Consider the following 115,343-nt stretch of genomic DNA (forward strand, 5'->3'; position numbering starts at 1 on the left):
GTGTTCAATCATCGCCATATCGACTGAACTCATTGAAAAGGGTTCAACCTCAGTTCCTTGTGAGGTTAATGAACGTCTCTCTCCTGCCATTGGTAAATCAAATAAATCATATTTCCAACGACACGATTGCGAACAACCACCACGATTAGCATCACGTTTCGACATATGGTTTGATAAAACGCAACGACCTGAATAAGAAATACACATGGCACCATGAATAAATGCCTCAATTTCAAAATCCGTGTTTTCACGCATCTTCGCTATTTCTTCCATTGATACTTCACGTGCTAAAACAACACGCTCTAACCCTTCATCTTGCCAATAATTCAACGTCTCATAGTTAGTCGCTGAGGCTTGAGTTGATAAATGGACAGGTAACCCTGGCGCATCTGTAATACAAATTTCAATCAAAGCAGGATCCGATACAATCACAGCTGAAATCCCAATATCACGTAATTCTCTAAAAAAAGCGCCCGCTCCAGCAGCATCACCTTCGTGCGTGACCATATTGGCAGCAACATATACTTTTGCTTGATGTTCTTTGGCGTATGCAACACCTTCACGCATTTCATCGTAGGTGAAGTTTCCAGCACGAGAACGTAAGCCATAGGCCTCTCCACCAATATAAACAGCATCTGCACCATAATGAATAGCTGTTTTTAATTTTTCTAATGTTCCTGCGGGTGCTAAAACCTCAGGTCTAATCAATTCTTTTTTCATACTGACACACTCCTATTTCACTTCTTCGGGATCCATTAAGAAGAATCCAGTATCGATGCTACGTTCTTGTGGATGTAATACCTGCAATTGGCTATCAAATTCAACTAAATGTTGTTCAGTTAATTCGCCTTTTTCTAGCAGTTTTTTCACACCAACGAATAATTCTGCAATTGCTACAAAAGCTGATTCTGATACAAACAAACCGTCTAATTTCCACGATGTAATATTGATGGCGCTTAAACGATCCATATAGCCCATCAAATTGACATCATGATTCGCAAAAATATGCGTACCATTCACGTCTTCATAAATTGAATACTGTGTATCTTTTTTACGCGGCTCTGAGATAAACAACCCTCGTTCTTTACCAACTGATTCATCTGTCTTAACGTAATTAAGATAATTTTGAATGAGCGGTCGTCGCGATTGATGAATACAAGCAGCACCATAGACTAAAAATGTCGCAGGAACTTCTAATGCTGGTGTTAGTTTAACAAGTTCTTCGTATGGGACTTCATGAGCCAACATACCACCCACAGCTCCACGTTTTGCCCAAAAATTAATTTGGCGTGCACTTACTACCATTGTTTGTGCATCATAAATATAAGGTAGCGCGTATTCAGGTTGCTTCATTACCTGAAAAACACCAGGGTCTCCTGCCATAATTTCATCTACACCGATTTTCTTTAAAAAGGCTAGATAATCAGGAATCGCTTCCATTTGCTGATTATGCATCAAACTATTAACCATTACACAAACTTTCGCATCATATGTATGCGCTAACTTCACTAATTGTTCTTGTTCTATTCGATTGAATGACTGCCCTAATCGTAAACCAAATTGATCTTCCCCAAATAAAAGTTTATTCACACCGGCTTTTAACAACGCCTCAGCTTGTTCCAACGATTTAATCGTTGTGCTGATTTCTATCATATTCAGTTCCTCCTCGAGTTACAGCTTCTACTTGTTCAGTTTAACAAAATGCCTTCCTTTCAAACAGAGTAATAACCAGAATAGCATAAAAAAAGTAGTAATTGTGACTATATTTTGTACATATATTACCCTAAATACAAAAAAAAGCTTATTTTCGTCGCGAGCGACAAAAACAAACTTTTTATAACTTTAATTTTTAATCATTTAGAAGATTAGACTTCTGTTAACACTAATGAAGCGGCACCGATCATACCTGCATCATTGCCTAATGTTGCTAATGAAATTTTCGTACTGTGTTTCACTGTGCTGAAAACATTTTTTTCAAACTCATCGCGAACAGGATCTAAAAGAATATCGCCTGCTGCTGAAACACCACCACCGATAACAATGCATGCTGGATTTAAAATATTACCAATATGACTTAAGGCAAAACCGAGGGCAGATGACACATAAGCTACAACTTCTTCTGCAAAAGGATCATACCCTTTTGCTGCATCAAATACATCTTTTGCTGATACTCGATTGTTCAATAAGACATCATCGCGTAATTTTGAGTTTGCTTTTGATGTGGGGGCTTTATGGCGTGCAACATGCATAACGCCTGTTGCAGAAGCAATTGTTTCTAAACAGCCACTTTTACCACACGTACAAGCAAAGCCATTTTCACGCGCAACAGTGACATGTCCAATTTCGCCACCTGCTCCTGCAACACCACGAACGATACGGTTATTCGCAATAACACCACCACCAACACCTGTACCAAGTGTCACAAAAACAACGTCTGGTTCACCGCCACCCGCACCTTTCCATGCTTCACCTAATGCTGCAACGTTTGCATCATTGTCTAAAAAGACCGGTAAACCTGTTAGTGCTTGAAGCGACTTACTGATTGGCTGCACAGTTGTCCAATTAAGGTTGAATGCATTAACAACCGTTCCATCCGTATAATTGATTGAACCAGGCGTTCCCATTCCAATACCTGTGATATCACTTTTAGAGAGCTTTAATTCTGCCAGTTTCTCATTTAATGAATAGGCGATATCACCGACGATATGTGAGCCTGCGTCACTAATATTTGTTTTAATGGACCATTTTTCTTCAATCTCACCTTTAGTACTTACCACTGCAAATTTAACGGATGTCCCACCGACATCAATACCTATTAATTTTTTAACCATACGCCTATTCCCCCATTTTCTTCTTCACGCAAGGCACCAAGTAGTACCAGTCGTGCAGATGCATATTCTTTTGAATCAATTAGCTTATGGTCCCATAATTCTGTCACTTCAGCCAACATCATTTGTAAGCTAGCTGTGCGGTTACCGACATAAATAAAGGCACCAAATTTTTTCAATAGTTGTTGGACATCGTAAACGTTATTCATTGCTAAACACTCCTCACCTTATTTGGCTGTGCGCAATTTATCATACAGATCCTTATATGAGGCGACATTACTTTGTTCACTTGCTTTTTTAGCTGCAGAAGTCGCTTGTTTTAACTGACCTTCTGCTTGATAGGCTAATGCAAGGTTATAATACGCTTCTGGAAACTGTGGTTCTTTCTCAATTGCCGCTTGATAATTTACAATTGCCGCTGTGGTTTGATTTTCTTTCAACAATAGATTCCCCGCAAAAAAATCGCTTACATTATCATTATAGTTATTTTTTTGCATTACGCCAATGACTTTTTTTGCTTCAGCTGTTTTACCATGTTCCATATAATTGACTACAACTGAGTTTCCCGTGTCAGGGTTAGTGCTTTGATTCACATTGCGGAACCCGAGCATGATGAAAAATCCGATAATCACTAGGGTAATTAGTGTATATCCCCAGCGTTTCCAATCAAAGTATTGGCCTTTAATCGCCACGATATAGGCAGCTAATAAACCACCAATTAAACCACCGATATGGGCATATTGATCAACACTTGAGACCACAAAACCGTAAACCAAGTTAATACCTAAAAGTAATAATACATTGACACCTAGCGTTTTCCAGTAAATTTGTGGTTTTTTAATAATAAGGTACAACAAAGCACCGAACAAACCAAAAATTGCACCACTTGCACCGGCAGATAAACTGTCAGAGTATACAAAACTTGCTATAACACCTGTTAAACCAGAGACAAAATAGATGATGAGGAAGCGCCAGCCTCCAAATATTTTTTCAACCATCGTCCCTAGAATAAAGAGCGATACCATATTCATCAACAAATGTGTCATTCCAATGTGTATAAACGCCGGTGTAATAAAACGCCACCATTCACCTGCAACAATCAATTCATTAACTTTCGCGCCAAACAAAGCTAATACATACGTATTTGTGCTTCCGCCCATTAAAGTCATCGCTAAAAATACTAACGCATTCATTGCAATTAACACATACGTCCATAAGAATTGATCTTTCCATGTTTTCTTCACAGGCGCTTTTACATTGACACTCATATGCGTCACCATGTTCATTTTCAATTTTTCAATTTCCATTTGTGTTTGCGCTTCAATGGGTAATAGTTCCTTACTTCCAAAAACAAAAACATCACTTAACTTATCGATATCTTCTTTTTGTGTATCCGTTGCAATCACATAGTTATTTACTAAAATCGCTTTATCTTTGCTTTCCTTCTGATAATTATAGGCGCCACTTTCACCTAAAGGTTTTTCAGATAAATAGATATTCGTCAATTGCAATTTTGGACGATTCAATTCTTTGCGGAATTGATTCATCACATTAACCATTTGCTCAAAATCACGTTCAACAAGCACTTTCCAAGTGACGTCTCTTTGTGAGATTCGAATAATTGGGTTTTGTTTATTTTTCTGATTTTCAAGCCATACTTCTAATTCTTCCTCATTAAAATGAATAATTCGATAGCCCTCATCAATAACTAAATGGGATGTGGTATACCAAAAAAGATACTCTACTGATATTTTCACTGTTATTCAAACACTCACTTTCTTATCTAAACTCTCAACAGTATCATACCAAAAAATCGCCCTTTATACCAAAACATCCATTCCAAACAAACACTTTTCTAAGAATTAACTTTCTTTTTTTATACACAGTCGTAACAGTAGCTTATATTTATACATGAAAAAGTTGTTTTAACTAATATTTATACATTTTTAACTTGCATGTTAATCGCCTAAGCGTTATGATGTATGTATAAATATAAAAAAAATAGTATATATATACAGGAGGAGTTCATATGAAAGAGAAGGTAGTTTTAGCTTATTCAGGCGGTTTAGATACATCGGTAGCAATTAAATGGTTACAAGATAAAAATTATGATGTCATCGCAGTTTGTTTAAATGTCGGCGAAGGGAAAGATTTAGATTTTGTAAAAGAAAAAGCATTAACAGTTGGTGCAATTAAATCAATTGTTTTGGATGTTGTTGATGAATTCATTAACGATTACGCCTTAATCTCACTGCAAGCTCACACTTTATACGAAGGCGTTTATCCTTTGATTTCTGCTTTAAGCCGTCCCTTAATTGCTAAAAAACTTGTCGAAATCGTTGAACAAGAAGGCGCTGTTGCTGTTGCTCACGGTTGTACGGGAAAAGGGAATGACCAAGTTCGTTTTGAAGTTTCTTTCCAAGCTTTGGCCCCGAATATTAAGGTATTGGCTCCTGTACGTGATTGGAAATGGTCACGTGAAGAAGAGATTGAATACGCTATTCAAAATGATATTCCCATCCCAATTAACTTAGATAATCCTTATTCTGTTGATCAAAACTTATGGGGACGCGCCATTGAATGTGGTGTTTTAGAAGATCCTTGGGCTACACCACCTGCTGGTGCCTATGAATTAACAATCTCTGATTTAGAAGATGCTCCTGACCAACCAGAAATCATTGAGCTTTCATTTGAAAAAGGGGTGCCTTCTGCTCTTAATGGCCAGACATTCACTGCAGCAGAAATCGTTGCACAACTAAATGACATTGCTGGTAAACATGGTGTTGGTCAAATTGATCACATTGAAAATCGTGTGGTAGGTATTAAATCACGTGAACTTTACGAAGCTCCGGGGGCAATGACTTTGATCACAGCACATAAAGCACTTGAATCAATTACCTTAATTCAAGAAACGGCTCACTTTAAGCCTACTGTTGAATTACAGTTAACTCAAATGATTTATGATGGTCTATGGTTCAACCCTTTAACAAAAGCTCTGATTGCTTTTATTAAAGAAACACAAGAAAACGTAACGGGAACTGTTCGTTTGAAATTATATAAAGGACAAGCCATTGTTGTCGGTCGTAAGTCACCCGTTTCACTTTATAACGAAAACCTTGCAACCTATACTTCTGAAGATACATTCGACCAAGATGCAGCTGTTGGCTTTATCAAATTATGGGGCCTTTCTACTAAAGTAAATGCCGAAGTACAACTTCACGCAAAGAGTACTGTCCATGAGTAATGCTAAACTGTGGGGTGGACGTTTTCAAGCTACCAATGAGGAATGGGTCGATTCCTTTGGTGCTTCGATTTCGTTTGATCAAGCACTCGTTTTAGAAGATATTCAAGGTAGTTTAGCTCACGTTAAGATGCTTGGCGCAACAGGAATTTTGCCAGAAGCTGATGTCTCACTTATTACAGAGGGTTTACAGACTTTAATGGAACAAGCTAAAAATTATCAGTTGGTCTATACTGTCGCAAATGAAGATATTCATCTCAATATCGAAAAATTACTGCACGATTTGATTGGACCTGTTGCTGGAAAACTCCATACTGGACGTAGCCGTAACGATCAAGTTGCAACTGACATGCACCTCTATTTGCTGAAACAAGTGCCGCTTGCTACTGAATTAATTACAAAACTTCAAACGGTATTGATTGATTTAGCGGAACAGCATATTCACACTGTAATGCCAGGCTACACACATTTACAGCGTGCACAACCGATTTCATTTGCCCACCATTTGATGGCTTATTTTTGGATGTTGGAACGTGATAAAGGCCGATTTGAAGATAGTATCAAACGGATTGATTTATTGCCCTTAGGCGCAGGTGCCTTAGCTGGGACTACTTTTCCGATTGATCGCCATCTCAGTGCCGAATTACTTGGGTTTTCAAAACCGTATGCGAACAGCTTAGATGCTGTCAGTGATCGTGATTTTTCAGTGGAGTACCTGAGTAACGCGGCTCTTGTAATGATGCATCTTTCGCGTTTTTGCGAAGAACTGATTTTATGGAGTAGTGATGAATTTAAATTCATCGAGTTATCGGACACTTTCGCTACTGGTTCAAGTATTATGCCCCAAAAGAAAAATCCCGATATGGCTGAATTAATCCGTGGTAAGACGGGACGTGTATATGGTGATTTGGTGGGCTTACTAACCGTCCTAAAAGGATTATCTTTGGCATACAATAAAGATATGCAAGAGGATAAAGAAGGCGTATTTGACACTGCACATACATTAGAAGGTGCCTTAACAATTATGGCAGGTATGATTGAAACGATGACTGTTAATGTCGCGCATTTAGAAGCTACCACGAAACAGGATTTCTCTAACGCAACAGAACTGGCGGATTATTTAGCAGCGAAACAGTTACCCTTCCGTCAAGCGCACGAAATTGTGGGTCAGTTAGTGTTGTTTTGTATCCAAAATAATATTTACCTGGCTGATCTTAGTCTTGAAACGCTGCAAGCCGCGCATCCACTCTTCGAAGCGGATATCTTCACTGTCTTACAACCTGAAACAGCTGTAGCAAGACGTAATAGTTATGGTGGCACTGGATTTGAACAAGTGAAAGCTCAAATCCATGAAGCAAAAGCTTTGCTTGCTTAAAAAACACATAAAAACCGCTGCTCCAAAGTAGATGAAAATCTACAGGGGGAGCGGTTTTTTCATTGTAAATTAATGGGTTTGTCGCCAGTTTGATATCGTTGTACCTTCAGCTTTTTTAAATGCTCGAAAAAAAAATTTTCATCGTCTCCATTTTGAGCCAATTCAGCAGCTATCGCTTTACCAATCCCTTTTGTTGATCCTGTTACCAATGCTGTTTTTCCATTCAAATTTAAATCCAACGTTTATCACTACTTTCACATGACTTTATATAATTGACTTATATAAAGTGATTGTACGCCACTAACGATTTAAAAAAACTAGCACAACACGACTACGAACTCGCATTTAGTGCCATTAAACTTGAAAAAAAATCTAAAAAAAGAAACCAACTGCGGCAACATCTCCCACAGTGGATTTCTTAATTCTTATTTAAGCGCGACTACATTTATGCTGTGACAGCATCGTGCTCTTCGTTATCGGCATTTTCTGGATCAAAGCTGCCATCAACTTTACTTGTGACAACACCAGCTACCATTGAATCACTGACATTCAATGCTGTACGTCCCATATCAATTAAAGGCTCGACAGAAATCAAAACGCCCGCTAAACCAACTGGCAGATTCAATGCTGATAAAACGATGATTGCTGCAAACGTAGCACCACCACCGACTCCAGCAACACCGAATGAACTGATAGCAACTACAGCTATCACTGTTAGAATAAATGTCCACGAGGTCACATCTATACCTGTTGATACGGCTATCATAATTGCTAACATTGCTGGATAAATCCCCGCACAACCGTTTTGACCAATTGACAAACCAAATGAAGCTGAGAAGTTTGCAATACCACTCGGTACTCCCATTCGTTCTTGTGCAGCAACATTTAACGGCAATGCACCTGCAGAAGTACGTGATGTGAAGGCAAATGTCAACGCTGGCATTGCTTCTTTTAGGAATGTTTTTGGACTCATACCTGCGATACCAAGAATAGCGAGGTGAATAATAAACATCACTATCAATGCCACATAGGATGCGACAACGAATGTTCCTAATTTAGCAATTGCGCCTAAATCACTTGTTGCGGTTGTATTTGTAATAATGGCGAAAACACCATAAGGCGTTAATTGTATAATCATACGCACAATACGAATAATGATTGCGTAAAACGAATCAATTAATCTAGCGAAAAACGCTGCTTCTTTGGCTTGTTTTCCTTTTAATGTTGTATAAGCAATCCCGACAAACATCGCGAAGATAACGACACCTAATGTTGAGGTTGGGCGTGCGCCTGTAAAGTCTAAGAATACGTTGCTAGGGATAAACTCCACAATTTTTTGTGGTAGTGTCAGGTCAACTGAAGCGACACGGTCTTGTAAATCTTGTGCACGTGCTAATTCTGTGGCACCTTGCGTAATACTACTTGCATCTAATTTAAATAATAACGCTGCTCCAATACCCACTGCAGCTGCAATTGCTGCTGTAACAACTAATACAACAATTATTGTTGTACCAATTTTAGCGACATTCGCTTTCAACTGTAGACGAGTAAAGGCTGCGACAATGGATACAAAAATTAAGGGTATGGCGATCATTTGCAAGAATTTGATATAACTATTCCCCACAAGACCTAACCAATCTGTTGTCATCGTTGTTATTTTCCCGGCTGAACCATAGCTGAATTGTAGTGCTAAACCTGCTAGGACACCTACTCCTAAAGCTGTTAATACACGTTTAGAAAAAGAAACACCTTTTTTTTGCATTAGGACAAATAGTCCCAAAATAATGGCTGCGATAACTAAGTTTATAATTACTAACGTGATTGTCATTTCTCACACTCCTATTTTATTCCGACTGGATTTATATGAATTACAGATTTAATCTTATCGTTTCAGTCGGCTTTTGTCAACCAGACGATTTATTATGTGCAAAAAAACAACACTCCTATTTGGAGTGTTGCTTAATGTTTAAAGAGTTGCTTAAAAAAATCAGTCATTTCGACTCTTAAAACCTAAATATATCTGTGTGAGCGCACTCACTTTTTCGCTAGAAGTTAAATGAAATAGCGTGATCTATCGCCCTCGATTGTTCGTTTCTCTTATGGTGTTGTCACATGCAGTTCTTCAATTGTCCACTGCCTGACGCCGAATACCGTCATCACCTGAACAGTAAACTGCGAGTGTTTCCTTTTCACTACGGCCACTAACCCACAATACTTTCTTTTAAAACTGTTATTTAGTTGTGTGTGCTAAAAATAAACAACAAAAAACGATTGTAGCTAAAACCTTGTAAAAAGTACGTTTCTACTTAACAAAGATTTGCTACAATCGTTTTTTTGATTCTTCCGATAAAATCAAGTGGTAAGATACAACTTCGTATCTCAAAAACTAAAGTTTACATTATAGTAAGTTCAATAAGCAAAACTTTGTAAGAAGCTTTATTCTTACTCAGTTTATAAAAAGTCATCGGCTGGGGAGCTGATGACTTTTTTGCTGTTTACGTTCGTTTATTTATTAAGCTCAGGTTGACTCTATCACTCTTTATTTGCAAGTTTTTTCTATTAATCGCTCGAAAAAGAGCCATAAAGAGTATCCCTACATTCATTTCATGATGGTTTTTTTATTTGTTTTTATCACCTTTCATATAAATCATTATCGGTTTATCATAACCTTCTGATCTATTTCCACCTTTAAAAATATGCATATTTTTTTTATCGAACCTATCAAATAACATCTCATATATAGCTGACGAAAAAGAGTCTACTACCTTTAAAAAGAAGTCGTTATCAGTTTCTTCATCATAATTCATTTTACTACTCACAAAACTTTTAAACTCCTCGGAATCTTTGAATATCAATATGCTTGATTCCATTATATCGTCTAAGTCAAACCAAATAAGATAGTCATACTTACCTGTTTCAGTCTTTCTATCAAATATTTCTAAAAGGTCATTCACAAGTTCTTTTTTGTGTCGTAAGTTTATTTTTCGTGAGTATTCAAATGACTGCGCTATAAATATTTCGTTAATATTATCTTCACTCTCATAACTTAGCTCATATAATTCATTACGCATCTCCAACCATTTTCTTTTCAACCCTCTTATTTTAGACAATACAAAAACTTCTTTTATTTAGATAATATTTTCCCACTTCCATCTGTAGAAGCTTTACGTTTATTATTTTTATCTTTTATTTTCCATTTTTTTCCACCATGACCAGCCTCATCTTTTTCTTTAACGAATCCGGTTTTCGGGTCTTTCCATGCTTGTCTTTTACTTTTTGGGTAAAATTTTTCAATTTAACTTTACCATTGATATCATTGATGTACAACCACGTAAATAAGTTGCGCAACTGATTGGTGCGTGACTATAAAATTATATGTAGTAAGGTTGTAATTGAAGGGAGGTAATGTCTTGAGGAATGTACTTTTAATATTCTCCTTAATATCTATTATATTTTTGTTCGGTTGTTCTAAAAACAGTTCGTCAGACATAGTCGGCCTAGTTAATATTAAAGAATCACAAGAATTATCTGTTTTGATGAAAAAAAGCGACAACGCTATTTATTTTGTTTATTTTGGCAGACCTAGCTGTCCTAACTGTGAAGTGTTCCAACCTAGACTAGAAAAAATTTCTAAAGAAATAAAACAAACAGTTTACTATTTCAATACCGATGAACACAGACAGAGTAAAGATCAAAAATCAGTGATTGACATATTAGATTTATATCAGATTGATAGAGTTCCCACGCTTCTAATGATCAAAAACGGAGAAATAGAAGAGGTTCTAAACGATACTATTAACACCGATGAAATAAAAAAATTTATGACCCCAAAAAAGTAAGGAGTGTTGTTTTATTCTTAAAAAAATAATTGTGTTTTTAACCATATTTCTAATAACTGTACCTTTCCCTTTTAATATCTCACTTGTATCAGCCTCTGAAGTTTCTACTGTAGAGAACGATTCAGATTTTTTATTGTCTTATTTTTATAAAAAAGATGATATTCTCTATTTTGATATAGACAAAGCAAAAAGAGACAGTCTTTCAAAAGACTTAATTGAATCTGCTGAATTCGCTTTGAAATATGAATCATTGTCAGGAAACAGCGAAGATATAGAAAAACTAATACAAAGCAGAGGAATTCCAATATACGGAAATTGGTGCGGTCCTAAGTACGGCAGTGGAAAGCCAAAAAATAAATTAGACACTGGTTGTATGAATCATGATAAATGTTATGGTAAAAGAGGATATTTCGCTTGCAGCTGTGACAAGGACCTCATTAATTACATTGGAAAAAATAGTGGGAAAATGGGTAAAACCGAAAAAAAATTCGCCGTAGGTATTGTTACTTACTTTAAATTAGCTCCTTGCAACCCATTCGCATAAAAGAACGTTGGAGGTTTTATGTTTAAAACATTCTATTCTATATCTCTTATATGTATATTACTAAGTATATTTTTGTGGATTCCTAATATATTTTTAGGAATCGCTAATCCATATGTTATGCTAACCTTTTTCTTAGGGATTATTGGTCTTCTATTTTCATTGAAAATCAAACAAAAATACTTAATAATAGGGAACATAATTTCTTCTCTTAGTTTCTTTTTATTAATGTTTTTAGGTTACATTTTTGAATTAGTATCTTTTTTCAAAGCGACATTATTATCTGCAATTGTTTGTAAAAACGTATCAGTTTTAGTTGTAACGGTCGTAATCGCATTGTTAGATACATCAGTGATGATTTTTGGCTGTCCCTTCTTTTTCTCCTCTTATATTTGTATAAAAAATACTAACCAAAAGTTCGTTATTTCAAACCTATTTTACGGGAAATTAGAATCAACTCTGTATTGATCTATGAAAAAACTTTAGGTTCTACTGTTTTAAAAACAAATCCTAAAGCAATAGTATTTTTAATACAATTAATAAAACTGTCATTCTGTATTTACAGAATGACAGTTTTAGATTGGAGACTTTATTATGTTAGCAAAACAACTTAAATCCGCATGTCCTAACAAAAAGTTCACGCAACAAGAGGGTGCAGATAAACTCAATATTTCAAGACAATCAATTTCAAAATGGGGAAATGGATCTAGCATGCCAGATATCGCTAACCTCATAGTTCTTGCTTCTTTTTATAAAATATCTATCCAAGATTTGACCAAAGAGAATAAGCAATTAAAAGAAAAAATATCTCGTAATAACGAAACCATTCATACACAGCAACAAAAATTAGCTAATATTAGAAAAGTACTTTCAACAAGCAAGAATAATGATAGTTGGTTTTTATTAATTATTCTTTTATTTACTTTTGTTTTTGCACCTTTAAATTTCACCATCTTACCTCTTGTTTTTATGAAAAATAAAAAAAGTAATCAACTGTATAAATTAATTCTTATTTTATCGTTCATTTCAACTGCTTCTACATGTTTCGTCTTTTACGATTGGCTAAGTGATGTATTTAATTTTGGCGGTACGATTACTATTGAATAGTCAATTTTTTGTTACTTATTGTCGCTATAACGTTGACGTTACTTGTGAAACCCACTAATTTGTACTTTCCTTTAATTGTTGCTTTAACCGAACTGTTTTTAAAACAAGAAATGCTAGAAAAAGACCCCGTAAGGTGCTGACCCCTAAAAGTTAGGGTTTTTATTATACAGCTACTTTAAAAGACACCGTCCACTTTAACAGTTTAGATTTTTTCAAGGGAAAAATCTGCTCAACAAGTCACAGTCCTTACGATTGTATCCCTGTTATTTTATTTTTTACCTGTTACTAGTTTTAATTCAACAGGTATTAATGCTTCAATTTTTTTGCCGGCTGCTACATCTTTGACAGATTCAACGGCTTTTTTACCAATCAATTCAGGTTGTTGTGCGATAGTCGCAGACATTTTTCCTGTTTCAACGGCTTTTAAACCATCGTCATTGCCATCAAATCCAACGATAATGATATCTTTACCTGCACTTTTCGCTGCTTCAACAGCTCCTAAAGCCATTTCATCATTTTGGGCAAAAATTGCTTGAATGCTACTATTTGCTTGCAGAACATTTTCAGCAACATTTAACCCTTTCGTACGATCAAAATCAGCTGATTGTTTCTCAACAACATCTAATTTAGTATCTGCAAGGCTATGGAACCCTTCGCCTCGTTCACGTGTCGCTGAAGCGCCTGGAACACCTTCTAATTCAGCTACTTTCGCTTTATCGCCTAATTGATCAAGAATATACTGAGCTGCCATCTTGCCACCTTCACGGTTGTCTGATGCAACCAAGGTCTCAACTTTACCTTTATCTGCCGAGCGATCAATCGCGATGACTGGAATAGCTGCATCATTCGCTGTTTTTACTGCTGAAGAAATCGCTGCCGAATCAACAGGATTAACTAATAATACATCCACACCTTGTTGAATCAAATCATCCACATCGTTGCTTTGTTTTGATGAATCATTTTGTGCATCGGCTATTTTCACTGTGATGCCTTGTTTTTTAGCTTCTTTAGTAATACCATCTTTAACAGATACAAAGAAAGGGTTATTTAAGGTTGAAATGGAAACACCTATCGTGATGTCTTTCACATCAACTTTACGTTCTTTTTTCGCCCAACCTGGTGCTTCTAAAGAACACCCACTGAGTAGCAATAGCGTTGCGATAAATAAGATGCTTAATTTTTTCATATCGTTTCTCCTCTACGCTTTACTTTTTTTACGATCGATTAGTACTGCTACTACAATTACAGCACCTTTAACTACCATTTGGTAAAAGCTTGACACACCTAATAAGTTTAGACCGTTGTTTAATGTCCCAATAATAAGTACCCCAATCAGCGTTCCGACGATACGACCTTTACCACCCGTTAAGCTCGTTCCACCTAAAACTACTGCTGCAATCGCATCTAATTCGTATGATTGACCTGCGGTTGGTTGCGCTGAGTCTAAACGTGATGCTAAAATCGCACCTGCTAAGGCTGCTAATAAACCAGTTAATGCGTATATCATTACTTTCACTTTATTCGTGTTGATTCCTGAGATGATTGCTGCTTTTTCATTGCCACCCAACGCATAAGTTTGACGACCAAAAGCAGTTTTATTCAGGATAAACCATAGAATAATAAACGTCACAATCATTGTAATAGCTGGAACAGGGATACCAAAAAGATAACCGCGTCCAAAAGCTTGGAATAAGAAATTTTCGCTCAATCCCGTAATCGGATTACCATTCGTATAAACAAGGGTTAACCCTCGGAAGATTGTCATTGTTGCTAATGTTGCGATAAAAGGTGCCATCTTTCCAACAGTAATTAATAAACCGTTGACTGCACCTAATACAGCACCGATGATACATGCCAGTACAATCGCAATAATTGGATCAACACCGCTGACAATAATTCCCGCCATAAATGCACTTGAGAGTGCCAAAATCGAACCAACGGATAGATCAATCCCCCCTGTTAAAATAACAAAGGTCATACCGAATGCAATGAGTGCATTGATTGATACTTGACGCAATAAGTTCAGTAAGTTTAACGGCTCTAAAAACGCCGGATTTAAAATGGCTACAATTGCCACTAATAATATTAAGCCGATAAATGGTACTATTTTCTCTCCAAAACGTTTGACGCTCATTTTATTTTCCCCCTGTTGCGAATGTCATTATTTTTTCTTGCGTTGCTTCTGCTTTCGACAGCTCACCCGTTACTTTACCTTCGTGAATGACGATGATACGATCACTCATTCCTAAAACTTCGGGTAGTTCTGACGATACCATAATAATTGCTACGCCACGTTCCGTTAATTCATTCATCAGTTCATAGATTTCCCGTTTTGCGCCAACATCAACGCCTCGTGTTGGCTCATCCATAATTAAAACTTGCGGTCCAATTCCAATCCATTTAGCTATGACTACTTTTTGTTGATTTCCTCCTGACAAAGCTCCGACTTCTAAATCAAGCGATGCCATTTTAATTGACAAACGTTTAGCCAATAAACCAGTGAAGTCGCGTTCTTGTTTTTCTAACATTACGCCTTTTGGTGAAAAATCTTGAATACTTGCCAACGCAATATTATCATTGATAGAAAAATCGAGGATAAGTCCTTCTTCTTTACGATTTTCTGTTATAAAGCCTAAACCAGCTTTTATCGCTGCTTGTGGTTCTTTGAATTTGACTTTTTTACCTTTCACTTTCATTTCACCACTATCATACTGATCCATTCCAAACAATGTTCGCATAATTTCTGTACGACCAGCACCCATCAAACCAGAAACACCTAGAATTTCACCTGCATGTACTTTAAAAGAAATACCTTCAAACACACCTTTTTTAGTTAAGCCGTTTGTTTCCAACACAACCTCGCCTAATGCTGGGTGTCGTTCAGGATATCGTTCAGTTAGCTCACGACCCACCATTTTTTTTACAACATCGTCAAATGAAGTATCTTTAATCGCCTCAGTACTAACAGATATACCATCACGCATAATAGTAATACGATCACATAATTTGAAAATTTCTTCCATTCGATGGGAAATATAAACGATTGAAACCCCACGTTGACGTAATTGCTCCATTACACGAAAAAGATGTTCTGTTTCAGTTTCAGTTAACGCTGCGGTTGGTTCATCCATAATAATCACTTTAGCATCTGTCATTAAACTCTTCATGATTTCTGCCATTTGTTGTTGCCCTACTGAGCAGTCACTCGCTTCTTTATAGAGAGGCAAATCAATCCCAATCTCACGGCATTTTTCTTCAGCAATTTGCTGCATTCGTTTGGTTTGTAACAGACCAAATTTGCTCATCTGTTTACCAATAAAAAGGTTCTCTAAAATAGTTAAGTTCGGAAAGATATTTAATTCTTGATGAATAAAACTAATCCCGACTTTCTCAGCTTCTTTAGGATTTTTGTAAACTGTTTTCACGCCGTCAACACTAATATCACCTTGGTCTTTAGCGTGTAAACCTGTCAGTATGTTCATCAAAGTTGATTTACCAGCACCATTTTCACCCATTAAGGCATGGATTTCACCTGCCTTTAATTCAAAATCAACACCGCGTAACACTTCATTTTTTCCAAACGCTTTATGAATATTTTTCATCGTGATTTCCATGGTCTGTCACTCCTCTCTTTTCTTTTAAAAGTTTACCCCTGCATGTAAAATGCAATTTGCGTAAGGTGTTGCTTCACCCGTTCTCACAACAGCTTTAGTTGTGCTGAGCTGTTCTTTAAATGCCTCGTGACTCACTTCAATGTATTCTATTTCACAGCCAACAATTGATTGTATTTGTGCAAACATTGCGGCATTTTCTGTATGTATTTCTGTTGCAATCGTTATTTTTTCAACAACCATTTCGGCGACAAGTTCTGTTAACACATCAATAAAACTTGGTGTACCTAACTTCAATGCTAAATCGATTTTTTTGACATCAATTGGAATTGGCAAACCACAATCACCAATAGCAACGGTATCTGTATGTCCTAAATCAGCCAACGTTTTTGCAATTTCGCTGTTTAATGTTCCATTTCGTTTCATTGTGTTAACATCTCCTTAACTGCTTCGCGATCAGGCATCCCTGATTGTGCACCTAATTTTTGGACTGAGAGAGCAGCAGCAGCATTGCCAAACAATACAGCCGTTTCGATATCTTTTCCTTCAGCAATCGCGACAGCAAAAGCACCATTAAATGTATCACCTGCACCTGTCGTATCCGTTACTGCTACTTTGAAAGCGGGCACTGTTTGGATGGTATCTGTTTGGAAACGAACACCCTTTTCCCCCAGAGTAACTAGTAAATTACCCGGGAAATCAGCAATCGCTTCATCGCTGGTTTTATTGGGAAAAATTAACTTGTTCTCATTTTCATTAGGTGTTAAATATGTAATGCGTTTTAGTGTCTCTGTTTGAATATCAGCCGCTGGTGCTGGATTTAGTAAAAAGCTTGTGCCTTCCTCTTCACACACTTTTGCTAGATAATCAATTATTGGTAATGGGATTTCGTATTGAGCCATGACAATATCAGATGATGCAATTTCAGCACGCGCTTCTTCAATCAATGACTCATCAACTAAGTCATTTGTACCTTTTACAACGATGATACTGTTGTCACCTTCGGCAACTGTAATATGAGCTGTACCACTTGTTTTTTTAGTAAAACGTTTTACTAATGAAGTGTTAACATTTTCTTTTTCTAAATTTTTAATAATCATTTCTCCATAACTGTCGTCTCCGACACAACCCACCATTGTTACTGTTGCACCTAATCGAGCTGCTGCAACTGCTTGATTTGCACCTTTACCCCCAGGGAACAATGAAAGATCTTCACCTATAATTGTTTCGCCTGCTACTGGTCGTTTGGCTGCACGTACTACCAAATCGATTGATAAACTTCCAACTACTGTAACTTTTGCCATTTTAATTCCTCCCGCATATCTTAGTAAGCGCTTTCTTTATATAATTACAGTATACGGTAAAACGTTTTACTTTGTCAATTACTAAAATAAAATGTAATTATACACCGATATATTTATAAATAAATTTACTCTTTCTACTATGACTATGCTATAATCATAACCATAATCTTTTGTGTCCTAAAGGAGGTTTACAATGTTCAAATCAAAACACACACACTGTGTTGTGTGCAAAAAAATTATTCAACCCGGTGAAAATACATTTGTTAATCTTAAAAACCCTAAACGAAAAGGGATTACAGAAATAAAAGCGTATCTGCGATTGGAAGCACGTTTTTATTGCACTGACTGCATAAAAGTCTCACTTAGAAATAAATAAAAGCCAGCCACTTTTTGTGTGGTTGGCTTTAAGCTAAAGTTATATTAAATAATGTGGGCAATTTACCCTTTATGATTGCTTCACTATGACACTTGATCGTGTTTTCAACGCGATATCTAAAACCGTATTAGGGACAACTAAATTGCCCGTCTCAATCATTTCTAGCATTTGACGTGCAGCATGTTCACCGATTGCTTTAGTAGGCTGAGTGATTGTTGTCAACGGTGGTAACATAAAGTGCGTTAAATTAATATCATCAAAACCAATAACTGATAAATCTTCTGGAATTTTAAACCCTCGTTCAGCTGCTGCTTTATAAACACCAAAAGCCATAATATCACTACAAGCAAATATTGCGCTGACACCTTTATCTAATAGTTTACCAGCCAATTGATAACCACTATATTCATTCACTTCATCAGCAATCTCAACCACAGGTGTATTTCCTTGACTTGCCATTGCTGCGAGATAACCTTGCGCACGTTGATGAATATTACTAAAATGCTCATTTGCCGTAATACAACCAATCGCTTGATGTTGATGTGTTATCAAGTAATTAGTGGCTTCTACTCCACCTGCAAAATCATCAATAAAAATCCCATTTGTCTGACTGTACTCACTTGGCCTATCCAGTAATATGTATGGAACTTTACGTTTTTTCAATTTTTCTAATAGATGTGCATTATCCGAAACGGTTCCCGCCAGAAAAACACCATCAACAAAACGATAAAGCATTTCATCAACATAACGCTCTTCTCGCTCTTTATCAGAAGATGAATTACATAACAATACCAAGTAACCTTGTTCAACTAAGACATCTTCTATTACTTTTGCCAACTCTGCAAAAAAGGGGTTGGTTATTTCAGAAACGATAAACCCAATTGTGTTACTTTTTGTTTTATTAAGATTTTTAGCAAAGTAATGCGGTTGATAATCCAACTTAGCAATGGCCGTTTTCACTCTTGCGTGTGTTTCCTCACTAAAGCGTTGCCCTTTATCATTGATAATGAGAGAGACCGTTGTGATGGACACATTGGCTTCTTTTGCAATGTCTTTAATTGTTACTTTCACTGTTGTATCATCTCCTCTCTCTGTCTATCTTAGCAAGTATGGTTGTTTCTTTCAATTGGATATGATTAAACGTTGCACAGCGATATCATATCTTTCTGCTACAACCTTATCGCTGAGTTGTTCTTCAAAAACAAGTGAAACTGTCTTGCCACGGTAATCTGCGAGGTATCGATCATAATACCCACCACCAAAACCAATACGATAACCATTCTGATGATAAACTACACCTGGAACCAAAATTAAATCAATTGAGTCTTTAGATGTACTTATAGCTTCTAATAAAGGCTCTTGCAGCCCGTATACGTCTCTTGTATCTGTTTTATGCGTATAACTACAGAATTCCATCAATCGCCCGTTAGTGACGGTTCTCGGAATGAATACGCCTTTGCCTTCTTTCCAAGCTTGTTCAATAACCGGCCTTGTTTCACATTCAGGCTGTTTGCTAATTGTAACTGCTATCGTTTTAGCTTGCTGCCATTCTAAACTATCGAAAAGCTGTTTATATAATGACACTTGTTTTTCAGAGCGTTCTGTTTGTGATAGGGCTGATAAATGTGCCAATACTTCCTGACGCAACTGTTTTTTAAAGGACATACAGGTTCCCTCCCATTTAAAAATAGGTATAAAAAAAGACAAAATCAAATTGACTTTGTCCCATTTTGTTATTATTTTGTTTCACGGTGTACTGTTGAAGTCTTGTCACGTGGACAATATTTTTTTAATTCAACACGTTCCGGATTAGTACGTTTGTTTTTCGTAGAAATGTAGTTTTGTTCGCCACATTCAGTACATTTTAATGTAATATTTACGCGCATGTTTTTCCCTCCCTATCGTCTGATTAATTCAGCACAAGAATGGTTTCATAATAGCATTTATTCCACCCTATTGTCAAGTCGATAACGTGGACTTTCAGACTAAACGAACTAAATGATAAAAACAATGGAATATTATGACAGTTTGTACAATATGCGATATAATTAGTGCAGAGTGATTTAAAAACCAATACACAAGTGAAAAGAGGTGTCCATTCAATCATGAGTACTATACTTATTATCATTTTATTAATACTCGCGGCGATTTCTCTTGTTCTTTCATTTATGAAAAAGAGCGATACTGCTAGTCTAGAAAAAGAAATTGACGAACGTTCTGTTCATCTACTCAAAGAAAACAGTGCGCTGCGTGAGCGCATCAACCGCATTGAAGACGTCTTACAAATTGACTCTTCAAATGCAGGTCACAATTTCGCAACTGAACAAATCAATCTTAACGAACTGTTAAAACAAGAAATTACGGTCCTTTATACGTCTGGTGTTTCTCCAGAAAACATTGCCATTAAAACGGCTACACCACTCGATAAAGTTGAAAAAATAATATATGATTATGTGCATAATGTATAATCAACGAGGAGGCAACTATGACTAGAGAAGCTTATCGCTGGTTAGGAATTGGTTTCCTTGTAGCTGCTTTGTTTGTTCTTGGATTTAAACTGTTTGGTAACGACGCAACTGCTGGTAGTAAAAAAGAAGCTGCTCCTGAAACAAAAACAGCCGCCCAAACAAAAGAACAAGCAGACTGGAAAAAGAAATACGAGGATTTATTAGCTGAAACTGAAACAGCCAAATTAGAAAAAGAAGATAAAGCTGAAGAAGAAACAAAAAAAGAGACGTCTAAAAAAGACGAATCTAGCAAAAAAGACGATAAAAAAGAGACAGATAGTGCTGATATTTCCATTGGTTCCGGTGAACCCGCTTCGGATGTAGCCAAAAAATTGAAAGAGAGTGGAATGATCAGCGATGCGGAGTATTTCACAGAATTCCTTCGCAATAATGGTTATGAAAAATTCATTCGTAATGGAACATATACCATCAAAAAATCAATGAACCTTGACGATATTGCCAAAACAATTACAGGTCAACAATAATAACGATTCAAATGCCCAACTTAGCTATTATAAGCAGAGTTGGGTTTTTTTATGCACAAAAAAAGGATTGTAGAAGTTGGTTTCTACAATCCTTTTTAATTGTTATCCAGGATCTAATCACAAAAATTTGAAAGCTGGGATTATTTATCTTTTTTGTCTGAATAAAGTGCTTTATCAGTACCGTCTGCTTTTTTTGCTCGTTCTTTTTGAAGTTCAAAGTAAGCATCAAAAACATCTTTAGCGATACGCATGTTTAACTTGTTGTCACTATCGCCTTCATATGCCCAAGGCACAGCTACAGAGACAGCAATTTCTGGATCATCGTAAGGCGCATAACCAACAAACGTGGTATTCCAAACGGCTGGTGCTGGGATACCAGATGTGTAATCCCAATCAGGACCCGCATAAAATGACTCAGCAGTACCCGTTTTACCCGCTACCTTATAATCCAATCCAGCAAAGTAAGTAGCACCTGTACCACTTGTTGTACCGCCAGATGTATTGTTCATTACTTCATAAAATCCTTTTTTGACCTGTTCAAAGTAGCTCTTAGGTAAATCAATTTTATTGAGGATTCGTGGGTTCGTTTGTGTTTGTAATGCTCCAACTTCATCATCTTCGTTGGTAGCATCTCTGACTTGCTTAAGAATATGCGGCGCAATACGGTAACCATTATTAGCAATAGTTGAAACGTATTGATTTAATTGTAACGGTGTATAACCATCATATTGACCGTAAGATAAATCGAGGTATTTCCCCGGTTCTTTTTCTTGACCAATAATACCCGTTGCTTCACCCGGTAAATCAATACCCGTTTTAACTCCTAGACCAAATTCACCGTATACTTTTCGTAATTTATCAAAAGCACTGTTGGGAATATCAAGCGAACCATCTTTGACGTAAGTAGCACCTGCAATATCTAATGCCGTTTTCATCATGAACGAGTTAGAAGATTGACGTAACGCTGAAATATCATTCATAGCAAATGAGTTATCACGGTTAAACCATGAACTTTTCTTCGCTGTTCCCTTAAGAATAATCGGTTCATCGATTTCAGAATATCCTGGCTGCTTACCATAAGTATAACCGGCCATGACCGTTGCACCTTTAATTGCTGATCCCATAACATAAGAAGAGGTAAACGTTCCAAGTGAATCATCCTCAAACTTACCTTTTTTGTACTGTTGACCGGATAATGTTAAAATTTCACCAGTTTTAGGATTTGTAATAACAACGTAAGCACGGTCTAATAATCGTGTTCCCGGAGTTGTTTTACCATATTTCAATGCTTCTTTAATAATTTCATCTGTTTTTGACTGTAAATCAGCATCGATTGTTAAAATAACATCACTACCTTTTTTACCAGCGTATTCTTGAACAGTTGAAATAACGTTACCGTCTGAATCTGTTTCACTGCTGTATTCGGCTTTAGAACCACGCAACAATGATTCATATTGTTGCTCAACATAACTTTGGCCGACACGATCATTACGAGCATATCCTAATGCTAAGTATTTCTGCAAGCTTTCATCAGGTAATCCTTGTTTCTCACTTGTAACACTCCCGAGAATTGAACGTAACGTCGTTTTACTGTCGTATGAACGAATCCAATCTTTCGCTGTATCAACACCTGGCAAGTCACCCAGATTTTCACTCACTTTAGCTATTTCCACATCGGTAACATCTTTACTCTTCACATTCACAGGTGTTAACGCGTAACCTGCATTAAATTGACGATAAATAAAGGCGATGTTTTTATCTTGTTGAGTAAGTGAATCGAGTTGTGCTTTGGTCACTGACTCTACTTGTTTTTTATAGTAGTCATCATTCCCTATCTCACTCTGTTCTTTCTCTGTTAACTTCGTATTCTTTTTTGCTTCTTTAGGATGTTTTAAAATCCAATAATCAATCTGATCACGTTCAGTTAAACTTTCTGTATCAACTTTAATCATTGTCGAAAGTTTTTCTGCTGTTTTTAACATATCCGCTGATTTTGTTGACGTAGAACGCGTATATGTAATTGTGTTTTCAGGTTTATTCGCTACTAATTTTTTGAAATTACGATCGTAAATTTCACCACGTGGCACATTTTTTGTAACCGTTGTACTGTTGGTTTGTTCCACTTCACGCTTATAATCTTCACCATAAACAATTTGTAAAAAACCTAATCGCAAAATTAATACTGCAAATAAAATGAATACTATAAAGAATAGAATATTTAATCGTATTGGAATATGTGCTTTACGCTTACTCCGACTTTTTTTCACCTTCACATAAAACAATCCTTCCGTTTTAAAAAGTACTTTCTTAATTTTAGTACATATTTCGTAATAAAGCCACAAACAAGGGTCATTAAATCGTAAATTTTATTATAAACGTATTAAACTCTTTTGCAATTCGAGCAAGAGTCAGATATTATTAACTGTAAGTAATGCTTTTTACACAACACATACTAATATCAATAGATAGGTGGCTACAACCATAATGACCTTTTTAAAACGTTTTTTCAAAAGTATTTATTCTCCCGACGATATCGCAACATACCGACACGTTAAGACAGGTGGTTTAATTGCACAACTCATTTTACTTGTGTGTCTTGCGTTCATACCCACAGCTTATTTAGTAACGACTGTTTCTAAAACATTACTCACCGATGTTCATCAAGTAATCAAAAATGACTTTCCGGAGTTTACTGTTAAAGATGGTAAATTACAATCGGATAGTAAAAAAGCCGTTGTTGAATCCCTTGACCAAGGCGTGTTAGCTTTTAATGCAAGCAATGATATGGATGAGGATTCATTGTCGCAGGTAACGCCCGTCAATAAAGTTGGCGTTGGCTTTTTTAAAGAAGGTATTGCCTTAGAATATTTTGGGACTTCACAAACAATCCCTTATAGTATGGCAAATATTGCAAGTAAAGCGGACTTGGTAAAAACACTTGATACAGCAATATCTTCTTCATCGTATGTGATGACATTGGTGCTTATCTTCATGTTTATCTTACTCATTGTTATTACACTGATCAAAGTCTTCTTTTATGGTCTGTTTGCTTTCTTCCTTGGAAAATCAGGACGGAAAACAATCAGTTATCTGGATGCGGTTCGTATTTCAGCCTTCAGTTGGACATTAATGACTGTCTTTACATTTATCGCTGAAACACTTAACATTTCAATTTCTTATCTGTCAGAATTTAATATCCTCATCACGATTGTGATTATGTTCCTAGCAGTAAAACGCATTCCAACTGATGATCAATCGTTACCTCAGTCGCAAGAGAAATAATAATCTAGCGCAAATGAACACTTGATTGTTTAATCGTTATAAAAAAAAGTGTAATCCCTTAAGGATTACACTTTTTCTTTTGCAAACTGCTTGATTCTTTCACCTATTGCATCTCTTACCTGTTGAAACACTAACCATTGTTCTGCTTCTGTACCCGTTGCTCGTGCCGGATCCTCAAATCCCCAATGCTCACGTGGGACTTCGGCTCTAACAATTGGACAATTTTCATCAGCATCAGCACATAGTGTGACTACTAAGTCTGCTTGTGAATAAATTTCTTCTGACATAACTGTCGATTTTTGTTGAGATATATCAATACCAATCTCTTCCATACACGCTATTGCTTTGGGGTTAATACCATGAGCAACAATCCCCGCACTTTGAACATTCCAATCAGGCAATAGTTTTTTTGCCCACCCTTCAGCAATTTGACTACGGCATGCATTGCCCGTACATAAAAAATAAATAGTTTTTTTCGTCATTTTCAAAATACCTCCTATATTATAAGTAACCAAAGATAAAGCCCAATTAACGTAATAGTTAAGGTCGGTATGGTTAATATCACACCTATTTTAAAGTACGCACCCCAACTAATTTTCATACCTTTTTGTGATAACACATGCAACCAGAGCAACGTAGCTAAAGAACCAATCGGCGTAATTTTAGGTCCCAAATCTGCACCGATTACATTGGCATAAATTAAACCTTCTTTTACGACATCACTTGTTACAACATCATTGATCGCTAATGCATTAATTAAAACAGTCGGCATATTGTTCATAATTGATGACAATAGTGCTGCAATGAATCCCATTGACATCGTTCCTACAAACAAACCTTGATTAGCTGCCGCTTGAATAATATCAGATAATACTGCGGTTAATCCAACATTACGTAATCCAAATACGACCACATACATTCCGATTGAGAAAAAAACAATCGCCCAAGGAGCTCCACGTAAAATCGCTTTTGTATCAACAGATTGACTTCTCTTTGCCATGATGAAAAAGAAAATAGCAATGATACCCACAATAATTGATACAGGAATCCCAGTTAACTCACTTGTGAAATAACCGATGAGTAATACGGATAAAACATACCACGACAGTTTAAACATCGCCTTATTATTGAGAGCTAAACGCGGTTCTTTCACGTCTTCAACATTGTAATTTTTCGGAATACTTTTACGGAAAAATAACAACAGAACAGCTAAACTTGCTAGTAACGAAAACAGGTTGGGTACAATCATCCGAGATGCATACTCAACAAAGCCAATATTAAAAAAATCGGCTGAAACAATATTAACTAAGTTACTTACAATCAGTGGTAATGATGTCGTATCGGCGATAAAACCACTGGCAATAATAAACGGGAAAATTAGCTTATCACTTAATTTCAAATTACGTACCATTGCTAAAACAATCGGTGTTAAAATGAGCGCGGCCCCATCATTTGCAAATAAGGCGGCTACAATCGCACCTAGTAGACTTACATAGATAAACAATCTTTTCCCATTACCTTTTGCAAAACGTGCCATATGCAAAGCGGCCCATTCAAAAAAACCAATATCATCTAAAATAAGAGAAATGATGATAATGCCGATAAATGCTAAGGTCGCATTCCAAACAATGCCTGTTACTTCCACAATATCACTTAAAGTAACGACACCAAGGAGCAGTGCTATCAATGCTCCTATACAAGCAGACCAACCAATTGAAAGGTTCTTAGGCTGCCAAATAACAAAAATCAACGTCACAATAAAGATAAGTACTGCTAATATTAGTTGCATTTCTTACTCTCCTAAACCACAGGTAATGCGTAAGCCCTGGGCTTCTAATTTTTTTATTCGTTCATCTTCTAACGGCAATTGCTCTAAAATAGTTGCTACAAAAGGGTAATCTTTGTGACTCTCGTTTAACGAGTAAAAATGCCATTGACCACGTTTTTCTTCTTTTATTAAACCAACGTCTTTTAATTTGCGCAAATGTTGACTGATAGCTGGTTGACTCATCTCAAACATATCAACGAATTCACATACACAACATTCGTGCCGCTGCATTAAGCGCATCATTGTAAGACGTGTTTTATCTCCCATCAATTTCAGTAACAGTGTGGCTTCAGGGATAGCAGTTTTTGTAACTGTCATATTAGTTCACCTCTTTCTTTTCTTCTTATTTACATACATAATTATATTCTTATGTGATTATGATGTCAACAAAAAAAGAAATTACCCTGTTATAGAGTAACTTCGATTTGCTTTCTAACGTCATCTAGTTATTAACGATACAACTCAATTTCATTATTTAATTGCAACCATAAAAAACGACCCAAATACAAACCAATAAAATTTAATAATATATCATTTGTATCAAAATAACCTAACTCCAAACTATATTGGCTAATTTCTATGAGGAACAAACCTAGTAATGATACCAAGAAAAAAATACTTCGTTTTAGTCGTGTCAGCAACATTCCTAACGGGACAAAATAGAGTATATTAAAGAGTGCTTCAACGATTTTTCCTTTTTTAAGTTCATCAATTAATGTTGTGATTCCAACATAATAACCATATGAACCAACACTTTTGAAAAACAAAAAGAAAATCATAGTTACAAAATAGAGTGAATAACTCACATAAATAAAATAAAGATTAAAACGTCTTCGCTTTAATTGTATGAGCGTCAATGTGATAAAAATAGAAATGATAAGAACAATTATGAAAGACAACCAAGGCCCGTCTAACCATCCATTTTCCTCACCAATATAAACTTGAAAACGCGGCCGCCACCACCAGTCATACATTAAATGCACACAGAAAAATGTTGCTAAAAAAAGCACCAGTGCTCGTACTTTCATTTGATCACCTCCGTTAAAAAAACTCTCCGAAAAATCGGAGAGCCAGATTTTATTAGTCTACTATAGTTTATACACTCTTTTCACTTTTCGTGAGCGTTTTACAGGAACGTTTTTAATAAACAGACGCTGGACGTTTGTACTCTCTTTCCATTCTACAAGCTAGCTGACATTGAACGGCTATTTATGTTTTTATTTTACTCTAGCAATTACCAAACAACTCCTATGAAATTTCATAAATAATATTTTGATAAACACAACCAAATTTTTATTTCCTCCAATTTCTTTGGAGCTGAACGTTTGGTTTTGCTTTTACTCTTCTTTAGCTGTAACGTTCAGACGTAATTCATCCAATTGTTTATCGCTTACTGTTGATGGGGCTTGAGTCATTGGATCACTTGCTCGTCCTGTTTTAGGGAAGGCAATTGTGTCACGAATATTATCGCGTCCTGTTAATAACATGACAATACGATCAAGTCCTAATGCAATACCGCCATGTGGAGGTGTACCATACTCAAATGCGTCCATTAAGAAACCAAATTGTGCACGGGCTTCTTCTTCTGTGAATCCTAATGCTTTAAACATCTTGGCTTGGATAGCACTATCATAAATACGTAGTGACCCGCCGCCTAATTCATAACCATTTAAAACGACATCATAGGCCTGTGCATAGACATCCTCAGGTTTTGTATCTAGCAATGCTACATCTGACTCATTTGGCATAGTAAATGGATGGTGCGCTGCGACAAAGCGTTCTGCTTCTTCATCATATTCAAATAATGGCCAGTTAACGACCCATAAAAAGGCTAATTGTTCTTCATCAATCAATTGTAACTCTTTAGCAACTTTCACTCGTAAAGCGCCTAATGATGCTGCGACGACGCTTGCTTTATCTGCGACAAAAACAAACATATCTCCCACGTTACCATTTAAACGTTCAGTTAATGCTGCTTGTTTATCTGCATCAAAGAATTTAGCAATAGGTCCCTTTAATTCGCCTTCTTCAACTTTAAGCCAAGCTAAACCTTTTGAACCGTATACTTTAACAAACTCACCTAAGGCATCAATTTGTTTACGTGAATAAGCTTTTCCACCACCAACAATGTTAATGGCTTTAACTTGTCCGCCATTTTCAACTGCTTGTGAAAAGACTTTGAAATCAGTATCAACGACAATATCTGCGACATCTTGTAACTCAAGACCAAAGCGGACATCAGGTTTATCACTTCCGTAACGCGCCATTGCCTCATCGTACTCCATACGCGGAAATGGTGTCGGAATATCAACGCCTTTAGCTTTTTTCACAACTGCTTTTAACAAGTTTTCAGTCATTGTTTGAATATCTTCGGCTGATTGGAAACTTGTTTCAATATCAATTTGTGTAAATTCTGGTTGGCGGTCGCCACGCAAATCTTCGTCACGGAAACAACGAACGATTTGGTAATATTTATCAAAACCAGCTGACATCAACAACTGTTTATTGAGTTGAGGAGATTGTGGCAATGCATAAAAATGTCCTGGATGGACACGACTAGGTACTAAATAGTCTCGTGCACCTTCTGGTGTTGATTTGTTTAACATGGGTGTTTCAATATCAATGAAACCTAAATCATCTAATGTATCACGAACAGCACGTTTAATATCATGTCGCGTACGGATGATTTTTGACATTTCTGGACGTCGTAAATCAAGGTAACGGTATTTCAAACGTAAATCATCTGATACTTCTACGCCATCTTCGATATAGAACGGTGTCGTTTTAGCAACGTTTAAAATTTCAATTGAGCTCGCTAAAATTTCAATTTCACCTGTTTTAAGCTTACGATTAATTTGTGATTCATGACGTTCAACAACCTTACCTTTGATTGTCACAACATACTCGCCGCGGACTTTTTCAGCTATTGCTAAAGCTTCTTTTGATTCATCTGGATTAAAAACAATTTGAACATAACCTTCACGATCACGGAGGTCGATAAAGATTAGTCCACCTAAATCACGTCGTTTTTGTACCCAGCCACTCAAAGTAACTTCTTGTCCAACATATTCTTTTGTTACTAATCCACAGTAAGTTGTACGCTTATCCATTAGTTTGTCTCTCCTTCATGCTGCTTTTTTTGTAGTGTTGCTATATAATCTGACATCGCAATTTTTTCTTGTGTGCCCGTTGTCATATCTTTAATAACGATTAAACCTTCTGCTAATTCTTCTTCGCCGACCACAACCACAAAGCGGGCATTTTCACGATCTGCTGTTTTAAATTGGCCTTTAACTTTCTTAGAAAGATAATCTCGTTCTGCCGTAAATCCAGCTTTACGTGCCGCTAATGTTAATTTTAAAGTGATAGGTGAAACAGCTTCACCGACACCTACAACAAAGACATCTAAGTGATTAGCAATTGGCAACGTGATTTCTTCTGCTGCTAGTGCCGCTAATAAACGTTCAATACTCATAGCAAAGCCCACACCCGGTGATGCAGGTCCACCTAATTCTTCCACTAAACCATTGTAACGGCCACCGCCACAGAGTGTTGTAATTGCACCAAAACCTTTTGATTCACTCATAATTTCAAATGTTGTGTGGTTATAATAATCTAAACCACGTACCATTGTTGCATCTTCCACATATGGCACTTCAATCACATCAAGGTGACGTTTAACTTGCGTGTAATAATCAAGTGACTCATCTGTTAAGAAATCAATAATCGATGGGGCTGTTGCGATTAATGGGTGAGCGTGATCGACCTTACAGTCAAGAATACGCAATGGATTTTTTTCGAGACGTGTTTGGCAATCTGAACAAAACTCGTGAATGCTCGGTTTAAAATGAGCGATGAGTGCTTCACGGTGAGCTAAACGGCTTGTTTTATCACCGAGTGAATTAATAACTAATTTAATTTCTTTTAAACCTAGTTCTTGGTAAATCGACAAGGCTAATGCCATCATTTCAGCATCTACTGCTGGGTCTTGGACACCAATTGCTTCTGCTCCTATTTGAACAAACTGGCGTTGACGACCTTTTTGAGGGCGTTCATAACGGAACATTGGCCCACAGTAAAATAATTTTGCGGGTTGATTAACCTGCCCAAATAATTTATGTTCAACGTAGGCGCGCGCAACTGAAGCTGTCCCTTCAGGACGCAATGTCATTGAACGTTCTTTGCGATCGTTAAAAGTGTACATTTCTTTTGTAACAATGTCAGTTGTGTCACCTACACCTTTTTGGAAAAGCTCGGTATGTTCAAAAATAGGTGTACGAATTTCACTGTAACGTGCACGTTTAAATATTTCTTGTGCAACATGTTCGACATATTGCCATTTTTCGCTTTCTCCTGGCATTATATCAACTGTTCCACGCGGAATTTGAATTTTCATTATTTAATGGCCCCCTTAATAATTTTTAGTACAAAAAAAAGAAAACGAACGTCACCCTGCTCCTAAGAACAAGGGACGAGCGTTTTCACCCGTGGTACCACCCTAATTGAAAACCAGCGATGGTTTTCCACTCTCAGTTAACGCCTGATCACGTTTCACTCTACTTGATACCGTTCGAGCGAAATCCTCCTAAGTGTCTTTCAAAAAGTGTTTAGTGCAAAACCTTACAGCCACGGGTTTTACTCTCTTAAACTAAACTTTCTTATCTACTTTTCTTAATCATCGGATATTTATATGGAATAATTCTATCCTATGATATTTTCATCTAGAAGTCAATACAAAGAAATTAAAATACTTTTTTTAATAGATTGCCTACTGTTATGTCTCTGTAGTTTTTCCTTTTATACGCGTGATAATATAACCTAGAATACCACCACATAATGCAGGTATAACCCATCCTAATCCTACATTATCCCACGGTAAATAAGCCGCATAAAAAGCTTGAATGCCAGAAGCAAAGTCCCAGCCTGCTGTTTTGAAACCATCAAATAAACTCACACAGAAAGTAAAGAACATACTCAGTTGGTAAATCGGTTTACTACCCCCATGCAAGCCATTTGTAAGGACTAAAATCACCAAACAAATTACCATAGGATAAATAACCATCAAGACTGGCATCGATACTGCCAATAATTGTGTTAATCCTAAATTAGCAATAATAGCACTAAAAATCGCAATCACTAAAACATAACGTTTTATTGCTATTTTCGGATAAATTTTATTGAAGAACGAAGCTGTTGCAACTGTTAAACCAACACTCGTTGTCAGACAAGATACGATAATTGTGATACCCAGTACCAAGTTGCCATAGGTTCCAAAGTAGAAAGCAGAAACTTTCGCTAATACTTGTGCACCATTTTCAACATAACCGATTTGACTAACGCTTGTTGCACCCATATATGCTAATGAACCATAGATAAACATCAGCAATACCATCGAGATTAACGATGCTTTGATTCCCATCGATGTCACTTCTTTTTTTGTTTTTGCACCTTTTGCTCGAACAGCTTGTAACACAACCATCCCAAATGCAAACGAGGCAATCGTATCTAAAGTTAAATAACCTTGTTGAAAACTATTGAAGAATGATTTTGTATCGTAATCACCGATTGGCGCTTGATACGCACCCATTGGCCAAGCTATTGCGACACCAATAATAATTAATATTAATGTCAGTTTAATTGGTGCTAAGTATTTACCAATAACATCAACGATTTTCCCAGGGTTTCGAGCCAAGAAGTACGTCAATGTAAAAAAGAGAATTGTAAAAACAAACAGTGCTATTTTCTCTGATCCCGCTGGTACAAAAGGATGCACACCTATTTCAAACGAGACATTTCCCGTACGAGGAATTGCAAAAAAAGGACCGATTGCTAGATACAGGATAATTGAAAATATCAATCCAAATAGTTTACCTGCCCCATCAGCTAATTGTTGAACATCATCTTTACCTGATAATGCAAGACTTAAAAAACCCAGAAGTGGTAATCCTACACCGGTTATTAAAAAACCAGCGACTGCAATCCAAACATTTGAACCTGCATTCTGACCTAAAAAAGAGGGAAAAATTAAATTTCCTGCGCCAAAATATAACGCAAATAACATCAACCCGATCGTTAACGTATCTTTAAAAGATGGTTTATGTGTATTCATAAGTACCTCCTATGCAGCTCGGCACCCTTAAGCTTTCGAAAAAGTCTGACTATTCAAAGGTGATGGTTGTCGAGGGAAGATAGCTTCTCTTCCCTTAAACAACGACCATTTTCATTGACAATCTGACCCCGCTAAAGTGGCGATCAGTGACCGCAAATGAATTTTCTTAATAGACAGATGTGCTTTTAGAATTAATAGCTTCCACGTTGTTTTTCACTTCTTGTAAGAAGCGACCAGCAACAAGACCATCTAACACACGGTGATCGATTGAAAGACATAGATTTACCATATCACGAACAGCAATCATCCCGTCTTTAACAACCGGACGTTTAACGATTGATTCAACTTGTAAAATAGCTGCTTGTGGATGATTGATAATTCCCATCGATTGAACTGATCCAAACGATCCTGTCGAATTAACAGTAAATGTTCCGCCATCCATTTCTTTTGATGTTAATTTACCCGTACGTACTTTACCTGCTAAATCAGCAATTTCTTTTCCAATACCTTTAACAGTTTTTTCATCAGCATTACGTACAACTGGTACAAAGAGCGCATCGTCAGTAGCAACGGCAATTGATAAGTTAATATCATGACGTTGGATAATGCTTTCGCCTGTCCATGTACTGTTTAATTCTGGGTATTTTTTCAATGCTTGAGCAACAGCTTTTACAAAGAATGCAAAGTAACTGATAGAAAATCCTTCTTTTGCTTTGAATTCATCTTTAATGCTGTTACGATAATTCACTAATTCTGTTGCATCTACCTCTACCATCACCCAAGCATGTGGAATTTCAAGTGAACTTTGAACCATGTGCTTAGCAATTGCTTTACGGATTGGTGTGACTGGCACTGTTACATCGCCCGCAGCCACAGTTGGTGTCGGTGTAGATGCAGAAGCAGTTGGTGCCACTGATGGTGCCGGAGTTTCAGACACGACTGACGTCTGTTCTGGTGCTGGTGCAGCACTAGGTGTGAAGCCTAAGACATCTTTACGAGTGATACGTCCGCCTTTTCCAGTTCCTGTTACTTGCGTTAAGTCGATGCCTTTTTCTTGCGACAAACGCAATACAACAGGTGAATAACGTGCACGATCGCCTGTTGCTGCAACAGGTGCTGCAACAGGTGCTGCAACAGGTGCTGCAGGTGCTGCTTTAGCTTCAACAACTGGTTCAGGTGTCGGTGCTGCTTTTTCAGTTTCAGCTTCTGGAGCTGGCGTTGTTGCTTCTCCAGCTGTTTCCATCGTACAGATTACTTCACCAACGGGGACAGTGACATCCGCTTCTACAAGAATTTCTTTGATTGTTCCTGTGAATGATGATGGGATTTCTGCTGTTACTTTATCCGTTAATACTTCTGCGATTGGATCATATTGTTCAACGTGGTCTCCTGGTTGTACTAACCACGCTGTAATTGTTCCTTCTGTAACACTTTCGCCAAGTTGCGGCATTTTAATATTTTCAATAGCCATGTGTGTCATTCCTTTCCTTGGGCATTAATAGTCAGCGAGTTCACGCATTGCTGCTTCTACTTGATCCGTATTGATTAAGAATTCTTTTTCAATCGATGAGGCAAATGGCATTGCAGGAGAATCAGGACCTGCTAAGCGAGCGATTGGTGCATCTAAATCAAAGAGACAGTTTTCACCAATAATAGCAGAAACTTCACCAATAACACTGCCTTGTTTATTATCTTCTGTGATCAACAAGACTTTACCTGTCTTTTTAGCTGCTTCAATAATTGCCGCTTCATCCAAAGGATAAATTGTTCGCAAGTCAAGTAAGTGTGTTGAGACACCTTCTTTTTCTAATTTAACTGCCACTTGTTTCGCCATTTCAACACAAAGACCGTAAGTAATGACAGTGAAATCTGTTCCTTCACGCACTACATTAGCTTTACCAATTGGAATGATGTGCTCACCTGCAGGAACTTCTTCTTTCAATAATCGATACGCACGTTTATGCTCTAAAAATAACACGGGATCATTGTCACGAATGGCTGCTTTTAATAGCCCTTTGGCATCTGCTGGAGATGAAGGCATAACAATTTTCAATCCTGGTTGACCCATAAAGATTTTTTCAATCGATTGTGAGTGGTACAATCCGCCATGAACACCACCACCATAAGGCGCACGGATAACCATTGGCACTGTCCAATCATTGTTTGAACGGTAACGAATACGCGCTGCTTCTGAGATAATTTGGTTAATAGCTGGCATGATAAAGTCCGCAAACTGCATTTCTGCAATTGGACGTAATCCGTACATTGCTGCACCAATACCAACACCTGCAATTGCTGATTCAGCAAGTGGTGTATCTAGCACACGGTCATGACCAAATTGATCGTAAAGACCATCTGTCGCTTTAAAAACGCCGCCTTTGACACCCACATCTTCGCCTAATACAAAGACATTTTCGTCGCGTTCCATTTCTTCGCGCATTGCGAGTGTAATCGCCTCAATATATGATAAAACTGCCATATTAGTTTCCTCCTTGCGTATCTTCGTCATACACGTGATGACCTAATGTTTCAACAGCTGGTGCTGCTGCATTCTCAGCATACTCTGTTGCTTCTTGAATTTCTGCTTTCACACGAGCTTCAATTGCATCTAGCTCTTCTTGAGTTGCTACTTTTTCGTCTAATAATTGATTAAAGTAAATGTCTAATGGATCTTTACCACGTGCTGCTTCGACTTCTTCACGCGTACGGTAGCTGCGGTCGTCATCATCTGATGAATGCGGTGTAAAGCGGTATGTCACTGTTTCAATTAACGTTGGACCTTCACCATCACGCGCACGTGTAACAGCGCGTTTGAACGCCAAGTATACAGCGACCATATCGTTACCATCTACTGTTTCGCCTGGAATGCCATAACCGATTGCACGATCAGATAATTTATCTGCAGCAAATTGTAATTCTTTCGGAACAGAAATTGCATATTGATTATTTTCAATTACAAACACAACAGGTAAACGGTGAACACTCGCAAAGTTAATCCCTTCATGGAAGTCACCTTGGTTAGATGATCCTTCACCACAAGAAGTATAAGCAACAATTGGGTCTTTACGCATTTTAGCTGCGAGAGCAATCCCAGCTGCATGTGGGAATTGTGTTGTTACTGGCGAACTTTGTGTGACAATACGGTGTGCTTTATGTCCGTAATGAGCAGGCATTTGACGACCACCTGAGTTAGGGTCTTCAGCTTTACCGAATGCTGATAACAAGACTTCTTTTGCTGTCATACCAAAAGCAAGTACTACGGCTAAGTCACGGTAATAAGGTAACGTGTAATCTATCTCACGGTTAAAGGCAAAAGCAGATGCAACTTGCGCGCCTTCTTGTCCTTGTCCTGAAATATTAAAAGGAATTTTCCCCGAACGGTTAAGTAACCAAATTCGCTCATCTACGCGTCGAGCCATTAACATAACTTCATACATTTCTAATAACGTTTCTTTATCTAATTCCATATCTTTTAAACTTGCTTTTTTCACTCGTGAATCTTTCAACATCATGATTCCTCCTTTTTAATAACCCTTATCCATGAACGGCATTACCATCAACTGCGAGTGCAGCTTCCGCCAATGCTTCAGAAAGTGTGGGGTGTGGGTGAATGGTTGTCCCAATTTCCCATGGTGTTGCATCAAGTACTTGTGCGAGACCCGCTTCACTAATTAAATCAGTTGCATGAGGTCCGATAATTGAAACACCTAATAAATCATTCGTTTCTTTATCAGCAACAACTTTGATAAAACCTTCTGCTTCGCCGAATACAAGCGCCTTGCCGTTACCTTGGAAGTTAAACTTCCCTACTTTAACTTCATGTCCACGCTCTTTTGCTTGTGCTTCACTAATACCCACACTCGCAATTTCTGGTGTTGTATAAACACAACGCGGTACTTGATCATAATTCATTTTCTCAGAATCACCATCGACAATATGATCCACTGCAGCTTGGCCCTCATGCATCGCAACATGAGCTAATTGCATTGTTGGGATACAGTCACCAATCGCATACATATGACTTTCTGCTGTTTGGTAATGATCGTTGACCTCAATAAAATCACGGTCTGTTTTTATTGCTGTATTTTGTAAACCAATTGATGTTGTGTTCGCTTTACGACCCACAGAAACCATGACTTTTTCAGCAGAATAAGTAATTGTTTCACCTTTGACCTCTGCTTGAATAGTAATACCATCTTCTGTTTTTGTAAACGTGTCAGCTAAAACTTTAGCTTTAGTTACAATCGTAATGCCTTTTTTAGTTTTAATTCTTTGCAATGTTCTTGATAGTTCTGCATCTTCAGTCGGGATAATACGGTCAGCATATTCCAATACAGTTACCTTAACACCAAAATCATGGAGCATTGATGCCCATTCCATCCCAATAACGCCACCACCAACAATCACCAATGATTCTGGCAATGCCTCAAGTTGCAACATGCCATCTGAAGAAAGAACTGTTTCTTCATCAAAATTCAATCCTGGCAAGCTTTGTGGTTGTGAGCCAGTTGCGATGATTAAACTTTTAGGAATAATCATTTCTGGTTCTTGATCGTCTGAATAAGTGATTGAAATTGTACCAGCTGTTGGAGAAAAGATTGAAGGTCCTAAAATAGTCCCTGTTCCGTAGAAGACATCAATTTTCCCTTTTTTCATCAGACCTTTAACGCCTGCTTCTAATTGATCAACAATTTTTTGCTTGCGTGCTTGTGCGTTAACAAAATTAATTGTCGATGTTTCCAAACCTGAATCCGAACCTAAAGTAACACCAAAAGCCGCTGCTTGTTTCACTGTTTCTAATACTTCAGCTGAACGTAAAAGTGCTTTTGTTGGGATACAACCACGGTGTAAACAAGTGCCTCCAAGTTTATCTTTTTCTACGACGGCAACACGTTGCCCTTTTTTAGCGGCAGCAATCGCTGCAACATACCCTCCGGTACCGCCTCCAAGTACAACTACATCATATTCATTTGCCATTTGTTACGCCTCCTCTATATTGACGAGCCTCTTCTTCCCCGTGCATGACACGCTGAGCTCCTTCATTTAACGCTAGTAATTCATCTTCTCCCGGTTCTAAAATCACCGGAGCAATCCACTGGATTTTACGACTGACTAGCTGAGTAAAACTTGCACTATTTGCTAACCCACCCGTTAAGATAATACCATCAACTTCACCATTAAGTACAGCGGCACATGCTCCAATTTCTTTACTAACTTGATAAGCCATCGCTTCAAAAACGATTTTAGCTTCCGTGTTACCATCCGCTACCATCGCTTCAACAGTGCGCATATCGTTGGTTTCAAGATAAGAAACCACACCACCTTTACCCACTAACTGGCGATAAAATGGATTTTTTTGCCAGCGCTCTTCTTGCGAGTAAGCCAACGTTTGTTGAAGGGGCAATCCACCGGAACGTTCAGGACTAAATGGCCCATCGCCATCCAACGCATTGTTGACATCAATTACTTTACCTTGTTGATGTGCACCTACAGAAATACCACCGCCAAGATGTGCGATAATCCAATTACGTTCATCATAACGATACCCTTTTTTTGCTGCAACTTTGCGTCCAGCCGATTTATGATTCAAAGCATGAAAAATACTTTTACGTTCGATTGCCTTGTTGCCAGAAATACGCGCAATGGGTTGTAATTCATCAACGACCACTGGGTCAACGATAAACGCTGGAATGCCATACAGTTCACTGATACGATTCGCAATCAGTGCACCTAAATTCGATGCGTGTTCTCCATAGAGAGCGCCTCGTAAATCATGCAGCATCTTTTCATTAACGCGATACGTTCCACTCTCTAACGGTGCTAGCAAGCCACCTCTGCCTACAACAGCATCTAGCGATTCTAATGTAATGTTTTCAGCAGCTAATGTTTCTTTGATAAATTCTGTACGATAGTCATATTGTTCTATAACAGTTTCAAATGGAGCCAGTGCTTCTGTTGAATGACTCGCTGTCTTTTCAAACATAAGCTTGTCGCCTTCATATACGGCTATCTTAGTTGATGTCGAGCCTGGATTTATTGCAAGAATTTTAAATGTCATAGTAAGACCCCTTTATGTTAAATGATTTAGTCAACTACATTTTGAATAGCTAATTCTAACGATGCTAATTTACTATCCAATGAGTCACTGCGTGATGTCAATACAACAGGTACTTTTGCTCCAATGATAGCACCACTAATTACTGAAGGAATAAAATGCGTAATCGTTTTATACATTAAATTACCACTTTCGATGTTAGGTACAATTAAAACATCGGCATCCCCTTGGATTTCACCAGGATATTTTTTCGCTACCGCTGAATGTGCATCCGTAGCAATATCCATTGAAATGGGGCCTTCTACAATTGCATCATAAGGGTTTTCTGCAAAGTAATCAGCGACTGCTTTTGCATCAACTGATGATTGCATCTTCGGACTTACTGTTTCTACTGCGCTTAGTAAAGCAACTTTTGGACAAGTAATTCCGATATTTTTAGCAACATCAATCGCATTTTTAGAAATCTCTATTTTAGTCGCTACGTCTGGGGCAATATTCAAACCAGGATCACTCATTACCCACTGACGGCTACCATCTTTAAAGTTGATGACAGAAACTTGTGATAACACTTTCTTGTCTCTCAAATTATTTTCTCTTTTTAAAATTGCACTAAGTAACATCGATGTGTGTATGTTACCTTTCATAATAATCTGCGCCTTTTTGGCTTGTACTGCCTGTACTGCTCCACTTACAGTTTCATCAATCGTTTCACATTTTGTATACTGACAGCCAGTTATATCACTGACATCAATGTCTTCACAGCCAAAAATAATAAAGTGACAGATATTTTTTTCTGCTGCTGGTTTAACAAATGCATCAATAATATAAGCATCTGCTCCAGCTATTGCTACCGTTCTAGTTGCCATAACACCACTCATTTCTCTCAATTTTTATATAAAATCCCCCCACTGACAACAACTCCAATTATGTCAATGAGAGGACAAGGATTACTTATTTACCGCGGCGGCTAATTGAAGAATGTTCAGTTTTCAAAAAATTACTACGAACATGTTTCAGTTGGTCGATACGTTGTTCTGCTAAATGATCTGCAGCAATCGCTGGTATAATATTTTGCTCTTTCGCAATATCAAACACTTTACCAATTTGCGTATAAATTTCTTTTACTTTATTGACAGCTCTTGTCTCATTGTAACCACTCAATTCATCAGCAACATTGATAACGCCACCTGAGTTAACAATATAATCTGGCGCATATAAAATACCACGCTCTTGTAACATTTTACCATGTTTTTCAATATCAAGTAATTGATTATTTGAACTACCACATACGGCTTTAACTTTTAAACGTGGAATTGTATCATCATTTAAGATGGCTCCTAAAGCACAAGGTGCAAAAATATCTGCTTCAACATCATAAATTTCATCGATACCCACTGCCGTTGCGTTTAAATTAGTAACCGCACGTTGAATCGCTTCTTCATTAATATCAGTCACGATTAATTCAGCGCCTTCTTCATTTAATAACTCACACAAGGTATAAGATACATTACCGACACCTTGAACTGCAATTTTTTTACTCGTCAATGAATCGCTACCAAATACTTCTTTTGCAGTACGTTTCATTGCATAGTAGATTCCTAAAGCCGTTTTTGGACTTGGGTTCCCAGATGAACCTTCACCCGCTGTGCTTCCTGTTACAAAATCAGTTTCCATATACATATGATTCATATCTTCTTCTGTTGTACCCACATCTTCTGCAATAATATAACGGCCATTAAGGCTTTCAACATAACGACCTAAGGCTCTGAATAACGCTTCACTTTTATCTTTACGAGGATCGCCAATAATTACCGTTTTACCACCACCGATATTTAAACCAGCTGCAGCATTTTTATAAGTCATACCGCGTGATAATCTTAACACGTCATTTAAAGCTTCTTCTTCGGATGCATAGGGCCACATGCGACAACCACCTAAAGCCGGTCCTAAAGTTGTATCGTGAATAGCGATAATCGCTTTTAAACCTGATTCTTTGTCGTGACAAAAGACCACTTGTTCATACCCATCTTTTACCATTGTTTCAAATAACATATCCATTCCTCCTAAGAAATATAATTATAATGACTAATGATTCGATAATATAACAGAACAGAAGAAGAGGTAAATATACCGGACTATAGACTCATATATCTTAATTTAAAATCTGCTTGTCTCGTTCTCTTCTATCTTCATTATACTAGTTATGTAAGGGCTTTCATAGTGTAAATTGTGCTTTTTTGGACATAGTTAAAAAGTTCTAATATTCGCTGTTTTCTGTCAATTTTAACGAAGCCTGTCATGGTGCTGTTATAGAACACTTTGAAGACACAAATCAGACATAGTTTTTTCAGCCAAAACGGCCTACTTATTTGGCTATTTTCTTTAGGCGAAGGCTATTTCTATAGTTTTACTTGAAATTATGCTAAAATATAAGGGATAATAGCGCGCTTTTTTTATCTGTTTGATTATTGCCTTTTTATTTAATGCTCGTTATTTGCACAACAATATTGAACTTTAAATCTTGTTCATTAATTACTATAGAAATGGATGTGTCTCAATGGTGAATCGCCCCAAAATTAAAAAGAAAAAATTATTACTGATATCTATTCTTTCATTAGTACTCGTAATTGGAGCGATTGTTTCGACTTATGCGCTGACAATGGCCAATACGGTTAAAGTAACCTCTGAAGTGGTTAACATCCGTAATGGGCCTGGTCTTGCCTATGACATTACGACACAGTCACGTAAAAATGATCGTCTAAAAGTATTGGACGAGGAAAATGAATGGTATAAAGTTTCCTTGCCATCTGGTGAAACAGGTTGGGTTGCAAGTTGGTTAGTTGAAAATGAAACTGTCTCAGCAGCAAGTAACTCTAAAGGTAAGATTATTTCCACTCTAGCAAATGTTCGCAGTAAGGATGATATCAACTCAAGTGTGATTGATACATTGAACAAAAATCGTGAAGTGACTGTAATCAGCTCACAAAACGGTTGGACTCAAGTCACTTACGGTAAAGTAACGGGTTGGATAAAATCTGATTTTATTGAAGTTGCAGGTGCTTCAACAGAAGATAGTGCCGCACTTCAAAAATTAACAATTCGTGAAGAAAACACCAATATTCGCGATGCTGCAGATGTTAATGGGAAATTATTAGAAACAGCTCAGCCTGGAACAACTTATGATATTATCGGATCGAAAGATAGTTGGTATGAGGTAAAAACGGCGGCTGGTTCTAAAGGATATGTTGCTAACTGGGTTGTAAGTGTGAATGAAAACACTGCTGCTGCGAAACCGACAGTCTCTTCTCTATCAGAAGCGACAATCGTACTAGATCCAGGACATGGTGGTAACGATACTGGTGCAATCGGCGTTGATGGTACATATGAAAAAGAAATTGCTCTAAAAACGGCGGCTGCTATTAAGGCACAGTTGGAAACAACGGGGGCCAAAGTGATTATGACACGTTCCAATGATGATTATGTTACCCTTGGCAAACGTGCAGCGATTTCAAATGACAATGCTGCAGATGCTTTCATTAGTGTCCATTATGATTCCACAGAAGAAGCCAACACCGCTTCAGGAACATCAACCTATTATTACAACGATAATGCAAAAGACTTTGCTTCACGCATTAATGCACAACTAAAAGTAGGAATGCCTCTTGAAAATCATGGTGAGAAATATGGCGATTTCCAAGTCTTACGTGAAAATGCTTCCCCTTCAATTTTATTAGAACTCGGTTATATCAATAATAGTTTTGATGAACAAACCATCGATAATGATGCTTATCGTCAAAAAGTTGCTAATGCCGTAACGAACGGCTTAACAAATTATTTCGCTAACTAAACAATACAAAAAAAAAGGAGCATTCAGTCAAACAACTGAATGTTCCTTTTTTATGGATTTTTGCTATCAATCGTAATTGTTATTGGACCATCGTTAACAAGAGAGACTTGCATATCCGCTCCAAACTCCCCTGTCGCAACGACAACACCTTCTGCTCGTATTGCTTCATTAAATTCTTTATAAAGCGTCAAGGCGATGTCAGGGGCTGCTGCTGCAGTGAAACTTGGACGTCGCCCTTTTTTTGTGTTGGCAAACAGAGTAAATTGCGATATTGACAACAGTTCACCTGTAACATCAATAAGCGATTGATTCATTTTTCCTTCTTCATCTTCGAAAATACGCAGATTAATCATTTTTTGTACCACATAATTAATATCCGCTGATGTGTCTTCATGTGTAAAACCTACAAAAACAACCAATCCCTTTGAAATTTCGCCAACTGTTTGTCCTGAAATAGCAACACTGGCAGCTAAACTCCTTTGTACAACAACCTTCATACTAAAAACTCCTTATTTCGTGACGCGTCTTACCGTGTACACATCATAAATTTGTTTCAACTTATCAATCACACGTTGCATCTCTTCTTTATTTCTAATCATCACATTAACGACAAGAGCTGCCATTTCACGCTTATCTAACCTTGCATTAACGCCATTAATATTAATTTGCATACTATTTAACGTTTGGATAACATCATTCAGTAAACCATCACGATTAAATGCATAAACTTCAAGGGTAACCTCATATTTAGCATGGTTCTTAAGATCGTTATTTGACCAAGAGACATCAATTAAGCGATCCTCACCATCCTCAAGTTGCGTTACATTAGGACAGTCTTGACGATGAATAGAAATACCGTGGCCTTTAGTGATGAAGCCAATAATTTCATCGCCTGGAACTGGATTACAACAATGTGATAAACGTAACATTAAGTTATCCATTCCGCCTGCTATATCGATACCCGTTTCATTTTTGTTTTTGTGCTCATGATGATCGGATTGTGTCACTGCACCTGCTTTTGTTTTACCTTCAACAATTAAATTATCAGCTTGCTGTCTCAATGCACGTTCACGACGAACTTTTTCAGTCAAACGGTTCATGATTTGTAACGCAGTCACACTGTTATAACCAATGGCTGCATATAAATCATCTTCATCACGGAAATTAAAACGATCAATAATATGCGCCAAATTATCATCCGTCATAAATTCTTTTGGATCAAACGAATGGGCAAGCAATTCTTTTTCAAGGCTCTCTTTACCTTTTTCAACAGTCTCATCTTTTACAAGTCGTTTGAAATACTGACGTATTTTATTTTTAGCTTGAGAGGATTGCACCAATTTCAACCAGTCTCGACTTGGACCTGTCGCAGTTTTTGAAGTTAAAATATCGACAATATCTCCCGTTTGTAATTTGTAGTCTAGCGTGACAATCTTGCCATTTATTTTTGCACCTACCGTACGATTTCCAACTTCTGTATGTACGCGGTAAGCAAAATCCAATGGAACCGAACCTTTCGGTAATTCAATCACATCACCTTTTGGTGAGAAGACATAAACCATGTCCGCAAATAAATCTGTCTTCAAAGAGCTCATAAATTCCTGAGCATTACTTTCGGTGTCTTGCACCTCCATAATTTCACTAAACCATGACATTTTGCGGTCGATACTTGTACTAAGATTAGCTGAATTCCCCTCTTTATAAGCCCAGTGAGCTGCCACACCAAATTCAGCAATTTGATGCATTTCTTGTGTACGGATTTGCACTTCTAACGGTTCTCCGCCTGGCCCAATAACTGTAGTATGCAGTGACTGATACATATTTGCTTTTGGCATGGCGATATAATCTTTAAAACGCCCTGGCATTGGTTTAAAACGTGTATGAATAATTCCTAATACTGCATAACAATCTTTAATGCTATCAACGATGACACGGATAGCCAACAAATCATAAATTTCATTAAACTGTTTATGTTGGCTTGTCATTTTATGATAAATTGAGAAAATATGTTTTGGTCGACCAGAAATATCAGCTTTTATGTTTAAATCAGTTAGATTTTCTTCAATATCACCAACGAGTTCATCTAAGTATGCTTCTCTTTCACCACGTTTTTGTTTCATTAAATGAACAATACGGTAATATTGTTGCGGATTAATATAACGTAACGCTGTATCTTCTAATTCCCATTTAATCATCGAGATACCTAAACGATGAGCAAGTGGTGCAAAAATATCCAGTGTTTCTTGTGCGATTCTTTTTTGTTTTTCAGGTGGCAAATGCTTCAATGTACGCATATTGTGAACACGGTCAGCAAGTTTAATTAAAATGACACGAATATCCTCTGCCATTGCCAAGAACATTTTACGATGGTTCTCTGCTTGTTGTTCTTCGTGCGATTTAAATTTAATTTTCCCTAGTTTTGTAACACCATCAACTAACATTGCTACCTCATTATTGAAGGCTTTTGCAATATCGTCTAGTGTAACATCTGTATCCTCTACAACATCATGTAAAAATCCAGCAGCAATTGTATTCGGGTCCATTTCAAGGTCCACTAGAATCCCCGCTACTTGAATAGGATGTATGATATAAGGCTCTCCTGATTTACGAATTTGATGCGCATGTGAATCACGTGCAAATTCATAGGCTCCAGTTATAAATGCGATATGCTTTTCATTTAAATAAAGAGCGGCCTTTGCGATGACTTCTTCAATTGATAAATTTTGATCTTTAACCATAATGCCATCCCCTTTCATCGGATATGCATAAAGCTGCGCCAACAGTCAAAATTGTAGACTACGGCACAGCTTAATCTTATATTTCATTATATCAGAACTTGTTAGCATTAAAAAGGGGATTTGCCTACAATCTATTTGTTTTCCAGTGAAGTCGTTTAATTAGGTTTATCATAAAAAAAACAAGCGCTTTAAACATGAATTCGCTCATAATTTGTTAAGGAAATTTCAGATTCACACTCTTGGAAAGTAATAAATAATCAGTCTTTTTTAAAAAATACTAAATAAACATACATGTTTTTCTTATAATCTAGTAATTCAAAAAAAAGTATCTATAAATAGTATTAAATCAATAAAAAACACATAAAAGCATATAAAAAAACACTAAATAACTATTTTAGAAAATATAATCAATCAAAAATAACTATAAACAAAACTTTAAATAACTATATAACTGGTGTATTATATAGATAAAATGATACACGGGGGAATTAACTTATGAGAAAAATTAATTGGCTAGTTATCTTATTGTTCTTTTGGATAGGTAGTGCGGATTCAGTAAAAGCAACAAATGATTTAGACACGATTAGTAATGACCAAGTAAGTGTTCCTTTTGTTGAAGATTCAAAAGATACGACAATAAATAGTGATGACTCACTATATGAATTTAAAGCGATTGAAGCAAATTATCCAATTCAAGAGGAGAGCATGTTATTACCTGAAATTCCTGATGATGTACTTCCAATAATTGAGGATAATTTCAACACCAGCAAAAGTATCATTGGTTCAGATAACCGTAAACAAATTAAAAACACTATAGTCCAACCGTACTCAACATCTACATTACTAGTAATTAAATTTCCAAAGGGCGTTACAAAAGTTGGATCAGGAAATATTATTGGAACTAAGTATGTTTTAACAGCTGGACATTGTCTTTATAATAGAGAACTTGGAGGTTGGGCAAACTCAATTAAAATCTATCCTGGTTATAATGGAAAAACGGCTTCATTAGGCATGTATCATGCTGTAAATATGAAATCTACCTCAGGTTGGGTACAGGGCAATAAAACAGATCATGATATCGGTTTGATTACTTTGAATGCTAATGTGTCTTCTAAGATAGGTACCCTTGGTTTAACTACCAAAATAGCTAATAAAGCTACGATTACTGGATATCCAGCTGAAAAAAATGGCGCTATGTGGTCATATAGAAACAATGTATCGTCTAGCAATTTAAATAATGTTTACTATGATATCGATACAACTGGTGGACAAAGTGGTAGCGCTTTATATGATGATAATAAGAATGCATTTGCCGTACATGCATATGGCTCTCGTCTATCAACAGGTCCCAATCATGGAACAAAAATAAATAGTGAAAAGTTAAAATTGATAAATGAATGGATGGGAAATAAAGAGGTAGCCATTTCGTTTAATAAAAATATCACTTTGTCAAAAGAAAATTATACATTATGGAATGATTTGAAATTTTCAAATAAAAAAGATTCAACTACCGGTAAGCTCGGGAAGGTTTACAATGCTAAAGTTTATTACGATCATAAAAATGGCGCGAAATATTATTCCTTATATAATAACAATGGAACTTGGGCTGGTTATGTCAATGCTAATGCCGTCAAAATTCTTTCAGGAATAACATTAAATAAAGATGTCACTATTTCTAAAGAAAACTATACGCTTTGGAATAACTTTTTTTCCAGTGCTAAAAAAGGCTCTACATCAGAAAAACTCGGGAAAGTTTATAATGCCAAATATTCTTATACTTTAGGTAATGGCGTATTATATTATTCACTTTATGATAACAAAGGAACATGGATTGGTTACCTTAACGCAAATGCTGCTAATATTCTCTCAGCTAAAACATTAAATAAAAAGGTGACTATTTCTAAAGAAAATTATACGCTTTGGACCAATTTCTTTTTCACTACTAAAAAAAGCTCTACTACTGGAAAAAAAGGCAAAGTCTATAATGCCAAATATTCTTACACTTTAGGTAATGGCGTATTATATTATTCATTGTATGATACTAAAGAAAAATGGATGGGTTATCTTAATGCAAACGCTACATCTAACACGACTAGATCATTACCAACAAGTATACAAAATTCATTTGAAGAATCCTCAACAGTAGAATCTGTTGAATCATACGAAGAAACTAGAGAAATTGATGCCTCTGACTCTGAAGACAGTGAAGTAACTAACAGTGCTAAAAACTTCGATTCAAGTGAAGTATATAACGACCTCCCTATCTCAGATTCCAGTGAATACGCTGAAATTTCCGAATCTAGCGAAACAAACACAGAAGTTGATAGCTCAGTATCTAGTGAAAATAATTAAGTGTTTATTAAAGTCCAAATTCTCAACGATAGTCATTAAAAAATAACATAATCGAAAGGATGTCATTGCTATGAAAATGAAAAAACATATAACAACCCTTCTAAGCCTTCTACTTCTAAGTGGTTTGTTTTTGACAAATCACATCACGGTAACAGCATCACCATCCAAAGAAAGCATTACAACACAATCATTGGAAAAGTCTAATAACCAAAGTAATGCATCAGCTGACACGGAAAAAACAACAGTCATCACGCGCTTTTACTGTGATAACGTCGAAATTGCCGAATCAGTTACACTAACAGGCAAAAAAGGTGAACATTACCAAACAGCACCAAAAGAGATACCTGGTTACTATTTAATTGATAAAAAAAATAAAAATGGTACTTTTGAATACCTCTCTACGGAGATTATTTACTCATATTCGAAAAAACCGGTAACTGGAAAAGAAACAGGAACAGTCATTACTATTTTCAGCTCTAACGGTAAAGAAATTGCCGAACGGATTACTCAAACAGGATTAATAGGTGAGCCTTATTCTACTGATCCATCCGATGCTAACATTCTTGGCGATATTAACTATCTTATCCCTGAATACTATAATTCAAAAGCTAATGGTTTCTTTTCAGCAAAAACAGAAGTTGTTGAATTTCACTATTATCCGCTTCCATCGCAAAGTTCTATTACAACAAAATTTTTATCTGGTAACGTAGAGATAGCCTCTCCAGTCATTCAAAAACTGGAAAGAGATAAAAAATATCAAACCACTGCAAAAGTAATACCCGGCTATACATTGTCCACTCAGATGCCTCACAACGCCTCTGGAATAGTGCCTAACAAAGATATCGAAGTGGTATATAACTACACGAAAAATCCAACAACAGGCACTGTGATTACTCATTTTTTAGAGGGTGATACGAAGTTAGCTGATTCTATTAAAATTACCGGAAACATTGGTGAAAAATATCAAACATCACCAAAAAACATTACCGGTTATTCGCTTCGAAAAACAGCTGTAGTAGGTTCTCAAGGCAGCTTCGCTGAAGGAACAATCGACGTAACTTATAATTATATAAAGAATGTACAAATTGCTCAAGGTACTGTCACCACTTACTATCAGGCTGATGGCATCGAGATTGCAGCACCAACAACTCAATCAGGAAAAAGAGGCACGGCATATCAAACAAGTCCTAAAGATATTACTGGCTATATCTTAACAAATGATCATCCCAAAAATGCTCGAGGTCAATACACCGATAAGTCACAAAAAGTTATTTATCACTATAAAAAAACGCCTGAACAGCAACAAAAAATTACACCTAGCAACAAAGACAGACAATCTACAGAGAATACCGTAGCAAAAAATACTTTACCAAAAACAGGTGAAATGAGTGCAGTCTTCCCAGTAACATTAGGAGTTATTATATTGACAGCACTCGCATTATTTTTACTGTTAGTTAAGCTCACAAAGCCTCATACCTTTAAATAAACATAAAAGAACAGACAGGATAACTCTCCTGTCTGTTCTTTTATCTCTTAATATTCTAGCAATACTTTCGTATCGATGTCTCCTAATTTAGCACGACCGTTTAATTCAACTAATTCAAGTAAGAATGCAGCACCTACAACTTCGCCGCCTAATTCATGCACAAGTTTAATTGTCGCTTCAATCGTACCACCAGTTGCTAATAAATCATCAACAATCAATACACGTTGACCTGGTTTGATTGCATCTTTATGGATTGTTAAAACATCTTGACCGTATTCTAAATCATACGTTACTTTAATCACTTCACGAGGTAACTTACCTTCTTTACGAACAGGTGCAAAACCAATACCCATTGCATAAGCCATCGGGCAGCCGATAATAAAGCCACGTGCTTCTGGTCCTACAATGACGTCAACATTTTTATCGCGCGCATAATCAACCAGTTGATCAGTAGCAAATTTATAAGCTTCACCATTACCCATCAACGGTGTGATATCGCGGAAAATAATGCCTGGTTTTGGATAATTCTCAATTGATGCGATGTGATTCTTTAAATCTTCTGTTTTCATAAATTTCGTCCCCTTTAATTGTCATTGCCCCAAAACACTTCATATAAGGCAGTATAGTTTGAATAAACAAAACGTTGTTGCAGCGCTTCGATTGCTTGTCTTTTTTTATAAGTTGGCGCTTCAGTCAGCGGGTGTTTGGGTGCATTTGGATTGATGACCAAACAGTCCTTTTCTATTTTAACAAATTCTAGCTCAAAAAACACGCTTGTCATGAAATAGAGATTGTTTTTTGAGATATTTAATTTTTGACAGATAGCTGGGTGTTGTTTTTTGACATCTACAGGCTCATACCTTGCTACAAATTTGAAAAATTCTCCAAATTCTTCACGACTTGGCATCACCACTAAACCTTTATTATCAGGATTTTCCAAGCGCGCATAAATATTCTGTGGTTGTAAAACAGTCAATACTTCATCCAATTTCAAAGCATCTGTTGGCATATCCACAATTACAATTGTTTCCACAGCTTGGGTCGGTAAAACATCTTTTGTCACATCATAAATAGTAACTTTATCAGCCCATTCACTCACAAAGGTCGGATGATTAAACACGACAAACAAATCTGGTTGTTGAGATGGGGTTAAGTTCTTACAAAATTTAGCCCATTCTGACTCACCACGTAAATCAAACAGTTGTTTGTTAGGCACTGCAATATCCTTAATTTGCAATTGAACCATTTGCTGGTTACGCCATTCGTTAATTGATAATTCACCCACTACATCAATATCATCACTCATGTTTAGCGTATTCTTTAGGTGACCAATATTAAACCCAATGGCTTCAACAGTTGCTTCTTCTTCTTTAAAAGTCGCTTTCAAATGACTATTGTCGGCACCAATTTGACGTATTCCTGCCAATCGTACATTTGAAAATTTAACCAGAGGTTTTGGATTATCCGTTCCAAAAGGTGCTAGAACTTTCATATCCTCAATTAAGGCTAAAGTTGCCTCTTCAACATGCAGTGTTAAATCAATACGTAAAGGTAACTTCGTACTAACATCAGCCAATAGTGGTGCTGCATAATTATTAATGGCCTTTCTTAATTCTGCAACATTTTCAAGAGGTAGTGTTAACCCTGCCGCCCCAGCGTGCCCACCAAAACGCGTAATTAAAGATACATGAGCGTTTAAAGCATCATATAAATTCAAAGCTGGTATACTCCGTCCAGAACCTTTGGCAATGTTTTTAGATTTGTTGATTGATAGCACAATAACAGGTCTTTGATAAGCTTCAATCAAGCGTGATGCTACAATTCCTAAGACACCTTCATGCCAATTCTCACCCGCTACAATTAACACTTTATCATCTAAAAATGGCTGTACTTGCTCATCTGCTTCAAGCACTAACTCATTGACGATTTTTTTACGTTCATCGTTAATTGCTACTAAATCAATTGCTAATTGCTTCGCTTCGTCAACGTCTTTAGTCACTAACAATGCAAGAGCTTTTTCAGCAGAACCTAGGCGACCAGCCGCGTTAAGATGAGGGGCAATTTTAAAGCCGACCATTTCTTCTGTCACCAGTGAAGCGTCCAAATTTAATTGGCGATATAACGCTTGTAAGCCCGGACGTTCAGTGATTGCTAGCTGTTTTAAACCAGCTTGTACAAAAAAACGATTTTCATCTGTTAAAGAAACCATATCTCCAATCGTTCCTAGTGCATAAAGATCCAATAATTCAACCGGAATTTCACCTAATAAAGCCTGTGCTAGTTTGAAGGCCACACCTACGCCAGCAAGTTCTTTAAAAGGGTATTGAAAATCAGGATGTTTTGGATGTACAATCGCATCGGCATCAGGTAAAATTTCGCCCACCTCATGATGGTCCGTACAGATAACTTGTAAGCCAATCTCACGTGCATAAGCAAGTTCATCTATGCCAGCTATCCCATTATCGACCGTGATTAATAAATCATAACCATCCGCTTTAATTTTTTTGAAAGCTTCTTTATTAGGACCATATCCTTCAACAAATCGATTTGGGATAAAACAGCCTGAATCAGCACCGATAATTTGTAATGCTTCATATAAAACAGCAGTACTTGTCACACCATCCGCATCATAATCACCATAGATCATTATTTTTTTATCTTCGGCGAGTGCCTCTTCAATAATTTCTAAGGCTTTGTCCATATCCGATAGTAAAAAAGGATCGTGTATTACCTCCTCAGTTGGATGAATAAACGCCTCTACTTCTGCTGGTGTACGTAGTTGTCTCTCCCAAAGCAACGCTGCTACTGGTAATGCGACATTCGCAGCTTTCGCTAACGTTTCTATTTCTTCTTGATTATTTTCTCGTTCTTGCCATTCATAGTTGGATGCAAGCACATTCTTCACTCCTTATTGATAAACTTCCCTTAAATATCATACCACAAATTCAACTTTGAAACCGCTCTCTCATTCATCATTCTAATTTTAAAATTGCAATTCATCTCAATTTCTAAAGTTACTTAAAATTAAAAACAGGCTACAGATAATCGATTCAATCTCGATAACCCATAGCCTGTTCATTAGTTTACGCAGTTATTAAATTTTTTCTTTTTCTGCGTTTTTAATTTTATTAATTTCACTTCTTGAAGAAGCATTTGCTATTTTTTGTTCTTTTAAAAATTTTTCATTTTGTTTAATAGCACTTTTTTCTTTAAACATACGCACCCATGTTACACTGATGACTGTTAAAGCCCCTAAAAGTGCCGACCCAATAATCACTAAAATTAATGGCCATTGTACCGTTGTGAAAATAAAGTTGATTTTCACTGGTTCGACATTGACGATTGATAACACTGCAATGAACAAAACTAATAAGATACTGATTAACGTTAACCACTGTGATTTTTTCATCCTATCCCCACACCCTTCTGTTTAGACAACTAACTTGTCTTTTTTAGATTTGTATTTTTTCTCTTTAACTGTTTTGATTTCGCCATGTTTATTTAATTCGCGAACTTTAAAACCATACCACATTTGCATAACCATAAACATTGATGTGAAAATACTTGAAACCAAACCGATCATAAGAGCAAGTGAGAACTCCCAAATTGAATGGCTACCAAAAATCATCAAGGCGGTTACTGTGATAAGAACTGTGAACACAGTTGCTAACGAACGTGTCAACGTTTGACGTAAACCTTGGTTAACTGCTACAGCTAAATCTTCTTTATTTTTATAAACACGTAGTTTTTGTCCGATTTCACGTACACGATCGGCCGTAACGATTGTATCATTAATGGAATAACCAATGACCGTTAACACCGCTGCAATAAACGTCAAATCTACTTGTATCTTGAAGATACTAAATACTACGAAGATTACGAAACCATCAAACAAGAGCGAGATAACTGCTGAGACAGCCATTTTCAACTCGAAACGGAAACCGATATAAACGATGATTAAAAGTGACGCAATGATTAAAGCAAAGAAACCATTTTTTGCCAACTCTTGTCCAACTGTCGGTGTTACCGTATTGATACTTGATTCATGACCGTATTCTTTTTTGAAGTGATTGTTGAATTTTTTAATTTCGTCTTGTGAGAATGCACCTTTATAACTAACAACGGCAGATTTTTGATCTTTCCCTGTTAAAACAATATCATTTGAAGGCATTCCAATTTGATCAAGTTCTTTAGTGATTTTAGCAGCTGTTAATGTCTTATCAGATGTTAACTCTGCACGTGTTCCACTTGAAAAATCAATACCTAAGTTCATTTTCAAGGTTGCCAAGCAGATAATACCCGCTATAACAATTCCTGCGAAAATTGAAAGGTAAACTTTACGATGTTTTAAGAAGTCGATATTATCAAAGTTAGTAGCTAATTTATATGATTCGTATCCTTCTGAAATATTATGGATACTCTTACGTTTAACAGCAAACCAACCTGGACGATTATCTAGGAAGCCACTATTAACAATTAAACCTAACATAATACGTGAACCATATACTGCTGTAATAAAGCTTACTAAGATACTAATAATTAAAATTAACGCAAAGCCTCGGATTGAACTTGTACCAAAAACAAACAATACGCCAGCTACAATAATTGTTGTTAAGTTCGCATCCAAAATCGTACGGAATGATTCTTTAGAACCTTCGATGAATGCTTTCTTAATTGTACGTCCAACAAGTATTTCTTCTTTGATACGTTCATAAGTAATGATATTAGCATCTACTGCCATACCAATACCTAAAATTAAACCAGCAATACCTGGCAATGTCATTGTTGCACCAACTAAACTTACAATAAGCAATACAATGTATGTATAAATGCTCAATGTCACTGATGCGATTAAACCTGGTAAGCGATAGAAGATAAGCATAAATACAAAAATAGCAAGTAAACCAATTAATCCGGCTAACATTGTATCTTGTAAAGCTGATTGTCCAAACGCTGCACCTACTGATGTTGAGTACACCTCAGTTAATTTAACAGGCAATGCTCCCGCATTAAGTAACTCTGCTAAATTATTTGCCTCTGCAACTGTAAAACTACCCGAAATCTCTACTTGGTTTGTATTCAACACCTGGCTTACATTTGGTGCTGATAAAAATGCAGGGTTTTCTTTTTTAGACTCTGTTAAGAATTTTTGATTATCTTTATGGTCTAACCAAATAACTAATTGATTATTTGGTGCTTCTGCAAGAATTTTTTTCGTTACATCAGCAAATTTTTGACTATCTTTTAATTTCAATGTTACAACTGGTTGATTTTGTTGATCAAATGACTGTTTTGCTGCCCCTTGAACTAAATCACGACCGTCCATCATCAATTTATCATTTGCATCACGGAATGATAATTGTGCAGTTGTTGAAAGCATTTCACGTGCTTCATCTTGATCTTTAACACCCGCTAATTGCACACGGATACGGTTTCCAGATTCAATCGTAATGCTTGGTTCCGCAACGCCCAAAGCGTTAATACGTTTATCCAAAGCAACAACTGTTGATTTTAGTGTTTCACTTGTAACTTTTTCAGCATTTTCACCCGCTGGTTTGACTTCATAAAGAACCTCAAATCCACCTTGTAAATCTAATCCTAAATTAATATTATTTAGTACCGGCTTCACCGTGAACGAAATAAGCGCTGTAAACACAGCGATCAAAATAAAAAAACTGACTAACTTGCCTCTTTTCATAATGCCATACACGACCTTTCTTCTTTTAGTAATTTTTGTAGCAAACTTGTCCTATATTTCTCACGGTTGTAAATAATTGCTAGCTGTTGAAATTAAATCATGACAACAGTTTCTTTCTTATTTCCCCTTTAAATGTACTAAATAAACGGTAAGTATAATGGCATTTCACGCAAGGAAAATTTTCAAACTAATCTTTCAATCCCTGTAATTGACAAATCTTAAGATTTTCACCTGTACCATGGCCTTGGCTCTATTCATTAGCACTACACAATCATAGATTATTATACCAGTTTTCAAGGTTATTTTCATCAAAATCAAAAAAACCTTTTATGCTACAAACATAGAAGGTTTTGTTTTTAAGTATTTAGTTATTGTCATTTGATTCAAAAGAATCAACTGGTGCTTCAGATACTTCAAGTACTGTACGCACTGCTTGACGATCAAAAGTTAATAACGAACCGTGACAATCAAGTGTAACTTGTTTGTCATCGATAGAATCAACTACGCCGTGTAAGCCACCGATTGTTGCAATAGTATCGCCTTTTTTAAGCGCACTTTGCATTGATTGTACTTTTTTCTGACGCTTTTGTTGCGGACGAATCAGCATAAAGTAAAACAATGCGATCATAACTACGATAAGTAAAATAGACTGCATGTGTGATAAAACCCCTTTCATTAGTCATTACTATTATTATATCAGAAAATAATGACAATTATCTATCAATATGCTAGAAATTACGCGGATTTTCTTTGTTATAGCCATATTGTTCGAAAAATTCTTCACGGAAGGCCAATAAACGGTCCTCCATTATCGCTTCACGTACATCTTCCATTAATTTAATCAAGAAATACAAGTTATGGTAACTTGTTAGGCGAATTCCAAAAGCTTCTTTTGCTTTAATGAGATGACGAAGGTATGCACGCGAATAATTTTTACAAACATGGCAATCACAGTTAGGATCAAGTGGACCAAAATCACGTTCATAAATCGCATTTTTAATAACGACACGACCTTGACTTGTCATTGTTGTTCCGTTACGTGCTATACGAGTTGGTAATACACAGTCAAACATATCAATTCCACGGATAACCCCATCAATTAATGCATCGGGTGAACCAACGCCCATTAAATAACGTGGTTTATCAGCTGGAAGGAATGGTGTTGTTGCCTCAAGCGCTTCATTCATTAAATGTTTTTCTTCTCCAACGCTTAATCCACCAATTGAATAGCCAGGAAAATCTAATGAGGCTAATTCTTTTGCATGTTGTTGACGTAAATCAGAGTATACCCCACCTTGAACGATGCCGAATAATGATTGTTTATCCATTGTTGTATGAGCTTTCAAACCACGTTCTGCCCAACGAGTTGTACGTGCCATTGATTGAATCATGTACTCACGGCTAGCTGGATAAGGTGGGCATTCATCGAATGACATCATAATATCAGAGCCGAGTGCTTCTTGAATCTCAATTGCTTTTTCAGGTGATAAAAATAATTTCGAACCATCCAAGTGACTACGGAAATGAACACCTTCTTCTTTAATATCACGAATCTTGCTCAAACTAAACACTTGGAAACCACCTGAATCAGTCAAAATCGGTTGATCCCAGTTCATAAATTTGTGGAGACCCCCTGCTTCACGAATTAATTCGTGACCTGGACGTAACCAAAGATGATAAGTATTACTCAAGATAATACCTGAACCCATCTCTTTTAATTCTTCTGGTGATAATGTTTTGACTGTTGCCAATGTTCCAACTGGCATAAACATTGGTGTTGGGAACGAACCGTGTGGTGTATGGATAATACCTGCACGAGCTCCGGTTTCCTTATCTGTTTTAAGCAATTCATATACTACTGCTGGTCTCATAACTTACCTCTTTCATTGATTATTATTTTTGTAAAAACATTGCATCGCCAAAACTAAAGAAGCGATATTTTTCTGCAACGGCGTGTTCATAAGCATTGATTACATTATCTCGACTTGAGAAAGCACTGACAAGCATCACTAACGTCGATTTTGGTAAATGGAAGTTGGTAATTAACGCATCGCACGCTTTAAACTCAAATCCTGGAGATATAAAAATATCTGTCCAACCATCATCTGCTTTAATCGCACCATCAAATTTTTGTGTGATTGATTCTAGCGTACGCATACTTGTTGTTCCAACAGCAATGATTTTTTTGCCGTTATTGCGTACGTCATTTAACGTGGCTGCCGCTTCTTCTGTCATGCGGTAAAACTCAGAATGCATTTTATGATTTGTTGTATCTTCTACACTAATTGGACGGAAAGTTCCTAATCCTACATGTAAAGTGATAAAAACAATATGTACACCTTTTGCACGAATCGCTTCTAACAACTCGTTTGTAAAATGTAGACCTGCTGTCGGTGCAGCCGCTGAACCATTTTCTTCAGCATAAACTGTTTGATAACGTTCTTGATCCTCAAGCTGTTCTTTAATATAAGGTGGCAATGGCATTTCACCAAGCGCCTCCAATACCTCATAAAAGATACCCTCGTACTTGAAAGTCATTAAGCGACCCCCATGTTCAAGTTCACCTGTACAAACAGCTGTTAAACGGCCATCACCAAATGATAATACAGTACCCACACGGATACGTTTGGCAGGTTTAACCAATGTTTCCCACTCGTCACCCTCTAGTTGTTTTAAAAGTAATACTTCTGTATGACCGCCAGTTTCAGCTTTAATTCCGTGTAAACGGGCAGGTAAAACGCGTGTGTTATTTAAAACCAGCGCATCGCCTTCTGATAAATACTCTAACATGTCAGGAAAAACACCATCACGGTAAGCACCAGTTTCTCTATTCATCATTAATAATCGACTGGATGTACGATCTAATAATGGCGTTTGTGCAATTAATTCCTCTGGTAATTCATAATTAAAATCTTCTACTCTCACTTTATTCACCTTTTCTGTTCAATTTATATATTATGCAAGCGGTCGTCCTAAATGCTGATAAGCCTTAGGTGTAGCTACACGACCACGTGGTGTTCTTTGTAAAAAGCCATGTTGTAATAAATAGGGTTCATACATGTCTTCAATCGTTAAACGTTCTTCACCAATACTGGCAGCTAAGGTATCCAAACCAACAGGACCTCCATTAAACATATCAATAATTGCTGATAATATTTTCTCATCAATTTGGTCTAACCCTTTATCATCAACTAGCAATAACTCTAACGCCATTTTGGCAATAGGAACGCTAATGGTTCCATCACTTTTAACTTGTGCAACATCACGTACACGTTTTACCAGACGGTTTGCGATACGCGGTGTTCCTCTTGAACGGCGTGCCATTTCATGTGACGCATTTCCTTCAAGAGGTGTTTCTAAAATCGCTGCTGTTCTTTCAATAATCGCTTCCAATTCAGAAATCGTATAATATTCCAGGTGGTTAATTACACCAAAACGATCTCGTAACGGGGCAGTCATGTGACCAGCACGCGTTGTAGCACCAATCAATGTAAATGGGGGTAACTCCATTCGAATTGAGCGTGCTTCTGGTCCTTGTCCAATAATAATATCCAAAGCAAAATCTTCCATTGCCGGATATAAAATCTCTTCTATCACTCGGCTCAAGCGATGAATCTCATCAATAAAAAGAACATCTCCTGGCTCTAATGCTGTTAAAATCGCTGCTAAATCACCCTGTTTTTCAATGGCGGGACCACTTGTTGTATGCAATTTAGCACCCATTTCATTAGCTACTACCATTGCTAATGTTGTTTTACCTAAACCAGGTGGGCCATATAACAAAACGTGATCCAATGCTTCTTGGCGCATACGTGCAGCCTCAATAAAAATTTGCAAGTTATTCTTTACTTTTTCTTGACCGATATATTGCGCTAAACGACTTGGTCGTAAACTCAATTCCATTGAACCCTCATCACCAATTGATTCGGAAGATATAATACGCTCATCCATTCGATACTCACCCCCTATTATTGTGTGTCATTCAAAATAGCTTTAAATTGTTTAACATCTTCGACTTTAACCGGATTTTTTAATAGGCTTGTAGATGCTTTTATTGTTCTCTAGCACTGCAAGCCAAAACTTGTGAGATTTCAAAGATACTTCCAGCGATAAAATAATCGCTTACCGAACTTTTACAATCTCTTCAGTTCTGAATGGGCTTGTAGATGCTTTTACTGTTCTCTAGCACTGCAAGCCAAAACTTGTGAGATTTCAAAGATGCTCCCAGCGATAAAATAATCGCTTACCGAACTTTTACAATCTCTTCAGTTCTGAATGGGCTTGTAGATGCTTTTACTGTTCTCTAGCACCACAAGCCAAAACTTGTGAGATTTCAAAGATACTTCCAGCGATAAAATAATCGCTTACCGAACTTTTACAATCTCTTCAGTTCTGAATGGGCTTGTAGATGCTTTTATTAATTAGTTAATAATTTCAATCCAGCTCGAATATACTCATCCGTGGTTGCTAACTCAAGTTTTTCCATTTTTGTTTCTACACGCTTAATCTCACGAGCGCTATATCCCAATGCTTCAAGTGCCAACAATGCTTCTGATAAAGCGCTGTGAACTTCCACTATTGCTGTTGTTTGTTTGGCTGAAGGTACTAAATCATTGATCTTACCTTTTAAATCTAAAATGATTTGACGGGCCGTTTTCTTACCAATTCCTGGGAATTTGACTAGATAACCTTCATTTTCTCCTTCAATAGCAGCAACCAATAAACTTAATTCACCGCGAGCAATAATTGCCATTGCCCCTTTAGGACCAATTCCTGTAACACTTAATAATTTCTGGAAGAGGAAACGTTCTTCTCTACTTTCAAAACCAAATAATGTTTCAGCATCTTCACGCACATGATGGTGAATAAAAATTTGTTCTTCTAAACCTTCTCGTGTTGTGAATGAAAAAGGATTAGGTACGTGTACCAGATAGCCAATACCTTGAACATCGACAGTAATATAAAGTGGGCATATATAAGTAATATGACCTTTTAAGTATTCAAACATTTAAGTAACCTCTTTTCCAGTTGGCGTATTTAGCTGTCAAATCGACTATTATTTCACCAAAATACGTTAAATTTCATCTTCTATATCATAGCATAAATTAACGTGAAAAGTTATTGGTTGAACTAAAAAACACCTCCTTATATAGAAGATGTTTTCAAATCTAGTAACCGAAGTAACACAACTAAAAATAGTGTTTGGATTTCTGACTATTTATGTTCAAAATAACAATCACCTATGAATTTTTCTAATGTCTTCTACTATTATAGAAAAAAAGCCAGTAAGGCTCTTTTCAATTTATGAAAACGAACGTTACTGACGCTTTATTAAACTAAGATTGGAATAAATACACTAGCTAAAATAGCTGTTCCAGCCATTGTCACCAATCCAATTGCACCTTCTTCTTTATTGAGCAACATCGAATGTGAACTTCCCATAATATGTGCCACAGCAGCCATTGCTACACCACGAGCCACTCTGTTTTTCACACCCATGAAATGAAGAATCCGATTTCCAAATGCAGCACCTATACAACCCGATAACACGACACCAATTGCCGTTAAAGATGCAGAAGCTTCGATATCATTGGCAATTGTAATAGCAACAGGCAATGTCACATTTTTACCCCACAACGAGGATACCATTTCAGCTGACAATGGTAGAACTAATGAGAAAATGAATGTCATTCCAACCGAAACAGCCAATCCAATCATCATGCCAATTAATACCACTGGTAAATAACGATAAATAATCGCTCGCACCGAATACATCGGAACGGCAAACGCCACTATTGCAGGTCCCATCATAAAACTGAAAAATTGACGAGCACCACTATAGGATTCATATGTTAAATTCATCGATACAAGTAAAATGATCATCATTGCTGACGCTGTAAAAATTGGCAATGTAAAAACAGAAGGAAATCTTCTATTAATAACATAAGCCACGCAAAAAAAGACAATTGTCATTCCCACTAAAAAAAGATCAAGTTTCATTTTGTCACCTCTTTATCTGCTTTCTTTGAAGACGGCCAGATTTTTATTAACTGCTGTACTGCCCAACCCGAAACAAAAAAGATCACAAATGCTGATACAACAATATCGATGATAATGAAAATACCCTGATGTAAAAACAACTGACCATAATCCATTAAACCCGTCATCGAAGGAATGAAGAACAATGGCATAATCATCAATAAAAAGGCAGCACCAACGTTGATCCACTCCATCTTAATGATTTTAAAACTCAAGCATGTAAACAGTAATATCAAACCAATCAAGCTACCAGGAACAACTAAGTTAAACCATTGTTGCAACTGTTCGCCAATTAAAAAAAACACAATCAAAAAGCAAATTTGTAAGACAGCCTTAACCAGCCAACGTACAAATTGCTTTAGTTTAGAAATATACATCCCCATCACAATCCTTATCCACATAGTATCTTAAGTATACTCCTCTTTTGGACGTTTGAAAAGAGGCTGAAAGAATAACAAGCTCATTTTACTTTATCGAAATTAGAATGGATTAAAAGTGTAACGTGTTAAACTAGAAATTTTAGTTAGGATAGACTGATTGTTGAAAGAAAGAGAAACTCGTTTTACTTTCATCCAAATTGAAATACTAAAAATCTTACTCATTAGACTAAAGAAATTAAATTGTTATAGACTGATCACCGAAAGAAAGAGAAACTCGTTTTACTTTCATCCAAATTGAAATGCTAAAAAAATCACTCATTAGACTAAAGAAATTAAATTGTTATAGACTGGTCACCGAAAGAAAGAGAAACTCGTTTTACTTTCATCCAAATTGAAATGCTAAAAAAATCACTCATTAGACTAAGGAAATTAAATTGTTATAGACTGGTCACCGAAAGAAAGAGAAACTCGTTTTACTTTCATCCAAATTGAAATGCTAAAAAAATCACTCATTAGACTAAGGAAATTAAATTGTTATAGACTGGTCCATGTCTATACTCCAATTTTATTTTCAGGTCTAGTGATTTTTTATGTGTTTATGAAATTTTGACAAAGTAAGTTTTAGTTTCTAGAGGATGTCTATACTCCAATTTTATTTTCAGGTCTAGTGATTTTTTTATAACGTTATGAAATTACTGACATCGTAGCGGATTTATCCGCTTTACGAGAGTAGTATGGGACGGAGCGCAAGCGAGTACCACTCCTTCTGTTAATAACTTAAGAGCACTAATCCTTAAATTAATGTCATAAGAGTACCACTCCTTCTGTTGATGTTGTAAGAGTACCAATCCTTTATTGAAATAAATTGCACTTCATTGTTTTAGTTTGAAATACAGGCTAAAAGCAAAAGCAACTCCAAACGTTCAGCTTCGTATACAAAAACAACGCGCTAACATTTGTCAGCGCGTTGTCTTAAAAATTTCCTATTAATAAAAAATCAAACCAACAATGTATACAGCATCGGGTTATCATTAACGGGGATATAGTTTGAATCGTAACCCGCAAGTCGTTTTAGCATCACATTATAATCTGCTTTATCTTTCAATAAAATACCGATAATAACAGGGCCTTGTCCTCTATTTACTTTTTTTGTGTATTCAAATTTCGTAATGTCGTCTTGTGGACCTAGTACAAGGCTAATAAATTCTTTTAATGCACCTGCCCTTTGAGGAAAATTAACAATGAAATAATGTTGTAAACCTTCAAACATCAACGAACGCTCTTCCATTTCCTTCATCCGATTGATGTCATTATTACCACCACTAACAATACAAACCACATTTTTGCCTTCAATTTGTGGTTTTAGTTGTTCCAAGGCTGATACGCTTAGTGCTCCTGCTGGTTCTGCAACAATTGCTAACTTAGTGTACATTTCTAAAATAGTTGTGCACACTTGGCCTTCTGGTACCAAAAAGATATCATCTACAAATTTGCGACAATAACCATAGGTTAGTTTTCCAGCCTCTGCAACAGCAGCGCCATCAACAAATTTATCAATGACAGGTAATTTTACTACTTCGCCAGCGTGAAGTGCTGCATGCATAGAAGCTGCGCCCAAAGGTTCTACACCAATAACCTTTGTATCGGGACTTTTTTTATGGAAATAACTGCCTACTCCTGAAATTAAGCCGCCCCCGCCAATTGTTGCGACAACATAATCCATTTTAACATCTGCATCTTCTAAAATTTCAACGGCAACAGTTCCTTGACCTGCGATGATATCTTCAGAATCAAAGGGTGGAATAAATGTCATTTGATGTGTTTCTGTATAGTCTTTCGCTGCTTTTGAACAGGCATCAAACGTATCGCCGACCAACATAATTTCTATGTATTTCCCTCCAAAAAAGCGTACCTGTGATACTTTTTGATTGGGGGTTGTGGTTGGCATAAAAATAACAGCTTTCATTTGTAGGCGGTCGCATGTATACGCCACACCCTGCGCATGATTTCCAGCACTTGCACAAGTTACGCCAAATTCGCGTTGTTTTTTTGACAAGCGACTAATCGCATAATAGGCACCTCGTAATTTAAATGAACGTACTGTCTGTAAATCTTCGCGCTTTAAATAAACATTACAATTATACTTTTGTGATAAATAAACATCGTGTTCCAATGGTGTATGACGCACAACATCTTTTAAAACAAGATGAGCAGCATCAATTTTTGCGGCTTGTGTGGCTGTATACATACTTTTACCTCCTTACATCATGTTTTTGTTCGTAGCCTTGAATAACATCTTCGTGTGTTAATGTCAGTGTAATATCATCTAAGCCTCCGACGAGTTTTTCTTTAACCTTTTGGTTGATTTCAAAGGGATACTGCTTATTTTCAGCGGTAATGACTTGCTGTTCCAAATCAATCATAACTTTTGCTGTTCCTGGCAAAGTTGCTAGTTCTTCTCGTTCTTTCAAAGGTAATACAATAGGCAACAATCGATTTTTAGTGCAATTACTAAAAAAAATATCAGCAAAACTGCCTGCAATAATACAATCGAAGCCATAATCAGTTAATGCCCAAGGTGCATGCTCTCGACTTGATCCACAACCGAAATTCTCTCCACTAATTAAGATAGAAGCGCCTTGACGCTCTGCTGCATTGAGTGGAAAATCAGGGTTGGGTTGATGACCTGGTAAAAAACGCCATTCATCAAATAAAAAACGACCAAAACCAGTACGTTCAATCCGCTTTAAAAATTGTTTCGGGATAATTTGATCAGTATCAATATTATCGTTCATCAGTGCTACAGTTGTTCCTTCATGTATTTTAAACGGTTTCATGTATGATCCCCTCCTCAAAACGCACATCAACAAAGTGTCCGTGGATTGCCGCAACAGCTGCCATTGCTGGTGAAACGAGGTGTGTACGTGCACCTTTTCCTTGACGCCCTTCAAAGTTACGATTTGAAGTAGAGGCGCAATGCACGCCATCAGGAACTTGGTCCGGATTCATTCCAAGACACATTGAACAACCGGGCTCACGCCATTCAAATCCTGCCTCTTTAAAAATTTTATCTAAGCCTACTGCTTCTGCTGCATTTCGCACGCCTCTCGAACCAGGAACAACCATCGCACGTATATGTTCTTTTACTTTACGTCCCCGGATCATTCGGGCAGCTTCTGTCAAATCAGACAAACGAGCGTTTGTACAGGACCCAATAAAGACATAGCCCAATTCAATTTCTTCTGCTTTTTGACCAGGTGCTAAATCCATGTATTGATAAGCACGTTCATCGTTACTATTTTTAATTTGTGGGAAAGCTGCAGTAATCGGCACGCCCATTTCAGGGTTTGTCCCCCAGGTTACATACGGTGCTAGTTCTGCTGCATCTAAAGTGACAATTGTATCAAATTCCGCATCCTCGTCCGTATAAAGTTCCTGCCAGTCTGCTATCTTCTCTGTTATATTTGTGGGAGCATATTCACGACCTGTCACATAGTTATAGGTTGTATTATCTGGTGCCATCATGCCCATTTTGGCTCCGCCTTCAATCGCCATATTACAAATCGTCATACGTTCATCCATTGTCATTTTTTCAACAGTCTCACCATAAAATTCAACAGCATATCCAGTCCCAAATGAAACCCCATTTTGGGCGATCAACGCTAAAATAATGTCTTTCGCATACACACCAGGTTTTAGGTCCCCTGTTATATGTACACCCATCCGTTTAGGTTTAGTTTGCCACAGTGTTTGTGTTGCAAATACATGTTCAACTTCACTGCTTCCAATACCAAATGCTAGTGCTCCAAATGCGCCATGTGTTGCTGTATGACTATCGCCACAAACAATTGTTTTGCCTGGCTGCGTCAAGCCTGTTTCCGGTCCTACCATATGCACAATTCCTTGACGTTCATTTCCCATATCAGCTAATTCGATTCCAAATTCTTCACAGTTTTTACTCAATGCGTCTATTTGTTTTTTTGCTACTAAATCTTGAATATTGAAAATATCTTCAGTTGGAACATTATGATCCATCGTCGCAAATGTACGATCTGGTCGACGTACTGAACGATGAGTCATTCGTAAACCTTCAAAAGCTTGTGGTGATGTCACTTCATGAATTAAATGGAGATCAATATATAATAATTGCGGTTCACCTTCTTTTCCATAGAGGACATGACGTTCCCAAAGCTTATCGAACAATGTTTGTTTTGACATTATTTGGCACTCCTTTCAATGATTTCTGTTATTTTATTTGCAAAAATAGTGGTTGTTGCTGTCCCACCTAAATCTTTCGTTAAAACACCTTCAGATAATGCTGTTTCGACAGCTATTTCAATTTGTTTTGCTTCGTTTTCTAGTTGGAACGATTGTCTCAACATCATCGCTGCAGATAAAAGCATCCCTATTGGGTTTGCAAAATCCGTACCTGCTATATCAGGTGCCGAACCATGAATGGGCTCATATAACGCTGGACGTCCTGCTTCTGCATGTGAACTTGAGGGTAACAACCCTAATGAACCACCTAATACGCTCGCTTCATCACTTAAAATATCACCAAACATATTCTCTGTTACAATCACATCAAATCGTGCGGGTGCTTGAATCATGTGCATCGCTGCGGCATCAACATAAAGATGTTCTAAAGTGACATCAGGATAGTCAACTGCAATTTCTTCAACTGTTTGTCGCCATAATTTACTTGTCGCCAAAACATTCGCTTTATCAATACTTGTCAATTTTTTTCGGCGTTGTCTCGCAAGGTTAAAGGCATAATGAACAATCCGCTCAATACTTGCCTTATCATAGCGTAATGTATCAACACCTTCTGTCTCATTAAAATATTTGGGTGTACCAAAATACAAGCCTCCTAATAATTCACGGACAACAACAAAATCTACACCTTCTAATCGCTCTTCACGCAATGGTGAAAGGTGTCGAACAGCTGGAAAAATTTGAAGTGGCCTTACATTGGCAAATACACCCATTTTTTTGCGTAATGCCAACAGTCCCATTTCAGGCCTTTCTGGTGCTTCATCCCATTTAGGTCCACCTACTGAACCTAACAAAACAGCGTCACTTTTATCAATTGCTGTTTGAGTTTCAACTGGAAAAGGCTCTCCGACAGCATCAATCGCTGCTCCTCCGAATAGTTGGTGTTCGAATAGAATTGTTTGATGTGAGTGCGCTAAAACTTGCGCGACTATTTTTTCTGTTACCGCCATTATTTCTGGTCCAATCCCATCACCGGGCAATACAACTACTCGAAATGTCATTACGCTTCAACCTCACTCTTACTTTTTTTTGTTGCGATACGGCGTTTTGAAAATGCTTGAAGATAGGCGCGTGCTGAAGCATTTAACACATCATGATCAATACCTACCCCATGATAAGTCGAGCCATCGGTTGCTGAAATGAGTGCATGTACTTCTGCTTGGGCATCCATTCCTGGTGTAATTGATTGAATGCGATAATCTGTTAACGTAACTTCTTCGCCCATCAATTGATCGATGACGTTATATACAGCTTCAATACTACCTGCTCCTGTAGCAGAGCCTTTAATATCGACACCTGTTTCAGTTGTAATGGTCACCTCTGCCAATTGTTGTGTTGCTGAATTATAATGTACATCAAGTGATTTCAGCTGACAAAAATCCTCATCTTGATATAAATGTCCAGACATCATTGCACGAAGATCTTCATCACTGACTTCTTTCTTAACATCTGCAAGTTGTTTAAAACGACTAAAAATTGCGCTTTGCTCAGCCGGTTCAATTAAGAATCCGATTTCTTCCAATCGTGTAAATAAAGCATGTCGTCCTGATAGTTTTCCTAATACAAGCGATGATTTTGACACCCCCACAAGTTCAGGTGTAATAATTTCATACGTGCTTGGATTTTTCAAGAAACCATCTTGATGAATTCCTGATTGATGGGCATACGCGTTGCCTCCAATAATTGCTTTATTCCTTGGAACGGCCATACCTGACATACGGCTCACCAAATCGCTCGTTTGTTTCAACTGATTAAGTACGATATTTGTTTCTGCTTGATAATGATCTTTTCGAATATGTAGCGCAACTGCAATTTCTTCTAAAGCGGTATTACCTGCACGTTCACCGATACCATTAATTGTACATTCAATACGTGATGCTCCATTTTCAATAGCTGCTAATGAATTTGCGACTGACATTCCCAAGTCATCATGACAGTGTGAGGAAAATATAACATCCTCAAAGCCTTGGACTTCTGTTCTAAGATAAGCAAAAAGTTCGCCAAATTCTTTTGGATTAGTAAAACCAACTGTATCTGGCACATTGATGACACGTGCACCTGCATTAATCGCAGTTTGAATCGCACGAACCAAAAATTCAGGTTCTGTTCGTGTGGCATCCTCTGGTGAGAATTGCACCATATCAACAAACTGCTTTGCATAACGCACGTGATGTTCAATCGATGCCAGAACTTCGGCTTGAGACATTTTCAACTTAAACTCACGATGAATGGGGCTTGTTGCTAAAAAAGTATGAATTTGTGGAGATACTCCTACTTTAACAGCATCATAGGCCCGTTGAATGTCCGCTTCAACGCAACGCGCGAGGCCAGTAACCGAACTGTTTTTAACGGTTTGAGCGATTGTTCGAACACATTCAAAATCGCCTGGTGATGCGATAGGAAAACCAGCTTCCATGACATCCACGCCTAGTTTTTCGAGCTGTTGAGCCATTTGCACTTTCTCCTGTAAATTAAAACTCACCCCCGCCGTTTGTTCGCCGTCTCGCAATGTTGTATCAAAAATTTGAATTTTTTTCATGACCTACACCCCTTTCATTTCGTTTTTAAGTTTATTTTTAATCATGTGTTTGAGAAAAAAGTCTTTACAATCTCTTCAGTTCTAAACGGTTTGTTTTACTTTTATTATTCTCCAGTATCGCTGCCATTGAATGGTCTGTTTTCGTTTTCACTATTTATTTTGATCAATAAATGGCATCATATCGCGGAGTTTATTACCGACTTCAGTAATTTGGTGTCCTTTTTGTTCGGCGCGCATACGATGGAATTCTTTAAAGCCGTTTTTATTATCATCGATAAATCCTTTAGCGAAGTTACCATTCTGAATATCAGTTAATACATCTTTCATATGCGCTTTAACCTCGCTTGTTACAACGCGTGGTCCTGAAACATAATCGCCATACTCAGCTGTGTTAGAGATTGAGTTACGCATTTTTTCCATACCACCTTCATACATAAGGTCAACGATTAATTTCAATTCATGCAATACCTCAAAGTAAGCGAGTTCCGGTTGGTAACCTGCTTCAACTAACGTTTCAAAGCCTGCTTGTACTAAATGTGTTGTACCTCCACAAAGAACGGCTTGTTCACCAAAAAGATCCGTTTCTGTTTCTTCTTTAAATGTCGTTTCAATAACACCTGCACGTGTGCCTCCAACGCCTTTAGCATATGACAATGCCGTTTGAGTAGCGCCTCCTGTTGCATCTTGATACACTGCGAACAAACAAGGAACTGCGCTTCCTTCAGTAAAGGTACGGCGCACAAGATGTCCTGGCCCTTTAGGTGCTACTAAGAAAACATCAACATCTGCGGGTGGTTGGATAACATCATAATGAATGTTGAAGCCATGTGCAAATACGAGTGAGTTTCCTGCTTCAAGATTATCTTTAATTTCATTTTCGTAAATTGAACCTTGTGTTTCATCTGGTAAAAGTACCATTACAACTTCTGCTTGTTTACTTGCTTCTGCTACTGAAAACACCTCAAAGTTATCTGCTTTTGCACTGTCTGCTGACTTACCCGCACGAATACCGATAACAACGTCATGACCATTGTCACGTAAATTTTGTGCATGTGCATGTCCTTGTGAACCATATCCAATCACTGCTACTTTTTTGCCTTTGAGTGTATCTTCTTTTACTGAATCATCATAATAAACTTTTACCATTTTCCTTACCTCCTGGTTGTATGTTCAATTTTTTATATTGATAAGCCTTAACGGCGAAATCACAAATTAGTGTGTTTTCACAAAACCGGCGATGCCTGTTCGTGTGAGTTGTGTAATAGTGTACGGTTTTAAAATTTCAATAAAATCTTCAATTTGCTGATGTGTTCCTGTTGCTTGAATGACCGTATTGTCAGTTTCTTCTGCTAAAATAGCTACTTGAAACGATACGAGTAAATCTGCGATAGCAGAGTAATTAACTGCTACATCAACGATTGCTAATTCACGGGTTAACACATTATCATCTGTGATATCTTTTGCCTCCATCACATCGACTTGCTTGTTAAGTAATTTCACCAGATGATCACAGGATTCAATATCTTCAACATGAACAACTAATGTTAATTGTGATTTATTTTCCTCTGCAGTTTGTCCTACGGCGATACTTTCAATGTTAATAAATCGTTTTGAAATAGCATTGATCGCTCGATTTAATACACCGGGTGAATCTGATAATCTTGCAATTAGAATGCGTTTCATTTTCCCACAACTCCTTCCATTTGATGAATACCTTTGCCTGGTGGCACCATTGGTGTGACTGTTTCTGTTTGATTAATATGTACATCAACAACAACCGGACCTGGGATTGCAAATACTGCTGCCACCTGAGTGGCTACTTTATCTGCTTGTGTGATTCTTTTTCCTGTAATGCCATATGCCTCTGCTAATTTAACAAAATCGGGTTGACCATCAAAAACCGATTCGCTGTAGCGTTGTTCGTAGAATTGATGTTGCCACTGCTTCACCATTCCGAGAGAGGCATTATTCAGAATGAATACTTTAATGTTAAGGTTGAACTCTTTCAAAAGAGCCAATTCCTGCAAAGTCATTTGGAAGCCACCATCACCCACAATCGCGACAACCATCCTGTCTGGATTAGCCATTTGCCCACCAATCGCAGCAGGTAATCCAAAGCCCATTGTTCCTAAGCCACCACTGGAAATTAAAGCACGTTCTTCTTTAAATTTATAAAATTGCGCTGTCCACATTTGATGTTGTCCAACATCAGTTGAAACAATGGCAGTTCCCTTGGTTTCTTCACTAATTGCTTCAATTACAGCTTGTGGTTTAATGACATTATTTTGGGATGCTTCATAACCTAAAGGGTGTTTTACTTTATAGCTTTGTAAACGTTCAAGCCATTCCCCTTCATCTGCTGTATTTATTGACAGCTGATTTAAGGCGATTAAAGCGGCTTTAGCGTCTGCAACGATTCCGATTGTTGCTTTAAATACTTTATCAATTTCTGATGGATCAATATCGATGTGAACAATCTTAGCGCCTGCTGCAAAATGTTCTTGTGCACCCACTAAACGATCATCAAATCTAGCACCAATTGCTAATAAAACATCACATTCATAAATCGCACGATTGGCTGCATAATTCCCATGCATACCTGCCATTCCAAATGCTAATGGACTATCGGGTGATATATTACCTAAACCAAGCAATGTGTTGATAACAGGAATGTTTGTTTTATTAGAAAATTCCGTCAATTCATCTTTTGCGAATGCACCATTTACTCCAGCTCCTGCAAGAATAATCGGACGCTTACTTGTTTTAAGGAGTGTGGCGACGGCATCAATTTGAACTTTATTTGGTTGATGCGGCACCTTGTAATTTTCCAATTCCTGTAGAATAGCCGGTTCCGTTACTGTTGCTATCATCATATCTTTCGGTAAATCAATAACAACTGGTCCGGGCCGACCTGTTTGTGCGATATAAAATGCTTGTTTTACGATATTAGGAATATCTTTTGCATCCCTGACTTGAAAACTATGTTTGGTAATTGGAGAGGTCATGTTGACAACATCGGCTTCTTGAAAGGCATCTGTTCCAATAACACCTGTTGCAACTTGTCCAGTAATGACTACTAATGGTAATGAATCTGCTAATGCATCTGCAAGACCAGTCACAACATTTGTTGCTCCAGGACCACTTGTGACGACTACCACTCCTGCTTTACCTGTGATTCGAGCATATCCTTCAGCAGCATGAATGGCACCTTGTTCGTGGCGTGCCAGAATATGCTTCACCCCACTTTCATAAAGTGCATCATAGAGTGGTAATACTGCGCCACCTGGGTAGCCGTAAATCATCTCGACTGCTTCCTTTTTCAGACACTCAATTAACCATTCTGCCCCATTTTTGACACGTACCGTCTGTTGCAACATTGTCATCTCTCCTTTCCTTAAATCAATTCTTCTGGAATTTGCATTATCCCACCGGTATTTGCGCTTGTAACCATTACTGAATAACGAGCAAGCCAACCAGTTAATACTTTTGGTTTGAAACGTTTTAAGTGTGTGCGTCTTTCCGCTAATACTTCATCCGACACTAACAATTCCATTGTTCTTGAGGGTAAATCAATTTCAATCGTATCACCATCTTCAATTAAAGCGATAGGTCCTCCAGCCGCTGCTTCAGGAGATACATGACCAATAGCTATTCCACGCGTGGCTCCTGAAAAACGACCGTCTGTAATAAGTGCAACATCTTTTCCAAGTCCTCGTCCAACTATAGAAGAAGTAGGTGCTAACATTTCAGGCATGCCTGGTCCACCTTTAGGTCCTTCATAGCGGATAACAACAACATGTCCTTCACCTACTCGGTGATCGTCAATTGCTGCAACAGCTTCATCATGTGAATCAAAACAAATGGCTTTACCTACAAATTTGGTAACACTTGGATCAACACCACCTACTTTAATAACTGAACCTTGTGGCGCAATGTTTCCATATAAAATTGATAAACCACCTGTTTTACTATAAGGGTTCTCTTTCGGATGAATAACATCTGTATTGAGAATTTTAGCATCCGCAACATTTTCTCGTAATGTTTTACCTGTAACAGTAATACGATCTGGATGAATCGCATCACCTTTATCAACCAATTCCTTAATGATGGCTGAAATTCCGCCTGCCTCATGAACATCATGCATTGAGTAGGCAGAACTTGGTGCAATTTTAGAAAGATAAGGGATGCGTTCAGCAATTTCATTAACGCTTGCTAAGTCATACTCAATACCTGCTTCACTAGCGATTGCTAACGTGTGCAGAACAGTATTTGTTGACCCACCCATTGCCATATCCAATGCAAAAGCATCATCAATTGCTTCTTTGGTAACAATGTCACGTGGTTTAATATCATTTTTTACAAGATGCATTAAGTGAAAAGCTGATTGACGAATTAATTCACGACGTTCATCGGATACTGCTAATGTTGTACCATTTCCTGGAATTGCTAAACCAAGTACTTCCATCAAACAGTTCATTGAGTTAGCAGTGAACATTCCTGCGCATGATCCACAGGTTGGACAGGCCTCTGCTTCAAGTTCTAAAAACTCTTCTTTCGACATTTTACCTTCTTTAAAGGCGCCAACACCCTCGAATACTGATGAAAGGGTGAGTGCTTTTCCTGTTGATGATAACCCTGCTTTCATCGGGCCACCTGAACAAAAAATCCCCGGTACGTTTGTTCTCATAGCTGCTAATAACATACCTGGCGTAATTTTATCGCAGTTGGGAATATAAAATACACCATCAAACCAATGAGCATTAATTACTGTTTCAGCTGAGTCTGCAATTAACTCACGGCTTGGAAGCGAATAACGCATACCGATATGCCCCATTGCGATACCGTCATCAACGCCAATTGTATTAAATTCAAATGGAATACCGCCTGCTTCACGAATCGCTTCTTTGGCAACATCTGCTAACTCTCGTAAATGAACATGACCTGGTACGATATCAATATATGAATTACAGATAGCGATAAAAGGTTTCTTCATATCATTATCACTTCTAACCTGACCTGTTGCTCTTAATAAACTTCTGGCTGGCGCACGATCGTCGCCTACTTTGATTTCATCACTTCTCATGTCTAACACCCCTTATATAGTATCTGTTAATTTTAAAAATAAAAAACCCATTCAATGAATGGGTTTCGAGGAGCCCCATTCAAACGCAATCGGGACCCAATAAACATTCGTTTTTTTACAAACGATGTTATGAGCCCTAGCTAAGTAATAAAATGACTAAAATAGATTGGTTTGAATGACAACGTTTCATAAGAAAAAACTCCTTTTTGTTTTGTATTATTAAGATATTTATTATTCTATACATTACTGGTCAAATAGTCAATTGAATATTCAGAAAATTCTAAATTTGATATGTATCTCGTCCTTTTTATAACAAATCAATCTCATTTCGTTATAAATACATTTTTGCAAAATCCTTATAAGTAAGCGTTTCCATTGTTTATTTTAAAGGCTATTCATCTCAAAAAAGCATAAAAAAACAAGCAACTTGAAAAATAAGGTTGCTTGTCCTCTTTTTTATAATTTAATTACATTTTCTGCTTGAAGACCTCGTTCACCTTCAACGATCTCAAACTCAACTTCTTGAGCTTCATCCAACGTCTTAAAACCTTCACCTTGGATAGCACTAAAATGCACAAAAACATCACTACCGCCTTCGACTTCGATAAAGCCAAAGCCTTTTTCTGAATTAAACCATTTTACCTTACCTTTTTGCATCGTCTAAAACCTCCCAAAAAAGTCTATAATATGATTGTCAACTAAGTCTTATTCTAGAAACATAGCCTTCTTTTCATACTATAAAGGATTCATATTCTTATTGGAATAAAACCCCTTTATAATATATATTTGGCAGTTGTTACTCATTTTCAACTATCTGCCTAAATATTATTTTATAATTATACTAACGTTTACTTACAGGTAATAATTTAACACACGTATTTTCAACAGTCAACAGTTATCATGACGTTAATCGATTTAGAACTCTTATTCTATAAGTTAAATAGCATGATATCAACAACAGCTGTGTATTTTCTGCACAAAAAAACCTACTGAATTAAATTCAATAGATTTTCCATTTGCTTATGGCTTGTTTTCCTGCTTATGATGTTGCGCTTCTTTAATACCGTGTGTTTCTAATTTGCGTTCTATTCTAGCACTAAATTGTCTAAAGTACGTTGTTGCGACTAACATATAACAACAACTTAACATAAAACCACCTAGAATATCGCTCGGATAATGGACACCTAAATATACCCGTGTAAAACCAATAAAAATAATTAATAGTGCTGACAGCAATAATAATGCTCGACGATAACGGCGATTATTATACGTTAAGATAAAAACTAAACTTAATGTAAAAGTAGTAATCGCCATCGTGTGCCCACTAGGAAAGCTATATCCACCCTGTTCAATCAACATCCCTGCTGGTCGGTCGCGCTGAAATAAATTTTTGAAAATAAAGTTAATACTACTTGCACCAAAAAGCATATTAATTGCTAACCAGCCAGCGAATAAAAAACGACGGTAACAAGCTAATATTACGGCTACAATAGCTGTTAAAGTAATCATGCCTTTAACACCGGCAAAATCTGTGACCGTTTCAATAAACCCTGTAAGCTTATCTGGTTGGAATGTCTGGGCCACTGTTCGTATTGTTTGATCGAATTGTTGAATCCAGAGCGCATTTGCAGCAACAGCTGCTGCGACATATAAAAAGACAATAAAGAAAAGTCCCGCCATCACATAGCGCCAAACACTTTGTTTTTTTGTTAACATGCTTTCACCTCGTAATTACAATCTGATATGATTCTTTAAGAATCTCTACTCATTCTAGCATAATTTAACCACTAGAACACGTAATTACCTGCTATATCAGTCTTTAGTCTGATATTTAAGCGTGTTGGTGCTCTGCTACAAAACGTGCCGCTTCTGCTGCCATCTTTTGATAGGCAATTTCTTCGTCTGTCTTCACTTGCTCGATTACCGTTGATTTTTTGAAGTCTTCTGAAATAACAATTTTAGCGTCAAAACTGAATGTTGCATTGCCAATCAAATCAATCGTGTAACCCTCATCTGTTTGATACACTTGGCATTGCACACGACCTCCAGGGTTATATACATCCACTTTTTTTGTCATTTCACCACCGTTAAGTAAGCGTGCCATCAAACTACTTGCCGACATTGCTGTTCCGCATGCATTTGTAAAACCAACCCCACGTTCAAACGTTTTAACAAAAATAGTATCACTATCAATCGCTTGTACATAACTAACATTTACACCGTCAGGGAAATAGGGATTGTCACTATTTAGCCAAGTTGATAATTGCTCTTGTTCAGCGAAAACAGCTGGCTCAACAAAGCTAATTAAGTGCGGATTAGGAACCGATACGGCAGAGTATGTCAAAGTTTCTGAAAAAGCTGGCACTTCTGCATCAATCAATTGCGAAGCTGTCCAATTTAACGGTAAGCTTTCTTTTTCGAAAGAAACGGGTGAAATCTCAACGCAATAAGTAGGTACTCCCTGAGCCAAAGGCTTATCTTCAGCAACATTTAATACGGCTTTCATCGTTTCTACTTTAAATTGTTTTTTATCTGCTTTTTCTGCTAAATAACGTGCAACAGTTCGCAAACCATTCCCACACATCGAAGCTTCTGAACCATCTGAATTAATCACACGCATTTTTGCTAAGGCTACTTCACTGTCAGATACATAGAGAATGCCATCAGCTCCTCCAAGATCATGTTCACGGTCACATAAGTTCAATGCTAGCTGGCGACGACTTTCTTCCGTCAGAGGTGTCTCAAGGCCATTTTCATCAATGATATAGAAATCATTGCTTGAACCATGGACTTTTTTTAAATTAATTATCATTTCTATACGCCCTTTCTGTGTTGTCACTCTTTAAATTAATTGTAACATATTTTATTTTACAACTACCAAATGACGTCTAATTTGCTCAAATACAAGGTGAATTTCACCTTGTATTATGTTTAAAACAACAGCATTCCACCAAAATCATAGACTGCGATAACAACTTGGAATAAAAAGATCAAGTTTATACTCAACTCATATTGAGAATGGGCTAAGTATGCTTTGATTTCTTCGAAAATGAAACGCAGTAAACAAACCCTAAAAAAATATTCACCTGAAATACGACTTCAACAATTCAAATGAAAGGTACTCAATTTATTGACCGATGACATGGTACTCGCTCGCTTTAGAGATTGGTACTCTTATGACATTAACAGAAAGAGTGGTACTCACTTTCTTGGAGGAGTGGTACTCTTACGACATTAACTTAAGGATTAGTGCTCTTAATTAATTAACAGAAGGAGTGGTACTCTTACGACATTAACTTAAGGATTAGTGCTCTTAATTAACAGAAGGAGTGGTACTCGCTTGCGCTCCGTCCCATACTACTCTCGTAAAGCGGATAAATCCGCTACGATATTAGCACCCATACTGTCCTCATAAAGCGGATAAATCCGCTACGATATTAGCACCCATACTGTCCTCGTAAAGCGAATACATTCGCGACATTGTCAGCACAAAAAAACAGCCACACAAGAGTGTGGCTGCGTATACTGCTTTTTACATTGATGTTTATGCTTCTAGGTCAACATCTGCATAATGTTCTTCAACGATTGATGCACAGTTACCACAAAGTGTTGGGTGCTCTGCATGAGTACCAACGTCTGTTTTTACAACGCGGCAACGTTCACATGTTTCACCTGTTGCTGCCGTAACAACAACAGCGACATTATCGCCTTTAGTTGCTGTTTCAGGTGCATTTTCAGTGCCAACAACAACTTCAAAATCGCTGACGATTAAGAGCTGTTTCACATCATTATTAATGCTATTGATAAGATCTGATGTTGCTTGATCTGCATAGATAGTAACTTTCGCCATCAATGATTTACCAATTAACTTTTCGTTACGAGCTTCTTCTAATGCTTTTTGAACCACATCTCGCAATGTCATAAAGCGTGTCCATTTTTCAATCAATTGTGTTTGTTCAGCTGTTTCAGCAACCAATTCAAAATCAGTTAAATGAACACTTTTCGCTGTCTCAAACTCAAGATACGACCAAATTTCATCCGCAGTATGAGGTAACAAGGGTGCTAATAATTGTGTTAAACCTTTTGCAATGGTATAAAATACGGTTTGCATACTACGACGCGCAGCGCTTTCCTCTGCTTCAATGTAAACAACATCTTTCGCAAAATCCAAGTAGAAGTTACTTAAGTCCGTTGTTACAAAATTGTTTACCGCACGGTATACTGTTGAGAACTCATACTTGTTGTATGCTTCATCAATTTGGCGCGCTAAACGATTATATGTTGCTAACATGTACTGATCAGCTTCCGACAATTTGTCATAAGCAACAGCATCTGTCGTTGGATTAAAATCAGAAGTATTTCCTAGTAAGAAACGGAATGTGTTACGGATTTTACGATAAACATCCGCTACTTGTTTTAAGATATCATCTGAAATACGAACATCTGCTTGATAATCCGATGAAGATACCCAAAGACGTAAGATATCAGCACCCATTTGATTCATTATTTTATTAGGGTCAACTGTATTACCAATTGATTTACTCATTTTACGGCCTTTACCGTCTAATACCATACCATGACTTAAGATTTGTTTATAAGGTGATTTACCATTGATTGCAACCCCTGTTGTAATTGATGAGTTAAACCAACCACGGTATTGATCCGAACCTTCAAAGTAAAGATCGGCTGGACGACTTAAGTAATCACGTTCATTTAGTACGCCTTCATGTGAAGAGCCTGAATCAAACCAAACATCCATGATATCCGTTTCTTTTGTAAATGTACCGTTTGGACTTGATGGATGTGTAAAGCCTTCTGGTAATAAATCTTTTGCTTCACGAGCAAACCATACGTTTGAACCGTGTTCACGGAATAGTGGTACAAGGTGAGCAATTGTTTCTTTTGTAATAATTGCATCGCCGTTTTCACCATAGAAAATTGGCAATGGTACGCCCCAAGCACGTTGACGTGAGATAACCCAATCGCCACGGTCACGTACCATGTTGTGTAAACGTTGCTCGCCCCACGCTGGAACCCAGTCAACGCCAGCAATCGCTTCTAAAATTTCTTCACGGAAAGCATCGATTGAAGCGAACCATTGTGGTGTTGCACGATAGATAACTGGTTTTTTCGTACGCCAATCATGTGGATAACTATGTGAGAAGTAATCTAATTTAAGCAAGCGCCCTTTTTCTTCCAATAATTCAATAATCATAGGGTTGGCTTTTTCATAATAAACACCTTCGAAGCCTGGCGCTTCATCTGTATAGATACCACGACCATCAACTGGTGAGATAACTTCTAATTTGTATGAAAGTGAAGCGAAATAATCGTCTTCCCCGTGTCCTGGAGCTGTATGAACACAACCTGAACCTGCATCAAGCGTGACGTGGTCACCAACGATAAGTAAAGAATCACGGTCGTAGAAAGGATGTTGTGCTGTAACATATTCTAATTCGCTACCTTTGAATGTTTTTAAGACTGTTGTTTCTTCCCATCCTAATGTTTCAGAAACAGCTGGTAATAAACCTTCAGCAACGATAAATTTACGGTCAGCAACAGCAACTTCAACATAATTAAATGCTGGATTAACAGAAATTGCCACGTTTGCAGGCAATGTCCATGGTGTTGTTGTCCAGATTACAAATTCAGCATCATTATCAACGATACCTTTACCATCTTTAACGTTAAAGGCAACATAAAGTGATGGGCTTGTAACATCAGCATATTCAATCTCTGCTTCAGCTAAAGCAGACTCACTTGACGGTGACCAATAAACGGGTTTTTTACCGCGGTAGATGTAACCTTTTTCAGCCATTTGACCAAATACTTTAATTTCATTTGATTCAAACACAGGGTCTAATGTGATATAAGGATTATCCCACTCAGCTTGAACACCTAAGCGTTTAAAACCAGTGCGTTGAATATGAATTTGTTCACGTGCATATTTTTCACACAATTCACGGAACTCAACAGGTGACATTTCTTTACGTTTAACACCTTTTTTAGCTAATTGTTGCTCAATCGGTAAACCATGTGTATCCCAACCTGGAACATAAGGTGAAGAATAACCTGACATCCCTTTATAACGAATAATCATATCTTTGATAATTTTATTCATCGCATGGCCGGTATGGATCGCGCCATTTGCATAAGGTGGTCCATCATGTAAAATAAATGTTGGTTTTCCTGCATTTTTTTCTTGAACCGCTTCGTATAGGTTCATAGCTGCCCAATCTTCTTGCATTTTAGGCTCTTTATTTGGTAAACCGCCACGCATTGGGAAAGCTGTTTTCGGCATTAATAGTGTTTTTTTATACTCCATTTGTCTATTCCTCCTAATTAATCGTTCTCAAAATAAAAGAGTCCCCTCCCTTGAAAAAGGGACGAGACTCACTCGCGGTACCACCCTTATTAGCACGGCTATCACTAGCTCGACTAAAAATGTACTCACTCGACACTTTAACGCAGTGGCTACGGCTCAGCTTACTTAATTTCAGCAGAGCAGCTCATGGATGATTTATAATAGTTGTGCGTTTGTTTGACCTTCCACCATTCGTCAAATCGCTGTTTGTCCGCCTCTTCTATTAACGTTCCAATCGTCGCTTAATCTTTTGCAGGAACTTCTTTAGTTGAATTATCTGATGATTCATCAATTAAAGCAGCTGGTTTTTCTTGAGCTGTATTAAAGTCAGCTTCTTTGGCTTCACCATAAGCATCTGTGACACGCTCTTCAACGTTTTCATCATATTCTAACGATGTTGACCAATCCTCGTGCTCTAACATGTCTAACTGAGTCGTAACAAGTAAACGTAAACGTTCACGGAATACTTTTGATTGACGTTTTAACTCTTCAATCTCTACAGCTAAACGATGTGTTTTAGTTAAGGCTTCATTCACAATTTCAGACGCATTATTTTGCGCTTCTCTCACGATGAGTTCTGCTTCACGCTGTGCAGCGTTACGTGTTTCATCTGCAGAATCTTGTGCAATAACTAACGACTTGTTCAATGTTGATTCAATTGTTTTATAATGTGATAATTGCTCTTTATTCGTGTGTAATTCACTTGCTAACGCTTTTTTCTCTTTTATTGTCAGTTCATAATCTTTAATGACCTGCTCTAGAAAATCATTGACTTCATCTTCATCATACCCACGTAATTTTTTTCCGAACTCTTTATTATGGATATCTAATGGTGATAATGGCATTTTCTCCACCTCCGTGTATAATGCTCTAAAATGTCTTATACTTACTACTATATAGCAAATACTACTGACTAATCAAGTATAAATCATTATCTTTTGACTATAGTTGTTAATTTAATTATTTGACCTTCACATTTAACTTCAATTTATCCTTCTTACTTTTACCAACTTGATCAATAATTAAAATGCGACCATGCTTCCTTACTGATAACATATCGTTCTCAGAACATTCAAATGTTGCATTTTCAACTTGTTGCCAGTTTACTTTAACGAGACCACTTTCAATCATGGTTTTAACTTTTTGACGCGAGATATTATAGACACCTGCAATAACTGTATCTAAACGCATCGATGAAACTGTAACAAAACGATCTTCATAATCATTAGGTACACTTAAAGCTTCCGAACTCTCAACTTCGGATAGTTGGACATTAATTGCACCAATTTTAGTTAAATTAAGTATCACGTAATTAGCAACTTCTTTTTCAACAACAATTTGCCAAGCTTGATCAACGTTAAGTATATCACCAAAAACTTCGCGTTTCATTCCAACATTCATCAAAGCCCCTAATATATGGGGATGTGTTAGCGTTGAAAATTTGGACGGGTAACGAATTGATAATAACGATAGTTCAAAATCGGCTTCACTCACTTCGTAATAGTCGGGCCTAATTAAATAACGTCTTCTTTCATGTTGCTTTGCCCATTCTGCCTCCTCTAATAAAAAGTCAGGTGTTTGAGCGACTAACGTTTTCAAAATATAGGCTTGGCGCGGATCAATAAACGGCGTGAGATAAGGTGAATATTGATTTTCTGCACTTGTCACCCAACCTGTTGCAGTATCGATAAAAGCGCGTTCTGATGGTCTAAAATGCTGATAAACTGTTTCCATAACATTTCCCTTCTCTAAACAAAAAAAGACAAACACAAGGTCTGTCTCTTTTTTGGATAGTGTTTATGTGCCTTAGAGTCCAGATAAAAATTGAAAAATCGCCTGTAATCCACGAGGAATTAATTGATTTAATACAATTAATGCTAAGATTGGTGAAATATCGAGTACGCCACCAATTGGTGGTATAAAGCGTCTAAATGGCTCTAGAAATGGTTCACAAATACGTCCTAAAATTTGTCCGAATTTACTACCTTGTGCATTAGGTATCCAACTTAATAAGATATAAATTAGTAGTGCCCAAGAATAAACAGAACATAGGGTAATTAAAATATTAAAAATTGTGTATAGTGCCACTAGGTCACCTCTTTTATAATCTAAAGATCATTATTTGATATATACTCAGAAATGGCACCATCAACATTTACATTCTCAGGTACGCATAGAAAAATATTATTTCCTAAACGTTTAATTTCACCATTTATCGCATAGATATTACCGCTTAAGAAATCAATCATTCGTAAAGATTGTTCCTTATCCATACGTTGTAAGTTAACAACAACAACTTGACGATTTAACAAAGCATCTGCAATACCTTGAACTTCACTATAAATACGTGGTTCATGTAATGTAACATTTGTATCATCAACTTCAGAATTAATTCTTACAACATTATTTTTAGTAGCGGCTTTCTTTTTTTCTTTTGGCGTTACATTGCGTGTTGCATTTGGTTGCTGATTTCCATTTACAGCTTGCGCTTGACTTTGCTGTGCAGGTTCTCGTCGTTGATTAACCGCCTGTTTTTGTTCCTCATATTCTTCTTCCATCTCATCGTTCAAGTAGAAAAAGCCTTTGAATTTAGACATCATCGACATTGCAATCCCTCCTTAAATTTCCGTTACTAATTCGGTACCCACTCTGACAAAGGTTGCTCCTGCACTTATTGCAATCTGATAATCATTCGACATACCCATTGATAATTCAGTACAAGGTGCCCACTCAAAGTTTTGTTTTATCACATCTTCTTGAATCGTCTTTAAATTTGAAAAAACATTTTTTAATTCATCATCATTCGATGTAAATGGTGCCATTGTCATCAAACCAATTATATTTATGTTTTGATATTCTTGCAGTTTTTCGATAAAAGAAACAACGTCCTCAGGAACTAAACCATGTTTACTATCTTCACCAGATACATTGACTTCAATAAAACAATCAATCACTCGATCGGCACGTTTACTAATTTCTTTCGCAAGCGACAAACGATCTAATGAGTGAATATATGAAACAAACGGTAAAATATCTTTTACTTTACGCGTTTGTAAGCTTCCAATGAAATGCCAGACAATATCAGGATAACGTTCATTTAAAACATCGTGTTTAGCACTAATAGCATCTGCTCTATTTTCACCAAAATGGCGTTGACCTAAAGCATAAAGCTCTTCTATTACATCACTACTCACTGTTTTAGTTACGGCTACTAGCTGTGGATTTGTTCCAACAGCTGCGGCTGAAACTGAAATTTTGTGTGTTACTGCACTAAAATTACTTTTGATACTCATGTTCTATTCTCCTATCGATTGCGGTTACGATTACGTAAGAATGCTGGAATATCTAAATCATCAGAATCAGCTTCAAAATCGTGACGCGGTGTTTCATTTACAGGTGTTGTTTCACTTGTTTTTTCTTCTGTTCCACGCGTTGGAGATGCTTGACGATTAAACGTTGGTTTTGCTTGACGCGTATTACCTGCCTCAGAAAAACCAGTTGCGATAACTGTCACGACAAGTTCGTCATTAAGTTCATCGTTAATTACAGAACCGAAAATCATGTTTACTTCTGGATCAGAGGCACTTGAAACGATTTCAGCTGCTTCTTGAACTTCAAATAAACTCAAGTTAGATGCGCCAGTAATGTTCATCAAAACACCTTTTGCTCCATCAATTGAAGCTTCTAGCAATGGTGATGAAATTGCTTTTTTAGCTGCATCTGCTGCACGGTTTTCACCGCTTGCTGAACCAATACCCATTAATGCTGAACCACGATTAGACATAATTGTTTTAACATCGGCAAAATCCAAGTTGATTAAACCAGGTACGGCAATTAAATCAGAAATACCTTGAACACCTTGGCGTAAAACATTATCCGCTTCTTTAAATGCTTCTAGCATCGGTGTATTTTTATCAACAATTTGCAACAAACGATCGTTTGGAATAACAATCAAAGTATCAACTGCTTCTTTAAACGCTTCGATTCCGGCAACTGCATGTTTAGAACGTTTTGGTCCTTCAAACGTAAACGGACGTGTAACCACACCCACTGTTAAAGCGCCAACTTCTTTAGCGATTTGAGCAATAACAGGTGCCGCACCAGTACCAGTACCGCCTCCCATACCTGCTGTAACAAATACCATATCTGCTCCTGCAAGTACTTCTTCGATTTGATCACGGCTTTCTTCTGCTGCTTTTTTACCAATTTCAGGTTGTGCACCAGCACCTAAACCGCGCGTTAGTTTTCCACCAATTTGCATGCGTGTTTCAGCTTGAGATAAGTTTAATGCTTGGGCATCTGTATTGACAGTAATAAACTCAACACCTTGTACACCATGTTCAATCATTCGGTTAACAGCATTGTTACCTCCGCCACCTACACCAATAACTTTAATTACGGCTAGAGAGCTTCTTGTTTCATCAAAATCAAACATATTTTTTCCTCCTACGTGGTCGCTAATTTTGTATTATTCAAACAATGAACCGAACATTCTTTTCATTTTGTTCACGAGCTTATCTTCTTCAGCTTTAGGTTCCTTGACTTTATCTTGTTGTTGTTCTCTTACACCAGTTTCTTCATATTCATCCACTTCAGTTGACTGACCATACTCAATTTCATGACTGATAAGTCCAACAGCAGTCGATAACGAAGGGTGTCTTACACCTATATAGTCTGGGTATACAATGCGAACACGTGAATCAAACACCTGTTCAGCTATTTCCATCATTCCTGGTATAACGGTTGTTCCACCAGTTAGCACAAAGCCATTCGGGAGTTGATTAAGACCTGCATTAGTGAGTTCATCATCCACCATTACGAGAATCTCTTCCAACCTTGCTTCAATTATAACCGATAAATCCGTTTGGTTAATAGTTAAAGCCTTAGAACTACCAATAACATCAATTTCAAACGTTTCATTTTCACTAGCATCGGCAGAAAAAGCATACCCATGTTCAAGTTTAATTTGTTCGGCTTGACGTAGTGAAATATTTAAACCGATTGAAATATCCTTAGTGATTTGACTACCGCCGACTGGGATAGCAAACGCATCCACCAATTGACCTTGATCAAAAACACCAACCGATGTAATTCCTCCACCGATATCGATTAAAACTGTTCCAAAATCTTTGTCGTCTTTTGTCAAACATGTCTCAGCTGCAGCTAACGGTTGTAACACCATCCCTGTAACTTCTAATCCCGCACGTTCAACACATCGTAAAATGTTATGTACAATCGATTTAGAACCTGTAATCAACGTTCCTTCAACTTCTAACCTCACACCAAACATTCCTGTGGGATCACTAATTCCTTCAACGCCATCAACTTTAAAAACACATGATTCAAAGCTGATTTTTTCTCTATCACTCGGTTTTGCAATGGCTTGTGCTGCTTCAATAACATCTTGTATATCATCTGTCGTAATTTCATTATTTTCATTTTTAATTGCAATCATGCCATGACATCTTGAAAGATTCGTTTGATAATTGAGCATGCTTACAACAACACCTTGAATTGTAACACCTACCATATCCTCAGCTTGACTCACAGCTGATCGAATAGCTTCAACTGTTTTTTCAATGTCTACAACTGTGCCACGACGTATGCCATCAGAAGGGGCTCTACCTACACCAATAACATTTAGTTTTCCATCGGTATGCTCGGCAATAATTACTTTTGTTGTCGATGTTCCGATATCTAAACTTACATACATATCACTTCCACTCATCCACCGACACCTCCTTCGCTTCTGTTTTTATTTTTTTTGTTTATAAATCATCTTTTATATAGATATACCTATATTCAAGTCTACACTAGTAAAAAGCTAAATAAAAGAAAAACTATACTTTTTTTGCAAATTACTTCAATATAAGGTTAATTAGGCTCTTTTTTACTTATTTTTTTATTTTCATTGTAGTAACTTTGGTAAAAAGCACCCACTTCAAGATCAATCACTCCTGTTGAACCATCTTTTACTTGTCCGATGATGGAAGGATAGATTTTAAAGTTCTCTGCAAACTTATTGATAGCGATTACAACCTTGAAACCATCGTTCATATAAACATTCAAACGTTTTTTATTTAAGCTCTCTGGTTTAAAGATTATTTCCGACATTGAATTGCGTATCTCAGATGATGTTTTTTCTAATTGTTTTCCTAATTCACTTAAGACTTTAGTATTGTTTTCAAAACCAATTAGTATTGGTGCATTTCCTAACGGATATTTAGAAACATCAGACTCATCTAAATAGCCTGTCTCTAAAAGCGGTATGTAGCCTTTTTTAGTTGACATGTAAGCAACCGGTTGACTTTCAACGACCTTTATTTCATAGTCATTAATACCTTTACGATTGATTTTAACTGATTCAATCAAAGGAGACTTCTCAAGTGTTTTTTTCACTTTTGCAGTCTTAATTTTAAAAATACTCTCTTGCGGTGCAATGCCCGATAATTTAACAACATCTTCTTTAGCCAGACGTTTATTATCAACAATTTTCACTTCATCCACACGACTAAACGGTGATATGAAAAAGAGCACAATCAAAATCAGGAAGAAAAAACTAGCTAACAAACTGTATAATTTACGTTTGCGTACTTTTTCTTTGTATTTTTTTAATTCTGGTATTTTATCTTCTATCGAAACTACCTTTGTTTGCTTCGGACCCGACATGCTCTCACCTCGCTTTTGTGCGCGACAATTATTTTGTCAAACCGACGACAAGATCACATAACTGTTTAGCCGCATCTGGTAAACCGAGTTGTTTGGCTGCTTGTTTCATTTTATTTTGATATGTTTCATCTAACAAACAATGATCCAGTTGCTTAATCAGTTGTGCTGCCGTCAATTCTTTTTCAAGAATAATCTCTGCGGCCCCTGCATTAACCAATGCAAGTGCATTTTTTTCTTGATGATTATTTGTAACATAAGGACTTGGTATTAAAATTGATGGTAACCCTAATGCAGTAAACTCTGCCAAACTTGTTGCTCCAGCACGTGAAACAACAATATCACTATTTTTCAATACGGCTGGCATATTATATATAAATGGTACAATCTTCACATTCGTTGCATTGACTGCCTTCGCAGCTTCCTCAATACGTTCAAAATGAACTTCCCCTGTTGCACAAAGTACTTGATAATCTTTTTTCGCCAATTCTGGCAATGCTGCTATTATCGCTTCGTTTAAGGCACGTGCACCTCGACTCCCACCAAATATTAAAGCCGTGCGTTTTGACAAATCTAGTCCGTATTCTTCTAAAACAGCTGGGTTATTTTCTGCTTGCACAACTTCTGTCGCACGAGGATTACCTACAAGCGTTACTTTTTTAGCTGGAAAATCTTTTGCAACTGCTTCAAAAGCAATCGCAATTTTATCAACATAACGACTTAAAAACTTATTCGTCAATCCGGCCACACTATTTTGCTCATGAATAACCGTTGGAATTTTTTGTTTGGCTGCTGCATACACAACAGGTGCACACACATAACCACCTGTTCCCACAACAATATCCGGTTGAAATTCTTTAATAATTTTTTTAGAGGCTGTTACACCTTTTAAAAAACGCATCACTGTTTTGATGTTTTCCATCGATAATTTGCGTTTAAAACCTGTTATTTCAATTGTTTTAAAAGCGATGCCTTCTCTAGTTACGATATCCGCTTCTAATCCTTTTTCTGTTCCCACATACAAAACTTCGCCTTCGGGATAATCTTGTTTGAATTGGCGTATTAGCGCTAAAGCAGGATAAATATGTCCACCTGTTCCGCCACCACTGATTAATAATTTCATAAAGCACCTCTATTTTTATGTCTTAATGTTATTCATTTGCTTATAAAAGAAACGACTGACATCGCATCTTTTATAAACAGATGACTAAGAAAAAATGCAATCCGCACTTTTTCTTATCACATGTTATCACTCTTTAAACTAATTCTTGTACAGCTTTGATAAATAAATCGCCACGCACTTCAAAAGATGGCACCTGATCCCAGCTTGCACAAGCAGGGCTTAGTAAAATAACGTCACCTGGCTCGCTATATTCGTAAGCAACAGGCACTGCCTCTTCTACATCTGTGACTATTTTGATGTGTTCTACGCCTGCTTCAGTCGCAACACGTGCAATTTTATGTTTTGTTTCACCGAATAAAACAACAGCTCGAACATTTTTAAAGAACGGTTTTAGCTCATCGAACTCTGTCCCTCTGTCTAATCCACCTGCTAACAACACCACAGGTTCCTTAAAGCCTTTTAAAGCACTCTCAGTTGAAATGATATTCGTTGCTTTGGAATCGTTGTAAAAACGTCTGTTATTCAGTGTTTTGATAAACTGTGTACGATGTTCCACACCATAAAAAGTTGAAAGAACATGCATAATGGTTTCATTGCTTTGTCCTTCTAATTTAGCAACACAAATCGCTGCTAAAACATTTTCGAGGTTATGTTCACCCGGTAAAATAATATCTTGTTGTTGTCCAACTATTTCATCTTTAAACATTAAATTACCATCGAGCACGTAAGCTCCAGCTTCTACAACTTCTTTCGTAGAAAAAGGCACAATACGCGATTTAGCTTGCGTAATTAGTTCTCGCAATTCAGGTTGATTCCAATTCACTACTAAGTAATCATCGGCTTGTTGATTTTCAAAAATACGTAATTTAGCAGCTACATAACCTTGACGTGAGCCGTGATAATCTAAATGAGCCTCATAAATGTTTACGATAACTGCTATATGCGGACGGAATGTTTGGATACCCATTAACTGGAAAGAAGATAATTCCATCGTGATAACATCATCTTTTTTAGCTTCCATCGCAACACCTGCTGCTGGAAAACCAATGTTTCCTGCAAGGTGCGCCGTTTTATCGCCAGCATTTAACATTTCATTAATTAATGTTGTTGTTGTTGTTTTACCATTTGTTCCTGTAATTCCAACAATTTGTGCCTCACTAATTTGGTAAGCCAACTCAACTTCTGTAATAACAGGAATATTAAGTTCTAATGCTTTTTGTACCATTTGATTTTCGTAAGGAATACCTGGATTTTTTACCACTAACTCAAAACCTTCATCCAACAATTCAATCGGATGTGATCCCGTGATAACTTTGATGCCTTCTTCCAATAGGTCTTGCGCTGCTGGATTTTCAGCAAATGCTTTTTTATCATTGATAGTTACAAAAGCACCTAATTCATGAAGTAATTCGGCTGCTTTGACACCACTTCTTGCAAGGCCTAATACAAGCACCTTCTTATGTCGATATGTCGTGATTTTCTTCATCTTAAAGCACCTCCATCAATACAGCTGCTACAGAACATAAAAGACCCACACACCAAAATACAACAACTGTTTTATTTTCTGACCAACCACCTAACTCAAAATGATGATGAATTGGCGTCATACGGAAAATACGTTTACCGTGCGTTAATTTAAAATAAGTTACTTGCATCATGACAGATAATGTTTCTGCAACATACACGAACCCGATAAGTAACATCAACCATTCTACTTTTAGAAGGATAGATACAGCTGCCATCGCACCACCAAGTGCTAGTGACCCCGTGTCACCCATAAATACTTTTGCAGGGTTGCGGTTGAACAAGAAGAATCCGATTAGTCCACCAATAACTGCCATACAGAAGTAAAGTACCGCTAAATTATGTTGTACGTAAGCTATAATTCCGAAAGCTGCAAACGAGAATGTTGCCAATCCTGCCAACAACCCATCAAGTCCGTCCGTTAAGTTCGTCGCATTTGAAAAGCCGACCAACCAAAAAATAATAAATAAGCCATAGATATAAGGTAATTGAATTGTTATTTCTGTAAAAGGCACATTTAATGACTCTGAATAACCGTTTATAAGATAAACAACATAGAAGAGAACACCAATTAGTAACTGTCCCATTAATTTTTGTTTTGCAGTTAAGCCTAAGTTACGTTTTTCACGAACTTTAACAAAGTCGTCCCAAAAACCGATAAAGGCATAACCAAGGAATGTTAATAACAATAACCACATCGTTGATACACTTCCGCGTGAGATACCTGTTCCAATTAACGTTGCAATAAAGACCGCGGGTACAAAAATAATAGCTCCCATTGTCGGCGTACCTGTTTTTGCTTTATGACTTTGCGGTCCTTCTTCACGTTGTTCTTGACCCACTTTACGTTGTCGCATTGCTTGAATATAAATTGGTAATGCCATCACCGTTACTATAAATGCGATGAATGCTGTTCCTATAATAAATTTTGTAGACACAATCGTTCTCCCCTAACTTGTTTACTTACTTTAGATTTTTTATTGCTTCTTCTGCTACTTCACGGTCATCAAAATGGTGTGTAACATCTCCGATAATTTGATATGTTTCATGACCTTTACCCGCAATCAGTATAACGTCATCTTCTTGCGCTTCACTGACAGCTATTTGAATCGCTTTTTCGCGGCTTACTTCTTTAATATAAACGGCTTCAGCTGATACACCAGCTTCCATTTGATTAATAATTGTCATTGGGTCTTCAGTTCGTGGATTATCTGATGTGAGGATGGCAATATCTGCTTGATCAACTGTAATTTTAGCCATAATCGGACGTTTAGTACGATCTCTATCACCACCACAGCCTACCACACATATAATTCGACCTTTAGCAAAGTCACGAATCGTTTGTATAACATTTTCTAAACTATCAGGTGTATGTGCATAATCTACAATAACTGGGAAAGCTTGTCCAGCGCTTACTAATTCAAAACGACCAGCTACACCTTGTACGGCTTCAATTGAAGCAATTGCTGTTTCTAGTGGCACACCTTGTACAACAGTTGCAGCAATAGCAGCGAGTGCGTTATATACATTAAAGTTACCGACTAATTGCATTTTGATAGGATAAGCCTTATTTTGGAATAATAAAGTAAAATGTGTCCCTTTTCCACTAATAACAATGTCCGTTGCTCGGAATGTTGATTCGTTGATAATACCATAAGTTACAACATTAGCTGCAGTTGCAGTAATCATTCGCTCGCTTGCATTGTCATCTTTATTAACAACTGCAAATTTAGGTCGTTTACTACGATAATCATTGCCTAATTGCGCAAATAACAAACTTTTTGCAATCGCATATTCTTCCATTGTTTTATGAAAATCTAAATGATCTTGCGTTAAATTTGTAAAAACAGCGACATCATAATCACAACCATGAACTCTTCCTAATACAAGCGCATGAGAGGATACTTCCATTACAGCTGTATCCACATATTCCTCACGCATACTTGCAAATAAACGTTGCAAAGTTAAGCTGTCGGGCGTTGTATTTTTAGTTGTTTGGATTGTATCTCCAATTTTTTGATACATCGTACCTACAAGACCTGTGACTTGATTAACATTTCGCAAGACATGCTCTATCAAATGTGTCACTGTTGTTTTACCATTTGTTCCCGTTACGGCAACCATATTCATCTCATGAGTAGGATAGTTAAAAAAAGCACCCGCTAAAATCGCCATTGCACGATTTGTATCTTCTACATAAATAACTGGAACGGTTGTTACTTCAACAGGTTTCTCAGCTAGAATAGCAACTGCTCCATTCGCAATCGCTTTTTCAACATAATCATGACCATCAACTGTATACCCATCTATACAAATAAATAATGTACCTGGTGTCACTAATCGACTGTCTTGTTGCATATCAGTAATTTCAATGTCTTGCCCCTCATAAGCAACTAACGGTAACTTACTCAATAATTCATTCATTTTCATTTCAAATCGTTCCTTTCTTTCATCATCTACACACAATTATTGTGGTGTTATTGCACCTGCAACATCATTCACATGCACATCAGTTTCTTGTTTTTCATCAGCATTAGCTTCATCAGTACTCGGCTTAGCATTATATTTCGGTAGTTTGGAAGGATCTTCCATTTTTAAGGTTATTTCAGATTTTGCACTGACTTTTTGTCCTGCTGGTATGCTTTGTTTTAGCACATAACCTTCTCCCGTAAAGTTGATTGGAATACCACTAATTTCAGAGAATTTCAACGCGTCATTCTTCGACCAATTTGTCATATCAGGCATCGTGACATTACCATTTGTCAGTAAAATAACACGCTGCTTAACAAAGATATTTTCACCGCTTTTAGGCAGTTGTTGGACAATTTCATCACCGTCTCCCACTACCGTAACAGAAGCGCCAGATGTCTTCAACTCTTTTTGAGCATCTTTTACTTTCATATTAGCGGTATCAGGCATCACCACTGATTTTGCGTTCAATTCTTTTTCTGGTTTTATATTTAAGTACTGCAAACTTGTTTGCATAACAGGATTGAAAATTGATTTAATCACATCTGTACTCGATTCACCTGCTTGTATCACTGGTTTTTTCACAGCAACATACATCATTAATTGTGGATCGTCTGCTGGTGCAATTCCCATGAACGAGTATATGTAATCATTCGGTCCTGTCATATAACCAGAACCATCAGGATTGGCAATTTGAGCTGTCCCTGTTTTACCCGCTAATTTATACCCATCTAATTTATACATTGAGCCCGTCCCGTTTTTCGCCTCAATTACCGAACGTAATTGTTTAAGCGTGGCATTTGCCGTTGCTTTAGAAATCGGTGTACCGACAACTTCAGGTTTTGTTTTAGTAACTTTTCCTGTTTTACCATCCTTGGTTGACTTAATATAGTAAGGCTTCATCATTTTACCATTGTTTGCAATTGCACTAATACCTTGCATCATTTGCAAGGCTGTAACAGTTGTTCCTTGACCGAACGCTGTTGTTACACGCTCAATTGGATAGCGGTAGAGAATATCTCCTGTTGCTTCATTAGCCAAACCACTATTAGTTGATTTACCTAAACCAAAACTTTCAAGCGCTGATTTAAAACGAGTTGTGCCAATTTTATCAAGTAAATTTGCAAAGGCTACGTTAGATGAAAGTGCAACACCTTCATTAAAAGTAATGTCGCCCCAACCGTCTCCATTATTCCAATCGTTGATTGTAATTTTATCTACCTTATATGAGCCTGATTTGAAATAAGCATCAGGGTTATAGACACCGTTTTCGATAGCCGAAGCTAAAGTGAAAATTTTCATAACCGAACCGGGTTCAAATGGTTCTTCTGCAATTAAATTACGCCATGATTTATCGAGACCCTCACGTGTTTGAGCATTAAAAGTTGGTCGTTGACTCATCGCTACAATCTCACCTGTTTTAGGATTCATCACCACAGCCATCATTTCTTCTGGTTTGTATTTTTTTTGTGCTGCTGTCATCCGTTCTTCTAATAAGGTTTGAATCCGTTTGTTAAGCGTTAATGTTAAAGAATCCCCGTCGACTGGTTTTTTCAATACTTTTTCAGCATTAGGCAATACAAAACCGTAGTTATCTTGACTGTAATTGATTGAACCATCTGTACCGCTCAATTCTTTATTTTCGCTATCTTCAATACCCATCTGGCCTTTTTGCAAGAACGTGCCATCTTTTTGTTCATCTTCTTTCACTAAACCAATTAAATTAGAAGCAAAGACACCATTAGGATAGATACGTTGATGTGTTTTCTTGAAAATAATACCTGGTAATTTTTCCTTCATTATCTCATTTTTTTTCGATGAGCTAATATTTTTACCAGCAGTACCAAATTCTACTTGATCTAATTTTTGATCCAGAATCTTCAAAATATCAGATTCTTTCATATCAATATATTTACTAAGTACTTTAGCTGTATGTTCATGATCCACAACATGTTGCGGATTATTTTTATCAATTGTTAATCTAGGTGTAATGACAGCTATCATTGAGTACGTTGTGACATTCTCAGCAATAACCTCACCATTCACATCTAAAATATCGCCACGTTGTGAAAAGAGTGTTTCTTTTTGAAGATATTGTCGTGCTGCTTGGCTAGCTAACGGTCTTCCATTTGCTTTACCGACTACTTCTAAATAAAGAAAGCGAGATAGCAGTAAAACAAAAAATAAACCGAAAAAGCCCAGCAAAAAAATTGCGCCTCTTCTTCGGTTTCTCATAAGTTTTTTCATTTAATATCCACAGCCTTAACGTTGTTTTCGTTAGATTTTAATCCATTCTTATTTGCTTCTTTATACACCCGATCATAGCGACTTAATTCATCAACGTTCGCTTTTAAATCAGAATTCGTTTGTACTTGTTGTGTGATTTTAGCTTCTTGTTGCTGGATATTAGTGTTCATTTCATAATTATTTGCCTGAACAGATAAGAGCCAGATGGACAAACAAGCTGACACGCTCACAATACCAGTAACGAATACATTTCGTAATTTACGAAGTGCTTGTTGCTCAGGACTATAACCTTGTCGTACCTGTCTATTTGGTTTTTCCGCAGGTTTATTGACTCTCGGTTGTCTTTCTATTTGTCGCGCTGCATTGTTGGCCATCTTTTTTTCAGCTCCATTCTTCTCTTTTGTTAGTTATGATTATTTTAAACACTCGGCTACTCTAAGTTTTGCAGAGCGCGCTCTATTGTTTACTTCTAATTCTTCTTCTGATGGTAGAATTGGCTTTCTTGCTATAATCTTCAATTTCGGTTGATATTCATGCGGTATAACTGGTAAATTACGTGGTAGATCAGGACCTTTGGCATAATCTTTTAAAATCAATTTTGTAATACGATCTTCCAGTGAATGGAAAGTGATAACAGAAACACGTCCACCCACTCGTAAAAGATTAACTGCTTGATCAAGCGATTCTTCTACAGCACCCAGTTCATCGTTCACTGCGATACGTATCGCTTGGAAAACACGTTTAGCTGGATGACCACCTTTACGTCTTGCAGGAGCAGGGATAGCATCTTTAATCAACTCAACTAATTCACCTGTCGTTTCGATACGTTTGATTTCACGACGTTTTTCAATTAAACGCGCCACTTGTTTCGAAAATTTCTCCTCGCCATATTGAAAGAATATACGAACTAATTTTTCATAAGGCCACTCGTTAACAACAACTTCTGCAGTCAACGCTTGTTCTTGATCCATACGCATATCTAACTTAGCATCTTGATGATAACTAAACCCTCGTTCAGCTTCATCTAATTGTGGTGAAGATACACCCAAATCATACAAAATACCATCAACTGCATCAACATTACGATTAGCAAGTTCACGACGGATATCTCGAAAATTCGCTTTAACTAACGTGACACGTTCATTGTATTTTTCTAACTTAACCTTTGCGTTATCAATTGCTGTTTGATCTTGATCAAATGCATACAAGTGACCCTCATCAGATAATTGCGATAACAAATACTCACTGTGGCCAGCGCCACCTAATGTGCAATCGACATAAATGCCGTCTGGTTTAATATCCAGCGCATCGACTGTTTCATGTAATAAAACTGTTTCATGTTTAAACATATTTTCACCATCTTCTCTATAGGTTAAAATCCGACATTTGTTCTGCTATTTCAGCAAATGATTCTTCTGCTTCATCAAAGAATGTTTCCCATTCTGATTGAGCCCATATTTCAATACGACTTGATACGCCGACAATAGTTGTTTCTTTTTCAATTAAGGAATATTTTAGTAAATTCTGAGGTAGATTGATGCGTCCTTGTTTATCGAGTTCACATTCGACTGCGCCCGAAAGGAAGAAACGTGAAAAAGCACGTGCATCTTTTTTGGTTAACGGGAGCTCTCGCAATTTTGCAGCAAGTATTTCCCACTCGTACATTGGATAAACAAACAAACATTTATCCAACCCCCGGGTAACCACGAAGTGTTCGCCTAACTGCTCACGGAATTTTGCAGGCATAATAAGTCGACCTTTTACATCGATATTATGAGCATATTCTCCCATAAACATAAGCACACCCCTTTTCTGTTTTAAGTTTACCACATTCCCCCACTTTCCACCACTTAGAACCAAAAAAAAATCACTACCTTTTAACCAGAAGTAAATCTCCCACTAATTTGCGCTTTTTTTTACATAAAAAAATACTTTTCTTATTTCAAATTTTATTTAAAACTATTTTAAAGGTTTACCTAACAGTGTTCGTATAAAATACGAACAAAAAAAAGGTCGTAAGAAAATAAATTCTTTACGACCTTATAAACTCTATTGTCAACAGCTTTATCACGCTGTTTCATTTTGACTATACGTCATTATTCACATGAAAAACGAAAGAACCCACATGACAATTGTTAAAAAATAGCTAAAAATAACTACGATTAGCAGTATCTTAGTATAACCTTTCAATATCTTAATTATATAAATTTCTTTTTTGATGGCATTGAAAATAAGTACGTATATAAAACCGATAATCAAACACAATAATAAAAGATATAAAAACCATTGGTTCAGTGCTAAATCATTTAGAATAAAAAAGATTGCAGATAAGGTCACTACCAACATCACATAAGCATATGGGAAATTCATGCGTTTTTTTCTCGTCAGTAATTTTATTAAAATAAATACAAATAGTGGCATTACTACCCAAATAATTGTCGGGAAACTCATTACATTCCTCCATCTCAATAGAACACAGAATTATTGTTTTAATTATACGACATCCTTCTTTTTTTTGCGACAGTTTCTCATTTACATCTTCATAAAAAGAAAAAACCTCCCCAAGAGCCATGGTCTCTCGGAAAGGTTTTATATCAAAAGTGTACGTTTCACTTTTGTGAAAGAACGTTTTACGCTTTTGCTTCTACAACTGTTTCACCTTTATATTGTCCACATTCTGGACATACGCGGTGAGATAGTTTTGATGCGCCACAGTTAGGGCAAGCTGTCATACCTGGTACTTCTAATTTAAAGTGTGTACGACGCTTGTTTTTCTTAGCTTTTGAAGTTCTACGTGCTGGTACTGCCATTTTCAAACACCTCCTTAAATAAAAATTAAAGATTACTCATCTTTTTTAAAATAATCAGCTAAAGCTGCTAATCGAGAATCACCTTTTGGTGCCTCAGCATCTTCAGACTGTTGTTCCTGAGCGTTAAGATCATCTTGTGAAACGACAATCCAACCATTACCTGATTTTGATGCTTTATTTGATTCCGCAGCATAAACCTGCATTGGAATATCAACTAGCACACATTCTTCAATAATCGGCATTAAATCTACCTGATTGTCAGTTATCTCATATACATCATCACTGCCCGAAAACTCCGCAATATCTTTCACCATTATTTCGCTGATACTAATATCTAACGGATATGGTACATCGACTAACGTACGTGCACAAGGTAGCGTAATAACGCCAGTTACTTTTAAAGTCACTGTTACCTGATCACGCTGAGTTACTAAGCGACCTGATACATGAATTGATTTTGCCGAACGTACATCTTTATTTTTTTTATGCAAAATTTCAGTAAGATCTACCACTTCATCAACGGGAAATCCATTTCTGCTTTTTTGTATTTGTAAAAAAGACCATTTCAACATTTTTCATCACCTCTACATGGACAACAAGACCAATTATAGCTTTAAATCACATCATTTGTCAACCTTATTATCTTTAATGGACATATATTCATTCGTTGCTTTTTGATTCGTGCTGTTTTTTTGTTATTATTATATGTAAAGATAAAATTTGAGAGGACGTATGCAATGAAAGCTGTCGGAATCATCGCCGAATTTAACCCATTTCATAATGGGCACCGTTTCATTTTAAACCATGCGAAGCATAAATCACAAGCAGAAGTTTTAATTGTTGTAATGAGTGGTAATTTTTTACAACGTGGCGAGCCCGCGATTATCACTAAATGGCAACGAACAAAAGCAGCCTTAGCAGCTGGAGCTGATCTTGTAATTGAACTTCCATTTGTATCAGCAATTGAATCAGCAGAGAACTTCGCCTCAGGCGCCATAAACCTGCTTCACGACTTCCGTTGTGACACACTATGCTTTGGGACAGAAAAAGGCGAAGCGCTCCCTTACGACGAATTAGCTGCCTTTTATCATCAAAATGAGGACAGTTTCAACTTAATCATCAAAAAGAAGCTCGAGAATAACATCCCTTATGGCATTGCAGTGACGCAGACATGGGAAGAACTAACCGCCTCACGCTGGCCAACTTTCGATTTGCGCCAACCAAACATTCTACTTGGGTTTCATTACGCATTAGCTAATCATATCGGTGAGAACCCGATGGAGTTATTACCCCTCAACAGGATGGGTGCCAATCATAATGATGCCACAGCCACTGACGAAAGTTTCGCAAGTGGAACAGCCATACGTCAGCTTTTACTTCGTGGTGAAAAAAGCGATTCTTATATACCTCTCAGCACCCAAACACTGCTTGAGGGTACTGACTTACATTCTTGGGAAGATTACTGGCCACTACTGCATTATCAACTCTGTATACAATCACCCGAGAACATCGCCAAGCTACATAATATCGTTGAAGGAATTGAATACCGCTTGATTGCATGTGCAAAAAAAGCCTCTAGTTTCGATGAATGGTTGTCCCAAGTGAAAACTAAACGTTATACGACAAATCGAATCCAACGTATGGCTTTAAGTATTCTTATACAACTGACTGAAGATGAGTTTAGCTATCATCAACAACACCCTTACCACCACGTATTAGGAATGACTAAAAAAGGACAAGCCTATTTGGGACATTATAAAAAAGTCTTGCGCTATCCGCTTATTTCAACTTTTTCAAAAGCACCCGCAGGTATTACCAACCTTGATGAACGCGCCACGATGCTCTATCAACTTCCCTTTAATAAACTCGATGATAACGATTATACAAATGGAGTGATCAGAGTATAAAAATAAAGATATTTTCAAAATTAACTATACGAACAAAAAAAGACCACATTAGTGTTTAAATCCTAATGTGGTCTTCGCTTATTTATTTTTTTGTGGTAATTCACGTAATACTTCAACTGCTTGATCTAGCGTTTTAACAGGTATAATTTTCATATCTGTCCCTAAATCTTTCGCAACTTTCACCGCATCTGCATAATTAGTTTTAATACCTGGTTTAGCTTTTTTCATTTCTTTGGTAATCGTATCATCCGGTGCTAAGAAATAATCTTTTCCCGCTTTATGAGCCGTTACAATTTTCTCTTCAATACCACCAATACGTCCAATTGTTCCATCAGGTTCGATTGTTCCAGTTCCGGCAATATCATAACCACGTGTCAAATCTTCGCGTGTTAAATCGCTTAAAATTTCTAATGAGAACATAAAACCAGCTGAAGGGCCGCCAATTTTATCTGTCTTCACAGTTACTTTCGGAGTTGTTTGCACATTTTTATCGTCGACTAAAGTAATACCGATTCCGGCACGTCCTTTTTTATCGATATCAACCATTTTTACTTTATCAGTTCGTTCTTTCGATTCATTTGCTTTTGTATAGGTAATGTTAATTTTTTCTCCGATTTTTTTAGTGCCAACGTATTTAACAAATTCTTCCGATGTTTTAAATTTTTTACCATCTACAGCATGAATCGTATCACCTTCTTTTAAAAAGCGACGCGCATCACTGTTTTCAGTCATAGATAAAACAAAAATACCATTATATTCTGATTTAAAGGGCTTGTTCGCTTTGGTGAATGCCGCTTCAATTGCATTGTTTTTAGCACTATTCATATAATACATTTGTCTTACATTAAATTGTGCTTCTGTTTCACCTTCTGTGCGAATTTCGCTTTCTTTATCAATTTCTTGATATTTTGAAAATTTAGCAATCGTTAACGTTAATGCCGTAGCATGTTGTAATCCAATGGTCGTCAAACTAAAACTGCCGTTTTTATTATCAGCTTTCCCTTCAACTTTAACTAATTCACCTAACTTTTCAGTCGTACCTGGTTTGGTAATATAGTAAGGCAGTGGGATTAGTATTACCGCTAAAACAGCTAATACAATAATAACTAACAGCAGTCGCTTCAGTATTTTATTCATTCAGTTACCTTCTTAAATTTATTTTGTAATGCCTCCGCAACTATTGCAGGAACATAACTATCAACAGCTTGCCCATAAAGAGCAATCTCTTTGACGATTGAAGAACTAATCACTTCATTTTTAGGACGTGCAAGTATAAAAACAGTATCTATTTCAGGTTCTAAATCCGCGTTCATTGTTGCTACTGGCCATTCATAACGATAGTCAACTTCATTACGAATTCCTCTTACAAAAGTGGTCGCATTAACGGAACGTGCATAATCAACCGCTAATTTATCTGAATGATCAACCACAACATTAGTTAAACCTGCTACACTATCACGTATATGCAAGAGGCGTTCCTCCAGTGTAAACAAAGTTGATTTGCTTGAATTAACCATCGCCACCACGATAACACGATCAAATAGTTTTCCTGCTCTTTGAATAATATCTAAATGTCCTTTGGTCAAAGGATCAAACGTACCTGCATAAACAGCCGTTTTCATATAAATCACTCTCCTAATTCATAAAAGCTTAGGCTTGTAATGCCATAAAGCGCTTGTTTAAAACGCTTAAATCCACCAATAGTATCCTCTAGTTCGTACGTTTTTTCATGCTCTACTATAATGATTGAAGAAGTTGTAACCATCTTCAATTCTTCAATTTTAATTAAAAGCGCATCCATTTCATGAAAGTTATAGGGCGGATCCAAAAAAATCAATTGATAAGATTCACCTGACGCACCCAATTGTTTTAACGTTTGTAATGCTTCACCTTTTTTAACAATCGCGCGTTCTTCCAAGTGACACTTTGCTATGTTTTCTTGAATAATTTTAATCGCCGGTGCTGCCTGATCTACAAAAACAGTTTCTTCAATCCCACGACTCAAAGCTTCAATACCTAATCCACCACTACCAGCAAATAAATCCAACGCGTTTCCACCATCAAAATAAGGACCAATGATATTAAACATCGATTCTTTAATTTTATCCGTCGTTGGACGTGTTTTATCTCCTGGCACTGCCTTTAATTGATGATTTCTTACAGATCCCGCTACAACTCTCATCTTTCCGCTCCTTTAAAGCACACACCTGTTACAGTGAATGGTATTCTAATTCAAGATTAGGGTCCTCTACTGTTGTGTATGTTGTTTTTATATTTGGTCTTTCTGACACTTCAATTTTCTTTACCCAATTCAATGTTTCTAATTTAGCAATTGTACTTTCAACATCTGCTACATTACAATAAAAAACACCATACTTGAGTCGACGTGAGGTATATTGTAAATGACCATAACGTCGTAGCGTTTTTAATTGCTTAAAATGATGTCCCCAGACAACAATTCCTTGTCGTTCTATTGGTGTAAATGACATAACTATTTCCTCCTTATCCTGTTGAGCAGCCACAGCCGCCACCTGTACTACAACCGCCACCATGACGATGCTTACCTTCAAAAAAAGGATTACCAACAGGTACTTTGACTTGTTCGGACACACTTTCACCAATCATAATACCCACTTGATCAAGCAATGACTGGACTTGCATTTCAGCCTGACGATAGGTAATAATAACTTCATCCATATCTAATTCACGCTTTAAACGACGCGTTTCTCGATTTGTCTCTTTATAATCTGGATGATAACGCCCAAAACGTTGAACCTCATCAAAACGTTCTTTCATTGCTGCAAATTTTTTGATTTTTTCTTGTGTATCTTTATTTTCAAAAGTCGCTCGTTTTGCAGAGTGATAATCAGCCATTGCTTCTGATTGATTAATCATTTCAGATAACTCGTCAGCTAAATCAAGCACTTCAATACTTTGATAAGTTGCAAACATTTTATTCATCCTTTCTTTTGTTGTTTATACTTACTAATTATACTTCTTTCCCACAAGTCTGTCACTCTTGTTCTTCTTCTACAATAATCTGTGTTAAGTAGAAACGATAGCCACCTACACCCATAATATTTGCTTTTTCAGTTCGTATTTTCTGTAAATGATTGGGTGAATTCAACCAAGCACCAAAAGTAGCAATACCATCAACATAATTCGCCGCTAAATTTTCTTGCTCATCAACGTTATTTTTATTTAAATGCGCTAATCTTGTTGTTAAATCACCACGATCTGGTGATTCGTGATTGAAAAATTCATTTTCATACATATCTTTACTATGCAGTTCCGCTTCTGTTGTTAAATTTTTGTCTAGCTTAAGCGGATTCAAGCCTTCCTTTTCTCGATAAAGGTTGGTTAGCTCTTCAACATCTAAACTCATACCACGGTTCATATTAACCCATTGCTTATCGGAAAATTTAGGTGGTTCATAAATATCACCATCATAAACCGATTCATACGGACGCATCTTTACTAGCGTTTCACTATCCATGAAAGAAACACTGAATAATTTATGAGTTGTCGCATCCATTGTCAATTGTGCATATATTCCTTTTGATACTTTCAATAGTGGTCTTGAATAGAGATCATCTTCTGCCAAACTTAATTGGTATTTCCCGATTGGAGACTCCACCATAATTTCAGTCTGTAAATCAAAACGATTAATCACTTGGTCAGACGGCATATCAATAGTAAACGGGCTCACAGGTATTTCATTACCGGCGACATAAAAACGAACGACTTTATCCGCCTTTACACCAACTATTAAGTACCCTTCTTGGCCCTTATTATAAACATAATTATCATATTCATAGGGTGTTGCATACATTCTATTAGGCTTACCATATTTTTTTTCAATTAAAGAAAAGGGTTTACCAATATATTGTGCAATACTTTTTTCTTCATTATATTTGATAGGCGTTTCTTTTGAATCAACTTTCATTTTAAGATTACCTTGCTTTGCATCATAACTTTTAAACAAAGCAGTACTGTCTTCACGATTAATCAGAGGAGAAGAATAGGCTATTACCATAAAAATTAAAAACAATACAATAACTTTTAAAAAACTTTTCATTTGTTTATCTCTCTCCTATAAAAAAAAATTAACAGATACTATTTAGTATCTGTTAACATCTTATCGTCTTTATACAAAAGGTGCAATAATCATCATCGCTACAAATAAAATAACGAGATAATTTAACGAGTATATAAACATTAACGTTGCCCATTTATAAGGCTCTGCTGTTTTATAGCCGCGTAAACCTAAAACAATCCAAATTACATTAAGTACAGTTGCTAAAATAACATAAACAATCCCAAAATCAAACATAAAGAATGGTAATACTGTTAGGAAACCAACCCATAATAAAATACTCTTACGTCCTCGTTCCACACCTTTAACAACTGGTAACATCGGTATTCCCGCTGCTGCATAATCATCTTTACGACGGATTGCAATTGCATAAAAGTGCGCTGGTTGCCAGCAAAACATTAGCAAGAAAAGCATAATTGCTGGCTGTTGAATAGTTGGCGTAATGGCGAACCACCCGATTAACGGTGGCATTGCTCCTGAAAAAGAACCAATAATCGTATTTGAAACTAATTTACGTTTTGCCCACATTGTATAAACAACGTTATAAAGGAACACACCAATTAATCCAAATATACCAGCTAACGGCGTTGTCATAAACAGCAATATTTCACCCAAAATTGTCAGGACAATAAATGCTACTAATGTTGTTTTCGGAGTAATACGACCAGTAATCGTCGGACGATCCTTTGTTCTCTCCATTAAACCATCGATATCTCTGTCAAAATAATTATTCCAGCAGCCAGCACCTGCAATTATAGCAGCAACTCCAACTACTAAAAATATTACTGTAGTAATGTTTTCTAAGAATGGTGTATTCGTAAAATGCATTGCTAACCATAAACCTGCAAAGGCAGCGATGGTGTTTGAATCAACAATTCCCATTTTAACGAGACCTGTTAAATCCTTGATTGTTAACTTCGCTGTCGTTTTGTTTGTATCTAGTGTTTTTTCCGTCATCATTCAAACTCCTTACATTACATTTTTTCCTATATAAAAATAAAGCTCTTACATCAATATAACACATTTATGAAGCGATAAACCATCTAATTGTTCTGACTTATTTTAGACACAAATACCCAAATAAACTTTTTTAGCTATTGGGATTTACTTCTTTTTAAGGTAAAATTAACAGTGATTGTACATATGAAAGAGAGGTCTCTATATTAATGAATAAGTTTATGAAAGTACTATCTATCCTTACAATATTCTTAATGACTGTCGTAGTATTTGGCGGGGCACTAGTAACAAAAACGGGATCTGCTGACGGCTGTGGTGCAACTTGGCCACTATGTGAGGGACAATTAGTTAACTTAACAGATGTAACATTAGAAAAATTAATTGAGGTCTTCCACAGACTTTCAACTGGACTTGCTTCTATATTTGTTATTTTATTAGCAGTTTTATCATGGAAATACGTAAAAGATCGTAAAGAAACAAAAATTATTGTCATCACTTCTGTTGTCTTTCTTATATTGCAAGCTTTCATGGGTGCAATGGCAGTAGTTTGGGGACAAAATGCAATTATCATGGCGCTTCATTTCGGAATTTCAATTATTTCTTACGCTTCAATTGTCATGTTAGGTTTATTTATCTTCGAAATTGATATGAAGTTTGATGCTAAATCTGTTATTATGCATAAAAAAGTTCGCTACAGTATTTACTATCTAATTATTTTCACTTATATCGCTATTTATACAGGAGCGTTGGTTCGTCATATGGATGCAAGTCTTGCATTACCCTCCTTTATGTTCGAAGACGGAAAATTTGTAATGCCTGTAACAACACCACAGATTGTTCAATTGATTCACCGCGCCGCCGCGTTAATAATGGCTATTTGGATTGCTTGGCTCGCTTGGCACGTCTTCAAATACTATAGCCACTCTAAGGTATTACGTTCATGCTCAGCGCTACTTGTGATACTCATCTTCGTTCAAATATTACTAGGAATCGCTAGTGTTGATTCAAACGTTAACCTTGTTATTGCGTTACTTCATTCTTTAACAATTACGGTTATCTTTGCTATCTTGAGTTACCTCGGACTTATTGCATTACGCAGTGGCCGTCGTGAACACAACAACGATTAGCATTACTTTTTCTATATGAGTAAGCCCACACATTCAATTGAATGTGTGGGCTTTTTTATTTTAAGTTACTTTAAAATACTAAAAAGATAAAAAGATAAAAAGATAAAAAAATAAAAACTCACTAGACTTGAAATTAAAACAGGTATATAGGCTTGAACAAGTCTATAACAGTTTTAATTCCTTAGTCTAATGAGTGATTTTTTCAGTATTACAATGTTAAAAGGCTGAAGTTACTTGCGCTTTAATCTAATTCAACTAATAGATCTGCGGTTTCAATTGCGTCTCCGGCTACAACATACACTTGTTTCACTGTGCTGTCGTATGGCGCTTGAATTGTCGTTTCCATCTTCATTGCTTCTGTAATCAAGATTGGTTGACCTTTTTCAACTTTATCACCTGGTGATACAAGTACTTGTAACACGCTTCCTGGCATTGTTGCACCAACATGTCCTCGTACTGAAGGCTCAATTTTACGTCGAGTTGCTATTGTGCTTGTAACGTTATTATCTTTAATTGTCACTTCACGTGGTTGTCCATTTAATTCGAAGTAGAACACTCGCGTACCATCTGGCATAGCTTGTGAAATTGAGTTAAGTTTAATATTCAATGATTTACCACGTTGAATTTCAACTTCAATTTGCTCGCCCAAACGCATGCCTTTAAAGAATGTAGGTGTATCTAATTTTGTTAAATCACCATATTGTTCAACCATTTTAGTGTAATCTACAAATACTTTTGGATACAATACATAAGAAATAATTTCTTGTTCTGATGGTTCATAACCAATTAATCCTGCTAATTCAGTTTTCACATCATCAAAGTTGATTGGCTCTAACAAAGTACCTGGTCGTACAGTAATTGCTTCACGGTCCTTCAAGATAACCAATTGTAATTTTTCTGGGAAACCTTGATAAGGTTGTCCTAATTGACCTTCAAAGAATGAAATTACAGACTCAGGGAAATCAACTGCTAAACCTTTTTCATAGATGTTTTCTTCATCCAGATCATTTTGCACCATAAAGAGTGCCATATCTCCGACTACTTTAGATGAAGGTGTTACTTTAATAATGTCACCGAACAACAAGTTTACTTTCATGTACATTGTCTTAACTTCTTCCCAACGATCGCCTAAACCAACAGCGCGTGATTGTTGCTGTAAGTTAGAGTATTGTCCACCTGGCATCTCATGATCATAAATCTCTGTTTGCGGTGCATTAAGACCATTTTCAAAGTCTGTGTAATAACGACGAACATCTTCCCAGTAACGGTTGATTGCTTGAGAGTTTTCTGGGTTTAAATTCGGTGTACGACTACCATTCACTTGACCGTAGTATAACGTTGTCATACTTGGTTGTGATGTTGAACTAGACATCGCACTTGTTGCTACATCGACAATATCAACGCCTGCACTAATTGCAGCTGCATAAGTGTAGTTACCATTACCACTTGAATCATGAGTGTGTAAGTGAATTGGAATATCCACTGTATCTTTTAACTCACTTATTAAACGATAAGCAGCTTGTGGTTTTAAAATACCAGCCATATCTTTAATAGCTAAAATATCAGCTCCGACAGAGACAAGATCTTTCGCTAAGTTTTTATAGTAATCAATATTGTATTTCGGACGATTTTCATCAAGAATATCACCTGCATAACAGATTGTTGCTTCTACAATTTTATTAGCGTCTTTTGTTGCTTCGATTGCTGTTTCCATGTTTGGAATCCAGTTAAGACTATCAAAAATACGGAAAACATCGATACCTGAATCTGCTGATTGTTTAACGAATTCACGCACAACATTGTCAGGATAATTCATATATCCAACTGCATTTGCTCCTCGTAATAACATTTGGAACAATACATTTGGTGCTTGTTTACGTAAAGTTTCTAAGCGTGACCATGGATCTTCATTTAAGAAACGATAAGCAACATCGAACGTTGCCCCACCCCACATCTCATAAGAGAACATGTTTGGTAATAAACGAGCCATAGCAGGTGCAATGCTTGTAATGTCTTTAGAACGCACACGAGTAGCTAATAACGATTGATGTGCATCACGTAAAGTTGTATCTGTTAGTAATACTTCATTACGCTCTTTAATCCAATCAACAACTGCTTGAGGTCCACCCTGTTCCAATATTTGTTTTGTTCCTGCTGGAGGCGCAACACTAAGATCAATTTTCGGATAACGAACGGCATCAAATAATTCTTTTTCCTTGTGATCAATTCCAGGGAAGCCGTTTACTGTTACATTACCAATATAGCGTAATGTTTTGCTACCACGATCTCGTAATTGTGGGAATTCAAATAATTCAGGCGTTGAGTCAATAAACGATGTATTGTAGTTACCGCTAATAAAGTTAGGGTGTTCAACTACATTTTTCAAGAACAAAATGTTAGTTTTAACGCCACGGATACGGAATTCGCGCAAGTTACGTTCCATTTTACGTGCAGCTTGATCAAGCGTCATACCCCAAGTACAAATCTTAACGAGCAATGAATCGTAATAAGGTGTGATCTTAGTTCCTTGGAAACCACTACCTGCATCTAAACGCACACCAAAACCACCTGGAGAACGGTATGTATTAATAACACCTGTATCTGGCATAAAGTTATTCAATGGGTCTTCTGTTGTAATACGACATTGAATAGCAGAACCATTAATACGGATATCTTTTTGAGCAGGAACTCCTACTTCTTTATCAAAAATATTCATACCATCTGCAACATAAAGTTGTGTTTGAACGATATCAATACCTGTAATTAATTCTGTAATTGTATGCTCTACTTGAACACGAGGGTTAACTTCGATAAAGTAAAAACCTTCATCAGAAACTAAAAATTCAACTGTTCCAGCATTTACATAATCAACATTTTTCATTAACTTAACTGCAGCATCACAGATAAGCGCACGACGTTCATCGCTAAGCGTTGCACAAGGTGCTACTTCAACAACTTTTTGGTGACGACGTTGTACCGAACAATCACGTTCAAATAAATGCACAATATTTCCGAAATCATCTCCGAAAATTTGAACTTCGATATGTTTTGGATTGATAATACATTTTTCAACATACACTTCATCATTCCCAAAAGCAGCTTTCGCCTCAGAAGAAGCACGTTCAAAACCATCTTTAACTTCACTCTCATTGTTGACGATACGCATTCCACGTCCACCACCACCAAGAGCAGCTTTGACCATAATTGGATAACCTACTTCATTAGCGAAAGCTTTTACTTCTTCTAAATCCGAAACGGGCCCATTTGAACCTGGAATAACAGGGATACCTGCTAATACAGCTTGTTCTTTAGCTTTGATTTTATCACCAAACATATCTAAATGAATTGGTTTAGGTCCGACAAACTTGATGCCTTCTTCCTCACAACGTTTCGCAAATTCTAAGTTCTCTGATAAAAATCCGTAACCAGGGTGTATTGCATCAGCACCCACTTCTTTAGCCACTCTAATGATATCTTCTATGTCCAAATATGCATCTATTGGTTTTTTATCTTCACCTACAAGATATGACTCATCAGCTTTAAAACGATGCAATGAAGCTGCATCTTCCTTTGAGTAAACTGCGACAGTTTTAATATTTAATTCATTACACGCTCGTAGAATACGTATGGCAATTTCCCCTCGGTTTGCCACCAAAACTTTTTGTATGTTTTTCATAATAAACCTCCTATGTGATTGGAACATCTATTTAGCAAGTTGATACTTATCTTTACATTATAATATTAGTTCGTTACTAAAGTAAAATATTATTTTGGTATTGATTCTAAAACTTTCGTATTTTTGAGAAAAGATTATTTTTTTGTTAACCTTTTTTATAAAAATAACCTCATATTAGTTAAAAAAACGAACATATTCTGTGCAATCACAGAATATATCCGTTTAATTCATCTTAACTATTTGTCGTTTGTTCTAATCTGCGACGCTTATTCTTCATACTTATGTTTGTAACAATTCCCAATGGAATTAACAGCGCTATTAATGATGAACCACCAGCACTGATAAAGGGTAAGGCAACACCAGTTAAAGGCATTAAACCTGTTGCACCACCAAGATTGATGGCAGTTTGTACAAATAACCAACTTGCAACCCCATAACAAATGAGTGTTGCAAAACTATCGGTTGATTCTAAACCTACACGAATACAGCGATATATTAGGTAACCGATTCCTAAAATCACAAATGCAACTCCCATAAAACCAAGTTCTTCAGCTACAACTGCGATGATAAAATCCGTATGTGCTTCGGGTAGATAACCTAATTTTTGGACACTGTTACCCAAGCCCTGCCCAAAAAAACCACCTGAACCAATAGCATAGTATGAGTTGATAACTTGATGTCCTGTTGTACCCTCATACTGAAAAGGATCAGCAAAACTAATCAAACGATTCGCCCTATTTTGCCCTAGAACCGAGATAAACATTTGAGGAATATTTATTACCAATATATATACAAATCCTACTATTAAAATAAAGCCCGCATATAATTTAGCCAATTTTTTAAATTCTAAACCTGACCCAGCAATTAAAAACAAGGTAATCCCTGCATACATTAGTGACATTCCCACATCGGGTTCAGCAATTATCGTAATGATATAAAAGCCGAAAATCACAAGGGGTTTAAACAATTGATTGGTCGTTAAGGGTGTATCTGTTTTTTTCGAACTATAACAACGCGCAAGATAAAGAATAAGTGCTATCTTACAAAATTCTGCTGGTTGAATACCGAACAACCAACTTTTCGAACCATTAATTTCTTTAGCAAATAGTAAAACAGCTACCAATGAGGCTAAGCTAATAATAACCATCCAATACTGAACCTTTTCACGGTAAAAAAAGCGATAATTAAAATTTGCGAAAAAGAAAAAAACGAAAATCCCAATTACAGCAAATTTAATTTGCTTACTAAAAAAATAATATGGCGGAACTTCTTTTGCAATCGCTATTGTTAAACTTGAACTGTATACCATGATACAACCAAATATAACGAGAGCTAGCGTCGTAATCAGTATGCCATAATCAAAAAATCGTATGTTTTTTAAGATACCTTTTCTTGTTGAGTCAGGCATTATCATCTTCCATTCTATATTAAAGGATAAAAATAAAATAGAGCACAGCGCACCCTATTTTTTATTTTATAAAATTCATTGAACGATTATTCCTAAAATAAACAATCGCACTAATTTATTTGTTGAATGTCACAGACTCATGTAAACTAGCTAGTTGACGTTCAAGAGTCATCATAATATCTCTACCTTTATCGGCTTCGATTAAACCCACACGAACTGCGAAGTTGATTTCGCGTGATAGTCCGTACATTTGTGTATCTAAGACTTCTTCATAAGCTGGACATTGCGGTAATGTAAGATTATCCATCTGTACTTTTATAAGTTTCCAAATGCGGTTTGCATCGGTTTTCAAAGCATCATATGCTTGACGCTTCATTTCTTTTTCGTTCATCATACGCCACGCCCTTTAGTTTTATTCACTGCACAATACTTTACCTTAGTATAGCATGTTAAAATATTGGGTGCAATTGGAAACAGGCCTCAAAAAAAAAATGATAATAAAATTTTGAAATTTCAACACTTTTAATATATTATAAGATGTATGAGGTGATATTTATGAAAGTTCAATGTGTTCTTTGTGATTCACGAGAAGAAATTGATGATAGCAGTATTGATTCAAAAAAAATAAGAAACCATCCGCTGTATTTATATACATGTCCTAAATGCACTAAACGGATTTCGCAACAGACATTGATTCGGATCAATTCAAAAAATTACGATCCTCACCGTCCTAAAAGCGAATCGTTTTACCGACTATAAAATGCTAACTCCTTGAGCCTATTGTTGAGACTCAAGGGGTTTTTTTATCAAAAAAAAAATCTGAGGAAAATATCCCCAGATGTTTTTACGATACGCTTATTTAGATTTTTTTTGTGCTTTTTCACGTTCGTTTTTGTTCAAGATTTTTTTACGTAAACGAATTGATTCAGGAGTTACTTCACAGTACTCATCATCAGCTAAGAATTCTAATGATTCTTCAAGCGTTAATTTACGTGGTGTTTTGATAACGTTAGTTTGATCTTTGTTAGCAGAACGAACGTTAGTCATTTGTTTTTGACGTACGATGTTAACAGTGATATCACCGTCACGGGCATTTTGCCCAACAATCATACCTTCATAAATTTCAGTACCTGGTTCAACAAAGATAGTTCCACGGTCTTCAACTTGCATGATACCGTAAGTCGTAGCTTTACCAGTTTCCATAGAAACAAGTGCACCAATACGACGTCCACCTACGTAACCTTTTTGTACAGGTTGGTAGCTATCATAAGTATGGTTGATGATACCGTATCCACGTGTTAATGACATGAATTCAGTTGTGTATCCAATTAAACCACGAGAAGGAACAAGGAATTGTAAACGAACTTGTCCGCTACCGTTGTTTTCCATGTTTTTCATTTCACCTTTACGAGAAGATAATGATTCAATTACGCCACCCATGTATTCTTCAGGAACGTCAACTTGAACATCTTCGTAAGGCTCACATTTTTTACCGTCGATTTCACGAACGATAACTTCTGCTTTAGAAACTTGTAATTCGAAACCTTCACGACGTAAGTTTTCGATAAGAATTGACAAGTGTAACTCTCCACGACCAGAAACGATCCATGCATCAGGTGTTTCAGTAGGTTCTACACGTAAAGAAACATCTGTTTGTAATTCAGCTAAAAGACGTTCTTCAATTTTACGTGATGTTACGAATTTACCTTCACGACCAGCAAATGGTGAGTTGTTAGTAACAAATTTCATTTGAAGTGTTGGTTCATCAATACGAAGAACTGGTAAAGCATCTAATTGGTTTTGAGGAGTAACAGTTTCACCTACGAAAATGTCTTCCATACCAGAAACGGCAATTAAATCACCAGCTTTAGCTTCTTGAATTTCAACACGTTTAAGACCAAGGAAACCAAATAATTTAGTTACACGGAAGTTTTTAACTGTACCGTCTAATTTAATTAATGATACCGATTGTCCAACTGACATTGTTCCACGGAAAACACGTCCGATACCAATACGACCAACATAGTCATTGTAATCTAACAATGATACTTGGAATTGTAATGCTTCATCAGAGTTATCTTCTGGAGCAGGAATTGCATCAACGATTAAGTCAAATACAGGGTCCATAGTTGATTCTTGATCAGCAGGATCAGAGCTTAATGAGCTTGTTCCGTTAAGAGCTGATGTGTAAACAACTGGGAATTCTAATTGAGAATCATCTGCACCTAATTCGATGAATAATTCTAAAACTTCATCAACAACTTCTTCAGGACGTGCTGAAGGGCGGTCAATTTTGTTTACTACAACGATTGGTGTTAATTTTTGCTCAAGAGCTTTTTTCAATACAAAACGTGTTTGCGGCATTGTACCTTCATAAGCATCAACGATTAAACATACACCGTCTACCATTTTCATGATACGTTCTACTTCTCCACCAAAATCGGCGTGTCCAGGTGTATCCATGATGTTGATATGAGTACCTTTATAGTTGATTGCAGTGTTTTTAGCTAAGATTGTAATACCACGTTCTTTTTCGATGGCATTGCTATCCATTGCACGTTCTTCAACTTGCTCATGGTCATTATATGTCCCTGATTGTTTTAATAATTCATCGACGATCGTTGTTTTACCATGATCGACATGGGCGATAATTGCAACGTTTCTTAAATCTGTACGTTTTGTCATTTTCTTATTTTCACTCCTACTTATTCGATTCTATACTACTGCCAAAAGAGGCATTTTATAGCTGAGATTTAGTCCTAAAAAAAAATCTTTTTACACAATTAAAGATTATATCACAAGTTTTTATTTTTGACTAATTAATTTCTGTCTTTTTTATATAGTCAGTGCTTAATGTTTGATGAACTTCTTTTGATGCTATCATTAAGCTACCAGTTTCTAAGACATTTATTTCACTGCCATCAATACGTGTGACTTCTAAATTTAATTCTTTTGCCATGATGTAACCTGCAGCAATATCCCACGGCATTAAACTGCGTGATATGTAACCATCTGCTTGCCCTACAATTACTGCCATCATTTCAAGTGACGCAACACCATAAAGTCTCACTGCACGAGCACGCCTGCCGGCATCAGCTAGATTTAAATAGTTGGAAGCTATAATTCCAAAATTCATAATCAGCAAACTTTCTTCCAGCAATGGGTCAACACGTAAACGTTCAACTTTAACATTATCAACAAAGACTCCTTCGCCAACTATACAACTATACACCGAACCGCGCTCAACATCAAATACATATGCTAATTGTCCGTGATTTTCTTCAAATATTCCTAAAGAAATGGCGTAGTTCGCTTGTTGTTGAACAAAATTCAGTGTGCCATCGATGGGGTCAAGTATCCAGGTAACGCCTTTAAAGGTGCTGAATTTATGCGCATCATCTTCTTCAGCCACCAATTGATGTGTTGGAAAAAACTCAGCAATTTTTTTCGCAAAAAACTTTTCGATTTTTTTATCTACACTAGTTACCAAGTCACTAGGCCCCGTTTTTTCACTAATCTGATATTTACACTCCGCCACCTCTTGCTTGATAATGCCACCCGCTTCAAGCAACCACTCTCGTGCAAGACGATCAATCTCTTTTGTATTCATGTAAACACCTCTTTCAGTTTGATTATCCTTTTATTTTAACACATCCTTATTCAATGAGTGATACCCCTTTGCTATAAAATAAATCCCTTGCTGTTATGTTTGCCTATATTCCGTTATAATTGTATAAATAAGAATAATTATAATTTAGGAGGCACCACCCATATGACATTTAACGGCTTTCCAAAAGAAGACTTTCAAAAAATGAATCTCCCTGGATTAGATTTAAGGATGGCATTCTTGAAAGAGACAATTCAGCCTAAATTTTATGAATTAGGCGAATCACTAACAACACACCTCAGTGCCTCTCTAGGCAACGAAATGTTCTTACATGTAGCGAAACATGCTCGACGTTCTGTAAACCCTCCTGATAGCACATGGTTGGGTATTTGCCACAATAAACGTGGATACAAGAAGCATCCCCATTTCCAAGTTGGCATTTGGAACGACTATATCTTCCTCTACCTTGCATTTATATATGAAACAGAAAACCGAACAACTATTTCAGATTCGTTTTTAGATAACCAAGAACTCTTTCAATCTTTACCCGAAGATTTTGTTATTTCGCCTGATCATACTGCAAAAGATTACCTGCCTTTGACAAAAGATAATCTTACAGAAACATTAACTCGATTCAAAACAGTAAAAAAAGGCGAATTTATGGTCGGAAAAATAATTTTAAAAGACGACCCTCTTTTGCAAGAGCCATTAGCACTTGAAAAGGAAATTGAAGAGAGCTTCACTAAACTGTTGCCGATATATAAGTTATCGATGTCATTATAGCGCTATCATAACCTTACCATTGATAAATCAACTAATTTTAGCTATACTAATAAGGTTGAGAATATCTCGAAAGGAGCCTGTATATATGAACGTAATAAATAAACCGCAAGAACCAGACCCCCAGTCAGAGCAGCAGGACAGGAACAGTATGTGTCCTAACAGCTTTAACAGGCTCTTGTTTCTGGTTCTGCCTTCCCACTAATAGTCGTTATAAAATGAGGAGGTTTCAATTATGCTACAAATTTTCAAAACAGACATGGCTTCAGGCCAATTGCTCGAATTACAAGAAATTGAAGACCAATGCTGGATTAACTTAGTCAGCCCAACAACGGAAGAAATCAACCAAATTGTAGAACAAACAAGCGTGCCGGTTGAATTTTTACGTGACCCACTTGATAATGATGAAAGTTCTCGTATCGAACGTGAAGATGATAATGTGCTTATCATTGCCGATTTCCCTATTGAGAACACTGATGATGATGTGAGCTCTATCTCATTCGAAACAATGCCGTTGGGGATTATTATCACCAATAAAGTGTTTATTACCGTCTGTTCAGAAAACTCACCAATTTTACAATCATTCATTCATCAAAAAGTGCGCAATTTCTATACGCACATGAAAACGCGTTTCGCTCTACAAATTCTATATCTTGTTTCGACAAGTTACTTACGTTTACTCAAACGTTTAAACCGTCATTCAGATCGAATTGAAAAAGAACTACATCGTTCAATGAAGAACAAACAATTGTATGATCTCATGGGAATCGAAAAAAGTTTAGTGTACTTCGTTACCTCTTTGAAATCAAATAAATTAGTGTTAGATAAGATGTTTCGTCAAAATATGATTCGCATGTATGAGGAAGACCAAGACCTGTTGGAAGACGTTATTATCGAAAATCGTCAAGGTCTTGAAATGGCCGATATACATAGCAATATTTTAAGTGGGATGATGGATGCCTATGCTTCTATCATTGGTAACAACATGAATATTGTTATGAAATATCTTACATCAGTCACAATCATCCTCTCATTCCCAACAATGGTATTCAGTTTTTACGGTATGAACGTTAAATTACCATTTATGAATAATGAATATGGGTGGATAATCGCAATTGGCTTCGCAATAATTATTGCAGTAGTCACAGCCTTTGTTTTCTCTAAAAAGAAATTCTTTTAAAACCTAAAGGTTCTGATAGCTCATTTAAAACTAAAAAGAATTGGAAAAAACCACTTGATGATATTTTTACAGTCATCGGGTGGTTTTTGAAATTTTTAAAAGTTTTAGCTATTAGAACTGGAAATAATAAAGGTTCTGATAGCTCATTTAAAACTAAAAAGAATTGGAAAAAACCACTTGATGATATTTTCACAGTCATCGGGTGGTTTTTGAAATTTTTAAAAGTTTTAGTATTAGAACTGGAAATAATAAAGGTTCTGATAGCTCTCTCAAAACTGAATAAAATTGAAAAAAGCAATATAATGAAATTATTACAGTCACTATATTGCCTTTTAAATTTTAGAACGCACACTAAATTAAAAAACCCGTATTATTCTGATTGTTTTCATCAGGACAATACAAGCTTTTTAAATTAAGTCTTATTTCAAAAATAACTTTAACGAATCTACTAGCTTATTCGGATTAACCACATAACTA

105 protein-coding genes, 2 pseudogenes and 1 other annotated feature (2 of these 108 running past the window's edge) are annotated in these 115,343 nt (G+C 36.8%); of the genes and pseudogenes, 18 read left to right on the forward strand and 89 right to left on the reverse strand.

What is annotated here, in order from left to right:
• The 5 genes from V6S17_RS08745 to V6S17_RS08765 form a co-directional block, all read right to left on the reverse strand.
• Positions 1-720 carry the 5' portion of a peptidase U32 family protein gene (locus V6S17_RS08745; protein WP_029092269.1) on the reverse strand. 516 nt of this gene lie to the left of the window's left edge, so the window shows 720 of its 1,236 coding nt (coding positions 1-720); the start codon lies at positions 718-720; its stop codon lies beyond the left edge, outside the window.
• Positions 721-732: 12 nt separating this feature from the next.
• Complete coding sequence (locus V6S17_RS08750) at positions 733-1,653, reverse strand: peptidase U32 family protein (RefSeq protein ID WP_029092270.1); 921 nt, start codon at positions 1,651-1,653, stop codon at positions 733-735.
• Positions 1,654-1,865: 212 nt separating this feature from the next.
• Entirely contained in the window at positions 1,866-2,831 is a 966-nt protein-coding gene (locus V6S17_RS08755) for an ROK family glucokinase (RefSeq protein ID WP_029092271.1), read from the reverse strand.
• Entirely contained in the window at positions 2,816-3,037 is a 222-nt protein-coding gene (locus V6S17_RS08760; RefSeq protein WP_029092272.1) for a YqgQ family protein, read from the reverse strand. The genes V6S17_RS08755 and V6S17_RS08760 overlap by 16 nt, the downstream gene beginning before the upstream one ends.
• A gap of 18 nt (positions 3,038-3,055) precedes the next feature.
• Positions 3,056-4,585 (reverse strand): rhomboid family intramembrane serine protease, encoded by a 1,530-nt coding sequence (locus V6S17_RS08765; RefSeq protein WP_029092273.1) that lies wholly within the window; start codon positions 4,583-4,585, stop codon positions 3,056-3,058.
• Between the two features lie 272 nt (positions 4,586-4,857).
• On the opposite strand from V6S17_RS08765, the gene V6S17_RS08770 reads away from it, so the two are divergent.
• On the forward strand, positions 4,858-6,072 hold the full coding sequence (locus V6S17_RS08770) for an argininosuccinate synthase (protein ID WP_029092274.1): 1,215 nt from the start codon (positions 4,858-4,860) through the stop codon (positions 6,070-6,072).
• Complete coding sequence (gene argH / locus V6S17_RS08775; protein WP_036027611.1) at positions 6,065-7,444, forward strand: argininosuccinate lyase; 1,380 nt, start codon at positions 6,065-6,067, stop codon at positions 7,442-7,444. Before V6S17_RS08770 ends, argH begins: the two co-directional genes overlap by 8 nt.
• 146 nt (positions 7,445-7,590) lie before the next feature.
• Here argH and V6S17_RS08780 read toward each other — a convergent pair.
• The 3 genes and pseudogenes from V6S17_RS08780 to V6S17_RS08790 form a co-directional block, all read right to left on the reverse strand.
• Positions 7,591-7,683, reverse strand: a pseudogene (locus tag V6S17_RS08780) (oxidoreductase); the annotation flags it as partial.
• Between the two features lie 206 nt (positions 7,684-7,889).
• A complete protein-coding gene (locus tag V6S17_RS08785; protein WP_029092277.1) occupies positions 7,890-9,272 on the reverse strand; it encodes an L-cystine transporter in 1,383 nt (460 codons plus the stop codon).
• A 790-nt stretch (positions 9,273-10,062) separates the two neighbouring features.
• Positions 10,063-10,554 carry a DUF3916 domain-containing protein gene (locus V6S17_RS08790; RefSeq protein ID WP_051536008.1) on the reverse strand — a complete coding sequence of 164 codons (492 nt, stop codon included), beginning with the start codon at positions 10,552-10,554 and terminating at the stop codon, positions 10,063-10,065.
• A 300-nt stretch (positions 10,555-10,854) separates the two neighbouring features.
• On the opposite strand from V6S17_RS08790, the gene V6S17_RS08795 reads away from it, so the two are divergent.
• The 3 genes from V6S17_RS08795 (at position 10,855) to V6S17_RS08805 (ending at position 12,931) form a co-directional block, all read left to right on the forward strand.
• Positions 10,855-11,283, forward strand: a complete 429-nt coding sequence (locus tag V6S17_RS08795; protein ID WP_029092278.1) for a thioredoxin family protein — start codon at positions 10,855-10,857, stop codon at positions 11,281-11,283.
• Positions 11,284-11,314: 31 nt separating this feature from the next.
• Entirely contained in the window at positions 11,315-11,827 is a 513-nt protein-coding gene (locus V6S17_RS08800) for a hypothetical protein (RefSeq protein ID WP_051536009.1), read from the forward strand.
• A gap of 591 nt (positions 11,828-12,418) precedes the next feature.
• Positions 12,419-12,931, forward strand: a complete 513-nt coding sequence (locus V6S17_RS08805) for a helix-turn-helix domain-containing protein (RefSeq protein ID WP_051536010.1) — start codon at positions 12,419-12,421, stop codon at positions 12,929-12,931.
• Positions 12,932-13,199: 268 nt separating this feature from the next.
• Here V6S17_RS08805 and rbsB read toward each other — a convergent pair whose 3' ends face one another.
• From rbsB to rbsK, 5 genes are read right to left on the reverse strand one after another with little or no spacing between them, the layout of a single operon-like run.
• Positions 13,200-14,117 carry a ribose ABC transporter substrate-binding protein RbsB gene (gene rbsB, locus V6S17_RS08810; RefSeq protein ID WP_029092280.1) on the reverse strand — a complete coding sequence of 306 codons (918 nt, stop codon included), beginning with the start codon at positions 14,115-14,117 and terminating at the stop codon, positions 13,200-13,202.
• Positions 14,118-14,129: 12 nt separating this feature from the next.
• Positions 14,130-15,065 (reverse strand): ribose ABC transporter permease RbsC, encoded by a 936-nt coding sequence (gene rbsC / locus V6S17_RS08815; protein ID WP_029092281.1) that lies wholly within the window; start codon positions 15,063-15,065, stop codon positions 14,130-14,132.
• A gap of 1 nt (position 15,066) precedes the next feature.
• Positions 15,067-16,545: a sugar ABC transporter ATP-binding protein gene (locus tag V6S17_RS08820; protein WP_029092282.1), complete on the reverse strand. Its 1,479-nt coding sequence runs from the start codon at positions 16,543-16,545 to the stop codon at positions 15,067-15,069.
• Between the two features lie 24 nt (positions 16,546-16,569).
• Positions 16,570-16,968 carry a D-ribose pyranase gene (gene rbsD / locus V6S17_RS08825; protein WP_029092283.1) on the reverse strand — a complete coding sequence of 133 codons (399 nt, stop codon included), beginning with the start codon at positions 16,966-16,968 and terminating at the stop codon, positions 16,570-16,572.
• On the reverse strand, positions 16,965-17,846 hold the full coding sequence (gene rbsK, locus V6S17_RS08830) for a ribokinase (protein WP_029092284.1): 882 nt from the start codon (positions 17,844-17,846) through the stop codon (positions 16,965-16,967). Before rbsK ends, rbsD begins: the two co-directional genes overlap by 4 nt.
• 193 nt (positions 17,847-18,039) lie before the next feature.
• Here rbsK and V6S17_RS08835 point away from each other — a divergent pair, with 193 nt between their 5' ends.
• Positions 18,040-18,222 (forward strand): hypothetical protein, encoded by a 183-nt coding sequence (locus tag V6S17_RS08835; protein ID WP_029092285.1) that lies wholly within the window; start codon positions 18,040-18,042, stop codon positions 18,220-18,222.
• Positions 18,223-18,291: 69 nt separating this feature from the next.
• On the opposite strand, the gene V6S17_RS08840 is transcribed toward V6S17_RS08835, so the two are convergent.
• From V6S17_RS08840 to rpmG, 3 genes are all read right to left on the reverse strand, one after another.
• Entirely contained in the window at positions 18,292-19,293 is a 1,002-nt protein-coding gene (locus V6S17_RS08840; RefSeq protein WP_029092286.1) for a LacI family DNA-binding transcriptional regulator, read from the reverse strand.
• Positions 19,294-19,344: 51 nt separating this feature from the next.
• Complete coding sequence (locus tag V6S17_RS08845; protein ID WP_029092287.1) at positions 19,345-19,887, reverse strand: 5-formyltetrahydrofolate cyclo-ligase; 543 nt, start codon at positions 19,885-19,887, stop codon at positions 19,345-19,347.
• A 71-nt stretch (positions 19,888-19,958) separates the two neighbouring features.
• On the reverse strand, positions 19,959-20,108 hold the full coding sequence (gene rpmG / locus V6S17_RS08850) for a 50S ribosomal protein L33 (RefSeq protein WP_029092288.1): 150 nt from the start codon (positions 20,106-20,108) through the stop codon (positions 19,959-19,961).
• Positions 20,109-20,327: 219 nt separating this feature from the next.
• On the opposite strand from rpmG, the gene V6S17_RS08855 reads away from it, so the two are divergent.
• Both V6S17_RS08855 and V6S17_RS08860 read left to right on the forward strand, forming a co-directional pair.
• Entirely contained in the window at positions 20,328-20,690 is a 363-nt protein-coding gene (locus V6S17_RS08855; RefSeq protein WP_036027613.1) for a hypothetical protein, read from the forward strand.
• A 17-nt stretch (positions 20,691-20,707) separates the two neighbouring features.
• The gene (locus V6S17_RS08860; RefSeq protein WP_029092289.1) at positions 20,708-21,214 is read left to right on the forward strand and encodes an endolytic transglycosylase MltG; all 507 of its coding nucleotides are present in this window, start codon (positions 20,708-20,710) and stop codon (positions 21,212-21,214) included.
• A 140-nt stretch (positions 21,215-21,354) separates the two neighbouring features.
• Here V6S17_RS08860 and V6S17_RS08865 read toward each other — a convergent pair whose 3' ends face one another.
• On the reverse strand, positions 21,355-23,487 hold the full coding sequence (locus V6S17_RS08865; RefSeq protein ID WP_244877117.1) for a peptidoglycan D,D-transpeptidase FtsI family protein: 2,133 nt from the start codon (positions 23,485-23,487) through the stop codon (positions 21,355-21,357).
• A gap of 211 nt (positions 23,488-23,698) precedes the next feature.
• Between V6S17_RS08865 and V6S17_RS08870 the strand changes: the two genes are divergently transcribed.
• Entirely contained in the window at positions 23,699-24,496 is a 798-nt protein-coding gene (locus V6S17_RS08870) for a DUF1189 domain-containing protein (protein WP_029092291.1), read from the forward strand.
• A gap of 65 nt (positions 24,497-24,561) precedes the next feature.
• Here V6S17_RS08870 and arsC read toward each other — a convergent pair whose 3' ends face one another.
• From arsC to V6S17_RS08940, 14 genes are all read right to left on the reverse strand, one after another.
• The gene (gene arsC / locus V6S17_RS08875) at positions 24,562-24,978 is read right to left on the reverse strand and encodes an arsenate reductase (thioredoxin) (protein ID WP_029092292.1); all 417 of its coding nucleotides are present in this window, start codon (positions 24,976-24,978) and stop codon (positions 24,562-24,564) included.
• A 14-nt stretch (positions 24,979-24,992) separates the two neighbouring features.
• Positions 24,993-26,285, reverse strand: a complete 1,293-nt coding sequence (locus V6S17_RS08880; protein WP_029092293.1) for an arsenic transporter — start codon at positions 26,283-26,285, stop codon at positions 24,993-24,995.
• A 3-nt stretch (positions 26,286-26,288) separates the two neighbouring features.
• Positions 26,289-26,642: an ArsR/SmtB family transcription factor gene (locus V6S17_RS08885; RefSeq protein ID WP_029092294.1), complete on the reverse strand. Its 354-nt coding sequence runs from the start codon at positions 26,640-26,642 to the stop codon at positions 26,289-26,291.
• A 131-nt stretch (positions 26,643-26,773) separates the two neighbouring features.
• Positions 26,774-27,352: a VanZ family protein gene (locus tag V6S17_RS08890; protein ID WP_029092295.1), complete on the reverse strand. Its 579-nt coding sequence runs from the start codon at positions 27,350-27,352 to the stop codon at positions 26,774-26,776.
• Between the two features lie 309 nt (positions 27,353-27,661).
• Entirely contained in the window at positions 27,662-29,434 is a 1,773-nt protein-coding gene (gene aspS / locus V6S17_RS08895; RefSeq protein ID WP_029092296.1) for an aspartate--tRNA ligase, read from the reverse strand.
• On the reverse strand, positions 29,434-30,720 hold the full coding sequence (gene hisS, locus V6S17_RS08900) for a histidine--tRNA ligase (RefSeq protein WP_029092297.1): 1,287 nt from the start codon (positions 30,718-30,720) through the stop codon (positions 29,434-29,436). Before hisS ends, aspS begins: the two co-directional genes overlap by 1 nt.
• Before the next feature lie 68 nt (positions 30,721-30,788).
• Positions 30,789-31,012 (reverse strand) — a binding site (T-box leader).
• Between the two features lie 86 nt (positions 31,013-31,098).
• Entirely contained in the window at positions 31,099-32,433 is a 1,335-nt protein-coding gene (gene brnQ / locus V6S17_RS08905) for a branched-chain amino acid transport system II carrier protein (protein ID WP_029092298.1), read from the reverse strand.
• Positions 32,434-32,599: 166 nt separating this feature from the next.
• Positions 32,600-33,904 carry a dihydrolipoamide acetyltransferase family protein gene (locus tag V6S17_RS08910; protein WP_029092299.1) on the reverse strand — a complete coding sequence of 435 codons (1,305 nt, stop codon included), beginning with the start codon at positions 33,902-33,904 and terminating at the stop codon, positions 32,600-32,602.
• 24 nt (positions 33,905-33,928) lie between these two features.
• Positions 33,929-34,912 (reverse strand): alpha-ketoacid dehydrogenase subunit beta, encoded by a 984-nt coding sequence (locus V6S17_RS08915; protein WP_029092300.1) that lies wholly within the window; start codon positions 34,910-34,912, stop codon positions 33,929-33,931.
• A 1-nt stretch (position 34,913) separates the two neighbouring features.
• Positions 34,914-35,942, reverse strand: a complete 1,029-nt coding sequence (locus V6S17_RS08920) for a thiamine pyrophosphate-dependent dehydrogenase E1 component subunit alpha (RefSeq protein WP_080712963.1) — start codon at positions 35,940-35,942, stop codon at positions 34,914-34,916.
• Between the two features lie 25 nt (positions 35,943-35,967).
• Positions 35,968-37,410, reverse strand: coding sequence for a dihydrolipoyl dehydrogenase (gene lpdA / locus V6S17_RS08925; RefSeq protein WP_029092302.1), 1,443 nt, complete (start codon positions 37,408-37,410; stop codon positions 35,968-35,970).
• Positions 37,400-38,491 (reverse strand): butyrate kinase, encoded by a 1,092-nt coding sequence (gene buk / locus V6S17_RS08930; RefSeq protein WP_029092303.1) that lies wholly within the window; start codon positions 38,489-38,491, stop codon positions 37,400-37,402. The genes lpdA and buk overlap by 11 nt, the downstream gene beginning before the upstream one ends.
• 26 nt (positions 38,492-38,517) lie before the next feature.
• Positions 38,518-39,354, reverse strand: a complete 837-nt coding sequence (locus V6S17_RS08935; protein ID WP_036027700.1) for a phosphate acyltransferase — start codon at positions 39,352-39,354, stop codon at positions 38,518-38,520.
• A gap of 85 nt (positions 39,355-39,439) precedes the next feature.
• Entirely contained in the window at positions 39,440-40,540 is a 1,101-nt protein-coding gene (locus V6S17_RS08940) for a Glu/Leu/Phe/Val dehydrogenase dimerization domain-containing protein (protein ID WP_029092305.1), read from the reverse strand.
• A gap of 505 nt (positions 40,541-41,045) precedes the next feature.
• On the opposite strand from V6S17_RS08940, the gene V6S17_RS08945 reads away from it, so the two are divergent.
• Entirely contained in the window at positions 41,046-42,335 is a 1,290-nt protein-coding gene (locus V6S17_RS08945; RefSeq protein ID WP_029092306.1) for an N-acetylmuramoyl-L-alanine amidase, read from the forward strand.
• A gap of 50 nt (positions 42,336-42,385) precedes the next feature.
• Here V6S17_RS08945 and dtd read toward each other — a convergent pair whose 3' ends face one another.
• Both dtd and V6S17_RS08955 read right to left on the reverse strand, forming a co-directional pair.
• On the reverse strand, positions 42,386-42,832 hold the full coding sequence (gene dtd / locus V6S17_RS08950; RefSeq protein WP_029092307.1) for a D-aminoacyl-tRNA deacylase: 447 nt from the start codon (positions 42,830-42,832) through the stop codon (positions 42,386-42,388).
• 12 nt (positions 42,833-42,844) lie between these two features.
• Positions 42,845-45,073 (reverse strand): RelA/SpoT family protein, encoded by a 2,229-nt coding sequence (locus V6S17_RS08955; RefSeq protein ID WP_029092308.1) that lies wholly within the window; start codon positions 45,071-45,073, stop codon positions 42,845-42,847.
• 495 nt (positions 45,074-45,568) lie between these two features.
• On the opposite strand from V6S17_RS08955, the gene V6S17_RS08960 reads away from it, so the two are divergent.
• Both V6S17_RS08960 and V6S17_RS08965 read left to right on the forward strand, forming a co-directional pair.
• On the forward strand, positions 45,569-47,425 hold the full coding sequence (locus V6S17_RS08960; RefSeq protein ID WP_029092309.1) for a trypsin-like serine peptidase: 1,857 nt from the start codon (positions 45,569-45,571) through the stop codon (positions 47,423-47,425).
• Positions 47,426-47,495: 70 nt separating this feature from the next.
• A complete protein-coding gene (locus V6S17_RS08965; RefSeq protein ID WP_029092310.1) occupies positions 47,496-48,911 on the forward strand; it encodes a MucBP domain-containing protein in 1,416 nt (471 codons plus the stop codon).
• Positions 48,912-48,958: 47 nt separating this feature from the next.
• Here V6S17_RS08965 and V6S17_RS08970 read toward each other — a convergent pair whose 3' ends face one another.
• The 43 genes and pseudogenes from V6S17_RS08970 to V6S17_RS09180 form a co-directional block, all read right to left on the reverse strand.
• A complete protein-coding gene (locus V6S17_RS08970; RefSeq protein ID WP_029092311.1) occupies positions 48,959-49,480 on the reverse strand; it encodes an adenine phosphoribosyltransferase in 522 nt (173 codons plus the stop codon).
• A gap of 14 nt (positions 49,481-49,494) precedes the next feature.
• Positions 49,495-51,807 carry a single-stranded-DNA-specific exonuclease RecJ gene (recJ, locus tag V6S17_RS08975; RefSeq protein ID WP_036027617.1) on the reverse strand — a complete coding sequence of 771 codons (2,313 nt, stop codon included), beginning with the start codon at positions 51,805-51,807 and terminating at the stop codon, positions 49,495-49,497.
• A gap of 198 nt (positions 51,808-52,005) precedes the next feature.
• Positions 52,006-52,320 carry a LapA family protein gene (locus V6S17_RS08980; RefSeq protein ID WP_036027623.1) on the reverse strand — a complete coding sequence of 105 codons (315 nt, stop codon included), beginning with the start codon at positions 52,318-52,320 and terminating at the stop codon, positions 52,006-52,008.
• 21 nt (positions 52,321-52,341) lie between these two features.
• Positions 52,342-54,612, reverse strand: a complete 2,271-nt coding sequence (gene secD / locus V6S17_RS08985) for a protein translocase subunit SecD (protein WP_029092312.1) — start codon at positions 54,610-54,612, stop codon at positions 52,342-52,344.
• Between the two features lie 361 nt (positions 54,613-54,973).
• Entirely contained in the window at positions 54,974-55,264 is a 291-nt protein-coding gene (gene yajC, locus V6S17_RS08990) for a preprotein translocase subunit YajC (RefSeq protein WP_080712965.1), read from the reverse strand.
• A 73-nt stretch (positions 55,265-55,337) separates the two neighbouring features.
• Complete coding sequence (gene tgt, locus V6S17_RS08995; RefSeq protein WP_029092313.1) at positions 55,338-56,480, reverse strand: tRNA guanosine(34) transglycosylase Tgt; 1,143 nt, start codon at positions 56,478-56,480, stop codon at positions 55,338-55,340.
• A gap of 22 nt (positions 56,481-56,502) precedes the next feature.
• Positions 56,503-57,534 carry a tRNA preQ1(34) S-adenosylmethionine ribosyltransferase-isomerase QueA gene (gene queA / locus V6S17_RS09000; protein WP_029092314.1) on the reverse strand — a complete coding sequence of 344 codons (1,032 nt, stop codon included), beginning with the start codon at positions 57,532-57,534 and terminating at the stop codon, positions 56,503-56,505.
• A 30-nt stretch (positions 57,535-57,564) separates the two neighbouring features.
• Positions 57,565-58,560 (reverse strand): Holliday junction branch migration DNA helicase RuvB, encoded by a 996-nt coding sequence (ruvB, locus tag V6S17_RS09005; protein ID WP_029092315.1) that lies wholly within the window; start codon positions 58,558-58,560, stop codon positions 57,565-57,567.
• Positions 58,561-59,026: 466 nt separating this feature from the next.
• The gene (gene ruvA, locus V6S17_RS09010) at positions 59,027-59,617 is read right to left on the reverse strand and encodes a Holliday junction branch migration protein RuvA (RefSeq protein WP_029092316.1); all 591 of its coding nucleotides are present in this window, start codon (positions 59,615-59,617) and stop codon (positions 59,027-59,029) included.
• A gap of 323 nt (positions 59,618-59,940) precedes the next feature.
• Positions 59,941-60,609 carry an LrgB family protein gene (locus V6S17_RS09015; protein WP_029092317.1) on the reverse strand — a complete coding sequence of 223 codons (669 nt, stop codon included), beginning with the start codon at positions 60,607-60,609 and terminating at the stop codon, positions 59,941-59,943.
• Positions 60,606-61,025, reverse strand: coding sequence for a CidA/LrgA family protein (locus tag V6S17_RS09020; protein WP_069120119.1), 420 nt, complete (start codon positions 61,023-61,025; stop codon positions 60,606-60,608). Before V6S17_RS09020 ends, V6S17_RS09015 begins: the two co-directional genes overlap by 4 nt.
• Positions 61,026-62,025: 1,000 nt before the next feature.
• Entirely contained in the window at positions 62,026-63,276 is a 1,251-nt protein-coding gene (gene ilvA / locus V6S17_RS09025) for a threonine ammonia-lyase IlvA (protein WP_029092319.1), read from the reverse strand.
• A gap of 4 nt (positions 63,277-63,280) precedes the next feature.
• Positions 63,281-63,865, reverse strand: coding sequence for a 3-isopropylmalate dehydratase small subunit (gene leuD / locus V6S17_RS09030; protein WP_029092320.1), 585 nt, complete (start codon positions 63,863-63,865; stop codon positions 63,281-63,283).
• On the reverse strand, positions 63,852-65,246 hold the full coding sequence (gene leuC, locus V6S17_RS09035) for a 3-isopropylmalate dehydratase large subunit (protein WP_029092321.1): 1,395 nt from the start codon (positions 65,244-65,246) through the stop codon (positions 63,852-63,854). The genes leuD and leuC overlap by 14 nt, the downstream gene beginning before the upstream one ends.
• Positions 65,246-66,304, reverse strand: a complete 1,059-nt coding sequence (leuB, locus tag V6S17_RS09040; RefSeq protein ID WP_029092322.1) for a 3-isopropylmalate dehydrogenase — start codon at positions 66,302-66,304, stop codon at positions 65,246-65,248. The genes leuC and leuB overlap by 1 nt, the downstream gene beginning before the upstream one ends.
• Entirely contained in the window at positions 66,304-67,842 is a 1,539-nt protein-coding gene (locus V6S17_RS09045) for a 2-isopropylmalate synthase (protein WP_029092323.1), read from the reverse strand. The genes leuB and V6S17_RS09045 overlap by 1 nt, the downstream gene beginning before the upstream one ends.
• Before the next feature lie 150 nt (positions 67,843-67,992).
• Positions 67,993-68,988, reverse strand: a complete 996-nt coding sequence (gene ilvC / locus V6S17_RS09050; RefSeq protein ID WP_029092324.1) for a ketol-acid reductoisomerase — start codon at positions 68,986-68,988, stop codon at positions 67,993-67,995.
• A gap of 66 nt (positions 68,989-69,054) precedes the next feature.
• Positions 69,055-69,525: an acetolactate synthase small subunit gene (ilvN, locus tag V6S17_RS09055; protein WP_029092325.1), complete on the reverse strand. Its 471-nt coding sequence runs from the start codon at positions 69,523-69,525 to the stop codon at positions 69,055-69,057.
• Positions 69,522-71,219 (reverse strand): biosynthetic-type acetolactate synthase large subunit, encoded by a 1,698-nt coding sequence (gene ilvB / locus V6S17_RS09060; RefSeq protein ID WP_029092326.1) that lies wholly within the window; start codon positions 71,217-71,219, stop codon positions 69,522-69,524. The genes ilvN and ilvB overlap by 4 nt, the downstream gene beginning before the upstream one ends.
• A gap of 17 nt (positions 71,220-71,236) precedes the next feature.
• Positions 71,237-72,925, reverse strand: coding sequence for a dihydroxy-acid dehydratase (ilvD, locus tag V6S17_RS09065; RefSeq protein WP_029092327.1), 1,689 nt, complete (start codon positions 72,923-72,925; stop codon positions 71,237-71,239).
• Between the two features lie 456 nt (positions 72,926-73,381).
• Positions 73,382-73,582 carry a cold-shock protein gene (locus V6S17_RS09070; protein ID WP_029092328.1) on the reverse strand — a complete coding sequence of 67 codons (201 nt, stop codon included), beginning with the start codon at positions 73,580-73,582 and terminating at the stop codon, positions 73,382-73,384.
• Between the two features lie 363 nt (positions 73,583-73,945).
• Positions 73,946-74,641 carry a phosphatase PAP2 family protein gene (locus V6S17_RS09075; RefSeq protein WP_051536011.1) on the reverse strand — a complete coding sequence of 232 codons (696 nt, stop codon included), beginning with the start codon at positions 74,639-74,641 and terminating at the stop codon, positions 73,946-73,948.
• Between the two features lie 115 nt (positions 74,642-74,756).
• Positions 74,757-75,737 (reverse strand): diaminopimelate epimerase, encoded by a 981-nt coding sequence (dapF, locus tag V6S17_RS09080; RefSeq protein WP_029092329.1) that lies wholly within the window; start codon positions 75,735-75,737, stop codon positions 74,757-74,759.
• A 732-nt stretch (positions 75,738-76,469) separates the two neighbouring features.
• Complete coding sequence (ileS, locus tag V6S17_RS09085) at positions 76,470-79,250, reverse strand: isoleucine--tRNA ligase (protein WP_029092330.1); 2,781 nt, start codon at positions 79,248-79,250, stop codon at positions 76,470-76,472.
• Positions 79,251-79,531: 281 nt separating this feature from the next.
• The gene (locus tag V6S17_RS09090; RefSeq protein WP_069124499.1) at positions 79,532-80,134 is read right to left on the reverse strand and encodes a DivIVA domain-containing protein; all 603 of its coding nucleotides are present in this window, start codon (positions 80,132-80,134) and stop codon (positions 79,532-79,534) included.
• Between the two features lie 115 nt (positions 80,135-80,249).
• Complete coding sequence (locus V6S17_RS09095; protein ID WP_029092331.1) at positions 80,250-81,023, reverse strand: RNA-binding protein; 774 nt, start codon at positions 81,021-81,023, stop codon at positions 80,250-80,252.
• A 72-nt stretch (positions 81,024-81,095) separates the two neighbouring features.
• On the reverse strand, positions 81,096-81,377 hold the full coding sequence (locus V6S17_RS09100; RefSeq protein WP_029092332.1) for a YggT family protein: 282 nt from the start codon (positions 81,375-81,377) through the stop codon (positions 81,096-81,098).
• Between the two features lie 20 nt (positions 81,378-81,397).
• The gene (locus V6S17_RS09105; RefSeq protein WP_029092333.1) at positions 81,398-81,895 is read right to left on the reverse strand and encodes a cell division protein SepF; all 498 of its coding nucleotides are present in this window, start codon (positions 81,893-81,895) and stop codon (positions 81,398-81,400) included.
• 12 nt (positions 81,896-81,907) lie between these two features.
• Positions 81,908-82,582, reverse strand: coding sequence for a YggS family pyridoxal phosphate-dependent enzyme (locus V6S17_RS09110; protein ID WP_029092334.1), 675 nt, complete (start codon positions 82,580-82,582; stop codon positions 81,908-81,910).
• A 187-nt stretch (positions 82,583-82,769) separates the two neighbouring features.
• Positions 82,770-83,724 (reverse strand): annotated as a pseudogene (ftsZ, locus tag V6S17_RS09115) (cell division protein FtsZ); the annotation flags it as partial.
• A 33-nt stretch (positions 83,725-83,757) separates the two neighbouring features.
• Positions 83,758-85,017, reverse strand: a complete 1,260-nt coding sequence (gene ftsA, locus V6S17_RS09120) for a cell division protein FtsA (protein WP_029092336.1) — start codon at positions 85,015-85,017, stop codon at positions 83,758-83,760.
• Positions 85,018-85,163: 146 nt separating this feature from the next.
• On the reverse strand, positions 85,164-85,958 hold the full coding sequence (locus V6S17_RS09125; protein WP_029092337.1) for a cell division protein FtsQ/DivIB: 795 nt from the start codon (positions 85,956-85,958) through the stop codon (positions 85,164-85,166).
• A gap of 28 nt (positions 85,959-85,986) precedes the next feature.
• The gene (gene murG / locus V6S17_RS09130; protein ID WP_029092338.1) at positions 85,987-87,078 is read right to left on the reverse strand and encodes an undecaprenyldiphospho-muramoylpentapeptide beta-N-acetylglucosaminyltransferase; all 1,092 of its coding nucleotides are present in this window, start codon (positions 87,076-87,078) and stop codon (positions 85,987-85,989) included.
• Between the two features lie 133 nt (positions 87,079-87,211).
• Positions 87,212-88,564, reverse strand: a complete 1,353-nt coding sequence (gene murD / locus V6S17_RS09135) for a UDP-N-acetylmuramoyl-L-alanine--D-glutamate ligase (RefSeq protein ID WP_029092339.1) — start codon at positions 88,562-88,564, stop codon at positions 87,212-87,214.
• Position 88,565: 1 nt separating this feature from the next.
• Positions 88,566-89,540 (reverse strand): phospho-N-acetylmuramoyl-pentapeptide-transferase, encoded by a 975-nt coding sequence (mraY, locus tag V6S17_RS09140; RefSeq protein ID WP_029092340.1) that lies wholly within the window; start codon positions 89,538-89,540, stop codon positions 88,566-88,568.
• A 25-nt stretch (positions 89,541-89,565) separates the two neighbouring features.
• A complete protein-coding gene (locus V6S17_RS09145) occupies positions 89,566-91,032 on the reverse strand; it encodes a UDP-N-acetylmuramoyl-L-alanyl-D-glutamate--2,6-diaminopimelate ligase (protein WP_029092341.1) in 1,467 nt (488 codons plus the stop codon).
• 36 nt (positions 91,033-91,068) lie between these two features.
• On the reverse strand, positions 91,069-93,318 hold the full coding sequence (locus tag V6S17_RS09150) for a penicillin-binding protein (protein ID WP_029092342.1): 2,250 nt from the start codon (positions 93,316-93,318) through the stop codon (positions 91,069-91,071).
• Positions 93,315-93,692 carry a cell division protein FtsL gene (gene ftsL, locus V6S17_RS09155; protein ID WP_051457318.1) on the reverse strand — a complete coding sequence of 126 codons (378 nt, stop codon included), beginning with the start codon at positions 93,690-93,692 and terminating at the stop codon, positions 93,315-93,317. The genes V6S17_RS09150 and ftsL overlap by 4 nt, the downstream gene beginning before the upstream one ends.
• 39 nt (positions 93,693-93,731) lie before the next feature.
• Positions 93,732-94,667: a 16S rRNA (cytosine(1402)-N(4))-methyltransferase RsmH gene (gene rsmH, locus V6S17_RS09160; RefSeq protein ID WP_029092343.1), complete on the reverse strand. Its 936-nt coding sequence runs from the start codon at positions 94,665-94,667 to the stop codon at positions 93,732-93,734.
• Positions 94,668-94,683: 16 nt separating this feature from the next.
• Positions 94,684-95,115 (reverse strand): division/cell wall cluster transcriptional repressor MraZ, encoded by a 432-nt coding sequence (gene mraZ, locus V6S17_RS09165; RefSeq protein WP_029092344.1) that lies wholly within the window; start codon positions 95,113-95,115, stop codon positions 94,684-94,686.
• Positions 95,116-95,418: 303 nt separating this feature from the next.
• The gene (locus V6S17_RS09170) at positions 95,419-95,769 is read right to left on the reverse strand and encodes a hypothetical protein (protein ID WP_029092345.1); all 351 of its coding nucleotides are present in this window, start codon (positions 95,767-95,769) and stop codon (positions 95,419-95,421) included.
• A gap of 179 nt (positions 95,770-95,948) precedes the next feature.
• Positions 95,949-96,128 carry a 50S ribosomal protein L32 gene (gene rpmF / locus V6S17_RS09175; protein WP_029092346.1) on the reverse strand — a complete coding sequence of 60 codons (180 nt, stop codon included), beginning with the start codon at positions 96,126-96,128 and terminating at the stop codon, positions 95,949-95,951.
• Positions 96,129-96,160: 32 nt separating this feature from the next.
• On the reverse strand, positions 96,161-96,700 hold the full coding sequence (locus V6S17_RS09180; protein ID WP_051536013.1) for a YceD family protein: 540 nt from the start codon (positions 96,698-96,700) through the stop codon (positions 96,161-96,163).
• Positions 96,701-96,865: 165 nt separating this feature from the next.
• Between V6S17_RS09180 and V6S17_RS09185 the strand changes: the two genes are divergently transcribed.
• Positions 96,866-98,035, forward strand: coding sequence for a nucleotidyltransferase (locus V6S17_RS09185; protein WP_029092348.1), 1,170 nt, complete (start codon positions 96,866-96,868; stop codon positions 98,033-98,035).
• Between the two features lie 78 nt (positions 98,036-98,113).
• Here the strand turns inward: V6S17_RS09185 and V6S17_RS09190 are convergent, their stop codons facing one another.
• From V6S17_RS09190 to cyoE, 7 genes are all read right to left on the reverse strand, one after another.
• Entirely contained in the window at positions 98,114-99,172 is a 1,059-nt protein-coding gene (locus V6S17_RS09190) for a SepM family pheromone-processing serine protease (protein ID WP_029092349.1), read from the reverse strand.
• Positions 99,169-99,657: a pantetheine-phosphate adenylyltransferase gene (coaD, locus tag V6S17_RS09195; RefSeq protein ID WP_029092350.1), complete on the reverse strand. Its 489-nt coding sequence runs from the start codon at positions 99,655-99,657 to the stop codon at positions 99,169-99,171. Before coaD ends, V6S17_RS09190 begins: the two co-directional genes overlap by 4 nt.
• A gap of 5 nt (positions 99,658-99,662) precedes the next feature.
• Complete coding sequence (gene rsmD / locus V6S17_RS09200) at positions 99,663-100,217, reverse strand: 16S rRNA (guanine(966)-N(2))-methyltransferase RsmD (RefSeq protein WP_029092351.1); 555 nt, start codon at positions 100,215-100,217, stop codon at positions 99,663-99,665.
• Between the two features lie 28 nt (positions 100,218-100,245).
• Positions 100,246-100,524: a YlbG family protein gene (locus V6S17_RS09205; RefSeq protein WP_036027628.1), complete on the reverse strand. Its 279-nt coding sequence runs from the start codon at positions 100,522-100,524 to the stop codon at positions 100,246-100,248.
• Positions 100,525-100,537: 13 nt separating this feature from the next.
• Complete coding sequence (locus tag V6S17_RS09210) at positions 100,538-100,987, reverse strand: YlbF family regulator (RefSeq protein WP_029092353.1); 450 nt, start codon at positions 100,985-100,987, stop codon at positions 100,538-100,540.
• A gap of 61 nt (positions 100,988-101,048) precedes the next feature.
• The gene (locus tag V6S17_RS09215; RefSeq protein ID WP_029092354.1) at positions 101,049-102,113 is read right to left on the reverse strand and encodes a CAP domain-containing protein; all 1,065 of its coding nucleotides are present in this window, start codon (positions 102,111-102,113) and stop codon (positions 101,049-101,051) included.
• A gap of 69 nt (positions 102,114-102,182) precedes the next feature.
• Positions 102,183-103,088, reverse strand: a complete 906-nt coding sequence (gene cyoE / locus V6S17_RS09220; RefSeq protein WP_227001962.1) for a heme o synthase — start codon at positions 103,086-103,088, stop codon at positions 102,183-102,185.
• A 209-nt stretch (positions 103,089-103,297) separates the two neighbouring features.
• On the opposite strand from cyoE, the gene V6S17_RS09225 reads away from it, so the two are divergent.
• The gene (locus V6S17_RS09225) at positions 103,298-104,215 is read left to right on the forward strand and encodes a COX15/CtaA family protein (protein ID WP_029092356.1); all 918 of its coding nucleotides are present in this window, start codon (positions 103,298-103,300) and stop codon (positions 104,213-104,215) included.
• A gap of 241 nt (positions 104,216-104,456) precedes the next feature.
• On the opposite strand, the gene V6S17_RS09230 is transcribed toward V6S17_RS09225, so the two are convergent.
• The 3 genes from V6S17_RS09230 to V6S17_RS09240 all read right to left on the reverse strand — a co-directional run bounded on the left by V6S17_RS09230 (position 104,457) and on the right by V6S17_RS09240 (position 109,693).
• Positions 104,457-107,891 carry a pyruvate carboxylase gene (locus V6S17_RS09230; protein WP_029092357.1) on the reverse strand — a complete coding sequence of 1,145 codons (3,435 nt, stop codon included), beginning with the start codon at positions 107,889-107,891 and terminating at the stop codon, positions 104,457-104,459.
• Between the two features lie 232 nt (positions 107,892-108,123).
• Entirely contained in the window at positions 108,124-109,299 is a 1,176-nt protein-coding gene (locus V6S17_RS09235; RefSeq protein ID WP_029092358.1) for an FtsW/RodA/SpoVE family cell cycle protein, read from the reverse strand.
• A gap of 115 nt (positions 109,300-109,414) precedes the next feature.
• Entirely contained in the window at positions 109,415-109,693 is a 279-nt protein-coding gene (locus V6S17_RS09240; protein WP_029092359.1) for a YlaN family protein, read from the reverse strand.
• A gap of 161 nt (positions 109,694-109,854) precedes the next feature.
• Here V6S17_RS09240 and V6S17_RS12695 point away from each other — a divergent pair, with 161 nt between their 5' ends.
• Positions 109,855-110,058 carry a YlaI family protein gene (locus V6S17_RS12695; protein WP_157759363.1) on the forward strand — a complete coding sequence of 68 codons (204 nt, stop codon included), beginning with the start codon at positions 109,855-109,857 and terminating at the stop codon, positions 110,056-110,058.
• 96 nt (positions 110,059-110,154) lie between these two features.
• On the opposite strand, the gene typA is transcribed toward V6S17_RS12695, so the two are convergent.
• Both typA and V6S17_RS09250 read right to left on the reverse strand, forming a co-directional pair.
• On the reverse strand, positions 110,155-111,984 hold the full coding sequence (gene typA, locus V6S17_RS09245) for a translational GTPase TypA (RefSeq protein ID WP_029092360.1): 1,830 nt from the start codon (positions 111,982-111,984) through the stop codon (positions 110,155-110,157).
• 130 nt (positions 111,985-112,114) lie between these two features.
• The gene (locus V6S17_RS09250) at positions 112,115-112,909 is read right to left on the reverse strand and encodes an inositol monophosphatase family protein (protein ID WP_029092361.1); all 795 of its coding nucleotides are present in this window, start codon (positions 112,907-112,909) and stop codon (positions 112,115-112,117) included.
• 162 nt (positions 112,910-113,071) lie between these two features.
• On the opposite strand from V6S17_RS09250, the gene V6S17_RS09255 reads away from it, so the two are divergent.
• The 3 genes from V6S17_RS09255 (at position 113,072) to V6S17_RS09265 (ending at position 115,282) form a co-directional block, all read left to right on the forward strand.
• Positions 113,072-113,689, forward strand: a complete 618-nt coding sequence (locus tag V6S17_RS09255; protein ID WP_029092362.1) for a YktB family protein — start codon at positions 113,072-113,074, stop codon at positions 113,687-113,689.
• A 232-nt stretch (positions 113,690-113,921) separates the two neighbouring features.
• Complete coding sequence (locus tag V6S17_RS09260) at positions 113,922-114,866, forward strand: magnesium transporter CorA family protein (protein WP_029092363.1); 945 nt, start codon at positions 113,922-113,924, stop codon at positions 114,864-114,866.
• 86 nt (positions 114,867-114,952) lie between these two features.
• A complete protein-coding gene (locus V6S17_RS09265; protein ID WP_029092364.1) occupies positions 114,953-115,282 on the forward strand; it encodes a hypothetical protein in 330 nt (109 codons plus the stop codon).
• A 3-nt stretch (positions 115,283-115,285) separates the two neighbouring features.
• Here V6S17_RS09265 and V6S17_RS09270 read toward each other — a convergent pair whose 3' ends face one another.
• On the reverse strand, positions 115,286-115,343 hold the 3' end of the coding sequence (locus V6S17_RS09270; protein ID WP_029092365.1) for an alpha/beta fold hydrolase. 596 nt of this gene lie beyond the right edge of the window; only the last 58 of its 654 coding nucleotides appear in the window; its start codon lies beyond the right edge, outside the window; its stop codon occupies positions 115,286-115,288.

The organism is Brochothrix thermosphacta DSM 20171 = FSL F6-1036 (assembly GCF_036884295.1).
In the GTDB taxonomy this organism is placed as follows: domain Bacteria; phylum Bacillota; class Bacilli; order Lactobacillales; family Listeriaceae; genus Brochothrix; species Brochothrix thermosphacta.

Coding starts and splice junctions, on each gene's coding strand:
- V6S17_RS08750 (WP_029092270.1), bottom strand. CDS start 1,653: ATGATAGAAATCAGCACAACGATTAAATCGTTGGAACAAGCTGAGGCG.
- V6S17_RS08755 (WP_029092271.1), bottom strand. CDS start 2,831: ATGGTTAAAAAATTAATAGGTATTGATGTCGGTGGGACATCCGTTAAA.
- V6S17_RS08760 (WP_029092272.1), bottom strand. CDS start 3,037: ATGAATAACGTTTACGATGTCCAACAACTATTGAAAAAATTTGGTGCC.
- V6S17_RS08770 (WP_029092274.1), top strand. CDS start 4,858: ATGAAAGAGAAGGTAGTTTTAGCTTATTCAGGCGGTTTAGATACATCG.
- argH (WP_036027611.1), top strand. CDS start 6,065: ATGAGTAATGCTAAACTGTGGGGTGGACGTTTTCAAGCTACCAATGAG.
- V6S17_RS08785 (WP_029092277.1), bottom strand. CDS start 9,272: ATGACAATCACGTTAGTAATTATAAACTTAGTTATCGCAGCCATTATT.
- V6S17_RS08805 (WP_051536010.1), top strand. CDS start 12,419: ATGTTAGCAAAACAACTTAAATCCGCATGTCCTAACAAAAAGTTCACG.
- rbsB (WP_029092280.1), bottom strand. CDS start 14,117: ATGAAAAAATTAAGCATCTTATTTATCGCAACGCTATTGCTACTCAGT.
- rbsC (WP_029092281.1), bottom strand. CDS start 15,065: ATGAGCGTCAAACGTTTTGGAGAGAAAATAGTACCATTTATCGGCTTA.
- V6S17_RS08820 (WP_029092282.1), bottom strand. CDS start 16,545: ATGGAAATCACGATGAAAAATATTCATAAAGCGTTTGGAAAAAATGAA.
- rbsD (WP_029092283.1), bottom strand. CDS start 16,968: ATGAAACGAAATGGAACATTAAACAGCGAAATTGCAAAAACGTTGGCT.
- rbsK (WP_029092284.1), bottom strand. CDS start 17,846: ATGGCAAAAGTTACAGTAGTTGGAAGTTTATCAATCGATTTGGTAGTA.
- V6S17_RS08835 (WP_029092285.1), top strand. CDS start 18,040: ATGTTCAAATCAAAACACACACACTGTGTTGTGTGCAAAAAAATTATT.
- V6S17_RS08845 (WP_029092287.1), bottom strand. CDS start 19,887: ATGTCCTTTAAAAAACAGTTGCGTCAGGAAGTATTGGCACATTTATCA.
- rpmG (WP_029092288.1), bottom strand. CDS start 20,108: ATGCGCGTAAATATTACATTAAAATGTACTGAATGTGGCGAACAAAAC.
- V6S17_RS08855 (WP_036027613.1), top strand. CDS start 20,328: ATGAGTACTATACTTATTATCATTTTATTAATACTCGCGGCGATTTCT.
- V6S17_RS08860 (WP_029092289.1), top strand. CDS start 20,708: ATGACTAGAGAAGCTTATCGCTGGTTAGGAATTGGTTTCCTTGTAGCT.
- V6S17_RS08870 (WP_029092291.1), top strand. CDS start 23,699: ATGACCTTTTTAAAACGTTTTTTCAAAAGTATTTATTCTCCCGACGAT.
- arsC (WP_029092292.1), bottom strand. CDS start 24,978: ATGACGAAAAAAACTATTTATTTTTTATGTACGGGCAATGCATGCCGT.
- V6S17_RS08880 (WP_029092293.1), bottom strand. CDS start 26,285: ATGCAACTAATATTAGCAGTACTTATCTTTATTGTGACGTTGATTTTT.
- V6S17_RS08885 (WP_029092294.1), bottom strand. CDS start 26,642: ATGACAGTTACAAAAACTGCTATCCCTGAAGCCACACTGTTACTGAAA.
- V6S17_RS08890 (WP_029092295.1), bottom strand. CDS start 27,352: ATGAAAGTACGAGCACTGGTGCTTTTTTTAGCAACATTTTTCTGTGTG.
- aspS (WP_029092296.1), bottom strand. CDS start 29,434: ATGGATAAGCGTACAACTTACTGTGGATTAGTAACAAAAGAATATGTT.
- hisS (WP_029092297.1), bottom strand. CDS start 30,720: ATGAAAATTCAAATTCCGCGTGGAACAGTTGATATAATGCCAGGAGAA.
- brnQ (WP_029092298.1), bottom strand. CDS start 32,433: ATGAATACACATAAACCATCTTTTAAAGATACGTTAACGATCGGGTTG.
- V6S17_RS08910 (WP_029092299.1), bottom strand. CDS start 33,904: ATGGCTATTGAAAATATTAAAATGCCGCAACTTGGCGAAAGTGTTACA.
- V6S17_RS08915 (WP_029092300.1), bottom strand. CDS start 34,912: ATGGCAGTTTTATCATATATTGAGGCGATTACACTCGCAATGCGCGAA.
- V6S17_RS08920 (WP_080712963.1), bottom strand. CDS start 35,942: ATGTTGAAAGATTCACGAGTGAAAAAAGCAAGTTTAAAAGATATGGAA.
- lpdA (WP_029092302.1), bottom strand. CDS start 37,410: ATGGCAAATGAATATGATGTAGTTGTACTTGGAGGCGGTACCGGAGGG.
- buk (WP_029092303.1), bottom strand. CDS start 38,491: ATGACATTTAAAATTCTTGCAATAAATCCAGGCTCGACATCAACTAAG.
- V6S17_RS08935 (WP_036027700.1), bottom strand. CDS start 39,354: ATGGCAACTAGAACGGTAGCAATAGCTGGAGCAGATGCTTATATTATT.
- V6S17_RS08940 (WP_029092305.1), bottom strand. CDS start 40,540: ATGTTATTTGAAACAATGGTAAAAGATGGGTATGAACAAGTGGTCTTT.
- V6S17_RS08945 (WP_029092306.1), top strand. CDS start 41,046: ATGGTGAATCGCCCCAAAATTAAAAAGAAAAAATTATTACTGATATCT.
- dtd (WP_029092307.1), bottom strand. CDS start 42,832: ATGAAGGTTGTTGTACAAAGGAGTTTAGCTGCCAGTGTTGCTATTTCA.
- V6S17_RS08955 (WP_029092308.1), bottom strand. CDS start 45,073: ATGGTTAAAGATCAAAATTTATCAATTGAAGAAGTCATCGCAAAGGCC.
- V6S17_RS08960 (WP_029092309.1), top strand. CDS start 45,569: ATGAGAAAAATTAATTGGCTAGTTATCTTATTGTTCTTTTGGATAGGT.
- V6S17_RS08965 (WP_029092310.1), top strand. CDS start 47,496: ATGAAAATGAAAAAACATATAACAACCCTTCTAAGCCTTCTACTTCTA.
- V6S17_RS08970 (WP_029092311.1), bottom strand. CDS start 49,480: ATGAAAACAGAAGATTTAAAGAATCACATCGCATCAATTGAGAATTAT.
- V6S17_RS08980 (WP_036027623.1), bottom strand. CDS start 52,320: ATGAAAAAATCACAGTGGTTAACGTTAATCAGTATCTTATTAGTTTTG.
- yajC (WP_080712965.1), bottom strand. CDS start 55,264: ATGCAGTCTATTTTACTTATCGTAGTTATGATCGCATTGTTTTACTTT.
- tgt (WP_029092313.1), bottom strand. CDS start 56,480: ATGAGACCAGCAGTAGTATATGAATTGCTTAAAACAGATAAGGAAACC.
- ruvB (WP_029092315.1), bottom strand. CDS start 58,560: ATGGATGAGCGTATTATATCTTCCGAATCAATTGGTGATGAGGGTTCA.
- ruvA (WP_029092316.1), bottom strand. CDS start 59,617: ATGTTTGAATACTTAAAAGGTCATATTACTTATATATGCCCACTTTAT.
- V6S17_RS09015 (WP_029092317.1), bottom strand. CDS start 60,609: ATGAAACTTGATCTTTTTTTAGTGGGAATGACAATTGTCTTTTTTTGC.
- V6S17_RS09020 (WP_069120119.1), bottom strand. CDS start 61,025: ATGTATATTTCTAAACTAAAGCAATTTGTACGTTGGCTGGTTAAGGCT.
- ilvA (WP_029092319.1), bottom strand. CDS start 63,276: ATGTATACAGCCACACAAGCCGCAAAAATTGATGCTGCTCATCTTGTT.
- leuD (WP_029092320.1), bottom strand. CDS start 63,865: ATGAAACCGTTTAAAATACATGAAGGAACAACTGTAGCACTGATGAAC.
- leuC (WP_029092321.1), bottom strand. CDS start 65,246: ATGTCAAAACAAACATTGTTCGATAAGCTTTGGGAACGTCATGTCCTC.
- leuB (WP_029092322.1), bottom strand. CDS start 66,304: ATGACATTTCGAGTAGTTGTATTGCCCGGTGATGGGATTGGACCAGAA.
- V6S17_RS09045 (WP_029092323.1), bottom strand. CDS start 67,842: ATGAAAAAAATTCAAATTTTTGATACAACATTGCGAGACGGCGAACAA.
- ilvC (WP_029092324.1), bottom strand. CDS start 68,988: ATGGTAAAAGTTTATTATGATGATTCAGTAAAAGAAGATACACTCAAA.
- ilvN (WP_029092325.1), bottom strand. CDS start 69,525: ATGAAACGCATTCTAATTGCAAGATTATCAGATTCACCCGGTGTATTA.
- ilvB (WP_029092326.1), bottom strand. CDS start 71,219: ATGTTGCAACAGACGGTACGTGTCAAAAATGGGGCAGAATGGTTAATT.
- ilvD (WP_029092327.1), bottom strand. CDS start 72,925: ATGAGAAGTGATGAAATCAAAGTAGGCGACGATCGTGCGCCAGCCAGA.
- V6S17_RS09070 (WP_029092328.1), bottom strand. CDS start 73,582: ATGCAAAAAGGTAAGGTAAAATGGTTTAATTCAGAAAAAGGCTTTGGC.
- V6S17_RS09075 (WP_051536011.1), bottom strand. CDS start 74,641: ATGTTAACAAAAAAACAAAGTGTTTGGCGCTATGTGATGGCGGGACTT.
- dapF (WP_029092329.1), bottom strand. CDS start 75,737: ATGATAATTAATTTAAAAAAAGTCCATGGTTCAAGCAATGATTTCTAT.
- ileS (WP_029092330.1), bottom strand. CDS start 79,250: ATGGAGTATAAAAAAACACTATTAATGCCGAAAACAGCTTTCCCAATG.
- V6S17_RS09090 (WP_069124499.1), bottom strand. CDS start 80,134: ATGCCATTATCACCATTAGATATCCATAATAAAGAGTTCGGAAAAAAA.
- V6S17_RS09095 (WP_029092331.1), bottom strand. CDS start 81,023: ATGGAAACAGTTTATCAGCATTTTAGACCATCAGAACGCGCTTTTATC.
- V6S17_RS09105 (WP_029092333.1), bottom strand. CDS start 81,895: ATGTCGATGATGTCTAAATTCAAAGGCTTTTTCTACTTGAACGATGAG.
- V6S17_RS09110 (WP_029092334.1), bottom strand. CDS start 82,582: ATGAGTATCAAAAGTAATTTTAGTGCAGTAACACACAAAATTTCAGTT.
- ftsA (WP_029092336.1), bottom strand. CDS start 85,017: ATGAGTGGAAGTGATATGTATGTAAGTTTAGATATCGGAACATCGACA.
- V6S17_RS09125 (WP_029092337.1), bottom strand. CDS start 85,958: ATGTCGGGTCCGAAGCAAACAAAGGTAGTTTCGATAGAAGATAAAATA.
- murG (WP_029092338.1), bottom strand. CDS start 87,078: ATGAAATTATTAATCAGTGGTGGCGGAACAGGTGGACATATTTATCCT.
- murD (WP_029092339.1), bottom strand. CDS start 88,564: ATGAAGAAAATCACGACATATCGACATAAGAAGGTGCTTGTATTAGGC.
- V6S17_RS09145 (WP_029092341.1), bottom strand. CDS start 91,032: ATGAAAATGAATGAATTATTGAGTAAGTTACCGTTAGTTGCTTATGAG.
- V6S17_RS09150 (WP_029092342.1), bottom strand. CDS start 93,318: ATGAAAAAACTTATGAGAAACCGAAGAAGAGGCGCAATTTTTTTGCTG.
- ftsL (WP_051457318.1), bottom strand. CDS start 93,692: ATGGCCAACAATGCAGCGCGACAAATAGAAAGACAACCGAGAGTCAAT.
- rsmH (WP_029092343.1), bottom strand. CDS start 94,667: ATGTTTAAACATGAAACAGTTTTATTACATGAAACAGTCGATGCGCTG.
- mraZ (WP_029092344.1), bottom strand. CDS start 95,115: ATGTTTATGGGAGAATATGCTCATAATATCGATGTAAAAGGTCGACTT.
- V6S17_RS09170 (WP_029092345.1), bottom strand. CDS start 95,769: ATGAGTTTCCCGACAATTATTTGGGTAGTAATGCCACTATTTGTATTT.
- rpmF (WP_029092346.1), bottom strand. CDS start 96,128: ATGGCAGTACCAGCACGTAGAACTTCAAAAGCTAAGAAAAACAAGCGT.
- V6S17_RS09180 (WP_051536013.1), bottom strand. CDS start 96,700: ATGTTGAAATGGTCTTTTTTACAAATACAAAAAAGCAGAAATGGATTT.
- V6S17_RS09185 (WP_029092348.1), top strand. CDS start 96,866: ATGAAAGCTGTCGGAATCATCGCCGAATTTAACCCATTTCATAATGGG.
- V6S17_RS09190 (WP_029092349.1), bottom strand. CDS start 99,172: ATGAATAAAATACTGAAGCGACTGCTGTTAGTTATTATTGTATTAGCT.
- coaD (WP_029092350.1), bottom strand. CDS start 99,657: ATGAAAACGGCTGTTTATGCAGGTACGTTTGATCCTTTGACCAAAGGA.
- rsmD (WP_029092351.1), bottom strand. CDS start 100,217: ATGAGAGTTGTAGCGGGATCTGTAAGAAATCATCAATTAAAGGCAGTG.
- V6S17_RS09205 (WP_036027628.1), bottom strand. CDS start 100,524: ATGTCATTTACACCAATAGAACGACAAGGAATTGTTGTCTGGGGACAT.
- V6S17_RS09210 (WP_029092353.1), bottom strand. CDS start 100,987: ATGTTTGCAACTTATCAAAGTATTGAAGTGCTTGATTTAGCTGACGAG.
- V6S17_RS09215 (WP_029092354.1), bottom strand. CDS start 102,113: ATGAAAAGTTTTTTAAAAGTTATTGTATTGTTTTTAATTTTTATGGTA.
- cyoE (WP_227001962.1), bottom strand. CDS start 103,088: ATGACGGAAAAAACACTAGATACAAACAAAACGACAGCGAAGTTAACA.
- V6S17_RS09225 (WP_029092356.1), top strand. CDS start 103,298: ATGAATAAGTTTATGAAAGTACTATCTATCCTTACAATATTCTTAATG.
- V6S17_RS09230 (WP_029092357.1), bottom strand. CDS start 107,891: ATGAAAAACATACAAAAAGTTTTGGTGGCAAACCGAGGGGAAATTGCC.
- V6S17_RS09235 (WP_029092358.1), bottom strand. CDS start 109,299: ATGCCTGACTCAACAAGAAAAGGTATCTTAAAAAACATACGATTTTTT.
- V6S17_RS09240 (WP_029092359.1), bottom strand. CDS start 109,693: ATGATGAACGAAAAAGAAATGAAGCGTCAAGCATATGATGCTTTGAAA.
- V6S17_RS12695 (WP_157759363.1), top strand. CDS start 109,855: ATGAAAGTTCAATGTGTTCTTTGTGATTCACGAGAAGAAATTGATGAT.
- typA (WP_029092360.1), bottom strand. CDS start 111,984: ATGACAAAACGTACAGATTTAAGAAACGTTGCAATTATCGCCCATGTC.
- V6S17_RS09250 (WP_029092361.1), bottom strand. CDS start 112,909: ATGAATACAAAAGAGATTGATCGTCTTGCACGAGAGTGGTTGCTTGAA.
- V6S17_RS09255 (WP_029092362.1), top strand. CDS start 113,072: ATGACATTTAACGGCTTTCCAAAAGAAGACTTTCAAAAAATGAATCTC.
- V6S17_RS09260 (WP_029092363.1), top strand. CDS start 113,922: ATGCTACAAATTTTCAAAACAGACATGGCTTCAGGCCAATTGCTCGAA.